The organism is Lysobacter yangpyeongensis (assembly GCF_042655745.1).
Taxonomy (GTDB): domain Bacteria; phylum Pseudomonadota; class Gammaproteobacteria; order Xanthomonadales; family Xanthomonadaceae; genus Agrilutibacter; species Agrilutibacter yangpyeongensis.
This window is the reverse complement of record NZ_JBHSNM010000001.1, coordinates 399,214-512,576: the sequence shown is the minus strand read 5'-3', so window position 1 is coordinate 512,576 and position 113,363 is coordinate 399,214. Positions and strand designations below refer to the sequence as shown.

Below are 113,363 nucleotides of genomic sequence, written 5' to 3'. Positions count from 1 at the left end.
TGCACGACGGGCTGGCCGTGGGCGACAACACCTTCCTCAACGCGCTGGGGCAGTTGCCGATCGAGCGCGCCGGCCTGCCGCAGGAAGTGGCGCACGCCCTGTCGCGCATGGGATTACGCAAGCTGCGGCAGGTGTTCGCGCTGCCGCGCGATGCGCTGAACCGGCGCTTCCCGCGCGAAGTCCTGCAGCACCTGGATCGCCTGCGCGGTGCCGATGCGCCGCTGGGCTGGTACCAGCCGCCGGACGTGTTCGAAGGACGCATCGAATTCGAACATGAGGTCGAATCCAGCCAGGCCCTGTTGTTCCCTCTGCGTCGCCTCACCGCCGACCTAGCCGCGTTCCTGGCGGGACGCGACGGCGGCGTGCAACGGTTCACGGTGGTGCTGGAGCACGACCGCATCGTCGATGGCGATCGTTGCGACATCGGCGAGCATCGCAGCGAAGTCGACGTCGGCCTGCTCGCCGCCGAGCGCGAACCGGCGATGCTGTTCGAACTCGCGCGCGGCCGCATCGAGCAGGCCCGCCTGCCGGCGCCGGTGCGCGGCATGCAGCTGGTGGCGCGCGAATTGCCGGCCTTCGTTCCCGCGGAGCGCGATCTGTTCGACGCGCGGCCGCAGCAGGCCATGCCCTGGGCGCAGTTGCGCGAACGCCTGCGCGCGCGCCTGGGCGACGACGCAGTGCACGGCGTGGGATGGCAGCACGACCATCGTCCCGAGCAGGTCGTCAGCGGCCGCTCCGTTCCGCGGAATACGGTCGATTCGCCCGCCTTGCTCCGCCCCGGCTGGCTGTTGCCGCAGGCCCTGCCGCTGCGCGACCGCGTCCAGCGCGTACTCGCCGGGCCCGAACGCATCGAGTCGGGCTGGTGGGACGAGGACGAAGTCCGGCGCGATTACTACCTGGTCGAAACCGCATCGGGCCAGCGCGCCTGGGCATTCCGCACCGCGGGCGAACAGGCCGGGCCTTTCATGCTGCACGGGTGGTTCGCATGAGTGACTTCGTGGCCTTGCCCGCCTACGCCGAACTGCACTGCCTGTCCAACTTCAGCTTCCAGCGCGGCGCTTCCAATGCGCGCGAGTTGTTCGAGCGCGCGAAACAGCAGGGCTACACCGCGCTCGCCATCACCGACGAATGCAGCCTGGCCGGCATCGTACGCGCCCTGCAAGCCGCGGAAGCCGTCGATCTCAAACTGATCGTCGGCAGTGAATTCCGCATCGAAGGCGGCCTGAAACTGGTGCTGCTGGCCGAAACCCTCGTCGGTTATCAGCGGCTGTGCAAGCTGATCACGCTGGCACGACGACGTGCGGAGAAAGGCGCCTATCGTTCGTTGCGGGAGGATTTCGCCGGCACCAATGAAGGATTGCTGGCGCTCTGGATTCCCGGCGACAAGCCCGACCCGGAAGAAGCCCGCTGGATCGGGGCAAGGTTCCCGCAACGCACATGGCTGGCCGTCGAACTGCATCGCGGACCCGACGATGCCGGGCGGTTGCACACCCTGCTGCGATTGGCGGAGCAGCTGGCAATCCCTGCCGTCGCCAGCGGCGACGTGCACATGCACGTGCGCAAGCGTCGCGCCCTGCAGGACACGATGACCGCCATCCGCCTGCACACGACGCTGGCGGAAGCCGGCCATGCCCTGTTTCCCAACGGCGAACGCCACCTGCGCACGCGCCAGGCACTCGCCGCGATCTATCCGGCCGAACTGCTGGCCGAATCGGTGCGCATCGCGGCACGTTGCCGCTTCAACCTGCGCGACCCGCAGTACCAATACCCGCATGAACTGGTACCCGCCGGACACACCGCGCGCAGCTGGCTGCGCCGACTCACCACCCAGGGGATCCGCGAACGCTGGCGCAGGAAGGTATCCACCGCCGCGCAGAAGGCGAAGGCCATCGAACTGATCCGCAAGGAGCTGCGGATTATCGCCCGCAAGCAGTACGAATCGTATTTCCTCACCGTGCACGACATCGTCCGTTTCGCGCGGAGCAGGGAAATCCTGTGCCAGGGCCGCGGCTCGGCGGCCAATTCCGCCGTTTGCTATGCGCTGGGGATCACCGAGCTGCAGCCGGGCGAAATGGAACTGCTGTTCGAGCGTTTCGTTTCCGAAGAACGCAATGAACCGCCCGACATCGACGTCGACTTCGAGCACGAGCGCCGCGAGGAAGTCATGCAGTACGTCTTCAACCGCTACGGGCGGGAACGCGCGGCGCTGACGGCCGTGGCCACCCGCTATCGCGGACGCAGCGCGGTGCGCGACGTGGCCAAGGCGCTGGGGCTGCCTGCGGACCAGATCGAGGAACTCGCCAAGACCATGGATCGCTGGGGCGAGGAAGTGCCTCCGGCGGAATTCCTGCGCGAGCACGGCTTCGATCCGGAAGCGCCAGTCATCCAGCGCGTCATCGCATTGACCGACCAGCTGCTGGGGTTCCCGCGGCACCTGTCGCAGCATCCGGGCGGCTTCGTGATTTCGGAACGGCCGTTGTCGACGATCGGTCCGATCGAGAATGCGGCGATGGACGACCGCACCGTCCTGCAATGGGACAAGGACGACCTGGATGTCCTGGGCCTGCTCAAGGTCGATTGCCTAGCCCTGGGCATGCTGACCTGCATCCGCAAGACCTTCGATCTGCTGCGCGACAGTGGTCGCCGCGATCTCGATCTGGATCGCATTCCGCGTGACGATCCGCAGACTTACGCCCTGATCCAGGCCGCCGACACCGTCGGCGTGTTCCAGATCGAATCGCGCGCACAGATGGCGATGCTGCCGCGGTTGAAGCCGAAGAAGTTCTACGACCTGGTGATCCAGGTGGCGATCGTGCGGCCGGGGCCGATCCAGGGCGACATGGTCCATCCCTACCTGCGCCGTCGCAGCGGCGAGGAGCCGGTGACCTACCCGTCGGAAAAACTCCGGCACATCTTCGAGCGCACGCTCGGCGTTCCGCTCTTCCAGGAACAGGTGATGCAGCTGGCGATCGACGCGGCGGACTACACGCCGGGCGAAGCCGACCAGCTGCGCCGCTCGATGGCCGCATGGAAACGCTACGGCGACATGCACGGCCATCGCGAGCGGATCATCGGCGGCATGCTGAAGAACGGCTATGCGCTCGATTTCGCCGAACGCATCTTCGAGCAGATCAAGGGTTTCGGCAGCTACGGCTTCCCAGAATCGCACGCCGCGAGTTTCGCCCTGCTCGCCTATGCCAGCAGCTGGCTCAAGCGGCACGAGCCGGCGGCATTCGCTGCAGCGCTGATCAATTCGCAGCCGATGGGGTTCTATTCGCCCAGCCAGATCGTGCAGGACGCGCGACGGCACGGCATCAAAGTGCGGCCCGTCGACGTGCGTTACAGCCGCTGGGACTGCACGCTGGAAGCGGGATCGCACGGATCGCCGCTATCCGACCCGCAGTCGCAACCCGCCCTGCGCCTCGGCCTGCGCATGGTCAACGGCTTCCGCGAAGACGCCGCGCAGCGCATCGAAACCGCGCGTGCGCAGCGCCCTTTCCGCGACGTGACCGAGCTATGCCTGCGCGCCGATCTCGACCAGCGCCTGCGTGGCGTGCTCGCCGATGCGGCGGCACTGCGCGGACTCGCGGGGCATCGGCACCGGGCGCGCTGGGCCGCCGCCGGCGTGGAAGCGCAACTGCCGCTGCTCGATCCGATCGGCGCAACCGCGGAGGCGAACGTTTCCCTGCCATTGCCGGATGCGGCCGAGGATGTCCGCGCGGACTACGCGACGGTCGGTCTCACCCTGGGACGGCATCCCTTGAGCTTCCTGCGCGCGAGGCTGCGCGCCCGGCGTTTCAAGCGATCTTCCGAATTGCGCGAAATGAAGCACGGACAACGCGTCAGCTTCGCCGGCCTGGTCACCATGCGCCAGCGACCGCAGACCGCGAGCGGCGTCACCTTCATCACGCTCGAAGACGAGGATGGACTGGTCAATGCCGTCGTGTGGCAACAGGTCGCCGAGCGGCAGCGACGCGAATTCCTCGAATCCAGGCTGATGGCCATCGACGGACGCATCGAATGCGCCGACGGCGTGCGGCACCTGATCGCCACGCGCCTGCAGAACCTGACACCGATGCTGTCGGGCCTGACTACGAGTTCGCGCGATTTCCACTGAACGATCCGCGCATGGCAGCGTGCGCAGGAACGGCACTCACACATCCGGAAGAGCGCGCAAAAAGAATCAGGGCCCGGTTTCCCGAGCCCTGATTCCGAAGAGTGGCGTCCCCACGGGGATTCGAACCCCGGTCGCTACCGTGAAAGGGTAATGTCCTAGGCCTCTAGACGATGGGGACGCTGTAAAACTTTTGCTTTCATCGAGATGATCTTCGAAGAAAGCCGGCCTGTTTTTTGTAACCAGAGTGGTGGAGCCAGCCGGGATCGAACCGGCGACCTCCTGCATGCCATGCAGGCGCTCTCCCAGCTGAGCTATGGCCCCACGGCGCTGGAAAGACCGCTATCTTAGGGAGCTGATTCAGGAGCGTCAAGCCACCTTTTCGATTTTTTTCACATCCGCGGCTTCGCCGGGGCGCAGCGTGGCGACGCCATGGCCGCTCTCGGCCAGATACTGCAGCCACTTGCCGAGGAAGGTGTTCATCCGCAGCCGGTGGCCGATGACTTCGGCGGGCGGCGGATACATTCCGATCACGTCCTGCCAGCGACGACCGACGTAGCAATGCGTGGCTTCGACCTGGCGTGCATCGTGATAGACGCGCAGATAGGCGGACGGATCAGGCTCACCGGTCACCGGATCGCGCATGTCGTAGGTCAGGCGCAATTCGGTCGTGTAGCGATGCTGTTCCAGCACGTCGAGGAGCAGCTGCAGGCCGTCGTCGATATGCGAACGGTAGCGCCCCGGAGCCAGATCCGCCGGTTCGAAGAGTCGCTGCAGGCGGAGGTGGTTTTCCGCGTACAGTCCCATCAGCCAGCCGAGCTTGCCGAGCCGCAGGCGGCTCTGCAGGTCGGCATGCGTGGCGCGGGTAACGATCTGCTGCATGGGGGTCGATGCTACACGCGCAAACTGTTCCGCGGCAGCGTTGACGCGCTCCATGAACGCGCCTAAGGTCACAATTCCCCCGCGGAAAATGCCGATCTTCAGGTTGCGGGCGCTCAGAACATCTCGCGGTGGATGCCCAGGGTCGTAAGCACCTTGCTGGCGATCTCCTCGATCGAGGTATGCGTGGTACTGAGGGTGGGAATGCCCTCGCCCCTGAACATCATCTCGGCCGCCGCGACTTCGCGCCGGCAGGTCTCGAACTGGGCATAGCGCGAATTCGGACGCCGTTCCTGGCGGATCTGCTGCAGCCGCACGGGATCGATGGTCAGTCCGAACAGCTTGTTGCGATAGGTCCGGAGCCGCTGCGGGAGGCGATCGTGCTCGAGGTCTTCCTCGGTCAGCGGATAATTGGCCGCACGAATGCCGTAATGCAGCGCCAGGTACACGCAGGTCGGCGTCTTTCCGGCGCGCGACACGGCCACGAGGATGACGTCGGCGCCCGCGTAATCCGTCGCAGCGCCATCGTCGTGCGTCAACGCGAAATTCATCGCATTGATGCGGCGGTGGTAGGTGTCGAAGTTGACCAGGCCGTGCGCCTGGCCGATGCGCCGCTCCCGGGTCTCGCCGAGTTCGCGTTCCAGCGGCTCGATGAAGGGTGCGAACACGTCGAGCATCAGCGCCCCGCTATCGGCCAGCGCGGCGCTCACGGCGCCGTCCACGCAGGAGTTGACGACGATCGGGCGCACGCCGTGGTGCTCGCCGGCGGTGCGGATCTTCGCCGCCACTTCCGTCGCCCGTTCGATGCTGTCGACGAAGGAATACCGGTCGGTGACGAAGCGGGTCTGGGTGAACTGCGTCAGCAGGCTGTGGCCGATCGTCTCGGCCGTGATGCCGGTACCGTCGGAAACGTAGAAAACCGGCCGGATTCCCGGCATCACCCACCTCGCAAGGACATGTCGTCGCTGGAAAAACCGCCGGAACCGCGTTTGTCTGGGTCCGATGCAGCGGCGATAATAGCGGTTTCGCCATCCAGGCCGTCTCCGGCCCCTACCCCCCTCGGAGCCCCGTCTTGAACGAGAACATCCTCTGGCTGCACGCGCTTCGCCTGTCCGACCTGGCCCGCGTGGGCGGCAAGAACTCATCCCTCGGCGAGATGATCGGCAATCTGGCGAACCTGGGCGTTTCCGTGCCGGGCGGCTTCGCCACCACGGCTGAAGCCTTCAAGGCCTTCATCGCCCACAACAATCTCCACCAGCGCATCTACGACCGGCTGGCGACGCTGGACGTCGAAGACGTGCCGGCCCTGACGGTCGCCGGCAAGGAAATCCGCGGCTGGGTGATCGACGCGCCGCTGCAGCCCGAGCTGGATGCGGACATCCGCAAGGCGTACGCGCAGCTGTGCGCGGAAAACGGCGGCTCCGACGTTGCCGTGGCGGTGCGCTCGTCCGCGACCGCCGAAGACCTGCCGGATGCGTCATTCGCCGGCCAGCAGGAAACCTTCCTCAACGTGAGCGGCGCCGACGACGTCGTGCACAAGGTCAAGGAAGTCTTCGCTTCGCTCTACAACGACCGCGCGATCGCCTACCGCGTGCACCACGGCTTCAAGCACGAGGACGTGTTCCTGTCCGCCGGAGTGCAGTTGATGGTGCGCTCCAACGTCGGCTCGTCCGGCGTGCTGTTCACGCTGGACACCGAATCCGGTTTCCGTGACGTCGTCTTCATCACCTCGAGCTTCGGCCTGGGCGAGATGGTCGTGCAGGGCGCCGTGAATCCCGACGAGTTCTACGTCTACAAGCCCACCCTGCAGCAAGGCAAGCCGGCGATCCTGCGCCGTTCCATCGGCGCCAAGCAGCAGCGCATGGTGTATTCGGACCAGCCGGGCGAACGCGTGCGCATCGAGGAAACGCCGGCCGAACTGCGCAATACCTTCTCCATCAGCGATGCCGATGTGCACGAGTTGGCCAAGCAGGCGCTGGTGATCGAAAAGCACTACGGCCGCCCGATGGACATCGAATGGGCGAAGGACGGCGTCAGCGGCAAGCTCTTCATCGTGCAGGCGCGCCCGGAAACGGTGAAGTCGCGCGCGCACGCCACGCAGATCGAGCGCTACTCCCTGACCCAGCGCGGCCCGGTGATCGCCGAAGGCCGCGCCATCGGCAACAAGATCGGCAGCGGCATCGCGCGCGTCGTGCGCTCGCTCGACGACATGAGCCGCGTGCAGCCGGGCGACGTGCTGGTCGCCGATATGACCGACCCGGACTGGGAACCGGTGATGAAGCGTTCCGCCGCGATCGTCACCAACCGCGGCGGCCGCACCTGCCATGCCGCGATCATCGCGCGCGAACTGGGCGTGCCGGCCGTGGTTGGCACCGGCAATGCACTGGACACGATCCAGGACGGTCAGGAAGTCACGATCTCCTGCGCCGAAGGCGACACCGGCTACATCTATGCCGGCGCCCTGCCCTTCGAGCGCAACGTCGCCGACCTCGACAAGATGCCGGAAGCGCCCCTCAAGGTGATGATGAACGTCGCCAACCCCGAGCGCGCCTTCGACTTCGCAATGCTGCCCAACGCCGGCATCGGCCTGGCGCGCCTGGAGATGATCATCGCCAGCCACATCGGCATCCATCCCAAGGCGCTGCTCGAGTACGCCTCGCAGGACGCGGAGACGAAGAAGAAGATCGACGCGAAGATCGCCGGTTACGGCAGCCCGGTCGACTTCTACGTCGACCGCCTCGCCGAAGGCATCGCGACCATCACTGCATCGGTCGCGCCCAATCCGGTGATCGTGCGCCTGTCGGACTTCAAGTCGAACGAGTACGCCAACCTCATCGGCGGCTCGCGCTACGAGCCGCACGAGGAGAACCCGATGATCGGCTTCCGCGGCGCCAGCCGTTACGTCGATCCGAGCTTCGCCGAAGCCTTCGCGCTGGAATGCCGCGCGGTGAAGAAGGTGCGCGAGCAGATGGGCCTGACCAACTGCTGGGTCATGATTCCCTTCGTGCGCACGCTCGAGGAAGGCCGCAAGGTCGTCGAGGTGCTCAAGGCCAATGGCCTGGAGCAAGGCAAGGATGGCCTGAAGGTCATCATGATGTGCGAAGTGCCGTCGAACGCCCTGCTCGCCGACGAATTCCTCGACATCTTCGACGGCTTCTCGATCGGCTCGAACGACCTCACGCAGCTCACGCTGGGCCTCGACCGCGACTCGGCGATCGTCGCCAACCTCTTCGACGAGCGGAATCCCGCGGTGAAGAAGATGCTCTCGATGGCAATCCAGGCCGCGCGCGCCAAGGGCAAGTACGTCGGCATCTGCGGGCAGGGTCCGAGCGATCACCCCGATCTGGCCGAGTGGCTGATGCAGGAAGGCATCGAATCGGTGTCGCTCAACCCGGATACGGTCGTCGACACCTGGCTGCGCCTGGCGAAGGTCAAGGCGGGCTGAGCGAATGCTGCTCGAGGAGAAGGTGCAGCAGTCGCTGGGCAAGTTGAAGGATTTCGACTTCCTGGGCCTCGCGCAGACCTGGGGACTGAAGCTGCTTGGCGCAGTCGTCATCCTGCTGCTGGGCATGTGGCTGTCGCGCCGCCTCTCCAGGGCCCTGGATCGCACCTTCGAACGAGCGCACATGGAAGCCACTCTGCGTGGCTTCCTGCGCAACATCGCCTATGCGGCGATGCTGGTGATCGTCATCGTCGCCGCCCTGCAGTCGCTGGGCGTGCCGACGACGTCGGTGATGGCGGTGCTGGGCGCCGCGGGCCTGGCCATCGGCCTGGCGTTGAAGGACTCGCTGTCCAACATCGCCTCCGGCGTGATGCTGATCGTGCAGCGTCCCTTCCATGTCGGCGACTTCGTGCAGGTGGCGGGACTCGAGGGCACAGTCGACCAGATCCGTGTGTTCCAGACCCGTCTACGCACGCCGGACAACCGGGCGCTCATCGTTCCCAACAGCCTCATCACGACCGCACCGATCATCAACTTCACCGCCAACACACGACGACGCGTCGATGTGGCGGTGGGCGTGGGCTACGAGGACGACCTCAAGGTCGCACGCGAAATCCTGCTTGGCGTGGCCACCGGCAACCCGCTGGTGCTGGACGACCCGGCGCCGGAAGTCTTCGTGACGGCTCTTGGGGAAAGCAGTGTCGACCTCGAACTGAGAGCCTGGGCCAACACGGCCGACTACGGCCGGGCCCGCAGCGAACTGACAGCCGCCATCCGTGACGGCCTGATCGAGCGCGGACTGAACATCCCCTATCCGCAGCGCGACCTGCACGTGTACCACCGCGACGCCGACGGGCGCCCGCTGGCGGAGCTGCTGGCGCGTTCGGTGGCCGACGATGGCGACCTGCCGCGCCGGCCTTCGACCAGCGAGCGGAAGTAGAAGCGGCCTTATTCGGCCAAGCCGCCAAGCTTGCCCATCGCCGCGCGGTAGTGCTTGAGCTCCGCGATCGAATCCAGGATGTCGCTCAGCGCGGTGTGTTTGGATTCCTTGCGCACGCCGTTGAGCACCGTCGGCGCCCAGCGGCGCGCGAGTTCCTTGAGGGTGCTGACGTCCAGGTTGCGGTAGTGGAAATACTTTTCCAGGCGCGGCATGCAGCGATACAGGAACCGCCGGTCCTGGCAGATCGAATTGCCGCAGATCGGTGAGCAGTTCGCGGGAACCCATTGAGCGAGGAAATCGAGCGTGCGCTGCTCGGCCTCGGCCATCGTCACGCCCTGCTCCAGCACGCGCTGCCACAGACCCGACTTGCCGTGCTGGTTGCGGTTCCATTCGTCCATGGCCTGCAGGCGCTCCAGCGGATGCGCGATGGCCAGCTCGGGCCCTTCGGCGAGGATCTCGAGTTGCGCGTCGGTCACGACGGTCGCGATCTCGAGGATCGAATCGTTGTCGGTATCGAGCCCGGTCATCTCCAGGTCGATCCAGATCAGTCGCTGTTCCTTCTGCGGGTTAACCATCGCGCTCGCACTGCTGTCCGGGACGTCGCATCATAGCCCAGCCTCCGTCGAATCCTGGCGCCATGCTCTCCAATCCGACCTACGTCCACTACGCCATCCTCACCGCGATGCTGGCGCCGGCGTTTTTCCTCACCGCGACCGCCGCGTTGCTGGGGGCGGCAAATACGAGATTGGCGCGCGTGGTGGACCGGTTGCGGAGCCTGATCGTGGCCTGGGAGGCCGAAGCGCCCGATCGCGCCGAACGCGATGTCCAGATCACGCGACACCGCCAGCGCGCCCACCTCGTCCTGCGCGCGTGCCAGATGCTGTACGCGGCCCTGGCCAGCTTCGTCGGTACCAGTCTGGCGCTGGCGATGGATGCCCTGCTCGGTTTCCGCATGGGCGCGTTGCCCACGATGCTCGCCGTATTCGGCGTGTTGTTCCTGCTGGCCGCCAGCTTCTCGCTATGGCGCGAGGTCAGCCTGGCGGTGCGCAGCTTCGATAATGAACTCGATCAGGAATTCACGCGCAAGCGCGGTTGAAGCCGCGTCTGGCGTTACAAGGGATTCTTGCCGCGTTTCGCGCGGAAGTAGTTGGTCAATCGTCGGCTGGATTCGTCCGCCAGCACGCCGCCCCGCACTTCCACGCGGTGGTTGTGGCGCGGATCGGCAAGAAGGTCGAAGACGCTGCCGGCGGCGCCGGTCTTCGGATCGCTCGCGCCGAACACGAGCCGGCTGATCCGTGCGTGCACCATCGCCATCGCGCACATGGCGCAGGGTTCGAGCGTCACGTACAGCGTGGTGCCCAGCAGCCGGTGATTGCCGAGTTTCGCGCCGGCCGCGCGCATGGCGACGACTTCCGCATGCGCGGTGGGATCGCTCTCGGTGATGTTGCGGTTCCAGCCTTCGCCGAGGATTTCGCCGCTTGCGGACACCAGAACGGCACCCACGGGAATCTCGTCGTCCTCATGCTGCGCGCGCTCGGCCAGCGCGAGCGCGTGCCGCATCCAGTGCTCGTCGCCGCCGGGACTCTCAATCCCCTGCTCGCCCGAACCGGCGTTCATCACTCCCACTCGATCGTTGCAGGCGGTTTGCCGCTGATGTCGTAGACGACGCGCGACACGCCGCGCAATTCGTTGATGATGCGGTTGGAGACCGTGCCCAGCAGCTCGTACGGCAGGTGCGCCCAGTGCGCGGTCATGAAGTCGATGGTCTCCACCGCGCGCAGTGCGATCACCCATTCGTAGGCACGCGCATCGCCGACGACGCCGACCGATTTCACTGGCAGGAATACCGCGAACGCCTGGCTGGTCTTGTCGTACCAGCCCGCCTTGCGCAGTTCGTCGATGAAAATGTGGTCGGCTTTCGCCAGCAGTTCCGCGTGTTCACGCTTCACTTCGCCAAGGATGCGAACGCCCAGTCCCGGGCCCGGGAACGGATGGCGATAGACCATCTCGCGCGGCAGGCCGAGCTCGACGCCGAGGCGACGCACTTCGTCCTTGAACAGTTCGCGCAGCGGCTCGACCAGCTTGAGCTTCATGTCTTCCGGCAGGCCGCCCACGTTGTGGTGGCTCTTGATGACGTGGGCCTTGCCGGTCTTGCTGCCCGCCGACTCGATCACGTCCGGATAGATCGTGCCCTGCGCCAGCCACTTCGCGTTGCCGAGCTTGGCAGACTCCTCGTCGAAGATCTCGATGAAGAGGTTGCCGATGATCTTGCGCTTGGCTTCCGGGTCGTCGACGCCCTTGAGCTTTTCGAAGTAGCGGTCGGCCGCGTTGACGCGGATGACCTTGACGCCCATGTGTTCGGCGAACATCGCCATCACCTGGTCGCCCTCGTTCCAGCGCAGCAGGCCGGTGTCGACGAAGACGCAGGTGAGCTGTTTGCCGATCGCCTTGTGCAGCAGCGCGGCCACGACCGACGAATCGACGCCGCCGGACAGGCCGAGGATCACCTCGTCGGAGCCGACCTGCTCGCGTACGCGCGCGATCTGGTCTTCGATGATGTTGGCGGCATTCCACAGCGTCTGGCAGCCGCAGATTTCGCTGACGAAGCGACGCAGCAGTTGCTGGCCCTGCCTGGTGTGCGTGACCTCCGGATGGAACTGCACGCCGTACCAGCGCTTGGCTTCCAGCGCCATGGCGGCGACCGGAATGCGGTCGGTCACGGCGGTCACCGTCCAACCCGGCGGCGCCTTGGCGACGTGATCCCCGTGGCTCATCCACACGTCGATGCGCGGCTCGCCATCGTGGTCGCTCAGACCGCCGAGCAGCGCGTCGTGGGCGACGAGTTCGACTTCGGCATGCCCGAACTCACGCGCATCCGCGGCTTCCGTCGCGCCGCCGAGCTGTGCGGCCAGCGTCTGCATGCCGTAGCAGATGCCCAGGATCGGCAGGCCGCTGTCGAACACTTCCTGCGGCGCCTTGGGTGCACCGTGCTGCGTAGTCGATTCCGGACCGCCCGACAGGATGATGCCCTTCGCGCCGAACTTCGCGATCTCGGCCGGGTCATGGTCCCAGGCCCAGATTTCGCAATAGACGCCGATCTCGCGGATGCGGCGTGCGATCAGCTGCGTGTACTGCGCGCCGAAGTCGAGGATGAGGATCTTGTCGGTGTGGATGTTCTGCATCGGCGGGAATTGTCCGGGGGCTTGCTTCTGTTTTGTTCGTCATTCCCGCGCATGCGGGAATCTGGCCCTTCGACTCAACGTCATGTCTCGGAAGCAATGACGGGATTCCCGCTTGCGCGGGAATGACGAACGTACAACGACTGCCTTGGCACGAAAAACAAGGGCCAGCGTCAGCTGGCCCGATAGTTCGGCGGTTCCTTCGTGATCTGCACGTCGTGCACGTGGCTCTCGCGCGTGCCGGCGCTGGTGACCTTCACGAAGGACGGCTTCTTGCGCATCTCCTCGATGGTCGAGCAGCCGACGTAACCCATCGTCGCGCGCAGGCCGCCGGCCAACTGGTGCACGACACCGCGCAGCGGGCCGCGGTACGGCACGCGGCCTTCGATGCCTTCGGGAACCAGCTTGTCGGCGTCGCTCGCGTCCTGGAAGTAACGGTCCTTGGAACCCAGTTCCATCGCGCCCAGCGAACCCATGCCGCGGTAGCTCTTGTAGCTGCGGCCCTGGAACAGCTCTACTTCGCCCGGCGCTTCCTCGGTGCCGGCGAACAGGCCGCCGATCATCACCGACGACGCGCCGGCGACCAGCGCCTTGCCGATATCGCCCGAGTAGCGGATGCCGCCGTCGGCGATCAGCGGGATGCGGTCCTGCAGTGCCTCGGCGACCATGTCGACCGCGGTGACCTGCGGCACGCCCACGCCCGCGACGATGCGCGTGGTGCATATCGAACCGGGGCCGACGCCGACCTTCACCGCATCGGCACCGTGATCCATCAGCGCGAGCGCCGCATCGCCGGTGACGATGTTGCCGCCGATGACCTGCAGCTGCGGGAAATTCTTCTTCACCCACTTCACGCGATCGAGCACGCCCTGCGAGTGCCCGTGCGCGGTGTCGACCACCACTACGTCCACGCCGGCGGCGGCAAGCGCGGCGACACGGGCTTCGGTATCGCCACCCACGCCCACTGCAGCGCCGACCAGCAGGCGTTCGCTGCTGTCGTAGGCGGCGTTGGGGTTGTCGGACTTCTTCTGGATGTCCTTGACGGTGATCAGGCCGCGTAGCTCGAAGCCGTCGTTGACCACCAGCACCTTCTCGATGCGGTGCTTGTGCAGCAGCTGCAGGACTTCCTCGTCCGAGGCGCCTTCGCGCACGGTGATGAGGCGGTCCTTCTTGGTCATGATGTGGCGGACCGGATCGTCGAGCTTCTTCTCGAAGCGCATGTCGCGGCTGGTGACGATGCCGACCAGTTGTCCGTGTTCCACCACCGGCACGCCGGAGATGTTGCGGGCGCGGGTGAGCTTGAGCACTTCGGCGATCGTGGTTTCGGGGCCGACGGTGAACGGCTCCTTGATCACGCCCGCCTCGAACTTCTTGACGTGGGCGACCTGCGCCGCCTGCGCCTCGAGGCTCATGTTCTTGTGGATGATGCTGATGCCGCCGAGCTGGGCCATCGCGATCGCGAGGCGTGCTTCGGACACCGTGTCCATCGCCGCCGAGACGATCGGCAGACGGATGGTGAGGTCGCGGGTCAGGCGCGTGGAGAGCGAGACGTCCTTGGGCAGGACGGTGGAATGCGCGGGGACGAGGGATACGTCGTCGTACGTCAGCGCTTCAGCCTGGATACGCAGCATGGGCGGTCCCGGGTGGATGAAGCGCGCCATTGTAACGTGTTTCGCTGCCTCGGCGCTCGCATTTGCGGGATTCGTCGTTCCGGATCAGGCATCCGCCGCTTCGGCGGCTTCCAGCGTGTTCTGCATCAGGGTCGCGACCGTCATCGGCCCGACCCCACCCGGAACCGGGGTGATCCAGCTGGCCCGCTGCGAAGCGGCTTCGAAGCCGACGTCGCCGACCAGGCGGCCGTCCTCGACCCGGTTGATGCCGACATCGATGACCACGGCCCCTGGCTTCACCCATTCGCCCGGAATCAGCTGCGGCCGGCCGACCGCCACCACCAGGATGTCGGCGTTGCGCACCGCCTGTTCCAGCACCGCCGGCGGCGTGAACTTGTGGCAGCTCGTCACCGTGCAGCCCGCGATCAGCAGTTCCAGCGCCATCGGCCGGCCCACGTGGTTGGAAACGCCCACGATCGTGGCGCTCTGACCGCGCACCGGCTTGTCGGTGTAGGCCAGCAGCGTGGTGATGCCGCGCGGCGTGCAGGGACGCAGGCCGAACTGGCGCAGGGCGAGATGGCCGACGTTTTCCGGATGGAAGCCGTCCACGTCCTTGCGCGGATCGATGCGATGGATCAGGTGGGTCGCGTCGCGATGGCCCGGCAGCGGCAGCTGCACGAGGATGCCGTGCACCTGCGGATCGGCATTGAGCTGGCCGATCAGGGCGAGCAGTTGCTCGTCGCTGGTGTCGGCCGGCAGGTCGTAGTCGATCGCGCGGATGCCCACCTTCTGCGCGGCGCGGCGCTTGTTCTTCACGTAGACCGCGGAAGCCGGATCGTTGCCCACCAGCACCACCGCCAGCCCCGGAGCCGCCTTGCCGGCCTGGATCCGCGCTTCGACTTGCGCCTTGAGGTTGTCGAGCAGGTCTTCGGCGATGCGTTTGCCGTCAAGGATGCGGGCGGTCATGCGTGGATGTGATTTCGGATCGGCGAGAGCGCACATTATCGCCCATCCCTCCACTGCCCCGCCCCTGGCCATGTCCGACACCGATTTCGAAACCACCCAGATCGAAGCCGCCGTCTTCCGCCGCCTGCGCGACCACCTGATGCGACAGCGCCCCGATGTGCAGAACATCGACCTGATGATCCTGGCCGGCTTCTGCCGCAACTGCCTGGCCGACTGGTACCGCGAGGCGGCCGAGCATCGCGGCATCACCATGACCCGCGACGAGGCGCGCGAAACCGTCTACGGCGAGCCCTTCCCGCAGTGGAAGACCCGCCATCAGCGGGAGGCGACGCCGGAGCAACTGGCCGCGTTCGAGGCGGCGCAGCGTTTGCCCAAGAGCTAGGCCCTTGGACCGCGACGCGGGGAAACCGGCATGGATGCGCCTGGATCACATCGCGGCCGCTAGGCTTCTGCCCAAGCTTCCCAACCTGCCGGACAGGTGCTGCGACGGGTCATGTTCTGGATCGCGCTCCCGCTGACGATGGCGTACCTGGGCCTTTGCGGCTTCATGTACGTGCGGCAGCGCGACCTGGTGTACTGCCCGCAGGACACGCGGGTCGAAGCCACCCAGACCAATTTTTCCCTCGTCAACGGCGACGTCACGCTGCGCGGCTGGGTGGTCAATCCCGGCCGCAAGCGTGCCCTGGTCTACTTCGGCGGCAACTCGGAGCCGATCCAGGGCAATCGCGGCAGCTTCGCCCGCTGGTTCCCCGAGCACACCGTCTACCTCGTGTCGTACCGGGGCTTCGGCGCCAGCGAAGGCCAGCCGGACGAGGCAAGCCTGGCCAGCGACGCGCTGCTCCTCTTCGACCATGTGCGCCGCCTGCATCCGCGGGTCGGCATCGATGTCATCGGCTACAGCCTGGGCTCCGGCGTCGCCGCCCACGTTGCCGCGCAGCGCCGGGTGCGCCGGCTAGCGCTCATCACGCCTTACGACACGCTGGTCGATGTCGGACAGGCGCACTACCGGTGGCTGCCCATCCACCTGCTGGCCCGCGACCGGTTCGACTCGGTCTCCAACCTGTCGCGACGCACCGGCCCGACCCTGGTGGTGCGCGCCGGCCGCGACCGGGTGATCCCGGCCGCCAGTACCCAACGGCTGATCGACGCCCTGCCCCGTCGTCCGCAGGTGCTCGAACTGCCCACGGCCGAGCACGGCAACGTCGCCCGCGCACCCGGTTTCGTGAGGACGCTCAGGGCGTTCTTCGGGGCGCATACTCGCCGGACCCGCACCGTCGCCACCCGCAGGTCCCGACGCCCGAATCCGTATCCGCTCCGGAGAAAGCCGACATGATGAACCAAGGCGAATGCCCCAAATGCGGCAAGCGCTTGCTGCACGTCCGCATCGAGAGCGTTTTCGGCCAGAACAACGGCAGCGACGACATCCGCTGCCTGAGCTACAGCTGCATCCACTGCAACATGGTGCTCAACGTGCAACTGGATCCGCGCGCCAAGCCGCGCCGCAAGTCGGCCAGTGCAGCGGCAACTGTCGAACGCGTCGTCTGAAAGCCCTTCCTAGCCGCCCTGCCCATCCGTCAGCACGTCCACCGGGCGTCGCAAGGGCGGGCAGCGCTGGAGGTCGGCGGGCATCGGCAAGGGGCATTGCGTGCAGCAGCGAGGCGACGCGTTGGGAAGCGGCGGCTCCGGCCCGACCGGTGCAGGCAACGGTTTGAGCTTCATCAGCGCGACCCAATCCTGGCGGTTGAAGCTGCAGGCGCCTTCGCTCCCGGGTCCACAGGCGGCCGGATCGGCGATGCGTCGCGGCAACCCCCAGATGACGCCGGTGCGGTTGAGCGGCAGCACCCGCAGGGTCACGCCCTGCAGCACGTTGCCCCCGACGAGGTAAACCTTGCCCTGCGCGGGATTGGCCGCGACCACGATGTCGCAGTGCATGTTCATGCCATCGCCCGTGCCGCGGGCCAGGAAGTCGCGGAAGCCCTGCGCGCCCAGGTCGATGCGTGCGCGCGAGAAGCACAGCAGGTCGCCTGCGGCCGGATTCGTCGTCCCGGGATCCGCCAGCGCGTAGGGCGAGGCCTGCGGATAGCGCCAGGCGTCGCGGATGTAATCGATGTGACTCGCCGAGGGATTGAAGCCCGGCAGGCCCGCCCGGCTCATCACGTACGACACGAACACCGCCGACCATGGCGTGTCGCTCAGGAAGGCGCGACAGGAAGCCGCGCCGAAGCTGCCGTCGGCGGCGACGCTGCAGTCCGCTGCACCCGGAAAGCCGGCCATCTGCGAGAGCAGGCCGCTGCCCTTCCAGTACTCCGCAACCCGCCGCCATGCGGGCGTGACGCCATCGCGCAGCCGCAGGCGCTCGGATTCCGAAACGGTGATGCTGGCCAGCCGGCCCTGCGCATCGATGAAGGGGGTGAACCAGAGCGCATTCTCGGCGCAGGCGATCCGCGCAATGCGCTCTGCGTACGAGGGGGGCGACGGCGGAATGCTGTCGCAGATGGAGGTGGCCGCGGCCTGCGGCGGATACAGCGCGGCGCACGCCAGCAACGCGACCAGAGGGCCTGCGGAACGAACGAACCCCGGTATTCCCTTCCGTCGTGCGCCGCTGCCCATCGCGAATTCCCCCTCAGGTTCCCGCGCAGAACCTCGCATAGTCGATGTAACCGGGGAATTCACGCCCCGGGGCGCACACCGCGCAATCGTGATCGGGACGCAGGCGGGTTTCGCGGAAGCGCATCGCCAGCGCGTCGAAGTTCAACAGGCGTCCGGTCAGCGGTTCGCCGATGCCGAGGATGAGCTTGATCGCTTCGGTGGCCTGCAGCAGGCCGATCACGCCGGGCAGGACACCGAGCACGCCGGCTTCGGCGCAGTTCGGGGCCGCCTCGGGCGGTGGCGGCTCGGGAAAGAGGCAGCGATAACACGGCGCGTGGCCGCGATGACGACCGGCATCGAACACGCTGACCTGCCCTTCGAAGCGATGCACGGCGCCGTACACCAAGGGCTTGCGCAGCTTCACGCAGGCGTCGTTGAGCAGGTAACGCACGGGAAAGTTGTCGGCGCCGTCGATCACCACGTCGGCATCGGCGATCAGGCGCTCGACGTTTGCCGCGGTGATGCGCTCCGGGAAAGCCTCCACCGTGAGGCGCGGGTTCAGGGCCGAAAGCGCCGTCCGCGCCGATTCCACCTTCGGCACGCCGATGCGCGCATCGGTGTGCAGGATCTGCCGTTGCAGATTGCTGCGGTCCACGACGTCGTCGTCGGCGAGCACGAGCGTGCCGATGCCCGCGGCAGCCAGGTAATACGCGGCTGGCGAACCCAGCCCGCCCGCACCGACCATGGCGATGCACGCGGCCTCGAGCCGGCGCTGCCCCGACTCCCCGACCTCAGGGAGCCGGAGGTGGCGGGAGTAGCGGTCGTAGAAATCGGTATCCACGTCCGGCCGCGTCACCGGCAGGCCCTCGGCCATCCAGCGCGTCGTGCCGCCGTCCACCGACGCAAGGCAGGTGTAACCCGCGTCTGCCAGTGCCTGCGCGGCCTTCAGGGAACGCGCGCCCGACTGGCAGATCAGCAGCACCTCGGCGCCGGCTTCGGGCAATACCGAAGCCGGATCGGCCTCCAGTTCGGCGCGAGCGATACCGATTGCGCCGGTTGCGAATCCGGTCGCGCGTTCGTGCGCCTCGCGCACGTCGACCAGCGTGGCGCCCGCGCGTGCGCGACGCAGGGCTTCAGCCGGGGAAATCACCGTAATGGCCATGCACCGATTATCCGCGGCGAAAACGCGCGGCGCCAACTGCGCGGACTAGAACGGAATGACCTCGACGATGCTGCCGGCCGCGTAATGCTGCGGTCCCTCGGGCACGACGATCAGTGCGTTGGCATCCGCGGCGGCGCGCAGGCGATGCGAGCCGGTGGCGGGATTGGCCTCGACGTGCATGACGCCGTTGCTTCCGCAGGACAGCCGGCCGCGGATGAACTCGCGCCGCGGATGCGCCTTGTCCAGCGGCGCCGTCAGCTGCGCGTGGCAGCGGGCCCGCGGCTCGCGTCGCCCCTGCAGGCCATCGATCAGCGCGCGGCCGAAGGTCAGGTACGTCGCGAGGACCGATACCGGATTCCCCGGCAGGCCCAGCAGTTGCGCCTGGTCCAGGGTTCCGAACAGCAGCGGCATGCCCGGCTTCATCCTGACCTTCCAGAAATGCGCGCGACCGAACTGCGCAAGCACGCCGGGCAGGTGATCCTTCTCCCCCGCGGAGACGCCACCGGCGGTGACGATCACGTCGAAGGCGCAACCGGCATCGCGCAGGGCGATCTCGACCTGCTTCGGGTTGTCGGGCAGTCGTGGCCACGCCGTGGGTTCCAGCCCGTCCGCGCGCAAAAGGCCCATCAGCAGGTCGCGATTGCTGTCGTAGATCTGCCCCGGCGCCAGGGGCATGCCGGGTTCGATGAGCTCATCGCCGGTGGTGAAGACCGCCACGGTGGGCCTGCGCGACACCGCCAGCGATGCGATGCCCAGCGAAGCCGCCAGCGACACGCGCGCAGGCGTGAGGACGTCGCCTGCATGAAGGACGCGTTCGCCCGGCCGCACGTCTTCGCCTGCACTGCGGACGTTCGCGCCGGCCGCCGTGTCCGGGACCAGCACGTCCGTTGCCTCGACGCGGCAGTTCTCCTTGATCACGACGGTATCGGTGCCGGCGGGCATCGCCGCGCCCGTGGTGACGCGCACGCACTCGCCAGCAGCCGGAATCGCCGCACCCGCAAGGCCGGCGAACTGTTCGCCCGCCAGGCGCAGCCGCGTTTCGCTTCCGCGCAGATCGGCATGGCGGAACGCGAAACCATCCATGGCGCTGTTGTCGAACGGCGGCAGCGCCATCGGCGCGTCGATGTCCTGCGCGAGCACGCGGCCGTGACAGCGCGACAGTGCCAGCGTCTCGACGTCCAGCCTGTGCCGCGACGCCACATCGCGCAGCAGAGCCATGGCGTCGTCGAACAGCAGGCCGGTGGGAAAATCAGTCATGGCGGATTCCTGCGGCTTGCAGATCGGCGGGCGTATTGAGATTGCCGAAGCGCACGCCCCTGAAGTGCACCGCCGGCATGCGCAGTCGGGCCTGCAAGGCATGGATGGCGGTTTCGTTGTGTTGTATCCCCGCGATAGCGGCGGGCAATGCGGCCTCGACGTTCCATAGCGCCACAAGCGGCTGGTCGCCGTCGTCGTCGCGGGCGAAGGCGCCCGCGCGTGCGCGTTCCGCCCAGAGCGTCGCGACCAGGCAATCGTTGACGCCGATCAGATCCACCGGAAGGGTCAGCAGCCATGGCGTCCGGCATTGCCCCAGAAGCGCTTCCAGGCCGGCGATCGGGCCCACATCGCCGGCAACGCGATCGGCCACGACTTCCAGTCCTGCATCGCGATAACGCTGCAGGCCGCGATTGGCACTGACCAGGACCGCACTGGCTTCTGCGGCGAAACGACGGCGCCAGCGCAGCACCTGCGGAATGCCGTCGCGCTCGATCCAGGCCTTGTCGATGCCGCCCAGTCGCGTGGCGCGACCACCGGCGAGGATGCCCAGGGTGATTTGGGACGATGGCAGTGGAGCGTTCAACTCATCGACTCGGCGAGGTTGTTTGTTTGCTCGTCATTCCCGCGGGTTTGCCGGTGGATTTTCCGCCAACCTCACGAACTGAAAGCAACAGCAAAGTCGCTGGATCCCCGCTTGACCGGACTTCGTCCGTTGAAGGCCGCGGGATGACGCAATTGCAAAGGCGTTCGCCATGCGAACGCGCGGTTGCGTCACTTGCCGCGCTTGACGTGGCGGATCAGGCGGCGCTTCTTCGCGACCTGGCGCTCGGTCAGGACGTTCTTTCTGCCTTCGTACGGATTGCTGCCTTCCTTGAACACGAAGCGCACCGGCGTGCCCACCAGCTTGAAGCGCTTGCGGAAGAAATTCTCCAGATAGCGCTTGTAGCTGTCCGCGAGCGTGCGCAGGCGGGTGCCGTGGATGATGAAGGTGGGCGGATTGGTGCCACCGGGATGCGCGAAGCGCATCTTGGCCACATGGCCGCGCACGACCGGCGGCGGGTTGGTTTCGTAGGCGATTTCCATCGCCTTGGTCACCTCGCTCGTGCCCAGCTCGGTAGTGGCCGACTTGTGCGCGCGATGGATCGCCTTGAACAGCTCGCGCAGGCCCGAACCATGCTTGGCGCTGATGCGCACGGCTTCGGCCCAGTCGACGAAAGCGAGCTTGCGCGTCAGCAGGTTCTCGGTCTGCTGGCGCTGGTATTCGGTCTGGTTGTCCCACTTGTTCACGGCGACCACGAGGGCACGCCCGGCATCCAGCGCATAGCCCAGCACGCTCGCATCCTGGTCGGTCACGCCCTCGCCTGCATCGAGCATCACCACCGCAACCTGGCATTCCTCGATCGCCGCCAGGGTCTTGACGATCGAGAACTTCTCGACCGCTTCATCGACCTTCGACTTGCGACGCAGGCCGGCGGTGTCGATCAGGCGGTAGAGGCGGCCATCGCGCTCCATGTCGATCGACACGGAATCGCGCGTGGTGCCGGGCACTTCCGACGCGATCATCCGCTCCTCGCCGAGCAGGCGGTTCACCAGCGTCGACTTGCCGACGTTGGGGCGGCCGATGAAGGCCACGCGGATGCGGTTCGGATCGTTGTCGAGCTCGATCGCGCTGCCCTGTTCGGGCAGGCGCTTCTCGACCTCTTCCAGCAGCGTATCGATGCCCACGCGATGCGAGGAGGAAATCGCGATGACATCGCTGAAGCCATAGCGGGCAAATTCCGCCTGCGCGGCGCGTGCGTCGATGCCATCGGTCTTGTTGACCACCAGCATCGTCGGACGATCGGCCTTGCGCAGCCATCGCAGGATGTCGTCGTCCAGCGCGGACGGCCCTTCGCGGCCGTCCACGATGAACAGGACCAGGTCCGCCTCCTCGGCGGCGGCGCGCGATTGCCGTGCCGTCGCGCCCGCCAGGCCTTCTTCCTCCCCCGCAATGCCGCCCGTGTCGACTACGGCGAACGGACGCTGACCTTCCGGCCGGCACACGCCGTAGTTGCGATCGCGGGTCACGCCCGGCTGGTCGTGCACCAGCGCGTCGCGGGTGCGCGTCAGCGCATTGAACAGCGTCGACTTGCCGACATTGGGACGGCCCACCAGGGCGACGAGGGGAAGCATGCGAACCTGCCAATCGGGACACGGAGCGGATCGAGGCGAACCGTCGAGCCGCGCAAACAATAACCCCGGCCACGGGCCGGGGTCATGGGGAAAGCCTGGAACGGGTTACTGACCGAGGCGGAACGCGGCCAGCTCGCCATCCACGTCCTGCGCCACGAGAATGCCATCGGCCACGACGGGGCTGCCACGCAGGGCATCGCCGCCGACGCGGGCGCGCGCGGCGAACTCGCCGTTTTCCAGCTTCAGCCAGTGCAGGTAGCCGTCGTAATCGCCGACCACCGCGTAATCGCCCTGGATCGCAACGGACGTCGGCTGGCGACGCGCCAGCGCGGGCTGCTGCCACAACGAGGCGCCGCTGCTTTTGTCGAGCGCGTGCACGCTGCCGGAGGGATCCGACACCACCAGCCGGTCGCTGGCGACGCCGAGCCGACCCGCGCCGCCGAACTGGCTGGCCCAGATGGCGCGGCCGCTCGGCGCATCGATGGCAACCGTCTGCTTCTTGAAGCTGGTTGCATACAGCGTGCTGCCTTCCAGCACCGGGGTGCCGTCGACGTCGGCAAGACGATCCAGTTCGCTGCGGCCTTCCTGCTGGGCGACCGGAAGATTCCAGAGCGTGTGGCCGTCGCTCGCCGCCATGGCGCTGACGCTGCCGTCATCGTTGCCGGAGAACACGTAGCCCGGCCCCAGCACGACGGCGTCGTTGCCGCGCAGGCTCAGGGTGGGGACTTCGTACACCCAGAACCAGCGACGCTCGCCGGTGGCCGCATCGAACGCGGTGACATGGCCGTCGTTGGAGCGCACGAAGACGCTGCCAAGGCCGATCGTGGGCGCCGCGATGACTTCGGCGGGAACCTTGGCCTGCCACTTCTCGGCGCCGGTCGCGGCGTCCAGGGCGATCACTTCGCCGTCGAGCCCGCCCACCACCACCAGGCCGTCGCCCACACCGGGGCCGCCCGAAAGGCGCAGCTTGCTCTCGTAGTGCCACACCGGCTTGCCGGTCTGCAGTTCAAAGGCGTGCACGCCGCCTTCCACCGCGGCGGCGTAGACGCGACCGTCGGCGACCGCCGGACCCTGGCGAACGCCAACCCTGCCTTCGCCCTTGCCGGCCTTTTCCGACCATATCTTCGTCACCGTCACCGACGGAGTGAAGTCGGTGAGCTTGGCCGGCTCGTTGGCTTTTTCCTTCTTGCTGGTGAACCAGCCCTTCATCGTCGAACAACCGCCCAGGGCGATCGCGCACAGCAGCAACGCGGAAGTCCGCAGCGCGACCTTGGACGCCGGTACGCGCAGGATCGAACGGGTCTGTGTGCTCATCAGGACTGGCTCTCGGTCTTGGGGGGAGTACCGCCGGCTTGGGTCAGCTTGAGTTCGATCACGCGCCGAAGCGGCGTACCCACTTCCGCCTTGAGCAGGGCCTTGCCGTAGCTCTCACGCGCCTGTTCGCGCTGGCCGAGGGCGAACTGCGCGTCGCCACGGATTTCGAGCACGGCAAGGGAATCCCCCGTGGAGACGAGCTTCAGCGCGGCCTCGGGCTGCTTGTTGTCGATCAGCAGACGGGCGAGGCGCTGGTCGACGATCGCCTGGATCGCAGCGTCTTCGACCTTGATGGCGCGCAACGTCGCGATGGCGTCGCTGGACTTGCCCTCCTGCACCTGCGACTTCGCCAGTTCCAGCTGGGCGAGTGCGCGGAAGATGCCGTCCGGTACGCGCTGGATCTTGCCCGCTGCAGCCGCGTCCCTGGCCTGGATGGCATCGATGGCCGCCTGGTAGTCGGTCGCCGCCTGGGCCTGCTTTTCAGCCTGATGGCGCTGCCACCACTGCCAGCCGCCAATCGCCGCAAGGCCGAGGGCAATGCCGAAAACAAGGGCGCTGCCGTTGCGGCGCAGCCATTCGCGGACGCGCTCGCTCTGTTCGTGTTCGTCTAGAAGTTCGTCGATCGCCATGGACTCTCGCCCCGCCTTGACCGGCAGGGTTCATCTGGGAACCGGCTCTACGCCGGTGGGAGGGGCCGACCCGCGACGCGGGTCAGTTGGCGACCGGCGCGAGGGAACCGTCAGAGGATAGCGTAAAGCGCGCCACATTCGCGCGGCTGAACGGTTCCAGGTCGACCGCCACGCCCGCACGCTGCACTTCCACGGCGTTGACGTTGCCGAGCTTGATGCGTCCGACTTCGCCCACCTTGTAACTGCGCTGCTGGCCGACGGTCAGCAAGCCACGCTCGAGAACCTGCTGGTTGTCAGGGCCCAGTATCTCGACCCAGCTGTCGCCGTTGAAAGTGATCGTAAGCGCGGGCGCGCCCTGCGACTGCGAAGGCAGGGACGCGATGGATGCCACCAGCGGAGTGCGTCGTGGCGTATTGCGCGGCTGGGCGGGATCGACTTCGACTTGCGTCGTCGCTGCGGGCACGTCGAGAGACTGCACCGCGAGATCGCTGCCGCCGAAATGCGAGCGGGTGCCGAGCCACACCGGCACGGCGATCGCGGCGGTGATCGCCACGTAGATCGCGCGCCGGCCGATCTGTTCGGCGAAGCGCTGGTAGCCGGGTGTGTGGGTATGGCTCACCAGCGTCGAGGGAGCCACCGACGCCACCGGCGTCTGTTCGATGTAGGGCTCGATGTCCACGCCCAGCAGCCGCGCGTAGCTGCGCAGCTGCCCGCGCACGAACACCGGCGCCCCCAGGGAACTCCAGTCGTCGGCTTCGAGATTGGCCACCGCGCGCACGGTCATGCGCAGCTGCGAGGCCACCTGTTCCACGGACATGCCCGCGGCTTCGCGCGCCTGCCTGAGGGCAGCGCCGCAGCCGGCACCAATGCCCGGTCCCGTTTGCTCGGAGTGCATCATCGCCTGCCACCATCCCCCATAGTGGAGTTCCGTGCTTCCGCTGCATCGGGGAACTCCGCTTTCAGTCGTGAAACGTAGCGCGCCGCCGCGGGGCTGTCGCCGAGTTCTTGCTCAATCTGTGACGCAAGCAACAACGCTTTTGCATCGGCTGGTGCAGCAGCGAGACGCCGTTCTGAAAATGCGCGCGCTTCGAACGCGTTGCCGGCGGCCAGCTGCCATTCGGCCATCGCTTCGAGCGCCATAGGATTCTTCGGATCGAGCTCGAGGGCGCGACGCAGGTCACGCTCGGCACGCTGCGACAGACCGGCCTTGCCCGCACAAACGCCGGAATTCGCCAGGAGCAGCGCCCAGTCACCGTTGTCAGGCAGCGCAAGCGCGCGATCGATCCAGGTCAGCGACTCCTCCAGGCGGCCCTGTTCGCACAGCCAGATGCCGTAGTTGCCCAGCACGCCACCATTGTTGGGCGCGAGCTCCGCCGCGCGCAGGTAATGGGCGCCGGCCCCCGCCGCATCCCCGGTCTTGTCCATGCCGACGGCGAGGTAGGTATGGGCCTCGACCGAGCGGGGTTCGTGCTTGAGGACCTGCGTCGCGACCCGCCGGACGGCGGAAAAATCCCCCGCCCTCAGGTAACGCGGTATCTCGGCCAGCCCCAGTTGCGCATCGGCGTCGCGTTCGCTCCTGCCCCGGGGTTCGCTGATGCGATTGACCGCCGGCTCGATGTGATGCTCCTTGCCCAGGCTGGTGCGCACGTAACTTCCGCCACCACCACAGCCGCCGCCTGCGAGGGCAGCGAGTGCGACGGCGGAAGCGAGTGCATCACGCAGCCGCATCACCCGCTCCCTGAGCGACCAGCCGCTTGCGGAACTCGGCCTGTCGCCGGGTCCGATCCATCACCTGCCCCTTGAGCTGGCCGCAGGCGGCGTCGATGTCGTCGCCACGCGTGCGCCGGACCGGGGCGATCATGCCGGCGTTGTTGAGCAATTTCTGGAAGCCGCGAATGGCTTCGTCGTCCGGGCGCTCGAAGCGTGTGCCCGGGAACGGATTGAATGGAATCAGGTTGACCTTGGCCGCATCCTTCATCTGCACGCGGCGGTCGAACTCGCGCATCAGGCGGATGAGTTCGCGCGCGTGCTGCGGCTGGTCGTTGACGCCCTTCATGAGCGTGTATTCGAACGTCACGGACTCGCCCTTCTTGCGCAGCGCGTAGCGCACGCAGGCGTCCATCAGTTCGGCGATCGGATACTTCCTGTTGAGCGGCACCAGTTCGCTGCGCAGCTCGTCGTTGGGCGCATGCAGCGACACGGCCAGCGACACGTCGCTCTCGGCGGCGAGCCGGTCGATCATCGGCACCATGCCGGCGGTCGACAGCGTGACGCGCTTGTTGGCCAGGCCGTAGCCGAGGTCGTCACGCATGATGCTCATCGCGCGCACGACGTTGTCGAAGTTCGCCAGCGGCTCGCCCATGCCCATCATCACGACGTTGGTGAGCTTGCGCTGCTGGTGCGGGACGTTGCCGAGGTGACGGGCGGCGATCCACACCTGCCCGATGATCTCGGCCGTCGAAAGATTGCGGTTGAAGCCCTGCGTCGCGGTCGAGCAGAACTGGCAGTTGAGCGCGCAGCCCACCTGCGAGGACACGCACAGCGTGCCGCGGCCCTTGTCGGGGATGTAGACCGTCTCGATCGCGTTCTTCGGGTCCATGCCGAGCAGCCACTTGTGCGTGCCGTCGCTGGATTCCTTGTCGAAGATCAGCTGGGGTGCGTGCACGACGGCGCGCTCTTCCAGCTTCGCGCGCAGCGCCTTGCCCAGGTCGGTCATCCCGGCAAAATCGGTGACGTAGCGGTGATGGATCCACTTCATCACCTGGTGTGCGCGGAACTTCTTCTCGCCGAGTTCTTCCTCGAAGAAGCGCTCGAGCGCGGCGCGGTCGAAGTCGAAGATGTTGGTTTTCTTCGACTCCGACACGCTTCTCGCCGCAACGTCCGCCACCGCCGGCACGGGCGAATCCATCGCCGGCGCAGCCGCGTCGGCGAGCTTGAGTTCGATCGTGTTGTCGGTGATGGCGGTCATTGCTTCAGTACTTCACTCGCATCAACGAGCGTAAACGTCGGTCGCCGGGAAGAAGTAGGCGACTTCGATCGCCGCGTTCTCCAGCGAGTCCGAACCGTGCACCGCATTGGCGTCGATGCTGTCGGCGAAGTCGGCGCGGATCGTGCCCGGCGCGGCGTCCTTCGGATTGGTGGCGCCCATCAGATCGCGGTTCTTCAGCACGGCGCCTTCGCCCTGCAGAACCTGGATCATCACCGGACCGCTGATCATGAATTCAACCAGCGCGTTGAAGAACGGACGTTCGCGGTGCACGGCGTAGAAGCCCTCGGCTTCGGCGCGCGAGAGCTGCTTCATCTTGGCGGCGACGACCTTCAGGCCGGCCTTCTCGAAGCGCGAATAGATTTCGCCGATGACGTTCTTGGCGACGGCATCGGGCTTGATGATCGAAAGGGTGCGCTCCAGCGCCATGGGACAGATCTCCGGATAGGCGGGCAGCGGGACAGTCCATGTCCGGGCCCGAGAATAACAGAAAAACCCGCGTCGAATCGCGGGTTTAGCCGATATGGCTGGGGCAAATTCTAGCGGAAGTACGGACGGGTTTGGAGAGTTTTTCGCCATGTCGGCCGCTTGGGCCGGTTGACGTGCGGTGCCGTATGGTTCTAGCCTGAAACGATTGTTTGAATCGTCCTTTGAAACGACCGCTGAAACACGCCATGGCCACGCCCCACCCCTTTTCCACCAAGGACCGGATCCTCGGCGCTGCCGAGGAGCTCTTTGCCCAGTTCGGGTTCGCCGGAACCTCGCTGCGCCAGGTCACGAGCCGTGCCGATGTGAACATCGCGGCGGTGAATTACCACTTCGGCAGCAAGGAAAACCTCGTCAACGAAGTTTTCCGCCGCCGCATGGACGAGATGAGCCAGCAGCGGCTGGCCGCTCTCAAGACCGCGCAGCGGGAGCGGCCGGGCGAACTCGAACCGATTCTGGCCGCCTTCGTGGAACCCGCCCTGGCGATGGCACAGGACCGCCAGAACGGCGCGTTCGCGCGGATGATCGCCCGCGCCTACGCGGAGAAGAACGACGCCTTGCGCAAGTTCCTGTCCGAGCACTACGGCCACGTGCTGCGCGAGTTCGCCAAGGCCATCGCCGCGTGCCTGCCGGGCCTCAGCAAGGAATCTCTGTACTGGCGCCTGGACATCGTGGTCGGCGCGCTTACCTATGCGATGGCGGACTTTGGCCTGATCAAGCGCCCCAGTGGGGTTTCCGAGGCCGCCCACCGCGAACGCGCCGCGCGCGAACTGATCGCCTTTGCGGCTGCCGGCTTCCGTAGCGCCTGAGCCTCCGCATCCCGTTTGGATTTCCAACCCCACGGCGGGACGGACGCCCCGCCTAAATCAAGGACTTGCAAAACATGTCTAGCAAACTACTTGTCCGGCGCGCCGCGGTCCTGGGCGCGGGCGTGATGGGCGCGCAGATCGCGGCCCACCTGACCAATGCCGGCGTCGACACGGTCCTGTTCGACCTGCCGGCAAAGGACGGCGACCCGAACGGTGTCGTCACCAAGGCCATCGCCAACCTGGCCAGACTCAGCCCCGCGCCGCTGGCGGACAAGGCGCTCGCCGATCGCATCGTGCCGGCCAATTACGAGACCGGCCTGGAATTGTTGAAGGGCTGCGACCTGATCATCGAAGCCATCGCCGAACGGATGGACTGGAAGCAGGACCTGTACCGCAAGATCGCGCCCTTCGTGCCGGCGCATACGGTGCTCGCATCCAACACGTCCGGCCTGGGCATCAACAAGCTCGCCGAGGTGCTGCCGGAAGAGCTGCGCCATCGCTTCTGCGGCGTGCATTTCTTCAATCCGCCGCGCTACATGCACCTCGCCGAGCTGATTCCTGCGAAGACCACCGACGCGCCGGTGCTGGAAGGCCTCGAAGCCTTCCTGACCACCACCCTCGGCAAGGGCGTGGTCTATGCCAAGGACACTCCGAACTTCATCGGCAACCGCATCGGCGTGTTCTCGATGCTGGCCGCCATGCACCACACCGAGCAATTCGGGCTCGGCTTCGACGTCGTCGATGCCCTCACCGGCCCAGCGATCGGGCGTCAGAAGTCCGCCACCTACCGCACCGCGGACGTGGTCGGCCTGGACACGATGGCCCACGTCATCAAGACGATGGCCGACACGCTGCCGGAGGATCCCTGGCACCAGTACTTCAAGGCGCCCAAGTGGCTCACCGCCCTGATCGAAAAGGGCGCGTTGGGCCAGAAAACGGGCGCCGGCTTCTACACCAAGAAGGGCAAGGACATCCTGGTCCTCGACCTGAAGGCGCAGGACTACCGCGTCTCGGCCGCTGAACTCGATGCCGACGTCGCCGCGCTGCTGAAGGAAAAGGACCCGGCGAAGAAGTTCGCCGCGCTGCGCGCCAGCGACAACCCGCAGGCGAAATTCCTGTGGGCCTGCTTCCGCGACACGTTCCACTACACCGCCTACCACCTGGAGTCGATCGCCGAGACGGCACGCGACGTCGACTTCGCGATCCGCTGGGGTTACGGCTGGTCGCTGGGCCCGTTCGAAACCTGGCAGGCCGCCGGCTGGAAGCAGGTCGCCGAATGGATCGCCGACGACATCGTGAAGGGCGTGGCGATGAGCAATGCACCGCTGCCCGACTGGGTCTTCGACGGTCGCGACGGTGTGCACGGCACGGCGGGCAGTTACAGCCCGGGCCGCAAGGCGATGGTGCCGCGCTCGTCCAATCCGGTGTACGCACGGCAACGCTTCCCCGATGCGCTGATCGGAGAGAAGTTCCCGCAAGGCCGCACGGTGTACGAGAACGACGGCGTGCGCATGTGGGCCGACGAAGGCGACGACATCGCCGTGGTCAGCTTCAAGACCAAGCTGCACACGGTCAACGACCACGTGCTCAATGGCCTGCAGGAAGCCATCGCGATCGCCGAACGCGACTTCCGCGGTCTGGTGATCTGGCAGCCGAAGGAGCCGTTCTCGGCCGGTGCCGACCTGCAGGGCGCGCTGGGCCTGCTGCAGACCGGTGACCTCAAGGGCTTCGAAGGCATGGTCGCCAACTTCCAGGCCACCAGCCAGCGCATAAAGTACGCGCAGGTGCCGGTCGTGGCCGCGGTACGCGGCCTCGCGCTGGGCGGCGGCTGCGAGTTCCAGATGCATGCGGCCAGCACCGTGTTCGCGCTCGAAAGCTACGTCGGCCTGGTCGAAGCCGGTGTCGGCCTGCTGCCGGCGGGCGGTGGCCTGAAGGAGTTCGCGGTGCGCGCCTCTGAAGCCGCCGGGCCAGGCGGCGACGTGTTCGCCCAGCTCAAGACGGCCTTCGAGAGTGTGGCGATGGGCAAGGTGTCCACGTCGGCCTTCGAAGCGAAGTCGCTCAAGGTCGCGCGCGATGGCGACACGGTCGTCTTCAATGCATTCGAGCTGCTGCACGTGGCGAAGGCCAAGGCGCGCGCGCTCGCGGAGTCCGGCTATCGCCCGCCCCTGCCCGCCCGCCGCATCCAGGTCGCCGGCGACGTCGGCATCGCCACGTTCAAGATGATGCTGGTGAACATGCTGGAAGGCCGCTTCATCTCGCCGCACGACTACGAGATCGCGACCCGCATCGCCACCGTCCTGTGCGGCGGCGAGGTCGATCGCGGCACGCTGGTGGACGAGGACTGGCTGATCCGGCTCGAACGCGAGCACTTCGTCGCCCTGGCGCAGATGCCGAAGACGCAGGAGCGCATTGCGCACATGTTGAAGACGGGGAAGCCGCTTAGGAATTGACCGACTGAAACGCGGGAAACAGGGAACGGGGAACAGGGAAGAAACCTGCCGTGACCTGCGAGCCCGCCGGATACCGGAACCCGATATGACGAACAGCGAACTCAATGCAGTGGTCATTGCGACGCTCGCGAGCGCCCTTCATTCCCCGTTCCCTGTTCCCCGTTCCCGCTCTTGAGGCCCCATCAATGACCAAGCAAATCCAGGACGCCTACATCGTCGCCGCCACCCGCACCCCGGTCGGCAAGGCGCCGCGCGGCGTGTTCCGCAACACCCGACCCGACGACATGCTCGCGCACGTGCTGCGCAGCGTGGTCGCACAGGCGCCGGGCATCGACCTCAACCGCATCGACGACGCGATCATCGGCTGCGCCATGCCCGAAGGCGAGCAAGGCATGAACGTGGCGCGCATCGGCGTGCTGCTGGCCGGCCTGCCCAACACCGTGGCCGCGCAGACCATCAACCGCTTCTGCTCCTCGGGCCTGCAGGCCGTGGCGCTGGCGGCGGACCAGATCCGCCTCGGCAACGCCGACCTCGTGCTCGCCGGCGGCACCGAATCGATGTCGATGGTTCCGATGATGGGCAACAAGGTCGCACTATCGCCGAGCGTGTTCGCCAACAACGAAAATGTCGCCATCGCCTACGGCATGGGCATCACTGCCGAGAAGGTCGCCGAGGAATGGAAGGTCTCGCGCGAGGACCAGGACGCCTTCGCGCTCGCCTCGCACCAGAAGGCCATCGCCGCGATCCAGGCGGGCGAGTTCAAGACGGAAATCTCACCGTACGAAGTCGTTTCGCACCTGCCCGACGTCGCGGGCAACACGATCCGCCTGAAGAAGACACTGGTGGAAACCGACGAAGGTCCGCGTCCCGACACCTCGCTCGAGGGTTTGGCGAAGCTGAGGCCGGTGTTCCGCAACGGCCAGTTCGGCGGTACCGTCACCGCCGGCAATTCCTCGCAGATGAGCGACGGTGCCGGCGCGGTGCTGCTGGCCTCGGAACAGGCGATCAAGGACTACGGCCTGACGCCGCTGGCCCGCTTCGTCAGCTTCTCCGTGGCCGGCGTGCGGCCCGAGGTGATGGGCATCGGCCCGATCGCGGCGATCCCGAAGGCGCTCAAGCAGGCCGGCCTGACCAAGGACCAACTCGACTGGATCGAACTCAACGAAGCCTTCGCCGCGCAGGCGCTGGCCGTCATTCGCGACAGCGAACTCGATCCGGCCAAGGTCAATCCGCTGGGCGGCGCGATCGCGCTGGGCCATCCGCTTGGTGCCACGGGCGCCGTACGCACCGCGACCATCGTGCACGGCCTGCGCCGCCGTCAGCAGAAGTACGGCATGGTGACGATGTGCATCGGCACCGGCATGGGCGCGGCCGGCATCTTCGAGGCGCTGTAAAGCCGACAGCGAGGCGTGCGGGAGGGGCAGCCGTGGCTGCCCCTTCTTCTTTCAGGCCATCCTCGTGCCGTCGGGAACCGGCCGCTCGACAGTCGTGATCACCACGCCATCGTCCGTGTGGAATCCGGTCAACAGGAATTCCGACACGAAAGGCCCGATCTGCTTGGGCGGAAAGTTGATCACGCCCACCACCTGGCGTCCGATCAGATCCTCCGCGGCATAAAGCGCCCGCACCTGGGCGCTGGTTTTGCGTATGCCATGGGGCCCGAAGTCCACCCAGATCTTCCAGGCCGGCTTGCGCGCCTGCGGAAACGCCTCGATCCTGAGCACCGTGCCTGCGCACAGCAGGACGCGCTCGAAATCCTCCCAGCTGATCTGCCCCGGCTTCCGATCGGCGCTCATGCACTGCCCTCCCGCTGTCCCACATCTGTGACGATTGCATGGTTATAGCGGACGAATGGTCTGGACACGGGAACGCCGCGCGGGTGTCATGACGGCTCCGGGAGGAGCGCGATGGAAATTCACCACGCTGACAAGACCTATCGCAGGCGGGCGCCGTGGCTGCTTGCCGGCATCACGCTGATGTGCGGCATCCTGCTGTGGCAATTGCAGGTATGGCTCGACAACGTCACCCACCAGCTGGGAAGCAGTGATCCGGAAACCGTTCGCACCTGGGTTCGCGGGCTGCTGTGCGGGCTGGGCATCGCACTCGCCCTGCCCGTCATCGGTCTTGGATCGACGTTGCGAAGGATGGGTTATGCCTCGCGGCTCGAGGGGCGCTTTCCGCCTTCGCAGTGGAAAACCTTGCGGGACGTGCGCGTGCTCCGCGATCGCGCCGCCCTGAGGTGGGCCGGACGGGTCGAATTCGCGGGCCTGGGCCTGTTCGTCCTGGGTGGAGCACTCCTTGCCTGGGCCGCATGGGCCTGGTGGCATTTCCGCGGTTGATCGCAAAGCGCGCATCCCGCGCGCTACCGGCTACTGCAGGTCTTCGACGCCGAGTTCGTCCAGAGCGTTCTGCATCATCCTGCGTGCGGAGTCACTCAGCTTCTCGTGATCGAGGGCGTAGCGGATCGTGGCCTCGATCAGTCCGATATGCGTGCCGCAATCGAAGCGTGTGCCCTTGAAGCGGTAGGCGGTCACGGCTTCCTCCGCCAGCAGGGTCGCGATGGCATCGGTGAGCTGGATTTCGCCGCCCGCACCAGGGCGCGTGGATTCGAGCAGATCGAATATGCGCGGACTGAGCACGTAACGCCCCACCACCGCCAGGGTGCTCGGCGCGACCTCAGGCGCAGGCTTCTCCACGATTCCGGTGATGCGGCCCTGCCGATCCTGGAAGGACTCCGTCGCCACGATGCCATAGCTGCCCGTTTGCGCACGGGGAACATCCTGGACGGCGATGATGCTCGCGCCGGTAGCTTCTGCCGCATCGGCCATCTGCTTCAGCGCACCCGGACCGCCGCGGTTCCAGATCAGGTCGTCGGGAAGCACGACCGCGAACGGCTGGTTGCCCACGATGGCCTTCGCGCACAGCACGGCATGGCCGAGCCCGAGAGCCTCGGCCTGCGTGACGAACACCGCGCGCACATGCGGAGGCAACACATTGCGGATCAGGTCGAGCTGTTCGGACTTTCCGGCGCGCTCCAGCTTCTGCTCGAGTTCGTAAGCCTTGTCGAAGTAGTCGGCCACCGCGTGCTTGTAGCGATTGGTGACGAAAACCAGCGTGTCGCACCCGGCTTCGACGGCTTCGTCGACGGCGTACTGGATCAGCGGCCTGTCGATGATGGGCAACATCTCCTTCGGAACCGTCTTCGTCGCGGGAAGAAAGCGCGTCCCGAGCCCGGCGACGGGGAAGACGGCGGCGCGGATACGTGGCTGCTTCGAAACTGGCGACATCAAATATTCCTGGCGCTACGGGCGGGGAAGGCAATCACTGTAGACGCTTCGTTCTGCACGTTGTGTGAGCCCACGGGCTCGAACTCGGGAACCGCAGCCCGCAACTGCAGCTTCAGCGCATCGATGTCGTAGCGCGCGCTGGCTTCCCGCAATTGGGCAATCGCACTTTCGATCGCGTGCGCCGATACCTGGCGCGGCTCCGCCTGGAGGATCTTCGGGTGCGCCGTCGGCCGATAGCGTTCATCGGCATGGAACAGGGTTTCGTGCAGCTTTTCACCGGGACGCAGACCGGTGTAGACGATCGCGATATCGCGGCCCGGATGCTTGCCGGCCAGCCGGATCATCTGCTCGGCAAGCATCCGGATCGGCACCGGTTCGCCCATGTCGAGCGTGTAGATCGCCTCGTGCGTTCCGATCGCGGATGCCTGCAGGATGAGCTGGCACGCTTCCGGAATGGTCATGAAGAAACGCGTCACCTCCGGATCGGTCACCGTCACCGGTCCGCCGTTGCGGATCTGCTCGCGGAACAGCGGGACCACACTGCCCGCCGAGTCCAGCACGTTGCCGAAGCGGACGGTAACGAAACGCGTGGAACGCTGGTCGGCCAGGGACTGGCAGGTCATTTCCGCGAGGCGTTTGGTCGCCCCCAGGACGTTGACCGGATCGACCGCCTTGTCGGTGGAGATGAGGACGAAGGTCCCCACGCCGTGATCGCGGCACGCGTGCGCGACCGTGCTGGTGGCCAGCACGTTGTTGCGTACGGCTTCACGCAACTGCGTTTCCAGCAGCGGAACCTGTTTGTAGGCGGCCGCATGGAAGACTGCATCGGGTTCGGCCAGCGTCAACGCGTGACGTATGAGCGCGGCATCGCCGCAATCGCCGAGCAACGGAATGCATTCGATGTCGGGAAAGTCGCGGCGCAACCGGGCTTCCGTCGTGGTGAGTGCGATCTCGTCCACCTCGATCAGCACGATCCGCCGGGCCCCATGCCGCGCGCATTGCCGGCACAGTTCAGAACCGATGGAACCACCCGCACCCGTCACCAGCACCGTGCGCGCACCCAACCAGCCGCGGATGGACTTCCAGTCGGGAAGTACGGGCTTCCGCCCGAGCAGGTCCTCGATGGCGACTTCCTTCAGCTCACCGGGCAGCGATCGTCCTTCCAGAAGGTCCTGCAGGCGCGGAACCATGCGGAACGGAAGTCCCGTCCGTTCGCAGGCGGCAAGAACCCGCTGCATGGCGACTGCATCGGCAGAGGGCATCGCGATCACGAGCAGCTTGGCTGCGGTCTCGCGAGCGATTTCCGCGACTTCGGAAACGGTTCCGAGGACGGGAACCCCCTGCACCTTGCTTCCGCGCAGGACGGTCGCGTCATCGAGGAAGCCCACCGGGTGATACGTGCCCACGCGGCGCAGATCGCGGACGAGCGCCTCGCCGGCGCGCCCCGCGCCCAATATCAGCGTGCGGACGCTGCCTTCCTTGCCCCTGCCTTCGATGCGGCTGTCCTTCCACGCGCGATACAACAATCGAGGAGCCCCCAGCATCGCCATCAACGCGAGCGGGTACAGCACCAGTACCGTGCGCGGCACCATGTCCAGGCGGTTGTAGAGGAACAGTCCGAGCAGTATCGCGAACAGGCCCAGCACGCTGGCCTTAACGATGTTCCAGAGGTCCGGCACGCTGGCGAAACGCCACAGCCCGCGATACAGGCCGATCTGCCAGAACACCAACCCCTGCGCTGCCAGCACCAGGACGATCTCGGTGCTCCACAGCGGAATCTCGGGCGGATTGCTCACCATTCCCCAGCGCAGCCGGTGCAGCGCCTGCCACACCAGCCACACCATGAAGAGGTCGTGCATCACGACCGCCTGCCGGGGCAGGAGGCTCTTCCATTGATCAAACCATGAGCTCATCGCCCGTCCTTCCTTATCGCCGCCGTCCGCGACTTCCTATCAGTGGAAAGCAGATACTGCACGCAGGCCCACGCAGCCACACTCAGTGCCAGCCATGACGCACAGCCCACCGTGGCCAAGGCCGGCGCGCGCGTCAGCCACCAGACACACAACCAGCCGATGGCGGTCCAGCCTGCGTACACCAATGTCACGATCGTGTGAGTGCCAGCACCGGCTGCCCAGCGTTGGTAGGCATGCTGGGCATGCGGCATCCACCAGCGTTCACCCCTGAGCATCCGCCGGGCAAGTGTCAGGCTGCTGTCGACCACGAAGGCCGCCAGGGGCATCAACAGGAGTACCGGCGGAAAGCTCGCCCCGGCCGTGGCGATCACGAGCAACACCGCCAACGCGAAACCGAGTGCGCCACTGCCCACGTCGCCGAGGAATATCCGTGCGCGGGGAAAGTTGAACGGCAGGAATCCCAGGCACGCGGCAACCAGCGCCAGGGCCAACCAGCCCCAGCTTGCAGACACGAAGGCGAGGCCCAGGGCGACCAACGCAGCCTGGCTCACGGCCAGTCCGTTGATGCCGTCCATGAAATTCCAGATGTTCGTCAGCGCCATCGTCGCGACGAACGCCAGCAGGGCAAGCGGCACGCTGCCCCAGGTGCCTGCCGCAGCCAGCGCGACCAGCATCGAAGCGAGCGCCTGCACGCCAAGGCGCAACCAGGGCGACAGCGGGCGATGGTCGTCGAGCAGACCCACGCCCGAAACCAGCAGCAGGCCTGCCACGAAGGCCGCGACCAGCACGATGTGTCGCGGATCGCGCCAACCGATCACGCAGGCGGCGATCAACAGGGCGAGGACGATGGAGATGCCACCGCCGCGTGGCGTGGGCATGTCATGGCTGCGGCGTTCGCCGGGGTGGTCGATGAGTTCGCGACGGATCGCATACCGGCGGGCCACCCATGTGCCCGCCAGACCGATGACGAAGTACAGCAGCAGCCAAAGCGCCATGGATCAGACCACCGCGTAGTTCAACAGTGGTTTGACCGTGCCCCACTCCTTGCAGCTCGGGCATTGCCAGTGGTGGCTGCGCGCGCCGAAACCACAGCGCGTGCATCGGTAGCTGGGATTGCGCACCAGCAGCTGGTCGGTGATGTGCTTGAGATCCTGCAGGGTCGCGAGCGGATCGGCCTGTTCCGCCAGCGTGAGATCGATGAGCGCCGCTTCGCCACGCACCGACGGACGATCCTTGAGTTGCCGCGCGAGGTAAGCCCGTGCGGCGGACACGCCCTCGTCGGCTTCGACCATCTGCGTCAGTGCGAGCACGGGGGCGATGCCGCGATAGTGCTCGCACATCTCCGCGAGAAACGCGCGTGCGCCCGGATGGTCGCCCACGCGCTCGTAGGCGGGCAGCAACGACGGCAGGATTTCCGGAAGGTAATCGGGATCGGCGCGGGCCACCCGCTCGAAGGCGCGGATGGCGCCGGCATCGTTGCCTGCATCCAGTTCGATGCGCCCTTCGATCATCCCTGCACGCACGGAATTCGCATCCGCTTCGTAAGCGCGTGCCGCAGCCGCACGTGCGGCTTCCACGTCGCCGGCAGCGCGCTGGCGCTCGGCCACTTCGCATTCGAACTGGGCGACGAGCTTGCCCATTGGCTCGCCGGTCGCCGCTTCATAACGACGGGCATTCTCGATCGCCTTGTCCCAGTCGCGCTCGGACTGGTAGATGCCGATCAGATGCTTCAGCGCCAGCGGCGCCATGTCCAGCGCCACCAGATCGCTGAAGACGGTTTCGGCGCGGTCTAGCAGACCCGAACGCATGTAGTCCTCGCCCAGCGCCAGCAGCGCCTGGACCTTCTGCTGGTCGCTCAGCCCCGGCCGCTGCACGAGCGCCTGATGCAGGCGGATCGCCCGATCCACTTCTCCGCGACGGCGGAACAGGTGTCCCAGCGCAACCTGCGTTTCGAAGGTGTCCTTGTCGAGTTCGGCGATATGCAGGAACAACTCGATCGCCTTGTCCGGCTGCTCGTTGAGCAGGTAGTTCAGGCCGCGGAAATAGGTCATCGACAGCTTGCTGACCTGGCTGTCGCTGTGGCGTTCACCGCCGCGACGTCCGATCACCCATCCGCTGACGGCGGCAATCGGAAGCAGCAGGAAGAACCAGAACCACTCGTTGATGAATTCCATTGATTACATCCCTGCGTCGGTGGTTGTCGCCTGCTGGCGTTCCAGGCGCGCGATCCGGCGACGCAGTGGCAGGACCACACTGGCCGCTATCGCCATGCCCCCCAGCAGCACGCCGAGGAGCAGAGCTATCAGCAGGGCGACGCCAAGGCTGGTCGGTATCCGCGCGGCTCCGAGGTCAACGATCGTCGCCTGACGATTGAGCGCACCGACGATCGCACCCAGGGCGATGCAGGCGAATGCGATGAGCAGGCGTATCACGCGCATGGACACCTCCGACTGGCTTCGGGCCATCGACGTAGCTTAATGGACGCACGGCAACGAGGCGATGCACCTCGCGGGAAAACTGTCGCCGCCGTGGCGATGGAACGGCCTGGGATCAGTCGTTCTCTTCGACGGGAATCACGCCACTGACGCGCTCGCGCAGTTCCTTGCCGGGCTTGAAGTGCGGAACATGCTTGCCGGGCAGCGCGACCGATTCGCCCGTCTTGGGATTGCGCCCCAGGCGCGGTGGACGGAAATGCAGGGAGAAGCTGCCGAAGCCTCGGATTTCGATCCGCTCGCCGGAGGAAAGCGCGCTGCCCATCATCTCGAGCAGAGCCTTCACCGCCAGATCCACGTCATCGCCCTTCAGGTGCGCCTGGCGCTGCGACAGGATCTCGATCAGTTCGGACTTGGTCATGACGTGGCTTCGCTCCCCTGACTACCGGTGGACGCACCCCACTGCGTCCTCCCCGATCGACCCGACCGGGCCGGATCGCCTTACAGACCGAAGGCGACCCGGCATGCCGGGCCGCCTTCGTTGTTTCAACAACTTAGCTCAACAGGTGCGGGATTACTCGCCCTTGTTGCCCAGCTGTTCGCGCAGCAGCGCGCCCAGCTTGGTGGTACCGCTGGCGGCTTCGGCCGAGGCGCGGTTGTAGTCCGCCAGGGCTTCCTGCTGCTCGGCTTCGTCCTTCGCCTTGATCGACAGCTGCATGGTGCGGCCCTTGCGATCGTTGCCGATGATCTTGGCTTCGATCTCCTGGCCGACCTTCAGGTGCTGCGAGGCGTCGTCGATGCGTTCGCGGGCGATGTCGCGGGCGGCGATGTAGCCTTCCACGCCACCTTCCAGCTCGACCGTCGCGCCCTTGGCGTCGACTTCCTTCACCGTGCCCCTGACGATCGAACCCTTGGCGTTGGAAGCCACGAACTGACCCATCGGATCCTGCTCGAGCTGCTTGACGCCGAGCGAGATGCGCTCGCGTTCCGGATCAACGGCCAGCACCACGGCTTCCAGCGTGTCGCCCTTCTTGAAGTTGCGCACGATGTCTTCGCCGGTGGTGTTCCAGCTGATGTCGGACAGGTGGACCAGGCCGTCGATGCCGCCATCCAGGCCGATGAAGATGCCGAAGTCGGTGATCGACTTGATCTGGCCCGACACCTTGTCGCCCTTCTTGTGGATCGCCGCGAAGGTTTCCCACGGGTTGCTGGTGACCTGCTTCATGCCCAGCGAGATGCGGCGGCGCTCTTCGTCCACATCGAGGACCATGACCTGAACTTCGTCGCCGACCTGCACGATCTTCGACGGGTTGACGTTCTTGTTGGTCCAGTCCATTTCGGAGACGTGCACCAGGCCTTCGACGCCCGGCTCGATCTCGACGAACGCGCCGTAATCGGTGACGTTGGAGACCTTGCCGAACACGCGGGTGTTGGCCGGGTAACGACGGGCGATGTTGTCCCACGGATCCTCGCCCAGCTGCTTGAGGCCCAGCGAAACACGGTTGCGCTCGCGGTCGTACTTGAGCACGCGGACGTCCAGTTCCTGGCCGACTTCGACCACTTCGGACGGGTGACGCACGCGCTTCCACGCCATGTCGGTGATGTGCAGCAGGCCGTCGATGCCGCCGAGGTCGACGAACGCGCCGTAGTCGGTGAGGTTCTTGACCACACCCTTCAGCACGGCGCCCTCGACCAGCTTCTCGAGCAGCTGCTCGCGCTCTTCCGAATGTTCGCTCTCGACCACCGCGCGGCGGGAGACGACGATGTTGTTGCGCTTGCGGTCCAGCTTGATGAGCTTGAACTCGAGTTCCTTGCCTTCGAGGTAGGACGAGTCGCGCACCGGGCGCACGTCGACCAGCGAACCCGGCAGGAAGCCGCGGACATCCTTGATGTCGACGGTGAAGCCGCCCTTGACCTTGCCGCTGATGCGGCCGGTGATGGTGGCGTTGGCCTGGAGAGCTTCTTCCAGCTCGTCCCACACCATCGAACGCTTGGCCTTCTCGCGCGAGAGCACGGTTTCGCCGAAGCCGTTCTCGATCGAGTCGAGGGCGACCTTGACTTCGTCGCCGATGCCCACGTCGATTTCGCCGGCGTCGTTCCGGAACTGTTCGATCGGCACGATGCCTTCGGACTTGAGGCCGGCATTGATGACGACGACGTCACCACGAACGTCGACGACGGTACCGACGACGATCGAGCCCGGCTTCAGCTTGGCCAGATTGGTCTGGCTCTGTTCAAACAGTTCGGCAAATGATTCGGTCATTGAAATTACTCGGTTGAACACACGGGTCGCGGACGGGGGACGGCAGACTCGAAGCGAATCCACCAGGATCCGGCGACCCACCCGTTGTGCGGTGCAGTCGGGAGTGACGCACCAGTGGTTGGAATCCCATCGCAGGATTGCGCCGGGGGCTTGTCTGCCGCGATGGACTCTCGCTCAGTGGCCGGGCAACAGCGCCAGCACCTGTTCGACGACCGTGTCGATCGCAAGACCGGTGGTGTCGATACGGACGGCGTCATCGGCCGGCCGCAACGGCGCCACGGCACGCTGGGCGTCACGGGCGTCGCGGGCGAGAATCTCCCGCAGCAGACCGCTCAATGTAACGGAAACCCCTTTTTCCATCAACTGCTTATAGCGTCTTTCTGCCCTTTCCTCGGCACTGGCGGTCAGGAATACCTTGTAGGCGGCATCCGGGAAGATGACGGTCCCCATGTCCCGTCCGTCGGCCACCAGCCCGGGGGACTGCCGGAAAGCCCGCTGGCGATCCTTGAGGGCGGAGCGGACTTCCGGAATGGCGGCGATGGCGGAGGCGGCCGCTCCGGCGGTCTCGGTCCGCAGTTCGTCGGTGGCATCCACCGAATTGACCATCACCCGCAGCTCGCTGGCCGTTTCCCGGAACTCGATGGTGGTATCGAAGGTGCACCGGACCAGGGCCGCATGGTCGTCGAGGTCGATGCCCTCCCACCCGGCAGCCACCCCGACCGCCCGGTACAGGGCGCCGGAATCGAGGTAATGCCAGCCCAGACGCTGGGCGACGAGGCGGCTGATGGTGCCCTTGCCGGAGCCGGAGGGGCCGTCGATCGTGAGTACGGGAATGGTGTCGGTCATCGGAGCATTATGCCGGGGCTACGCAAGCCGCCCTTCGCCGGCCGGCCGGTGCGAACCGGCGGATCGCGCAACCACTTGATCTTCCGACAGTTTGCCCCTTAGAATCGCGGGCTTCGTTTCGCCCCACCGTCTTTTCACCCATTTCGTCCGAGGTCTGTCATGAAGGTCCTGTCCTCCCTGAAGTCGGCGAAGGCCCGCCACCGCGACTGCAAGGTCGTCCGCCGCCGTGGCAAGGTCTTCGTGATCTGCAAGTCGAACCCGCGCTTCAAGGCTCGCCAGCGCTAAGCGCCAGCGATCGCCGTTCGACCGGAAGGCCGCCGCAAGGCGGCCTTTTGCGTTTCCCAAGGCCAGATCCGCGTGCGAAACCGTGACGGCGTCTTGCTGCCGTCGCTTGCACGCTTGTGCGTACAATCGCCCGTCCACTGGGGAGTGCCACGCTAATGAAAGCCCGTATCGCCGTCCCGATGTTCGCCCTCCTGGCCTTGGCCGGAACCGCCTCGGCCCAGACCGATACCCAACCCGCCGCGGCCGACGTCCCGCCCGCCACTACCGAGACCCAGACCAGCACGCTGCTGATCGAGCGCGTGCAGGAAGAAAACAAGGCCGCCATGCCCGTCCGTGGCCAGACCATGGCCCAGGTCGAGGCGAAGTACGGCGCGCCCTCCGACAAGCTCGACCCGCGCGGCGGACAGAAGCGCCAGTGGCCCACGATCAACCGCTGGGTCTACCCGGCCTTCACCGTCTATTTCGAGAAGAGTCGCGTCATCGACGTCGTCGCCAACAAGGCCGACGCCAGCGAGATCGGCCCCAAACCCCCGATCAAGTAACGATCCGACGCACCATCGGACCACCGGACGGCGGGTATCATGCCCGCCGTTTTTCTTTGCCCCACTCCAATGAATCCAGCTCCTCCTCGCTTCCCCGCGGAATGGGAACCCCAGTCCGCCATCCTCATCGCCTGGCCCCACGCCGACACCGACTGGGCGGATCGACTGGGCGAAGTCGAGGAGACCTACATCGCCCTGGTCGCCGCGATCACGCGCTTCCAGCCGGTGCTGGTCTGCGTGGCCGACGACGACCTGCAGACCTACGCCGAAGCGCGACTGCGCTCGGCCCGGGTGGACCTGTCCCGCGTGCACTTCCTTCCGGCCGGGTACGACGACACCTGGCTGCGCGACTCGGGCCCGATCACCCTGCGCGACGGCGCCGGTTTCCGCCTGCTCGATTTTCGCTTCACCGGCTGGGGCGGCAAGTTCGAAGCCAGCCGCGACGACCAGCTGGTCGAGCATCTCGATCAGGCAGGAACTTTCTTGAAGAGTTCACGGCAACCGATTGATTTTGCGCTGGAAGGTGGCGCAATCGAAACCGATGGCGACGGCAGCCTCCTGAGCACCTGGCGCTGCCTGCACGAACGTCACCCGGCCGCGAGCCGCGACGACATCACCCGCAAGCTCGCCGGTTGGCTGCATCAGGATCGCGTGCTGTGGCTCGACCACGGCTACCTGGAAGGCGACGACACCGACGCGCACATCGACACCCTCGCCCGCTTCGCCGCGCCGGACGCGATCGTGTTCCAGGCCTGCGACGATCCGGCCGACTCGCACTTCGCCGAGCTCAAGGCGATGGCAGATGAAATAGCGGCGTTGCGAACCCGCGACGGTCAGCCCTACCGGTTGTTCCCGTTGCCATGGGCGAAACCGGTGATCGACGAAGGCCGCCGCCTGGCCGCCAGCTACGCCAACTTCCTCATCATCAACGGCGCCGTGCTGATGCCCGCCTACGGCGACGCGGCCGATGCGAAGGCCCAGGCCGTTCTCGCCGAAGCCTTCCCCGATCGTGAAGTCGTCGCGGTCCCCTGCCGCCCGCTGATCTGGCAGAACGGCAGCCTGCACTGCATCACCATGCAGCTGCCCGCCGGCGTCGTGGCAGCCTGATTTCGCCGGTCCGAAGCCGCGCCCATGCCACGCTACGTAGCCTTCCTTCGCGGCGTCAGCCCGATGAACGCGAAGATGCCGGAGCTCAAGCGCTGCTTCGAAGCCGCGGGCTTCACCAACGTCAGGACCGTGCTGTCGAGCGGGAACGTGGTCTTCGATGCCACCTCGCGCTCCGAGCTTGCCCTCGCGCGCAAGGCCGAGGCCGCGATGACGGAATCGCTCGACCGCAGCTTCTGGACGGTGGTGCGTCCCGTGGCGCGGCTTCAGGCGCTGATCGATGCCGATCCGTTCCGGAACTTCCGCCTGCCGGCCACGGCAAAACGCGTCGTGACGTTCCTGCGCGAACCGTTCGACCCGCCACCGAAGCTGCCGCCCGAAAAGGACGGTGCCCGCATCCTCGCGATCCAGGGCGCCGAGATCTTCACCGCGTACACGCCCGTGCCCGGAACGCCCGCGTTCATGGCCTTGCTCGAGAAGACCTTCGGCAGCGCGATCACCACCCGCACCTGGGATACCGTCAGGAAGTGCGCCGCGGCCTGAGCGCCTACAATTCGCCCATGAAGAAGACCACCCTGCCCGTCGCCCTGATCCAGGAGCGCAACCACGGCGACGCCGACGCCAACCTCGCCGTGATCGAAACCCGTGTCGCCGAAGCGGCCAGGCGCGGCGCGCGACTGGTGCTGTTGCAGGAACTGCATAACGGCCCGTACTTCTGCCAGCACGAGAACGTGTGCGAGTTCGACCTCGCCGAAACCATTCCCGGCCCGAGCACCGAGCGCCTGGGTGCTTTGGCGAAGCAGCACGGCATCGTGCTGGTGAGTTCGTTGTTCGAGAAGCGTGCGACCGGCCTCTACCACAACACCGCCGTGGTCTTCGAAAAGGACGGCTCGACCGCAGGCAAGTACCGCAAGATGCACATCCCGGACGATCCGGGCTTCTACGAGAAGTTCTACTTCACCCCGGGCGACATCGGCTTCGAGCCGATCAACACCTCGGTGGGTCGCCTCGGCGTGATGGTCTGCTGGGACCAGTGGTATCCGGAAGGCGCGCGCCTGATGGCGCTGGCCGGCGCGGAACTGCTGCTCTATCCCACCGCGATCGGCTGGGATCCGGACGACGAACAGCCGGAGAAGGATCGCCAGCGCAATGCCTGGATCCTGAGCCACCGCGGCCATGCCGTCGCGAACGGCCTGCCCGTGCTGTCGTGCAATCGCGTCGGGCACGAAGCCTCGCCGCTGGGCACGTCGGGCATCCGGTTCTGGGGTTCGAGTCACGTGCTCGGCCCGCAGGGCGAATTCCTCGCCGAGGCGAACCAGAACGAGCCCGAGATCCTCATGTGCGAAGTGGACATGGAACGCAGCGAGCACGTCCGCCGCATCTGGCCGTTCCTGCGCGACCGGCGCATCGACGCCTACGGCGACCTGCTCAAGCGCTACCGCGACTGACATATCCATCGCGCAGCCGTCAGTTTCGGCCGACCTGGTGCTGCGCCACGCCCAGGCCACCGACATGGCGGCCATTTCCGCGCTCTATGCCGGCGAGGTCCTCGACGGCGTCGCCACGTACGAGTACGTGCCACCCGACGAGGCCGAGATGACGCGTCGCTGGCAGGCCATCGTCGTGCAGGGTTATCCGTATGTGGTCGCCGAATACGCTGGCCGGTTCGCCGGCTACGGCTACGCCAGCAGCTACCGCATGCGTGAGGGCTACCGCTGGACCGTCGAGGACACCGTCTACGTGCACCCGGAGCTGCATGGCCGCGGCATCGGTCGGGCCTAGCTGGCCCATCTGATCGCGACGTGCAGCGGGATGGGCTGTCGACAGATGGTCGCGGTGATCGGCGACCGCTCGAACGTGGCTTCGATCGCCCTCCACGAACGGATGGGATTCCGCACCGTCGGCATCTTCGAAGGCCTGGGACGCAAGCACGGTCGCTGGCTCGATACCGTGCAGATGCAGCGCCCGCTGGGCCAAGGCGTCCTGACCGGGCCTGACGACCGCTGATCCGCTCCATCGGCTTCCGGCCGACGAGCGGCGAACCACGAACGAACGATCGTGCTATTTTTCGCGCCATGTCCGCACTGACCGCCACTTCGAAAGGCACCGCCACCCGTGAGGCCATCATCGAGCGGGCCTACGAGATGGCCCGGGTCTCGGGGGTCGAAGGCCTGTCCATCGGCCCGCTGGCCCAGGCCGTGGGCATGTCGAAGAGCGGCGTCTTCGCCCATTTCGGCTCCCGCGAGGACCTCCAGCTGGCCGTCATCGAATCGGCCGCCACCCGCTTCGGCGAAGCGGTGCTCGGGCCTGCCCTTGCACAGCCCCGCGGGCTCCCGCGCCTGCGGGCGATCATGCACAACTGGTTCGAATGGGTGCGCTCCACCAACCGCGGCGGTTGCGTCCTGATGAGTTCGGTGACCGAGTACGACGACCGTCCGGGCCTACTGCACGACCAGGTCGCCCGCAACGAAGCGCGCTGGCGCGATGTGCTGCGCCGGGCCATCGAACTGGCCATCGAGTGCGGCCACCTGCGCCCCGGCGACAGCGAGCAGTACGCCTTCGAGCTCTATTCGATTCCGTTGACCGTCCACCACCAGTCCGGGCTGTTCGGGTACGACCACGCCCGCGCCCTGGGCGAACGCGCCGTCGAACGCTGGTTCGCCGCCAATTCCGCCTGACCCCCACGAGGTATCCGCCATGGCCGTCGTCGCCCCCCATCGCTCGCCCTCGATTAGCACGATCGTTCGTAATCTTTTGCCGCTCTACGCGGTCCGTTTCGAATTCCTGCTGGGCGCGTGGCTCGCTCCCGAAGCCGTCGTGCGCAAGGCCGGCCGCCTCTTCACCCGCCCCTTCACCTCCTCGCGTACACGTGCGATGGCCGCGCCGACCTGGGGCGCCGACGAACTCGAACTCGACATCGACGGCACCCGCATCCATGCCTACGTCTGGGGCGATCCCCACCGCCAGCCCTACGTGCTGTTCGCGCACGGCTGGTCCAGCCACGGCACGCGCATCGCGTCCTGGCTGAAGCCCCTGCGCGACGCGGGTTACGCGATCGTCGCGTTCGACCAGGCCGCACATGGCCGCAGCAGCGGGACCTACACCACCCTGCCCGACTTCACCTGCCACCTGCTAGCGGTCGGTCGCCATTTCGGCCCGGCAGCGGCCGTGATCGGCCACTCGCTCGGCGGTGCGGCAAGCGCATTGGCGCTGGCGCGCGGGCTGGACGCGCAGCGGGCGATCCTGATCGCTCCGGCCGCGGATCCGCTGGCGGCCGTCGAACGCTTCTCGCGTTTCGTCTGGCTGGCCGGATATCTGGGACGCCGCATGTTCGCGCGCTTCGAGCAGGCGATGCGCTTCGATGCGGACGACCTGCAGGCGCATAACAACGCGCCGAAGATCGGTCGCCCGGCGCTGATCGTGCACGACGTCGAAGATCGCGAAGTGCCCTGGTCGGAAGGCGAACGCTACGCCCGCTTCTGGCACGACTCGCGACTGCTGAGCACCCGCGGCCTCGGCCACAACCGCATCGCCGACGACGCCGGCGTGATCGCGGCGGCGCTGCGCTTTCTGGGCGGGGAAACGGTGGGCGAACGCGTGGTCTCCAGCCCCAACCTGCCCTACGGCTTTGCCTGAACCGGCGCAGGCGCATCGGGCGTGCGCATTCGGGCATCGGTGCACCGGAACGACTATGCTGCGCGGCCGCCGGAAGAAATCCGGCGTTCCGCCCGCATCCCGATTCGTCGATGACCGCTGAAACCACCGCCACAACGCCCGAGCATTTCCTCGCCACGCAACCGCATGCCATCGTCGAACGCGATGGCGTCCGCTACACGCTGCTGGGCACGGCGCACGTCTCGCGCGCCAGCATCGATGCGGTGAAGGAAGCGATCGGTACCGGCCGGTTCGATGCGGTGGCGGTCGAACTCGATCCGCCGCGCCTGCAGGCGCTGACCGATCCCGAAGCCCTCGCCAAGCTCGACCTGATCCAGGTGATCCGCACCGGCCGCGTGGCGATGTTCGCCGCCAATCTCGCCCTGTCCGCCTACCAGCGCCGCCTCGCCGAACAACTGGGCATCGAGCCCGGCGCCGAATTGAAACAGGCCGTCCTCGACGCACGCGAGCGCAATCTCCCGGTGCACCTGATCGATCGCGAAGTCGGCCTTACCTTCAAGCGCGCCGCCGCCAGGCTCGGCTTCTGGGGACGCATGAAACTGGGCAGCGGACTGGTCGCGGGTCTGTTCGCCAGCGACGAGGTCGGCGCCGACGACATCGAAAAGCTCAAGCAGGGCGACATGCTGGAGTCGAGCTTCAGCGAATTCGCCAGCAGCAGTCCGGAGCTGTACGAAGGCGTGATTGCCGAGCGCGATCGCTACATGGCCGCGCGCCTGCGCGAAACGCACGGCGATGCGCGCGAAGTCCTGGCCGTGGTCGGCGCTGGCCACCTGCAGGGACTGGCCAGGCATCTGCGCGAAGAGACCCGCGATCCGGTGGCGATCCGCGAAGAACTCGAAATCGTGCACCAGAAGAGCAAGGTGCCCTGGTTCACCCTCGTGCTGTCGGCGATCCTGCTGGCGGGCCTGGGATGGGGCTTCAGTCATGGCGGCCTGAAGCTGGGCACCGACGTGCTACTGCAGTGGATCGCCATCACCGCGGGTCTCACCGCGCTCGGTTGCGCCATCGCGGGCGGCCATCCCCTGAGCGTGCTCGCGGGCGCGGCAGCCGCACCGTTCAAACCCTTCCGTCCCGCAATGCCCTCGGGTGCGTTCAGCGCACTGGTGGAGGCGCGCCTGCGCAAACCGACCTACGCCGACTTCCTGGCCCTGCGCGAAGATGCGCAGACGCTGCGCGGCTGGTACCGCAACCGCGTCTCCCGCGTATTGCTCAACTTCATGCTGACCTGCTTCGGCACCATCGCAGGCGAATGGATCGGCCTGGCACGCATCGTCGGCAAGTTCGTCAGCTGAAAACAGATCGGCCCACTCCTGCGGGAGTGGGGCCGATTCGCCGTTTCCATCCGGGCCCTCGCGGGCCCGTTTTTTCTGCTTCACTTACTCGGGCAGGACCGCCGTCACCGATGCGCCTGGCATGGCCAATTCGCGCTTGCCACGGGCGCGCTTGATGATGCGCACCGTGCCCGCGCGCAGATCGTCCAGGAGCGCGTAGATCGTCGGCAGGAACAGCAGGCTGACGATCGTCGAGAACGCCAGGCCGCCGGCGATGGCGCGGGCCATCGGGTAGTACGCCGGACCATCGCCGCCCATCTGCGTGCCGCCGATCGCGATCGGCACCATCGCCAGGATCGCCGTGCCCATCGTCATCAGGATCGGGCGCAAGCGCTCCTTGCTGCCCTCCACCAACGCCTCGGTGCGCGACAGGCCGCGACGCCGCAGGTTGTTGATGTGTTCGATCATCACGATGCCGTTGTTCACCACCACGCCCATCAGCACCAGGATGCCGATGAAGGCCATGATGTTGAACTCGGTACCCGTGATCCAGAACAGCCAGAACACACCGAACACCGAGAACAGCACGCCCGACATGATCGCCGACGGGAACAGCAGCGATTCGAACACCGCCGCCATCACGATGTAGATCAGCACCAGTGCGATGGCGAGGTTGAAGAACATCTGCCCCATCGCCTCGTCATCGTCGCCGAAGCCACCACCTTCGAAGGTGTAGCTGTAGCCGGCCGGGAACGACACCGACTTCAGCGTCTCCTCGATCGCCTTGCGCGCTTCCGGCATCGTCACCTTGTCCGGCAGGCCGGCGGTGATCGTCAGCGTGGTCTGGCGGTTGGCGCGCTTGATCGACGTCGCCGCCGGTCGCACGTTCACATCGACCATGGCGAGCAGGGGCACGGTACGGCCATCCGGCGCGCGGACCATGAAGGACGCGATGTCCTCGACGCCATACTTGTCCGCACCGGCGAAGCGCACCCACACCGGCACCTCGCTGTCGCCCTTGCGGAACTCGCGCAATGGCGCGCCGCGCAGCGCGAGCCCGACGAACTGCGACACCTGCTGCGCACTGAAGCCGAACGCCGCCGCGCGCTCGCGATCCACGCGGACGTTGAGCTCGCTGTTGGTATCGCCGATATCGACGCGCACGTCGCGCAGCTCCTTGCGCTTGGACAGGATCGGCACGATGTCGCGACCGAGATCGGCCAGCGTCTGCGTGGAATCGCCAACCAGGAATACCTGCGCCTTCTGACCGGGTCCGCCACCGCCGGGACCATCCTGGCCGCCGGCACCGATCGACGCGCGCGCCGACTTCGGCAGTTCCTTGCTGATCTTGTCGACCAGCGGCTTGATCGCTCCGGCATCGTCGGCAAACGTGATGCGCGTGCCGGCGAAACCCTGCTCGCTGTACCAGGAATAGACCTGCTGGATGTGGAAACGCTTGCGGTTGGCGTCGAAGAACGCCTCGACACGCGCCACCTCGTCCGACATCTGCTCCTTGGTGTAGCTGCCGTTCCACTGGTAGTAGAACTCGGTCTCCTTGCCCTCTTCGCCGCCGAACATGTTCACCTTGGTCATCTTCATGGGAATGAAGCTGACGAAGATGATGAGCAGGATGCCCAGGATGCTCTTGCCGCGGTGCTCCAGCGTCCAGCGCAGCAGGCCGGCGTAACGCCGCTGCAGGCGCGGGATCAGGCCGCCTTCGTTGCGGACCGCCGGCGGCGTCTTCAGGCGCGCGGAGATCATCGGGATCAGGCTCACCGCCACCAGCCACGACGCCAGCAGCGACACCGAGATGGTGATCGCGATCTGCGACATGTAGATGCTGATGAAGTTGCGCTCGCCGAACAGGTTCGGCACGAACACGATGCAGTGGCACAGCGTGCCCGCCGACAGCGCGATCGCCACGTGGCGCGTGCCCAGGATGGATGCCAGGCGCGGCTGGTCCGGCATCTTCTCGCGTTCCTGGTAGATGCTCTCGACGACCACGACGGCGTTGTCGACCAGCATGCCGACCGCAAGCAGCAACCCCATCATCGACAGGATGTTGAGGGTGACGCCGGTGAAGTACATGAAGCCCAGCGTCATCACGAAGCAGATCGGAATCGCCAGGGTCACCATCAGCGTCGACGGCCAGTGGCGCAGGAAGAAGAACAGCACCGCGATCGACAGCAACAGGCCGATGCCACCGGCTTCGGCCAGTTCCAGCAGCGACTTGGTGACGTTCTCGCCCTGGTCCTCGATGATCTTGACCTGCACGCCCTGCAGCGCGGGCTCGTTCTGGATCGCCTTGACCTCGTTGAGCGCGTTCTTCGAGACCTCCACCAGGTTCGCGTTGCGTTCCTTGAAGATGTCCAGGCCCACGGCGGGATGCCCGTCGAGGCGACGGCCCATGTCCATGCGCGAGGGTTTCAGGCGCACGTCGGCGATGTCGCCCAGGCGGACACCGTTGGCGACGGGGAGATCGCGCAACTGCTGCAGGTCCGCGAGTTCGCCGACGGGCTGCACGCGCAGGCGGCGACCGCCGTCCTCGATCTCACCGGCAGACACCGAGAAATTCAACGCCTGCAGGCTCTTGGTCAGATCGTTCAGGCCGATGTTGTGCGCGGTCAGCCGATCCGGCTGGATCGCGACCTCGACTTCGTTCGGCGGCGCGCCGGAAATCTCGACGCGGGCGACGCCCGGAATCCGCTCGAGGCGACGCTTGAACTCGCGATCGATCAGTTCGTAGGCATTGACCAGGTTCTGCGACTGGCTGGCCAGGCGCACGCGAAGCACGGGCTGGTCGGTCGTGGAGAACTTGAAGACGAAGTAGCGCTGCAGGTCATCCGGCAGGTCGGCGCGAATGGCATCGATGCGTTCGCGTGCCTCGGAAGCCGCGATGGCGACATCGCGGTTCCAGTCCTTGAACTGCATGAAGATCTGCGCGTTGTCCGCCTTGGCCTCGGAGTCCATGCGCTTGATGCCGCTCATGGTCGACATGGCCTCTTCGACCGGACGCAGCACGGTGCGCTCGACCTCTTCGGGCGTCGATCCCGCGTACGGGATCTGCACGAAGATGAAAGGCGGCGATACTTCGGGGAAGGCCTCCAGCGGCAGGCGGATCGCCGCAATGAGGCCGACCACGAACAGCGACACGAAGAACATGATCGCCGTGACGGGACGCTTGATGCTCAGCTCGGCGACGCTCATGCGGCTGCGCTCCCGTTGCGTTGGGCTGCAATGATCATCCTGCCGCCTCCGGATCCGCATCGATGGCGGCAGCGGTTTCGGCCTTCTCGCGGCGGGCACGCAGGCCACGCTCGCGGTAGTACGCGTCGGAGCGACGATCCAGCAGGTCGTAGACCACCGGGATGACGATCAGGGTCAGCATCGTCGACACCAGCAGACCGCCGATCACCGTGATCGCCATCGGCGAGCGCACTTCCGCGCCCTCGCCGAAGGCCAGGGCCAGCGGCAGGAAGCCGAACAGGGTGCAGGTGGTGGTCATGATGATCGGGCGCAGTCGCGAACGGGCGCCTTCGATCAGCGCATCGTGCTTGGCGACACCATCCTCGCGCAGCTGGTTGACCTTGTCGATCAGGATGATCGCGTTCTTCACCACCAGGCCGACCAGCAGGATCAGGCCGATGAACACCACCACCGACACCGGCGAGCGCGTCAGCAGCAACGCGAGCACCGCGCCCACCAGGGCCAGCGGGATGGTGAACAGGATGACGAACGGGTGCAGCAGCGATTCGAACTGCGAGGCCATCACCAGATAGACCAGGAAGATCGCCAGGCCGAAAGCGAACAGCAGCGAGTTCACCGACTCGGCCAGTTCCTCGCCCTGGCCGCCGATGTGCATGCGCACGTCGGCGCCCAGCGGCTGCGCCTGGACCATCTGCTGCACTTCCTGCACCGCGCCGCCCAGGTCGATGTCGCGCAAGTTCGCCGAGACGATGGCGACGCGGACCTGGTCGGCGCGATGGATTTCGCTGGGACCGGTGGTGGCGACGACGTCGGCCACCGAATCCAGCGTCACCGGACGCGCACTGTTCGGATTGACGATCAGGCGGCGGATGCTGTCCACCGACGCGCGATCGGATTCCTGCGCTCGCACCAGCACGTCGATCTTGCGGTCGCGGAAGCTGTAGCGCGTGGCCACGTCGCCGCGCACCTTCTTCACCACCACATCGGCGATCTGGCGCGTGGTCAGGCCCAGCGCAGCGGCGCGATCCTGGTCGAACCGGATCTGGATCTCGGGGAAGCCCTGCTCCACCGTCGACTTCACGTCGGCGTAGTGCGCGTTCTTGCGCAGCATCGCCGCCATCTTCTGGCCGGCCTTTTCGATCGTCGCGAGGTCATTGCCGCGCAGTTCGATTTCCAGCGGCGTGGAGAAGCTGAAGAGCTCCGGACGGGCGAAGTTGACCTGTGCGTTGGTGTGGCCGGCCATCGTGGCGCGCAGGCGCTCGGTTTCGGCCGCTTCGATCTCCTTGCTGCCGCCGTTGGCCATCACCACCGTGAGCTTGCCGATGTTTTCGCCGCTCTCGGTGGGATTGGCATCCAGTCGCGTGCCGCTGCCGGAGACGCCGTACAGCACGGAAATGCCGTCGTCCTTCGCATGCTGGCGCTGCAGTTCGCGCACTAGGTCGTCGGTGTCGCGCAGCGGCGTGCCCGGCGGCAGCTTGACGGTCATTTCGAAGCGGTCCTGGGCGAGCTGCGGGATCAGGTCCGCGCCCAGCATCGGCACCACGGCAAGCGTCAGCGCAAACACGACCGCAGCCGAGCCGAGTACCAGCCACGGCTTGCCCATCGCGGCGGGCAACAGCTTGAGATAGCCCTTCTCGGCGCGGTGATACGGCGCCATCGCCAGATCGCTGGCCTTGCGCATCACCGGACCGACCACGGCGCTCACGCCGCGCCACATCCGCACCACCAGCCAGGCGATGCCGAAGAAGCCGCCGCGCGACGCCGCGCCGATGCCATGCTCGACGGCCGCCACCGGCTTGAGCACGCGCGAGGCCGGCTGCCACTTCGGATGCGGCGCTTCTTCCGGGAACGCCATCGGCGCGCGGCCCTTGAGCGCGCTCAGCATCGGGATCAGGGTCATCGCCACGACCAGCGAGATCGCGATGGCAAGCGCCACGGTCAGCGCCTGGTCGCGGAACAGCTGGCCGGCAATGCCTTCGACGAACACCAGCGGCAGGAACACCGCGATCGTCGTCAGGGTCGAGGCGACCACGGCCATGCTCACCTCGCGCGTGCCCTGGATGGCCGCGTCGAGGATGCCCAGGCCGCGTTCGCGCGCCTTGGCGATGGATTCGAGCACCACGATCGAGTCGTCGACGACGAGGCCCGTGGCCAGCGCGAGGCCGCCCAGCGACATCACGTTGAGGCTCAGGCCCATCTGGCCCATGAAGAAGAACGTCGCAATGATCGAGACCGGCAGCGACAGGCCGATCACGAACGTGCTCCAGCCATCGCGCAGGAACAGGAAGATGATCAGGATGGCGAGGAAGCCGCCGATCACCGCATCCCACTTCACGTCGCTGATGGCATGGCGGATGAACTGCGACTGGTCGTCAATGGTGGTCAGCTCGACGTCCGGCGGAATCTGGTCCTTCAGCTCCTTCAGGCGGGCCTGGATCGCGTCGGCAGTGGCAACGGTGTTGGCGTCGCCTTCCTTGTAGACGGCCAGCTCGACCGCTTCCCTGCCGCCGAGGCGGATGATGGCTTCGCGTTCCTTGTGGCCCTGGCGGACTTCGGCGATGTCCTTCAGGCGCACAGGCATGCCACCGGCGACAACGGACGAGCTGCCCGAATTCGCGCTCTGCACCGACTGCGCTGCGGCCATCGCGGCCGCATTGCCGGTTGCCGCGGCCACGCGCGCCATTTCCGCAGCGGCACTCGCCGCGGCACCGCCGCCGGCCGACTGCGTGGTCACGAGCATCTCGCGGATTTCGTCCACGGTCGCGAACTGGTTGACCGTGCGCACGAGGTAGCGCTGCGAGCCTTCCTCGAGGCGGCCGCCGGAAATGTTGATGTTTTCCTGCTGCAGACGCTGGATCACGGTCTCGATCGGCAGGTTGAGCAGCGCCAGCTTCTGCTGGTCGATGTCGACCTGGATTTCGTCCTCGAGACCACCGCCGACCTTCACCGCGGCGACTCCGTCGACCGGTTCCAGCTTCTTCTTCAGGTCCTCTTCCGCGTAGCGACGCAGGGCGCCCAGTGCGCGCAAGGAATCGCCATCGGTCTTCGACGTCAGCGCAAGACGAAGAATCGGCTCCGTCGACGGATTGAAGCGCAGCAGCACCGGCTTCTTCGCTTCCAGCGGCAGCTGCACGACTTCCATCTTGTCGCGCACTTCGAGGCTGGCCTGGTCCATGTCGGTACCCCAGGCGAACTCGAGCACGACGTCGCTCTGGCCGGTGCGCGAAACGGACTTCAGCTTGCGCAGGCCCTTGACCACGCCGACGGCTTCCTCGACCGGCTCGGTGATCAGGGTTTCGATTTCGGTGGGTGCAGCACCGGTGTATTCGGTGCGCACCGTCAGCGTGGGATAGCTCAGGTCGGGCAGCAGGTTGACCTTGAGCCCGGACAGGGCAATCAGGCCGAACAGCACGAAGGTGAGAGTCACCATCGCCACCGTGACGCGGCGGCGCGTGGCGAACTCGATCAACCCCGATGAGGCTTGCGAGGTATGGCTCACGAGGGAGGCCTCCGGTCAGCGCTGCGCAGTGGCAGTGGCGGGCGCGGCGGACTCGGCCTTGGCACCCGGCTGCCCGATCACCTGCACTTCGGTGCCGTCGCGCAGGGCGGCCTTGCCGGCGATCACGACCTGCTCGCCCTGCTGGATGCCACTGCGGACTTCGGCCCATTCGCCGTCCATGTAACCGAGCTTGACCGGCACGCGGGCACTCTTCTTGTTGCGGACGACGAACACGGCCGGATCGGCTTCGTCTTCGAGCAGCGCGGCGCGCGGCACGACGAGCGCGTCGGCGCGCTGGTCGTAATCGATCCTGATGCGGCCGAACATGCCCGGACGCAGTGCATTGCCATCCGCGAACGCGCACACGACGCGGAAGGTGCCGCTACCCGAATCCACCACCGGCGACACGCGGTCGACCTTGCCGGTGAAACTCTTGCCCGGCAGCGCGTCGACGGCGAGTTGCACCGGCAGACCGGCCTTCAACGTGGCCAGTTCGCGCTCGGGCACGTTGAGCACGGCTTCCAGCCGCGACACGTCGACGATGCGCATGATCGGCGTGTTGATCTGCACGAAATTGCCCGCCTTGATCGAACGCGACGCGATCACGCCCGAGATCGGAGCGGTGACATTGGCGTACGCGAGTTCCAGGTTCGCGGCGTTGTTGGCCGCACGGGCGTTCTCGAGGTCGTAGCGCAGCTGGTCGATGTCGTTGGCGCTCATCAGCTTCTGCTCGGCGAGCTGCCTGGAGCGCGCGTAGTTCGCCTCGAGCTTGCGCATCTGGGCAGCGCTCTGCGCGGCGACCAGCGCCGTGCGGGCGGAGTCCAGCCGGACCAGGGTCTGGCCGGCATGCACGTACTGGCCTTCCTCGACCAGCACCTGCAGGGCCACGCCGGAGACCTTGGCGATGACCTGGGCCTCGGCGCGGGCCTCCAGCGGCGCGGTACCGGCGTAGCTGGCGGCCACGGCGCGGCGCGACGCCTGGGCGACTTCGACCGGAATCGCTTCGGGTCCCTTCTTCTTCGGGTCGTCCTTGCCATTGGCAGCGGCCTCGCCGCCGCCCTTGCAGGCGGACAGGGCCAGCACGCCGGTGACCAGCAGGCTGGTCAGCACGACGGGCACCTTGGAAAGAACGGGGCGGAACGGAGTCTGGCGCATGGGGGGCGGTCCCTGGGGCAACGGTTGAAGGGCGTTTTCCGGCTGTTTTCTGGCTGTATGCCGGTGTTGTATGTAGGTATATCACCCACCCGGAAAGCAGCCATCCGCCGAAGGTCATGGTGACTGCCGCCACGGGCCTGGAGCAGCCACCGGTCGGACGCATGCAAGCCTCCACTCCGACGCGGGCGGCGCTCACTGGGATGCGGAAAGAGGCACACGCGTTGCACGTTTCGCCTCGGCGATTTCGTGCGACATTTCGTCGGATCGGACAGCGCGGCTATACTTGCCGACTTGTGCGCCCCCGGAGACTGCGGTGCGGCGACACGACCCGATTCCACCAACAACAGCTTCGAGAGTGCGGATTACATGATGCGACCGCTGATGATCGCCGCCTGCCTCGCCCTGACCACGGCCGTCGCCTTCGCCGACGAACCGAAGCAGGAGCCGGCCGCCACCACCACCGCGGCAACGCCCGCACCTGCCGCAGCGACTCCGGCCGCTCTCAAGGGAGATGCCGCTGCCGGCAAGCAGCTGATCTACACCTGCCAGGGCTGCCACGGCATCACCGGCTACAAGAACGCCTATCCGAGCTACCACGTGCCGCGCATCGGCGGGCAGTCCGAGCAGTACCTGCTCAACGCCCTGACCGAATACAAGAAGGGCACCCGCAAGCACCCGACGATGCAGGCCCAGGCGCAGAGCTTCTCTGACCAGGACATCGCCAACATCGCCGCCTACCTGTCGAGCCTGAAGTGAGCAGCCTCCCCATGACGAAGCAGATCCTCGCCATCGCCCTGCTCACCGCCGCCGTCGCCCTGGCCGGCTGCAGCAAGTCCGAAGAAGCCACTGCCGAAGGCGCTGCCGCCGAAGGCGCGCACGAAGCCAAGTCCTCGTCGGCCGGCCTGCCCGCCGGCGACATCACGTCCGGCGAGAAGCTGGCCAGCGCCAAGAACGCCAAGACGGGCCAGGCCTGCATCGATTGCCACGGTGCGGAAGGCAACGCGCCGATCGATGCCACCTACCCCAGGCTTGCCGGCCAGTACGACGACTACATCGCGCATTCGCTGCAGGGCTACCGCGATGGACGGCGCGAACACGCGCTGATGTCGAGCCAGGCCGCGGGCCTGACGGACCAGCAGATCGCGGACCTGGCCGCTTACTTCGGTTCGCGCGCCGGCAGCTTGCGCGACCTGCAAAACGTGCAGTAAGCCGGGCAGACAGGTTCGAGAAAAGGCCCGCGTTTGCGGGCCTTTTCCTTTTTGGCGGATCGGTTCGTGTGCCCCGTGCTTCGGTGGCTCAGCGCACGTCGGCTCAGTCGTCCTGCGGCTTCACGCTGCCGTTGTCTTCCTGCAATTGCGGCTTGAACGGAATGTCCGGCGGCGGCCGCGCGACCGCGGGCTGTTCGTTGAGGTTCGGATCGGAAATGCCGCAGCCACCGCCCAGCTGCAGGATCGACACGATGCATTCGATCTTCTTGGTCGTGCCCGGGATGGGGATTGCCATCTTCTTGATGCCCTTGCGCACCCACTCGGCGAGCAGCGTCTCGTTGGGCAGCCAGTATTTGTCGAAGGTCGTGGGTTCGTAGTCGTTCGGCTTGCGCTTCAGCCAGGTGCCGGAACGATCCAGATCGACGATGCGATCGTCGATCGTTCCCGGCGGCTGGCCGGTATTGACCGGCTTTTCCGCCAGGCGCGGTCCGCCTTCCGAGTTGTACAGGCCCAGCGGCTCGCCGCGCTGGCCGCCGGGCACGTTGCGCGTGGATGCGCCCCAGTCGTCGTCCCGGGCGGGCGTGGGGAAGCTGCCGGGTGCGGCGACTGGCTTCGGGCCCTGTCCCGCCGCGGCGGTGGACGGCGTCTTGCCGCCGGGTGCGCTGGTGGTGGCAGGTGTCGTTCCCGTCGCCGCGCTCGTGGCGGCTGGCCGGGTGGAGCTGGGGGATGACGGCGTCCGGTCGGCGGTTTGCGATGCGGACGGTGAAGCGGCTGTGGGGGACGTCGCCGGAAGGGCACTGGGTGCCGGGATGTCCCGGGTGCGGACGCTGGCCTCAGGCGTGTGCAACGTCGGTTGTGCTACCGAGGGAGCCGGCACGGTGGAAAGCCGTGGTCTCGCTACCGGGCCGCCGACCTCGCGCTGGGCGACCTCGGGAATGCGCGCCTTCACCTGCGGTACCGCGATCGATTGCGGCTGCGGCGTTTCATGGCGTATCGGCTGCAGCGGTTCGGGTATTTCCACCGTCTGGAGCGGTGCAGTCGGCGCGGCGACCTGCGGCACCTGGATCTGCGGTTGCGTGATGCGCGGCGTCGGCGCGGTGAGCACGAACGCCGAGGTGTCGGGAGCCGGCGCGCTGACCGCCACATTCTGCTGCACCGGCGGCGCGGGCGGCACCTGCGGTTCCGGAACCTCGCGCTGTTGCACGTCGGGAAGCGGGACCTCGATCTGCGGCTGCGCCAGCGCAGGTCCCGCCGGTTGCGGCACCTCCGGCGCGGGTTCGGGTTGTGCCGTGGCTGCCGGCACCGATGCCGCTTCGGCCTGTTCCGCCTGTTCCGCCTGTTCCTGCGGTTGCTCCGGCGCCTGCCCGCCCCCCGCTTCTTCCGGCGTGCCGCGACCGATGAATTCGATCTGCACCACTTCTTCGCCGCGTCGCTTGGTCGCTTCTTCGAGGTAGAGCGATTGCGTGTACCAGAACCACAGCAACAGGATGCCGAAGACGAGGTGCCACACGGCACTGAATGCACCGGCGAACCAGCGCACCTTGCGATCTTCCGGCTCGGGTGCGTGCCAGTCCTGCCGCCACAGCGTGTTGAACGCCTGCCAGCGCGTCAGTTCACCGCTGCGACGCGGACGCTCCGCAAGCGGACGCTGCAGGAGGATCTCGATGATGGCCGGCGCGGTAGCACCCGTGATCGCACCCGCGCGCGCAGGCATGGATTCGAACCACTGCTGCCAGCCCGGGGGAAATTCCCCGGCCGGACGCCGGAGGTGGGGAGCGACAAGCTGCAGCCGGCGCTGCAGGGCGAGGATCAAATCGGCGGCGGTAAACAAGCGCCGCGATCCCCTCAGGCCGCGTCGCGCGGAATGTAGGGGGCGGCGCCGGTGTCGTGATCGGTTGCGTCACGCACCGCGGTCACGCCCGGCACCTTCTCCAGCAGGGTCTTTTCGATGCCCTGCTTCAGCGTCACGTCGGCCATGCCGCATCCGTGGCAACCGCCGCCGAAACGCAGCACCACCACGCCATCGGCCGTGACTTCCTGCACCGCGACGTTGCCCCGATGCGCCGCGAGTTGCGGGTTGATCTCGTTCTCCACGATCCAGTGCACGCGTTCCACCAGCGACGCCGAGTCGGCGGGCGCCTGGCCCTTGATCTTCGGCGCGCGGATCTGCAGCTGGCCGCCGGTGGTGCGGGTTTCGTAGTCGATTTCCGCGCCGTCGAGATAGCTCACGCTCGCCGCGTCCAGCCACAAGGTGAACCCTTCGCAATCCACCGCCCATTCGTCGCCCTGCAGGTCCGCGGGTTCGGCGAATTCGAGCCGCACGTCCGCACGCGCGGTGCCGGGATGGACGGCCGCCAGCCGCACGCCGAGACCGGGCAGCGCTTCGCGCTCGATGAGCTTGCGGAAATGATTCTGGGCGGACTCGGAGATGTTGATCATTGCGGCCTCTGCAATCCGTCGTGCTGCCGCTCTGGAGCGGCGCCGCGCAGCGGATTCGGAAATTCGGAGCGTCGGGCTATTCTAACGGGGTCCACGCGGCCTTAAGCCGCCACGTGCGTACCCTACGACATCCATGGATGCGCTTTCGTTCAGACGACGCGCACCCGTCGTTCCAGCCCCGGAAGGTAACCATGAGTGATCTCGTCCCCCTCGCCCAGGCCCATTGCCTGCCCCGTCGCGGCAGCGAGCACAAGCTCAGCGAGGCGCGCGTGCGCGAACTGCTGCCGGAAGTGCCCGGCTGGGAAGTGGTCGAGGACGGCCACGCAATCGCCAAGACGTTCGGCTTCGGCAACTACTACGAGACGATGGCGTTCGTGAACGCGCTCGCGTACATGGCCCATCGCGAAGACCACCATCCCGATCTCGGCGTCCACTACAACCGCTGCGTGGTGCGCTTCTCGACCCACGATGTCGGTGGCCTGAGCGAGAACGACTTCATCTGCGCGGCCAAGGTCGAAGCCCTGATGGCCTGAGGAGAGGAAGATGTCCGCCCTGCCCGATCCGATCCGCATGCGACGACTGGCCCGAAACCGCGCCCTGACGCTGGCATTCGCGGCGACGCTGATGTCGGCATGCCAGCAGGGTGCGCAGCCGCTTGAACCGGCTCCGCCCGCGCCCACGCAACCGATGGCGCAGGACACGCCGCCGCCCGACTATCCACCCGAACTCGCGTGCCGTCAGGTCGGCGGAACGGCGGTGCTCAACGTAGCCCTCGCGGCGAACGGCTATCCGGTGCGCATCGACATCGTCACCAGCAGCGGCAACAAGACGCTCGACGATGCCGCGGTCGCCGCCGTGCACGACTGGAAGTTCCGGCCCGCCACCTTGCGCGGCAAGCCGACGACGAGCCGCCTGCAGGTGCCGGTGACGTTCACGCCGCCGAACCCGCCACCGGACGAGTGCAACCAATACCTGTAGTCGGCCGACTTCCGTGGGGTCAGTCAGCCCAGGCGATCGAGCACGTCGATCAGCTCGGGCACCAGCGGCGCGTTGAGGAGATACGGCGACCTGCCGCCGTCAAGCGCGAACTCCAGCGTGGACGCATGCAGGAACAGCCGCTTCAGTGCCACCTGCTCGCGCAGCCGCCGGTTCGCATCCGGATCGCCGTACTTGTCGTCGCCCGCAATCGGATGCCCGATGTGCCGGGCGTGCACGCGGATCTGGTGCGTGCGCCCGGTTTCGATGCGCACCTCGCAATAGGACTGGCCGCCGCGGCGTTCGAGCACCCTGAAGTGGCTCAATGACGGTTTGCCGGCCGGGTTGACCTGCACATGCCGCTCGCCGCCCTGGCGCAGGCCGACATGCAGCGGGGCATCGACCGTCATCACGCCGTCCGGCATGCGACCGGTCAGCAGCGCGAGATAGCGCTTGGTGATGCCGCCTTCCTCGCGCATCAGCGCCTGCAGCTCGGTCAGGGCCGAGCGCTTCTTGGCCATGATCAGCAGCCCCGAGGTGTCGCGATCGAGCCGATGGACCAGTTCCAGGGATTGCTCCGGACGCAGCGCGCGCATGGTTTCGATCGCGCCGAAGGAAATGCCGCTGCCGCCATGGCTGGCCACGCCGGACGGCTTGTTCAGCGCGAGCAGGCGGGCGTCCTCGAACACGATCGCGGCTTCCATCGCCTTCAGGAAGCCGGGCGGGGGCGCGCCCTTGTCGCCGGCCTCGCCCAGGCGGACCGGGGGAATCCGCACCTCGTCGCCCGCCGCAAGCTTGCGCTCGGCCTTGGCGCGCCCGCCGTTCACCCGTACCTGCCCCGACCGCACCAGCTTGTAGACCAGCGAACGCGGCGCCCCCTTCAGCTGGCCCAGGAGGAAGTTGTCGAGGCGCTGGCCGTCCCGGTCGTCGGGCACGCGGACGGTACGGGCGCCCGGTCCGGGCGCGGCGGGGGTGTCTGAACGGGTCATCGGATGTGTGTTCTGCTACACTGAGGGCGCGAGATAAGGTTTTGATTTCGCTGGAGTTGCCACAACCCCCGGTCATCCGGAGAGGCTAGCTTCTGAAAAGCTTCGGCTTCGATGAAGTTACGGTGCCGAAAGCCCCGCTCCCGCGATCCGGTCCGCGCCTGACCACTGCCCTGGGGGCAGCCATGTTAGCAGCGACGGCCCGGCGGAACCCGGTCCCGCCCGGTGGGTCACACCGCCGCGAGATGAACAACGCCCCGTGCGACGGGAGCGGGAAGCGACGCACCGAGGAAACGAGCGACGGCAAGAGCCGGCTCACCTCCGTCCGATCCGGTTCCGGCTTCAAGGTCGCCGGCCTTATGGAACAGAAACAAGAAGCGCTCCCGCGGTCTGCCGTGGTGTCGTAGCGCTGGAAATTGAAGCCGACGGCGCGTGCCACGCGCGGTCAGCCACTTCGGCAGCCGGGCACATCGATCAAGTGCGCCCTGCGCCAGTCGGCTTGCGGTATCCAGAGGCGAAACGCCCACGGCGTTCCGCGCGGCCTGCCTTAGAGCGGGAGAAGCGCGCGAGGACGCAACAATGAAGCGAATGCTGATCAACGCGACGCAGGCGGAAGAACTGCGCGTCGCCATCGTCGACGGCCAGACCCTGTACGACATCGATATCGAACAGCCGTCGAAGGAACAGAAGAAGTCCAACATCTACAAGGGCAAGATCACCCGGCTCGAGCCCTCCCTGGAAGCCGCCTTCGTCGATTACGGCGCCGAGCGCCACGGCTTCCTCCCGCTGAAGGAAATCTCCCGCGACTACTTCCAGCCCGGCGTCGACCACAACAAGGCCGGCCTGAAGGAACTCCTGCGCGAAGGCCAGGAGATCGTCGTCCAGGTCGACAAGGAAGAACGCGGCAACAAGGGCGCGGCCCTGACCACGTTCATCTCGCTGGCCGGCCGCTACATGGTGCTGATGCCCAACTCGCCCACCGCCGGCGGCGTCTCCCGCCGCATCGAGGGCGACGACCGCGCCGCCCTCAAGGAGGCGATGGACAAGCTCACGATTCCGGACGACATGGGCGTGATCATCCGCACCGCCGGCGTCGGCCGTGACGCGGAAGAGCTGCAGTGGGACCTCGACTACCTGCTGCAGGTGTGGAAGTCGGTCGCCGAGGCCGCACTGAGCAAGCCCTCGCCGTTCCTGATCTACGCCGAATCGCGCCTGATCATCCGCGCCCTGCGCGACTACATGCGCCCGGACATCGGCGAGATCCTCGTCGACACCCCGGAGATGTACAAGGAAGCGCGCGAGTTCGTCGAGCAGGTGATGCCGCACAACCTGCGCAAGCTCAAGCACTACACCGACGACACGCCGCTGTTCAACCGCTTCCAGATCGAATCGCAGATCGAGAACGCCTACGAACGTGAAGTCCGCCTGCCTTCCGGCGGCGCGCTGGTCATCGACCAGACCGAAGCCCTCACCGCGATCGACGTGAACTCGGCCCGCGCCACCAAGGGCGGCGACATCGAGGAAACCGCGTTCCACACCAACCTGGAAGCGGCCGAGGAAGCCGCGCGCCAGCTGCGCCTGCGCGACCTCGGCGGCCTGGTGGTGATCGACTTCATCGACATGTCGTCGAACAAGCACCAGCGCGAAGTCGAGAACCGCCTGCAGAACGCCCTGCGCCAGGACCGCGCCCGCGTCCAGCTGGGCCGCATCTCGCGCTTCGGCCTGATGGAGATGTCGCGCCAGCGCCTGCGCCCGTCGCTGGGCGAATCCAGCCAGATCGTCTGCCCGCGCTGCGAGGGCCACGGCCGCATGCGCAGCGTCGAATCGCTGTCGCTGTCGATCCTGCGCCTGGCCGAAGAACACGCGATGAAGGAGAACACGGGCCAGGTGCTGGTGCAGGCCCCGACCGAGATCGCCAACTTCCTGCTCAACGAGAAGCGCCGCGCGCTCAGCGAGATCGAGAAGCGCCACGACGCGCCGATCGTGATCGTCGCCGACGAGCAGCTGCACACGCCGCACTACGAAGTCACGCGCATCCGCGAGAACGAACTGGGCGAAGAATCGAGCAAGCCCAGCTACCAGCGCGGCACGCCGCGCAAGCTGCCGACGCATGCGCTGACCAAGGCGCATCTCAACATCCCGGACCTGCCGGTGGTGACCAATGTGAAGCCCGCCTCGCCCGCGCCGATGCGCGAGCCGCGCGAAGTGCGCGAAACGCCGGTCGCTCCCGTCGCGCCTGCGCCGGTGCCGGTGGCTGCGCCGCCGCAATCGGTGGGCATCGTCGACCGCATCCTCGGCTTCTTCCGCGGCAGCAAGCCGATCACGGTGGAGCCGACCCGGGCCGAGCGCACTCAGCAGGGGCGCGCGGATGGTCGTGGCGAGCGCAGCCAGCGTCGCGACGATCGCCGTGACCAGGACCGCCGGAATGGCAAGCAGGGCCGGGAGCGCCGCGACGAGCAGCGTCGCGACGATCGTCGCGCCCAGCAGCAACAGCCGAAGCAACAACAGCAGCCGAAGCAGCCCCAGCAGAAGCAGGAGCAGCAGAAGCAGGAGCAGCCGAAGCAGGCGCAACAGCAGCCGAAGCAGCAGCGTCAGCAGAACGAGGAACGCGCCCAGCAGCAGGCGCAGGCCCCGCGTCCGCCGCGCGAGCCGCAACCCGCCAGGCCGCAGCAGCCGAAGCCGGAAGCCCCCAAGGCCGAGACCCTCGCTCCGGTCGACGCGCTGACGATGGTGCCGGCCGCGGCAGCGGCCACGGCGGTTGCCGGCGCGAGCGCGGCAACGGCAACGGGCGATCTGGCCGCTCCGGCGACGGAAGCGGTCTCCGCTCCCGAGGCCGGCATCGCCGCCAACGGCGCGGAAACGGCCGGCGAAGGCACGGGCCGTCGCCGTCGTGGTCGTCGCGGTGGGCGCCGTCGTCGTCGTGGTGGAGCCGGCGAAGCCGCGGGCCTGGCAGCCGGCGACAATGCCGAAGCCGTGGTGGGCGGATTGGCGGGCGACGACTTCGATGGAGATGATGGCGAAGAAGCGTTCGCCGACAACGACGACGCCGCTCCTGCCCCGCTCCAGCGCGTGCAGCCGGAATTCGAGTTCGACGACATCGCGCCCTCGAATCCGGCGCCGGCAGCAGTCGCCGCACCGCAGGTGCAGGCGCCCGCGCCCGCTGACGCAAGGCCGACCGCCGGTTCGATGCAGTCGCCCGCCGTTGTTGCGACCGGGAAGACGCCGGCGGATGTTGCCGCGGAAGTGATCGGCGAGGTTCAGCCGAATGCGGCCACCACCGAAAGCACCGGCCACGTGTCGACGCCGGGCGGACAGGAGCAGCCCGCCGTGGTGGTGAACGACGAACCGGTCGAATCGGCCGTCGTCATCGGGCCGGAACCGGTGGAAGCCGAGCCGGTCAACGAACTGGTCATCGATATCGACGAGTCGCCCGATGACACCAGTTCCGTGACCAATACGCTGCCGGGCGATTCGGGCCACGTTGCGGCCAGCGTAAGCGCCGAAGTCGAGCCTGCGTCGACCGCTGCCGTCAGCATCGACGAAGAATCGTCCGCTGCCGCCACGTCGCAATTGCCGGTCGAGGAATTGCCGCGCAGCGCCGGTCTGTTCGACGACGTACCGCAGCCGATCGCACCGGCCCCGGCCGATGCCGCGGCCAAGGCCGCCAGCCAGGAAAACGGCGAACAGCGCAGCTGATCAGTATCGGCACTACCCGTGCTGATGGAGAAGAAACGGCCGCATCTGCGGCCGTTTTTTTCTTGCATGCCTTGTTGCGTGGAATCAGGCCGCCAGCGCCGGATCCAGCAGGCCGTGCTGGCGCAACGTGCGCGCCAGGGCGATGGAATCGCGGATGCCGAGCTTCGCGAACAGGCGCGACTTGTGCGTGTTGATCGTCTTCGCGCTGAGACTCAGGCGCCTGGCGATATCGTGCTGGCGCATGCCCTGCGCCAACATCAGGCCGATCTCGAGTTCGCGCGCGGTCAACGCATCGATCGGCGTGGCATTGCCGCCGAGACCCGACAGCGCAATGCGCTGGGCCACGGAACTGGCGATGTAGCGCCTGCCGCGCATCACGTCACGCACGGCAGTCACGAGCTCCTGCGCATCGCCGCCCTTGCCCACGTAGCCGGCCGCCCCGGCTTCCAGCAGTCGCTTGGGCATCGGACCGTCTTCGAGCACGGACACGACGATCACGCGCGGCCCGCGCTTTGGCTGGGTGATCCGTTCGGTGAGCTCCAGGCCGCTCATGCCCGGCAGGTGCAGGTCGCACAACACGACGTCGGGCTTGAGGCGGCGGATCAGCGGCAGCGCCGCTTCGCCGGTCTCCACATCCCCGATCACTTCGATGTCGGTCTGCTCCGACAGGATCATGCGCAGCCCCGTGCGCACGATGGCGTGGTCGTCCACGATAAAGACGCGAATCGTCATCCCTGACCTCGTTTTGGGGTGAAACTCCGTTGACCGCAGGCTAACGTGGCTGCCGCCGCGGGTGCAACCGCCGTGGTCGGCGGCACGGGACAACGGCCGCCGATGACTGCACACTCGCCCGCCTGACCACCGACACGGGAATCCCATGCGCTGCAATCTCCACGTCGCCATCGTCGCCTGCGCCCTCGCCCTGCCCGCCTGCGCACGGCCCGCTTCCGAATCCGCGCCTTCACCGCTGTCCGCGGACGCAAACGCGTGGATGGCCGATGTCAGTGCGATTGCCGACGCCGACGCGACGCAGGGGCGCCGCACCGCGATCGAAAAGCGCCTGGATACGCTCGGCATCCAGTGGCGCAACGTCCCGTTCGAGATCGAAGGCCAGCGGGGCACGAACATCCTCGCCGACGTGAGCGGCGATGCGACTGCCCCGCTCCTGCTGCTGGGTGCGCATTCGGACCAGGTAGGCAAGGGCGAAGGCGCGACCGACAACGCATCCGGATCCGCGACGGTGCTGGCCCTCGCGCAGCGCATGAAGGCGAAGCCGCTCGCCCACCACCGCGTGGCGATCGCATTCTGGGATCTGGAAGAAAAGGGCCTGCTCGGTTCGAAAGCCTACGTCGCGGCCGGTAGCGCCAGGCCCGGGTTGTACGTGAACTTCGACGTGTTCGCCTGGGGCGACACGGTGTGGATGATGACGCCGGACGCGAACGGCACGCTGGCCCGCGCCAGCCAGGCAGCGACGGCCGCCAACCAGTTGAAACTTTCCGCCGGCGAGCATTACCCGCCGACGGATCACCTCGCTTTCCTCAAGTCCGGCTGGCCGGCGGTGTCCTATTCGCTGATCGGCGGCGACGAAATCACCGGCATCCTCGATGCCTATGCGGGCAATAAACCCGCCACGATGCCCAAGGTGATGAAGGTGATCCACACCGACGACGACACCCTGGCGCAGATCGATGCCGCTGCGGCGGTGCGCGGCGTCGACGCGGTCGAAGCCGCGTTGCGGCGCTGGGACGAGGAATCGGCCGCGGCACCTGCCGCGACGCAATAACTCAGCGCAGCAGCAGCCTGATCATTCGCGCCGGGAAGCCGCTGTACGGCGGCTTCAGCCGGTCCGACAGCGTCCAGCGCGACTGGCGCAGCACCGGCATCGCCTTGCTGAAGGTGATGAAGCCATCGTGCCCGTGGTACTGCCCCATCCCGCTGGCACCGACGCCGCCGAACGGCAGGTTGCTGCACGCGTACTGCAACAGGGTTTCGTTGAGGCAGACGCCACCGGCCACGGTGCTGCCGAGCAGGCGTTCGATCTCGTCGCGGTCGTGGCCGAAGTGGTACAGCGCCAGCGGCCGGTCGTGCGCATTGATGTAGTCGATCACTTCGTCGAAGCGACGGTAGGTGCGGATCGGCAGGATCGGGCCGAAGATCTCTTCCTGCATCACCTTCGCGTCGTCGCCGGGCTGCAGCACCAGCGTCGGTGGCAGCAGGCGCCTGGCCTCGGCCTTTTCCGCATCCCGGATTTCCGCCAGCGGAACGACTTCGGCGCCACGCGCGCGCGCATCGTCGAGATAGCCGCGCAGGCGCCGGTAGTTGCCTTCGTTGATGATCGTCGTGTAGTCCGCTCCGTTCTCCAGATCCGGATAACGCGACGCCACTTCGCGGCGCAGTGCCTGCACGAGTTCATCCCGGCGCGATTCGGGCACCAGCACATAGTCCGGCGCGATGCAGGTCTGTCCGCCGTTGAACAGTTTGCCGGTGGTGAGCCGCGCCGCCGTCGTCTCCATCGGTGCGTCCATGCCGATCACCGCCGGCGACTTGCCGCCGAGCTCCAGCGTCACTGGCGTCAGGTTGGGCGCGGCCGCCGCCATGATCTTGCGTCCCACGGCGGTCGAGCCGGTGAACATGATGTGGTCGAACGGCAGGGCCGCGAACGCCGCCGCGACATCCGCGCCACCGAGCGCCACCGCGACGCGATCGTCGGGAAACACTTCCGCAAGCAGTTCGCGCAGGAACTGGTTGGTGCGCGGGTTGTATTCGGACGGCTTGAGGTACACGTGGTTGCCCGCCGCGATCGCCGTCGCCAGTGGAACCAGCGAAATGTTCACCGGGTAATTCCACGGCCCGATCACGCCGACGACGCCCAGCGGCACATGCCGCACCTGCGCGCGCGCAGGCCACAGGCGCCAGCCGACGCCGCGGCGTTGCGGCTTCATCCAGCGACGCAGGTTCGCCAGCATGTGGTCGAGCTCGGCCAGCACGGTCATGCCGTCGGCGAGCAGGCTTTCGTGCATCGAGCGATGGCCGAAGTCGGCACTCACCGCCGCGGCCATGTCGTCCAGGCGCGCATGGAAGGCCTTGCGCAGGCGTTGCAGGTCGTCGCGCCGCTGCGCGTAATCCGGCCGCCGCTTCTGCCAGGCATGGCGCAGGCGCTGCAACGTGGGAGCGAGCTCTTCGACGGGCGTGGCGGCGGCGATGTCCATGCGGGCCTTCTGGCGGAAACCTACGGCCAAGTATGGCGCAACCAGGCGACCCGAAGCAGACCGTCGCGCGGCTTCGGACACCCGCGTATGCGCACCTCCGGCAAGCCGCTAGCATGGCCCCACGCCCCGTATCCGCTCCCCATGCCCACCGCGATCGAAGAAGGCCCGCTGACTACGGATGAGCTGATCGCAGGCGGACGCCCGCACGTGATCCGCGGGTTATGCGCGGCCTGGCCGCTGGTACGCCTCGCACGTGAGTCCGACTCCGCATTCGCCCGCGAGGTCGCCCGCCACGACAACGGCATGCCCGTCGACGCCCTGCGCATTCCCGAGGACGAGGACGGCATCGTCGGCTACGTCGCCGGCCTGGCGTCGTTCAACTACCGCCACTTCCGCGTCACCGTCAGCGAAGTGCTGCAGCGCCTGGCCGCCTACAGCCAGCACGAGCGCACGCCGGGACTCGCCATGCAGAGCGCACAGATCGCCGCGTGCCTGCCCGGCCTGCTGCCTTTGCTGCGGCTGCCGATGCCTGCCGACGTGCAGCCACGCCTGTGGATGGGCAATCGCGTGGTCACTCCCGCGCACTTCGACAGTTCGCACAATCTCGCCGTGGTGGCCTGCGGCCGCCGTCGTTTCACCCTGTTTCCGCCGGAACAGGTCGCCAACCTCTACATCGGACCGCTGGACTTCGCACCCACCGTCGCGGCGATTGGCATGGCGCGCCTGGATGCAACCGACGATCCGCGCTTCCCGCGCCTGCGCGAGGCCCTGCAGAACGCGTTCGTCGCCGAACTCGAACCCGGCGATGCGATCTACATTCCGCCGGTGTGGTGGCATCACGTCGAATCGCTGGAGCGCCTCAACGCGCTGGTGAACTACTGGTGGCGTCCCGGCGCATTCGCGGGCCACGTCCCTGAGCCTGGCCTCGAAGCACTGGCGCACTGTCTGCTCGCCTTTCGCTGGATGCCACCTGCGGAGCGGTCCGCGTGGAAGGCAGTCCTCGACCACTACGTGTTCGGCGATGCGGATCCTGCGCCGCACATTCCCGAATCGCGCAAGGGCGTGCTTGGACCGCTCAGCGCGGAAATGGTCGCGAAGCTGCGAAAGATGGCGGGGAAATAGCGTCCCCGGCCGCACTCGGCCCATCGCCGCAAGGTCTTCACCCGCTGGCCGCTAGCATCCGCCACGACCGGCCATGCGAGGTGATCCCATGTTCTGGTACTACGTCGCGCCCTACACCGGCGACAAGTGGAACATCCTCTTCGACAACCAGCCCAGGCCGTACATCTACGACTCCGAGGAAGAAGCCATCGAGGCCGCACGCAAGGTCGCCGCAACGAATTTCAGGAAGCAGCACGAGCCCTCGGGCGTGCGGGTCAAGGACAACGGCCGCTGGCGCGAGGACGAGACGTATGGCGACGCGTCGACCTAGCATTCCGCAACGGAATTGGGGACCACGGATGATCGATCGACGCGGCTTGCTGCTCGTCGGCCTCCTGGCAGCGGCGGGCACTTGGGCTGCCATGAATCTGCTGCCGGAGCACCCGGAGCCGATGGCCCGCGTCGCGATGCCCGAACCCGTACTGGCGGAAACCGGCATCCGGGCCGGCAGGTCGGTAACGACATCCAATGGCGCCTTCACGATTCGCGTGGTGCGGATCACGGGCTCTACGGTGACGCTGACCGTGTCCGCGCAGACCGGTGATGTCTACCGCTTCGACAAGGCCGCCGTCGGCCGCCGGCTCGTTGTTCCGATGCCGGACGCGATCTATGACCTGGACCTGCTCCGCGTCCGGAGCAACGTCGTCTATCTGACGATGAGCAGGCGCCAGTGACAGCGGGATCGTTTGTCAGCGGGTGCTGATACGAGATCGGGCTTTCTGATGGCGGGTTGAAACCCGCCTTACAAGCCGCCTTACAAGCCGCCTTGCGAAGCGCGATCGCCTGCAGTCGTCCCCGCGATCGGCCGCGCTGGGGTTAGGCCCGGGAACGTTCCAGGAGCGTCGCGGTGCTGAGACCACCATGCTGGTCGGACGGTGGGGCCACCGCACTGGGATTCAGGGTGTCGACGAACGCTCCAAGTCAGCGTTCCACATGGCTACGCGCAAAAACAAAGTTGTAACGACTGCTGTTTCGCGTGCGCCTACTCTTTCTCACGGGCTCAGCCCGCCCCCGTAAGCGCGGGCCAAGGAGAGTCGGAGGCTGCAAATGAGCAAGGGAAGAGACAGGACTGTCTTCCACCGCGATGACGGCACCTGGGCCAACAAGCGCAATGACGCCAACCGCGCATCGAGCGTTCACGGAACCCAGAGGGAAGCCGAAAAGGCCGCCCGCCAGATGCTCACGAATCAGGGTGGCGGCGAGCTGACCACCAAAGGGCTGGATGGCCGCATCCGAAGTAAGGACACCATTGGCAGTGGTAACGACCCGGTACCGCCCCGGGATCGCGAGCATTGAAATCGGCTCTCAGGCTGGGCCCTGCTGTCGGGGCCCGGCCGATCGAAAATCGGAGATGCGGTCCTGCTGTACCTGGCGCGCGAACGCCCGCGTCATTTTGCCGGACTCGCTTTCGATGGTCGCCACTTGCTGGCCAAGTGTCCCAACGGGGACACCCTGCTCCCGGCCGCAAGAGCGCTTGCCCTGTCGAAGTCTTCGATTCTGGCGGAAGCGGTGTCCGCCCAACCCAGTTCCGACAAGATCCGAGATGTTCCGGACTACCTCATAAAACAGGCTTATTTTTGGCCTTAGTCTCGTCGGTTCGTCCGAAGACATCCATTGACTACCGGCAGAATCCGATGCTCAATGTAGGGAACTACGTTGGGCACAGATTCCTATGGTCCGGGCCGTCAACAAGCTTTCGAACCTGCGCATCAAGGCGATCAAGAAGCCCGGCCGTTATGGCGATGGAGATGGGCTCTACTACTACCTCTCGAAGGCCGGCAACCGGTCTTGGGTTTTTCGCTATCGCGATCGGGTCTCAGGAAAGCTGCGAGATCGAGGCTTGGGCCCGGCACGGGACGTGACACTCGAACAGGCGCGCGAGGCGGCACAAATGGCCCGCAGCGAACTCCGGGCGGGGGTGGACCCGATCGACATCCGAAAGGCGCAGCGGCTCGAGGCGACCCGCAAGCGCCTACAAGCGGTGACGTTCGGCCACTGCACTGAACGCTACATCGACGCGCACCGGGCGGCCTGGCGAAACGCAAAACATGCGGCCCAGTGGCGATCTACTCTCGATACGTATGCGGCCGCCCTTCTTCCGCGCCTCGTAGCCGACATCGACGATGTTGCCGTGCTGCAGGTGCTGGAGCCCGTCTGGACCAGCAAGACGGAGACCGCGACTCGACTGCGCCAGCGGATTGAAGCCGTCCTGGACTGGGCTGCTGCTAGGCAGTACCGGCGAGGCGACAATCCGGCGCGATGGCGCGGGCACCTTGACCACCTGCTACCGACGCCGAACAAGCTGAAGGCAGTTAAACCTCGCGCTGCCCTGCCCTATGCGGACGTTCCTGCTTTTTTTGTATCGCTCCGCAAGGAGGCGGGCTTGGCGCCTATCGCCCTTCAATTCCAAATCCTGACCGCCACCCGACCCGGCGAGGTTGTTGGCGCCCGCTGGGAGGAGTTCGACATGGCAAATGGAACTTGGACAGTCCCGGGGGAACGGATGAAAGCCGGAAAGGCGCATCGAATCCCCCTATCGCCTGAGGTAGTCAGGCTCCTTGAGGCAGTGCCCCGCACGACCTCCTTTGTTTTCCCCGGCCGCCGCCATGGCGGCATGACGACAGCGGCGTTGTTGAAGGTCCTGAAGTCCCTGCGACCGGGCCTGACGGTCCATGGCTTCCGGTCCACATTTCGCGACTGGGCTGCTGACATGACTGCTTACCCGCGTGAGGTTGCGGAACAGGCACTGGCCCATTCGCTCCAGGACAAAACCGAGGCGGCCTACCGACGCACGGACCTCTTTACCAAACGGGCCCGCCTGATGCGTGACTGGGCGAAGTTCTGTGGAACACCTTCACTATCGCGTAGTTCCGTGTCGACAATTGGCTCCGCCAGCCGTACTCGTTAAGGGTTCCAATGACTGATGACCGCGCGGAGCTCCCGCAAGCCCACAAGGCCTTCTATGACTTGAGAGAGATGGCCCTTCTGATCGCCCTTCGGGTCAACCCCGAGGGCGAGGCGATGCGGACAACAGTCGACAAGGTCCGCAAGCGCCTCATGTACGCAGTGAAACAAGATGAACTCCATCTGATGGGACCACCCGTCCTGCAGCTCTTTTTTGCGGCTCAAGTGTTTGCATGGGCACGGAAGAAATGGCCGGAAGCCTTGGGGGACATCCCGGTCGTTCAGTCAGCCGACGTTGAAGAGACTATTGGGCTGGGTGATGAGGCCCAGCCCGACGTGATCCCGGGGGACCTGATCAAGTGCCAGGAAGCACTTCGGATAGCTCAGACCGAGATTCATCGACTCCAACGGAATCTCGAAAAAGCCGAGCGCGAAATCGACCGACTTCAACCTTTGGCCGAGCGGTACGAAGAGATCCGCCTGAAAAACCAAAGCTCGGCCAAGCGCCCGCGAACAGGTATCTAGAACCCGATTTCTGGGCTTCGGCTGTAGAGAAAATCCCTAGCGTTGCTAAGAAATTTTCTCGACACACAATGAGGTAGCCATGTTCCCAAGCGCACCAAGGAGCGCGCGACATGGCCAACAAGACCCCACAAGTTCCGTCCTCCATTTCGATCCTGCGACGCCCTGAAGTCGAAGCCCGTACCGGACTTTCCCGCAGCACCATCTACCTGAAAGTCGCTCAGGGCAACTTTCCAAAGCCGATCAACCTTGGCCCGCGCGCCGTTGGTTGGCTGGCGGCGGAGGTCGACGCTTGGCTCCAGCAGCAGGTCACTGCCAGCCGCCCGGCTGGCGCTTGATTGCCCGTGGCCGAGTAACGAGACCATGGGCGCCCGCAACCACAACTACCGGCTGGTGAAGATCCACCGGACCTATACCGTCGAGGAGATGGCGACTCTGTTGGCCGTCCACCGAAACACGGTCCGACGCTGGTTCGAGGAGGGATTGGCAACCATTGATCAGAAGCGTCCGGTGCTGGTGAAGGGTGACGCACTCCTGACCTTCCTCAAGGACCGTCGCACCAAGGGCAAACGCCCCTGCAGACCCGGTGAGTTCTACTGCCTCCGTTGCCGGGCTCCCAGGAGGCCGACAGGGTCCCGGGTGGTGTACCAGGCTTTCACCTTCGATCGAGGCAATCTGCTCGGCGTCTGTCCGGATTGCGGGGCTCGCCTCAACAGGCGGGTGAGCCTCGCGAGAATGGGCCCGGCAATCGGTGATTTGCAGGTCGCGTTTCCGCAGGCCCAAGAGCACATAGACGAGAGCCCTCATCCCAGCCTGAATTGTGACTTCAACGGGGGCGCCCGAACCCATGCCTAGCCACAACGCCAGCAACGAGCGAGCCAAGCGTCGTTACTTCGCGTTCCTGAAGGAAGCAAAACGACATGGCGAGGACACGGTGGACGCCGCTGCCATGGCGCTCGCGCGCTTCGAAGCCTACACCGGCTTCCGGGACTTCAAATCGTTCCACGTCGAGCAAGCCATTGCCTTCAAGAAGCACTTGGCGAACCGAGACACGGGCAACGGAACGCTGAGCAAGGCCACGCTACTGACGACCTTTGCCAATCTGAAGCGGTTCTTCCAATGGCTTTCCGGGCAGCCCGGCTACCGATCCAAGCTGACCTATTCAGACGCCGAATACTTCAATCTGTCCGAGAAGGACACGCGCATCGCAACTGCGCGACGCCCCCGTGCCGTGCCAACTCTGGAGCAGGTCCAGCATGTGATCGCAAGTATGCCGGCTACCACAGAGCTGGAACGGCGAGACCGCGCTGTCATCGCTTTCACGTTGCTCACCGGTGCTCGGGACGGAGCCATTGCCTCGGCCAAACTCAAGCATGTTGACCTCGCCGCGCGGAGCTTCTTCCAGGACGCGCGAGAGGTCCGGACCAAATTCAGCAAGAGCTTTACAACCTTCTTCTTCCCCGTCGGCGACGAAGTAACCCGGATCCTGGTCGACTGGATCACCCACCTGCGTCGGGAACTCAAGTGGGGGAACGACGACCCACTCTTTCCAGCGACCAGGCTGGTGCAGGGCCCGACCTCCCAGTTTGAGGCGGCGGGACTGGAACCTAAGCATTGGAGCAATGCCGATCCGATTCGACGGATATTCAGAACAGCCTTTGAGGCCGTCGACCTGCCTTACTTCAACCCCCACAGCCTCCGGAACGTCCTCGTCCGTCTTGGGGAGGAGCGTTGCCGTTCGCCGGAGGATTTCAAGGCATGGAGTCAGAACCTCGGTCACGAACAGGTCTTGACGACATTTACTAGCTATGGCCACGTAGATACTCGTCGCCAAGCGGACATCGTCCAGTCGCTGCGAAGCACGCCGTCGACGTTCGCCCAATCACCCGAAGATCTTGCCCTAGCAGTAGCTCGGAAGTTGCTTGAGCAGGGCCTGCTGGTGCAGGGGAGTAGTGTCGAATCAAGTCGTGCTTCCAGCGTTCGCACAAGCACTCCTCCGCCAAAGCATCAGGCAGAAAACGAAGGCTGCCCGGCTCCTCACGCACAGCCCAACTGATTGCTATGATCGATTCGGGGCAGGGAAGAAGAATCATGAACGTGCGGATGCGTTTCATCGCGGAATATACCGAAGCACTATTGGATGGCACCGCGGCGGCCTTCGTCGGTGCGGGCGCATCGGCAGCGGCGGGGTACCCTGACTGGAAGCAGCTCCTTCGGGATATCGGAGATGAGCTTGAGTTGCGGGTCGACGACGTCACGGATCTGGCCGCCCTTGCTCAGTGGAGCATCCAAAAAGCCGGCGGCTCTCGCTCGCGCGTTCAGCAGGTAATTGACCGCGAGATCGGCCGACAGCGCCCCGTGCCCTCTTCTCTTCAGACGCTGGTGCGCCTGCCGCTGCGCCATTATTGGACCACCAACTACGATGAGTTGATCGAGCGCGCGCTGGCCGAGGCCGGTCGCCCATATCGCGTTCGCGCGACGCAAGCGGATCTGTCGACGCGACACGTACCAGGTGCCGCAGTTGTCTACAAGATGCACGGAACAGTTTCAGACCTGTCTTCTGTCGTCATCTCCACGGACGACTACGAACTCTACCGCCGCGAACGTGGCGCGTTCCTACCGCTCCTGCAGGCCCAGCTTACAAGCCGGACCTTCCTGTTTGTCGGCATGAGCCTGACCGACCCCAATGTCCGGCAGGTTCTGGGGGCGATTCGCCATGCCTTTGGCACCTCGCCGCCGCAGCACTTTGCGATCGCGCGCGCACCCAAGCGCGGCGAAGACGAGTCGGAGGCTGCGTTCCAAGCTCGCGAGCGCCAGCACCAATACTGGGCAAAAGACTTGATGCGCTACGGTCTTACAGTGATCGAGGTAGCCGAATACGGGGAAATCGACGACTTGCTCGCGGCGCTGGGCCGATCAGTGGCTCGGCGGCGGCTCTGGATCAGCGGCAGTTGGCCTTGGCCCGATGCCGAAGGAGAGCGAGGTGCTGACACCGTCGACCGCATCGCGCGCGCGCTTGGCCAGACTGCGGCAGAGCTCGGCCTGACACTTGTGAGCGGCAACGGCCAACTCATAGGCTCCAGTTCCGTCGGAGCGTTTCTCGAAACGCTGCAACAATCGGGCGCGTGGGATTTGGAGCGTCGCCTCATTGCGCGTCCCTTCCCCCAGCCCGGTCCGACGCTCAACGTCGGACGTGACCAGTGGACTGCGCTTCGCCGTGAGATGGCAGGACTCTCAGGCACGGTGGTGTTCATCGGAGGCCTCAAACGCGATGACAGTCGCCTGGTAGAGGCGGACGGCGTATTTGAAGAATATGAGCTAGCGCGTGCAGCGGGCGCCTATCTTCTTCCCATCGGAGCGACGGGCGGCGCTGCGGCGGAGATCGCGAAGCGTCTGCATGGTTCGCCGCTACCGAGCGATGGGCCGCGCGCTCAGCGACCGTCCGACGCAATGCTTGAAGCCCTCGCGGACCGCGACGCCAGTCCGGAGTCCATCATTGATCGTGCCAAGGGCGCGGTTCGCCACGCATTGAATTTAGGAGCTTGATCCTATGCGACACGCTTTCTTTAGCTTTCATTACCAGCGCGATATTTTTCGAGTTAACCAGATCCGCAGCCTCCCTAATATCATGGGCGAGGCAGCCGCAGGCTTTCGAGACGCATCGCTGTGGGAGGAAGCCAAGCGCAAGGGTGATACGACCATCAAAGGCATGATCGACCGCGCTCTGCACGGAACGACGGTCACGGTCGTATGCATCGGCTACGAAACAGCCGGGCGGCGCTACATTGACTACGAAATCAACGAGTCACTGCGCCGCGGCAATGGCGTAATCGGGGTACGCATCAACCACCTGATTGGTCATAGCAAGACGAGCGACCCTCAGGGCGCCGTGCCGCAGCTCCTCCAGCGTCATGCATTGCCCGTCTATACCTATCAGAACACTGAGTCACTCGCGCGCTGGATCGAACACGCTGCGATGGCGAGATCTTTCTGATGGCGCTACTAACCGAGGGCGTCGTCCGTGATGCCGCAGCTACGGAATTGCGCAAATCCTTTGGCCAGCGCAGCGCACACGCCGTCCTCGCCGAAGCAGTGCGCACCCACCTGACGTCCTTCGATGTGCTTCTTTCTCACTCCCGGCTGGATGCCGAGCTCGTCCTTGGCGTCAAGAACATCCTTGGGAACGCGGGCAAGACGGTCTACGTCGACTGGCTCGAGGATCCCCAGTTGGATCGCAGTCACGTCACGGCGGCAACCGCCGACGTTCTACGCAAGCGGATGGACCAGTGCGACAGCCTCTTCTACATCCATTCTCGGAACGCGACGCAATCGCGCTGGATGCCTTGGGAGCTCGGCTACTTCGACGGCCGCAAAGGCAACGTCGCGATCCTGCCTATCCTCAAAACCGGGGAAGGCACTTTCCATGGCGAGGAGTATCTGGGCCTGTATCCCTACATCGATTTTCTTGATGCAACGGCGCTCGGTTCCTCCATCTGGATTCACCGAAACTCCACGGATTACACACGTTATGAGCGGTGGCTGGCTGGCACAGACAAGAAGCGCCCTTAATCCGAAAGCCTGCCGAGGTGGCTGATGGGCCGAACTCGCGCCGACCAGGTACTGAGGGTCAGCGTCTAGGCGATGGGGCTATGGCGGAGCACTTCTCCGCCCAAAAAGCGCTTTCGAGGCCAATTTTCTCGGGGCAAAGCGAAACCGTCGAAAAGCCTTCCCTACGTGGTTCCCACTCACAAAATCTCTCAGCGGGGAACCTGTCAGGCAGCCAGCCGATGCTCGCTTCCTGCTTCACAAAGTGATCGCGAATATCTCGGCTAAAAGGCAGTGCCGACATGTTTGTGCAGGATGCGGCGAAGTTCCAGGATTGCCTCTGGCGCCTCCTGCACGCTGTGGCCAGAGGTGATGACAGTCTCGGATGCAGCCCCAGGCAGATGCGCGCTGGCGAAGGGCACCAAGCCGTCGGATGAAAGCTCGAGTGCGACATTCGACTTCGAACGCGCAATGATGCTATGGAACGGCAATCCCTCTTCGACCGGCATGTCCTGGGTGGCAAGCATGAACTGCGAGTTTTGTGCCAGTTCGTCGACGCCGTTCTGTGGGCGGTTTACACCTAGCCGCCTAAACTGTTCCTTGCTCGCTCCGCTGAGCCTCAACGCCTCTTCAAAACTCCGCACGACGTCCGCTGGCAACCGCACGAGGCGACCCACGAAGCGACCGATTCGACGTTCGGCCAGGGGGGCTCCGCGATGCGGGGTGGCAATGAACACCACGCACCCTACCTGGGGTAGCGGGGACCATTGCAGCAGCTCCTTGACGATGGGCCGTTGCGCAATTTCCGCTCGACGCTTCGCATCGAGCTGAAGGTCCGCCGCCAGCAGACGATCGAGCAAGCCAGGGTCCGGCTGGGTCACCAGAAGTCGGGCGATCACGCCTCCCATGCTGTGCCCGACCAGCACGGCGTCGTGGCTGGCTTGCGCCGTACCGGCAGGATCGAAATGCTGGAACGTAGTGCGTAGCGCTTTATCGATGCGGGCATGACTGACCAGGAGCGGCATCCTCGTCGGATAGACCACTTGCCAGATCTGTAGCCGCTCACGAAGCATCGGGTCGCCCATCACTTCGTTGGCAACATTGATCCAAGCTTCCTGGCTGCTCGCCAGCCCATGCACCAGAACCAGTACACGGCGGTTCGGGTCATAGGGCTCGAGCATGACCACGCGGGGAACTTCATGGCCCAGATCGCCACGGCCGACTAGTCCCGACAATCCCAATCTGATCAGATCGGTTCGTGCCAACCAAAGGCCGTACGCGGCGGAAAAGTTTGCCGCCAGGGAAACGTCGCGCCCACCGAGACGCGCCTGCCTGTTGCGGTAGATGTCGAACACCTGCAACGTGGCAACGCGCGTCGTCCGGACTTGAGCGGCATTTTCGCCTTCGAACTTGAGCACCAGGGTCACGGGCTGGTAGTCCAGTTGTTGAAACGAACCTTCCGACATCGCTTCAGGTTCGCGAACTGCGACGAATTCGGCCCCAAAACCGTCCCGCCGGTAGATATTGCGCAATCCCGAAAAGCTGAGCCCAGAGGCCGGAATCAGTTCCAAAGGCGGCTTCGGCGCTGCACCTTCGGGAAGTTGAACATCCAGGCGCAGCCCATCGCCGAGCATGACAACCGGCGGGCCAGTCGTGCGGCCTCGGTAGCGCGCGTACAGCAGCTTCGTGAGCTCTTGCAGCGCATGATTGTAGAAGGCCCTGACTTCGACTTGCCGTCGTTCGAACACGCGCTCCTCCGGCGTGCGATCGCCAAAGAACAGATACAGATACGCACTGCGAGCGCTCTCGATCAGGTCGACTGCGCGTCGATCCTCGCATCCAGCGTCCGATTCGCCGCAACGGGTGTCGGTGCCGCGGACGAGGTACAACTCGGCTCGACTCGCGAGAACTTGATCGCCCGCAATACTCGCCACCTCGTCCAGCGCTTTCGCGCAGTCTTCCGGCTCCGCCCGGCACTGTTCCGGAGTGCGCCCGATCGCACTTAGCGTGGCACCCGTATCGACGCTGAAATCCCCACGAACGGGCAGCGAATCATCGCCGGCGCGATGCGCGTCTTCCTGTCTGACAGATACGACCGCGCAGCTCGAGCACACGAGCGCCAGAAGCAGAACCAGCGACACGCCATACCATCGCATCCGCACACACCCCACTTCAGAACGCGAACCAGGCTTCAGGACTCAGGCTGCAGCGGGAGAGTGAGGAGGACTTCGAGCCCACCTCCCGTGCGAAGGGAGGCACTGACGCGACCGCCATGCATTTCGATGGCCCGCCGGGTAATCGCAAGGCCCAGACCCACGCCATGTACAGGCTGGCCACCTTCCACCCGGGTGAAGGGCTGAAAGATCACCTCCAGCATATCCTCCGGAACGCCGGGACCGCGGTCGCCCACGACCGTCTCCAGCAGGCGTCCGTCATTCGTGATCCGGCATCGAATCTCTACGGTGGCGCCCTCGGGGCTGAACTTGACAGCATTCCGGATCACATTCTCGAACGCGCGGTAGATCAGGTCGCCATTGACGTTCGCAACGAACTGACCAGATCCTTCGATGGTTACCGAGCGCGAAGAGGCACGCGCTTCAAAATCGGCATCCTCAGCTATCGCGTACAGCAGCTCGACAACGTCCACGCGCTCGCGCACCGCTTCGCCGGCCTCCATGCGGTGCAGAGTCAACAACTCTTCGATCAGCGCATCGAGCCGCTCGCTCTCACGCTCGATGCGACTGATCATTGCATCGTTCTGCGTGGGGTCTTGTCGCAATAGACCGATCGCCGCCTGGATGCGCGTCAACGGGGAGCGCAGCTCGTGGGAAATGTCGTGCAGCAGAATCTTGCGCGACTCGGTGAGCTGCTGCAACTGGACCGCCATGCGATCGAAGTCCTGCGCCAAGTCGACGATTTCGTCGCTGCGACGCCCCATCAGCGGCTGCACACGCGTATCGAGTCGGCCCTCGGCCATCTGGCGCAAGGCCCAACGCAGATGTTGCAGTGGACGCGACAGATACCAGGCCAACGCCAGCCCGGTAATAAGGATCGCGATTCCGCCGGATACCAGCGGTGCCACCGGCATCACGCCGATGCGCGCCATTCCAGGGGGTGGTGGCGGCGCATGACCGGTGAGCTGGAAATAGGTCGCTACGCCCGCGATCGATAGGATCATGCTGATCCATAGCGCGAGCAACAGCTTCCAGAACAAGCGTCCAGGCGTCCACTTGAACATATCAGTCCTCCAGGAGCTGGTAACCCAGCCCTCGCACACTCTGGATCCAGGACTGGCCATCCGGCCGCGTACCCAACTTCTGGCGAATGCTGCTGATATGCACATCGATGCGCCGGTCGAACCGGGCCAAGGGACGATCGAAAGCCTGCTGCGAAATGTCTTGTTTGCTGACCAACTGCCCGGAATGCCGCGCGAGCACTTCCAGCAGGCGGAACTCCGTTCCGGTGAGTTCCAACGGCGCACCGCGCCACGTCGCGCGCCGACTCCCCGGCCACAATGAGAGATCACCGACCTGCAGAACGCGTTGTGCGCTGGTAGTTGCTGATCCGCGCCCTTCAACACGCCGCAGGATCGCACGTATACGCGCAACCAATTCACCTGGCGTGCAAGGCTTTGGCACGTAGTCATCGGCGCCCATGTCGAGCCCGACGATACGATCGATGTTGTCGCCCCGCGCGGTGAGCATCAGGACCGGAACCGCGCTGGCGGCCCTGATACGGCGCAATGCCTCGATACCCGACAGTCGCGGCATCATGATGTCCAGCACCACGAGCGCGTAATCGTTGGAGATCGCCTCTGCGACCCCGGCCTCACCATCCTGGACCGTGTTCACGTCGAATCCCTCCCGCATCAAATACTGCGAGAGCAGAGAGGTGAGGTCGACGTCATCGTCGACTAGCAAGACCTTGACCATGGCGGCAGTATCTACCCAACGCAGCCGCAAAACAGCAGTTTTTCAGGGATTTTACCCAACTTAACCTCACCGAACGGCAGCCAACGGTTGCGGTTTCTACGATGCCCCAACACTTCACGCGGTGTCGTACGCATGCAGGCATTAGTCCTTCGCCGTACCGCGGGGGCGGTGAGCCTGATTCTGATGCTCGCTTCCTGCGCGGTCGGCCCCACCTATCGTGAGCCGGTTCCCGAGGCTCCCGTTTCCTGGAACGCGGCGCTGCCGCACGACGGCAACGTTGCCACCATTAGCGAATGGTGGCAGCAGTTCGACGACCCGGTGCTGGGACAGTTGATCGCGGCCTCCGAGGCCGATAGTCCGTCTCTGACCAAAGCGTGGGCGAGCATCGAGAAGGCACGCGCCGCAGTCTCTTCCGCAAAGTCAGGCGGTCTTCCTGTCGTGACTGCGACAAACTCCGCTAGCCGTAGCAAGCAGCCTGCGCAGAGCGGCGCAACTGTGATCACCAACACTCGCAGTGCCGGACAGGATGCTTCATGGGAGCTCGACCTCTTCGGCAAAGTCCGTCGCAGTACGGAAGCCGCACAGGCACGCGTGGATGCCCGCGTAAGCGATTGGCACGACGCCCGCGTTTCACTGGCCGCTGAAGTCGCCGATACCTACGTGCAGTATCGGGCTTGCATCTTGCTCGCTGAAGCCTACGAGAGCGAGCTGACATCCATGCTGCAGACGGAAAAGGCTACGACCTCGCTGGTCGAGGCCGGCTTTCGGCCGCCATCCGACGGGGCGCTCGCTCTCGCAGGTTCCGCCAGCACCCGATCCAGCCTGGTCTTGCAGCGCGCCCAATGCGATCTGCTGGTGAAATCCCTCGTGAGTCTCACCGCCATTGACGAAGCCCGTCTGCGGGAGCTGATGGCCGCTGGTAGCACGAAGCTGCCGCAGCCGGTTGCATTGCAAGTCGAAAGCGTTCCGGCACAGGTGTTGCGACAGCGTCCTGACCTTGCCTCTCGGGAGCGGGAACTCGCAGCGGCCAGCGCGGAGATCGGGGTGGCACAGGCCGATCTCTACCCTAGCCTGTCGCTATCCGGTTCCATCACCGTGTCGACGAGCAACCTCGCCTCTTCCGCGACCTCCTGGTCGTTCGGGCCATCGTTGTCGCTTCCGATCTTCGATGGCGGCAGGCGACGTGCTGCCGTCGACAGCGCGCGCGCCAGCTACACGTCGGCGCTGGCCGACTATCGGCACGGCGTCCGCAATGTGGTGAAGGAAGTCGAACAAGCGTTGGTGAACCTCGACAGCGCGGGCCGTCGTGCCGACGACGCCGCAATCGCGGCCCAGGAATATCGCCGCTATTTCCACGCCACCGAAGTGAGTTGGCGCGCCGGACGAGACAGCCTTCTCACCCTCGAAGAAGCGCGACGGACCGCGCTCTCCGCAGAAATCCAACAGATCACATTGCAACGCGATCGCGTTGCGTACTGGATCGCTCTCTACAAGGCGCTGGGTGGCGGCTGGCAACCCGGCACGCCGGCGTCTTCGCCAGAAGCGATGGCCCAGCAATCGGCACAACGTGAGGACTGAATCTTGAATCGGAAGCTTCGTATCGGCGTCATTGTCGCGGCTGTGGCGGTGGCCTTAGGCGTGGGTCTTTGGCTGGTATCGCACGGCGGCGAGCCTGACGCGGATGCCGGTGCCTCAAGCGCCCTGACGGTCGAGGTCGTCGGCCTCGAAAAGCGGGCATGGCCACAGACCCTCGAAGCCAGCGGCTCGATCACCGCATGGCAGGAGGTCATCGTCAGCCCCGAAACCGGCGGGTTGCGCGTAGCCGACCTCCTGGTAGACGTGGGCGCGACTGTGCAGCGAGGACAACTACTCGCGCGCCTGGCGGATGACAGCGTCCGCATGGAACTGCGCAAACAGGAAGCCGCGCTCGCACAAGCGCGGGTTGCGCTCGAGCAGGCGACATCGAACCTGAAACGCGCCAAAGCCGTGGGCGACAGTGGTGCCTTGTCCGAGCAACAGCTCGAGGAATACCGGATCAACGAAGCAACGGCACGCGCATCGCTGTCTTCGGCACAGGCCGACGTGGATAGCACCCGCTTGAAGCTCAAACAGACCCGCCTCGTCGCCCCGGATGATGGCTTCGTTTCATCCAAATCGGCCGTGCTTGGCAATGTCGTCAATGCCGGCTCCGAACTCTTTCGCCTCGTGCGCAAGAGTCGGGTCGAGTGGCGGCCGGAACTGGATGCGCGCCAACTCGGCATGGTCCACACCGGACAGTCGGCGAACGTAGTGCTGCCCGGCGGCAAGCAAGTGCCGGGTAAGGTGCGAGAAGTGGGGCCGACGCTCAGCGAGAAGACCGGCCGTGCCATCGTCTATGTCAGCCTGCCCACGGATAGTGCGGCGCGATCGGGCATGTTTGCCAGCGGCACCATAGCGCTCGGAACGAAGTCCGCGATGACCCTCCCGCAGTCGGCCATCGTGTCGCGCGACGGTCGCTCCTACGTCTTTGCGGTCGATGCGCAGGGCAAGGTCGGTAGTCGCGCAGTAGATACCGGACGTAGACAGGGCGATCGCGTCGAGATCCTTACTCCCATCGAGGCCAAGACGCGCATCGTGGCGAGTGGCGGCGCCTTCCTCTCCGAAGACTCGCAGGTCACCGTGACCGGGCAGCGCCAAGCGGGGACCGCGCCGTGAACATCTCCGCCTGGTCCATCCGCAAGCCCGTACCCTCGGTTCTGCTCTTCATCCTGCTGACAGTGCTGGGTCTCATCGGCTTCCAGCGACTGGACATCCAGGATTTCCCAGACATGGATCTGCCGACCATCCAGGTCTCGGCAGCGCTGGAAGGCGCCGCGCCCTCGCAGTTGGAAACCGAGGTGGCGCGCAAGATCGAAGACAAGCTGGCGTCGCTCACCCGCCTCGACCACATCACTACCACTATCACGGACGGTGCGGTCAACATCAGCGTCAGCTTCGAACTCGACAAGGATGGCGAGGAAGCGCTGAGCGAAGTTCGCAACGCAGTGGATAGCGCCCGCGCGGAATTGCCGAGCAGCATGGCGGCACCCACCGTATCGAAACTGACCATGGCTGGCGGATCGCTGCTAACCTACACGGTAGCATCGAGTCGCCTGGACGAACAGGATCTGTCCTGGTTCGTCGACAACAAGGTGTCCAAGGCTCTGCTCGCGGTCAAGGGCGTCGCGTCGGTAGCGCGCGTGGGCGGTGTGGATCGCGAGGTACATGTAGACCTCGATCCCACCTTGATGGCTGGCTTGGGCGTGACGCCATCCGACGTTTCGCGCCAGCTCAAAGCGGTACAGAAGGAGAGCTCAGGCGGCGAAGGCACAGTGGGCGGGCAGCGGCAATCGACCCGCACCATCGGCACGGTCGGCAGCGCCTCTGAAGTTGCGGCGATCGCCATTCCGCTCAGCGACGGCCGCTATGTGCGCCTGGACCAGATCGCCCGCGTTGCCGATGCGCACGCCGAGCGCAGCACCTTGGCCTTCCGCGACGGGGAACCGGTGATCGGCTTCCAGATCACCCGATCGCGCGGTTACTCCGACGTCGGCGTCAGCCGCGACGTGCATGCTGCTCTCGAAGCCTTTGCCGAGGATCATCCTGAAGTAGACATCGACGAGGCCAGCAACACGGTCGCGCCGATCGAGGAAAGCTACCACGACTCGATGACGCTCCTGATCGAGGGCGCCATTCTTGCCATCGTGGTGGTCTGGTGGTTCCTGCGGGACTGGCGTGCCACCCTCATTTCCGCTACCGCGCTACCGCTGTCGGTCATCCCGACCTTTCTGTTCATGGCGCTGGCGGGCTACTCGCTCAACACGGTCACGCTGCTGTCGCTCTCGCTGGTGATCGGCATCCTCGTCGATGACGCGATCGTCGAAGTAGAGAACATCGAGCGCCATCTGCGAATGGGCAAGACGCCCTATCAAGCGGCGATGGAAGCGGCCGACGAGATCGGACTGGCGGTCATCGCCACGACGTTCACACTGGTCGCGGTGTTCCTTCCCACGGCGTTCATGGGGGGAATTCCCGGACTCATATTCCGGCAGTTCGGCGTGACCGCATCGGTCGCTGTACTGGCCTCGTTGCTGGTCGCGCGTCTGCTGACGCCCATGATGGCGGCGTACTTGCTCAAGCCGGCGAAAGCCGGAGACGACGCATCGATCGATGGCCCGATCATGACACGGTACCTGCATTGGGTGCGAGCCGCGCTGGCGCGGCGCAAGACTGCGGTAGTCGGCGCGGCCGTATTCTTCGTCCTTGCGCTGGCCGTATTGCCGATGCTGCCTACGGGCTTCATTCCGAACAAGGACCAGGCCCAGTCGCGCGTGACGCTTACCCTGCCTCCGGGCAGCACCCTCGAAAGCACGGCGGCGACGAGCCAACAGGCGGTCAAGCTGCTGCAGTCGCTGCCGGAAGTGCGCAGCGTCTTCGTCTCCGCCGGTACGGCAACGAGTGGCGGCGGCCTGTCCGTCAGCGCCATGAGCGACGTCACCAGTGCGACGCTGACGATCGATCTCGTGCCGCGTGATGAGCGGAAACTCAAACAGTCGGAGGTCGAGGCGAAGATGCGCGGCCTGTTGCGTGCCCTGCCAGGCGCGCGTATTGCCGTGGGCGGTGGCGCGAGCGGCGAGACGCTGAGCATTACCCTTGCCAGCGACGACCCACTGGTACTGTCTACAACCGCGACCAAGATCGAAGCCGAACTGCGCACGCTCAAGGGAATCGGAAACGTGACCTCCAGCGCGGCCCTGCAGCGCCCGGAGATCCAGATACTCCCCGATGATGCCCGAGCCGCCTCCTTGGGCGTCACTTCCGAGGCTCTTGCGGATGCCGTGCGCCTGGCAACCTACGGCGACTATTCGACCATCTTGCCGAAGCTCAATTTGCCCGAGCGCCAGATTCCGATTCGTGTGCGCATGGACCCTGCCATTCGCGACGACCTCGGCTCGGTATCGCAACTGCGTGTGCAGGGCAGCCAAGGAACCGTCAGCCTTGGCTCCGTCGCCGACGTTGCCATGGGCAGCGGTCCGTCGCAGATCTCGCGTCTGGATCGCTCGCGCAACGTCGTGCTCAGTGTCGAGTTGAACGGCCGCTCGGTTGGCGAGGTGCAGAAGGAAGCCATGCGGCTACCGACGCTCAATGGCCTACCCAGTGGCGTCCACGTGGTCGAACAGGGCGAAGTGCAGCGGATGAGCGAACTGTTCCAGAGTTTCGGCATCGCGATGGCGATCGGCATCTTCTGCATCTACGCCGTGCTGGTACTGCTGTTCCATGACTTCCTGCAGCCGGCGACGATCCTCTGCGCCCTGCCCTTGGCGTTGGCCGGCGCGCTCTTCGCCCTGTGGCTCACCAGTCAGTCGTTCTCGATGCCGGCGGTGATCGGAGTGTTGATGCTGATGGGCATCGTGACCAAGAACTCGATCCTGCTGGTCGAGTACGCGATCATGGCGCGGCGCGAACGCGGGATGAGTCGCATGGAAGCCCTCATAGATGCGTGCCACAAGCGTGCTCGTCCCATCGTCATGACGACGATCGCGATGGGTGCCGGCATGCTCCCGAACGCATTCGGCATGGGTGCCGAGCCGAGCTTCCGTCAGCCGATGGCGATCGTGGTCATCGGCGGACTGATCACGTCGACCGTACTCAGTCTGCTGGTGATCCCTGTGGTGTTCACGTACGTCGACGATGCCTTGGAATGGGCCCGTTCGAAGATCTGGCATCGACGCACCCCTCAGGCCGATCCGATCGCTTCGCAGTGAGCTGCCGCCGCCGATCACCCTTGAGCCGACCGGGACGACGGTTACGTCCGCGTTAAATGGCTGGCACGACGCCATCGCTGCCAGCCCGCACCAACAACGCGAACGTCTCCTCGTCCTTGCATGCGAGATCTTCCAAGCGGCGTCGCGATTCGTTTTCTGTACCGTAGCTGTAGGCCTGTCGATCTTTACCTACGCTTACCCAAATAGACAAAAAACACACCGCGCTTGACGCTGCATTCGGCGAGGCTTTGGCTCCCCCCGATTGCCATCGTCTGATGATCACGGCCTCTATCTCACAGACTCCGGTACTAGCCTCCGATAGCTCAAGCACGACTTGCACGACCGTTGTGCGAAAGGCGAGCCCCAAGCCTGCGGTCCTGTCTATATGGTGTCTCGTCATCGCGCTGTCGCTGCCGGCAGCGGGTGCCGCGAGCACAAGCCCAAGCGATGCACCTGCAGTCGTGGCATACGCCGGCTACAGCGGTCGATGGACTCCCGATAGCGAGGCGAACGCGAAGATCGCCAAGAAGCTGCGTAAACAGATGCGCGCGCGAATGGCCAAGCTGATGCCGGCGACGCCTCCGCCCGGTGGCGGTCCAGGCGGTGGCGGTCCGGGTGGTGGCATGCCTGGTGGTGGTATGCCCGGCGGTGGCATGTCCGGTGGCGGCCCAAAAGAGGCCCCGCCCGTCATGCCTGACATGCCTACCCCAAGCGCCGTAGGCCTGCTACGTCCGGAAATGGATTTCGCCGCGCCCTTGGAGGGAGATCTCTTCATCCTCCAGGACGAAGGAATGATCGCCTTGGGCAAGGATGCGGACCATCCCGTGATCCTACCCTACGAGCGTGGCGCGATAGACCTCGGCAGCGACGGCCTGACAACGCTGGCGATGCTTTCGTCGGGAGAACTCGTCATCGAGTTCCATACGAACGACGGCGTGGCGATCACGCACACCTATTCGTTAGAGGGCGGCGGAACGCAGCTACGCGTTCGAACGCATGTGGCCGGCGGCCAGATACCCATTCCCGGCGGCCTGGATCTGGAACGCCTTTACAACCGCGTACAGACCACGATGCCGCCCTAGCAGCCAAGCGGATCCTGCAACGCAAAAACTCCTGGGCCGTGCCCCTTGGATGCAGATCGCATCCGTCTTTCGCCCGTTGGCTCACCCAGCAGCGGGCGTCTTCTTTCTCCGAGTCTCTCGATGAGCATCCCTACACCGCTTCCGCACGGCCCTTTCGCTACCGATTTTTCCGCAAGACCACGAACAGATTCCGGCGGCATGGAACCCATACGGCGGTTCCACAACGCAACGCAACACGAGACGGATGAATCAGCGTTACAGGTGTGGTGGCAGACCTTCGGCGATGCGGTACTGAACCGCTTCGTCGAGGCTTGCCTCAAACAGAATGCCGAACTGTCCCTGGCGTCGTTGCGCGTCGCTGAAGCCTGCGTCGGGCTCACCCGAACGCTGGAGGACATGGCGACGCAGCCGGACTGCCTGAAGGCCTGGTCGCTTTTTCATTCCTTACGCGTTCGCCTAGTCGCGGCCACCGCGCGCACTTATGTCGACGTCCTGGCATTGCAAGAACGCCTTCTTTGCGCCGATCTCGCCATCCGCCATCAGAGCGGATTGCTTCAGTACGGGCGTGCCCCGACAACGGATCGCGCTTTCGACGCGAACCACTCGGCGCAAGCGGCCGACCTCCCCGAACTCCACCTGCATCGGGTGCGCTTGCAGGGCGAGCGCGACGCGGCGCTGGCCGGGCTCGCTTGGCTAGTCGGCGAACCATTGGATCTGGTGCTGGCTCGGATCGATGGACGTCTGCTGCCGCCTCCGATATCCGCCATCCCGGCGCCCGGCACGCCAGATTCTTTGGAACTACGACGTCCGGATCTACTGGCGACCGCGCTTCAATCCGGGTCGCAGCAAAGCCAAGACGTACACCAGGCCCGTGTCGACGCGATCCGCCACGAGCAGGCATTCGACCGAGCCGTCTGCGAAGTCGAACGAGCGCTAGCCGTCCTGACGGCGGCGATTGGCGAGTCGCGCCCGGCACGCGCCGCGGCCCTGTCGGCCGGCAATCGCGCGAGCGCCCTCGTGCAAAAGATGCGTACCGGCCAACCGGATCATGAAGCGATGCTTCATGCCAACCGTCTCTATCACGCGCATTGCGACCGTGAAATCGAAGTCCGCGCGCGCGGCTATCGCGCGTTGGTCGACTTGTACGAAGCCTTGGGCGCCGGTTGGCCCGCTCCTATCGAGGCCGCTGAAGCATGATGCGGTCGGTATCGCGCCATTTGCCGCCTCGTCGGCTTCTATTCGCTGCAGTGATGTACTCCTTCCTCGGCGTCGTGCGTGCCGAGGAGTTGCACGTCGTCTCCGATATCCGTGTCGATGGCCTGCGCCGCATCGCAATGGGCACCGTCCTGACTTATCTCCCCATCGAGCGGGGCGATACCGTCGATTCGACCAAGGCGGCCGCAGCCGTCCGCGCGCTCTACAAGACCGGATTCTTCGAGGATATCCGCCTGGATCGCCAGGGCGACATTCTCGTCATCACGGTGCAGGAGCGTCCGGCGATCAACACGCTGAAGGTAACCGGCAACAAGGACATCCAAAGCGAAGACCTGCTCAAGGGCCTCAACGAGAACGGGATGGCCGAAGGCGACACGTTCAATCGCCTGGTGCTCGACAAGATGGGCCAGGAATTGACACGGCAGTACCAAAACCGCGGCAAGTACAACGTCGAGATCACCCCGACCGTGTCGCGCCTCGACCGCAACCGTGTCGACGTGGAAATCGCCATCAAGGAAGGTAAGGCCGCCCGCATTCAGCACATCAATCTCGTGGGTAACGACAAGTTCGCCGACGAGGACATCATCGACACCTGGGAATCCGCCGAGCACAACTGGCTGAGCTGGTATCGACGCGATGACCAGTATTCCCGCGAGAAGCTATCCGGCGATCTGGAGAAGCTCAATAATTACTATCTGGACCGCGGCTACGTCGATTTCAATATCGATTCCACGCAGGTCGCGATCAGCGCCGACCGCACCGACATGTTCATCACCGCCGACATTACCGAGGGGGACCAATACAAGGTCTCGTCGGTACAACTGACGGGCGACACCGTGCTTCCCAAGGTGGAGCTGGAGAAGCTGGTGCTGGTAAGCGAAGGGCAGATCTTCTCCCGTCGTTTGCTCGAACTGACCTCCGACTCCGTCGTCGCGACCCTGGGCAACATTGGCTACGCCTTCGCGCAGGTCAATCCGGTGCCCGACATCGACCGCGAGAGCAAAACGGTGGGCATCAGCCTGCAAGTCGTCCCTGGCCCGAGGGTCAACGTTCGACAGATCTCCTTCAAGGGCAACACTCGCACCAACGAAGAGGTTCTCAGGCGGGAGCTCCGCCAGCTCGAAGCGAGTTGGTACTCGCAGGCCGCCATCGATCGCTCGAAGATTCGGCTGCAGCGTCTAGGGCTCTTCGAGTCGGTCGAGGTCGACACCAAGCCAGTGCCCGATCGCAATGACCAAGTGGATGTGCTGTACACGATTAAGGAAACCTCTTCGGGCGAGTTCCAAGCTGGCCTGGGATACTCGCAGGACGACGGCATCACGGCCACGCTCAGTCTCACTCAGCGAAACTTTCTCGGGACTGGCCGCACATTCAGCGCGAACGTAACGCGGAGCAGCACGTCCGAGCGGTATGGCTTCACCGTCGCCGAACCCTACCTCACAGATCTGGGCGTGGGATTTAGCTACGGAGTCAATTGGTCGAAGACCCGGTACGACAGCGACGACGAAAGCAGCTACGACTCGCAGCAAGGATCGGTCAGCACATCCGCAACGATCCCGCTCTCGGAAAACAACGCCCTTACCGTAGGCCTCGGCTGGGATACGCGGACGCTATATCTCTACGATGGTTATTACCCGCCTTCGTACCTCACATTCCTGGATAACCTGGGGACCAATCGCATCGATAGCTGGACCCTGCGTTCGGGCTGGTCCATCGATACGCGCAACGATTTGCTGACGCCCACAGGTGGCGCCTACTACGCCTTGTCCGGTGAGGTCGCGCTGCCCGGCTCGGACGTTACGTACTACAAGCTTGACGCTGACCTCCGACGCTACTGGCGCATGGGTCCCACGCTTCTGCTCGCCCGCGGCGAGTTTGGATTCGGCGGCACATACGGCGATGGCGATCAAATCGGCTATCCGTTCTACCGCGGCTACTACGCCGGTGGTGTCGGCTCGCTCCGCGGTTTCCGCGACAACACCTTGGGCCCCTGTGAGTACGTCACGTACTACAACGACTGCCGCCCCACCGGCGGCCGGATAAAGACCTTGGCGGGGCTGGAGGTCTCGATGCCCGGCTTGTTCGGCAAGGCCGCGCACGGAACGCAACTGGCCTGGTTTCTGGACGCCGGCAATGTCTTCGCTGGCACCGACACAATTGATGGCGAGGAGGTCCGGGCGTCGACGGGACTTTCCTTGCGATGGCGCTCGCCCATGGGACCCATCTCGATCAGCTACGGCTTGCCAATACGGCAAAAGGAAGACGACGAAATAGAGCGGCTGCAGTTTACTTTCGGCAGTCAGTTCTAGACATCCTCAGTCATCTCGGCAAGGGCGCGTCGGCTGTGTATCTGAACCATGCCGGGCCTCACACCAGTACGCATCACGTGCACAAATCCCCACGAAAAGAGGTTGCAATGGGTGCACTCCGACGCCAGAACCACGCGCTAATTGCCTCTCCTGAGTGGGCACGCATAGGAACTTTCGTCGTAAATATTCCTCTCCGGGAGGTTCAACGGCCAGGAAGGACCGGTGTTCGCGTCACACCAAAGGCCATGGGGGTTCTGCTGGCCCTGATCGAGGCAAACGGTCGCCCAGTTTCACGTGATGCGTTGCTCGAACGTGTCTGGCCGAACACTCTGCCTACGGGGGACGTCGTCACCCAGGCCATCGTGCAGCTCCGCAAAGCCCTTGTGCATGAAACACCCGCTCCGTACATCGCAACTATCAACAGGTCGGGCTATCGCCTGACAGTATCGGCAGCGTTGTTTGAAACGGCGTCTTTCGCCGATTTGGCCCCACAGTCGGAGCGGACGTCACCTCCAATAGAACCTGTACCAGCTATAGGCACGCGTCATTCATTGTTGGTAGGGCTGGTCATTGCATTGCTGCTAGCCGCAATAACCTGCGCGACAATTCTGTCGCGCCTCTGATCTGCATAAACAAGGCACGACCTCGGATCACCAAGCTGCAAAGGCCTCGCGGCGCTGCCTTGACTGAGTTGGCGAGCAAGAAGATTGACAGGTGATTTACTCAGTTTGAGCGGTGGCAGGTGTCTGCTTCGGGTCGTGAGCGGCCGCCCGGTAGCAGGGCTTGTCCGCGCAGCGGACCGGTTCGCGAGCCGTTGCCTCACGATAGGGGGGGGCGGCCGTCGTTCTCGCTGCAGCGGGCGGACTGTTGCCGAACCGATCGTCGACGGAAGGCATCTGTATGGCCTCGTGATTGACGAGATCCACTGAAGATTGCCTCAATGCCGTTAGCGACGAAGACCGTCAGGGGGAGCAATGACTACAGGATGGAATCTCGGAGAACTTCGCAATCATGTGGAACGGCTTTTTGGACAATGGCAGCGCGATGCCCTCAACCCTTGCCTAAAAACGATTGTCGAACGTCGAGACTTCGCACGATTTCACTACAGCGAAGCTGCGCGCCTGCTTTCCGAAGCGATTGGGGACAGGGAGCAGTTCGAAATGGTTGGAGTCATGACCGGCGCGTATGACAAGGAACCTGGAGACTTTGAATGGGCTCGCTTTCAGGCTTCGGCACATGTCAGCGCCTGCGTTCATTCCATGCATTCATTGGCCGACATCGCGGGCCACATGGTGTACCTAGCCTTTGGCATGAACCGGGATCCGACGAAAGAACTGTCTGAGAAGGAGCTCACTGTTTACCGGGTCCGTGACCGCCTCGAGAGCCATAGCATTCGTGCGCTGCTCAACGAGCTACTTGAGCACCCTAACTTCGCTTATCTGTCGGCCCTCAACAATCACTCAAAGCATCGCAGCATTGTCTCGATGCCTTACTCGGTTGACATGACGGGGAAAGACCCCGAGGGCCATGGAATGAAGTTCGCAGAGTTCTTGTACGACGGTAAACCGCACGGCCCGCGATGGGCCAAGCCCTTTCTGAAACAGGAGTACGAGCGGCAGGAGGGTCTGATCCTGGCAATCGGAGAGACGTTAAACGCTGAACTCTCCAACCGTCGGGGCTGATCGCGTCGAAGCGACGGGCCCGAAGTTGCTCACGGGGGCCGGGCTCGCCCTGTTGGGAACTGCGCATGGAACTTGACAGAAGTGAAAGCACAATAGCTTTCATTTCAAACACTTAGAATGATACGTGGCGGAAGCGGTGGGATTCGAACCCACGGTGGTATCGCTACCACGCCGGTTTTCAAGACCGGTGCCTTAAACCGCTCGGCCACACTTCCGTTTGATTGTCCGCGCCCGGCCATTGCAGCCGGGCGCGCATTCTCTCACGCCGGCTCGGCGGTGTGCTCGCGCGCCTTGCGCGCGGACTTTTCCTTGCCCTTGTCGCCGGACGCAGTGGCGGATGCGCCCTTCTTCAGTCCTTCCGGGCACGGACCGGGAATGTCGCCGCATTGCAGGCGCGCGGCTTCGACCAGCGGAGGTACGCGTTCGGCCATGAAGTCGATAAAGACACGCACGGCCGGCAGCAGGCCGCGGCGCGACGCGAACACCGCGTGGAAGATGCCCTGCGGCAGGCGCCAGTGCGGCAGCACGACCTCCAGTTCGCCGTTGCGCACGGCTTCTGCGCACACGGTTTCCGGCAGCATCGTGATGCCCACGCCCTGGATCGCCAGCGACATCAGCATCGGGAAATCGAAACCGGCGACGCGCGGCTTGAGTTCGACGCGGCGCACTTCGCCATCGGGGCCGTGCAGTTCCCAGCGCTGGTGCGCCTCGTCCTCGTTCATGCTGAGCGTGACGTGCTGGGCGAGATCGTCCGGATTGCTCGGCCGGCCCATGCGCTTGAGATAGCCGGGGCTCGCCACGAGCAGTTCCTGGATCTGGCCGAAGTTGCGCATCACCAGGCTGCCGTCGTCGTCGAGGCGCGTGCGCACGCGCAGCGCGACGTCGATGCCTTCGTTGATGATGTCGACGCGACGGTTGCTCACGTGCAGCTGCACGCGCACCTGCGGGAACTTGGCGAGGAACTCGGGCAACAGCTTGGGCATCTGCTGCTGCGCCATTCCCACCGGCACGCTCACGCGGATCACGCCGCGCGGTTCGGCGCTGAGGCGGTCGACGACTTCGCGCGCGGCCTGCGCTTCGGCAAGCATCGACTGCGCATGGCGATACACGCTGTGACCGACTTCGGTCACCGCGAAGCGTCGCGTCGAGCGTTGCAGCAGGCGCACGCCCAGGTCGGTTTCGAGCTGGCTGATGCGACGGCTCAGGCGCGACTTCGGAATGCCCAGCGCGCGCTCGGCGGCGGCGAAGCCCTGGTGATCGACCACGGCGGCGAAGTAATAGAGATCGTTGAGGTCCTGCATGACGATTATCCCGAAATCAGAACGGTCAGTGATATTAGACCAGCTTTATCCTGTTTTCGCAACAGTGGAAAGTGGCGCCCAACGCGGCTCCGGCCGCATCCACTCGGGAGAGGCCCATGAAACTGCTGCATATCGACTCCGCCGCCACCGGCGCCGGCTCCGTAACCCGCGAACTGACGTCCGCCATAGTGGCACGCTGGCAGGAGGCGGTGCCCGGCCTGCAGGTCACGTACCGCGACCTGGACGCCGAACCCCTGCCCCACCTGACCGGTCCGGTCCTGACCAAGGCCGATGCGGCCGCCGCCGAGGCGAGCGAGCAGGCCCTGCTGCAGTTCCTCGACAGCGACGTGATCGTGATCGGTGCGCCGATGTACAACTTCAGCGTGCCGTCGTCGCTCAAGGCGTGGATCGATCGCGTTGCCGTCTCCGGGCGTACGTTCCGCTACACCGAGAACGGCCCGGAAGGCCTGGCCAAGGGCAAGCGCATGGTGATCGCAAGCGGTCGCGGTGGCCTGTATGGCGACAACAGCCCGGCCGATTTCCAGGAAGCGTACCTGCGCCAGGTGTTCGGCTTCCTCGGCGTTACCGACATCGAGTTCGTTCGCGCCGAAGGCGTGGCCTACTCGCCGCAGCATCGCGCCGATGCGCTGGCCGGTGCGAAGGCAGCGATCCAGGAGCCGCTGCGCGAAGCGGCGTAAGCGGGAATCGTCCCCGCGTTTCCTCGCCTTTCCTCTGCGCTGGAAACGCAACGGGCCCGCATCGCGCGGGCCCGTTTCTCTTTGCCTCTCGGGAAGGCAGCTCGCTGCGCTCGCCCCCTCATCAGCCCTTCGGGCAGCTTTTCCCCGCGCGCGGGGAGAAGCGGAACGTCAATGGCGGGCGCGGCGGGCAGCGCGCGAATTACGCGATGCGATCGACGCCGCCCATGTACGGGCGCAGCGCCTCGGGCACGGTGATCGAACCGTCGGCGTTCTGGTAGTTCTCCATTACTGCGATCAGCGCGCGGCCGACTGCGACGCCCGAGCCGTTGAGCGTGTGCACCAGTTCGGGCTTGCCGGTCGCGGGGTTGCGCCAGCGCGCCTGCATGCGACGCGCCTGGAAGGCTTCGCAGTTGGAGCAGGACGAGATCTCGCGATACGTGTCCTGCGACGGCAGCCAGACTTCCAGGTCGAAGGTCTTGGTCGCCGAGAAGCCCATGTCGCCCGTGCACAGCAGCACGCGGCGGTACGGCAGGCCGAGCTTCTCCAGCACGACTTCGGCGCAGCGGGTCATCCGCTCGTGCTCGGCGTAGCTTTCTTCCGGCTTGGCGATCGACACGAGTTCCACCTTCTCGAACTGGTGCTGGCGGATCATGCCGCGGGTGTCGCGGCCATGGCTGCCGGCTTCGGCCCGGAAGCACATCGAGTGTGCGGTCATGCGCAGCGGCAGCACGTCGGCTTCGACGATCTCGTCGCGCACGATATTCGTCAGCGGCACCTCGGACGTCGGGATCAGATAGCGCTTGTGCGCGTGCTCGCCCTCGCCGACCGTGGTCGCGAACAGGTCTTCCTCGAACTTGGGCAGCTGCCCGGTGCCGCGCATCGAGTCGGAATTCACCAGCAGCGGCACGTTGGTTTCCTGGTAGCCGTGCTCGCCGGTGTGCAGGTCGAGCATGAACTGCGCGAGCGCACGATGCAGGCGCGCCAGTTGCCCACGCAGCACGGTGAAGCGGGCGCCGCTGAGCTTGGCGGCGGTGTCGCCGTCGAGCCAGCCGTTGCGCGCGCCGAGCTCGACGTGGTCCCTGACCGGAAAATCGAACGCACGCGGCGTGCCCCAGCGGTGCTGCTCGACGTTGTGCGCCTCGTCCTGCCCCAGCGGCACCGATTCGTGCGGGATGTTCGGAATCGCCAGCGCGATCGCTTCGATCTGGGCACGGATCGCCTCCAGCCGATGCTCGGAAGCCTTGAGCTCCTCGCCGAAGCCCGCGACTTCGGCCATCAGCGCCGCCACGTCCTCGCCCTTGGCCTTGGCCTGCCCGATCGCCTTGCTGCGCGTGTTGCGCAGGTTCTGCAGTTCCTGCGTGCGGACCTGGATCTGCTTGCGCTCGCTTTCCAGCGCTTCCAGCACGGAGGCGTCGAAGACCTCGTAACCACGGGTTTCGCGCAGGCGTGCGGCGAGTTCGGCGGGGTTCTGGCGCAGCAGGGTCGGGTCGAGCATGGCGTCGAGGATCGGTGGCTAAAGGTGACGAAGCTCGCGATTATCGCAGGCTTGTTCCGTGGATTGCCCAATTATTAACAAGTTGCCGGTCACCATCGGCAGATCCCAGGAATGACTCCCGACATGACCAACAGCTCCGCCGCGTCGCGACCGCCCCAGCGCTCCTTCGATTTTTCCGCCTGGCTGCCCTCGTGGCGGGCCCTGCTGTGGATGCTGGGCGCCTTCGTGCTCGGGCTGATCCTGTTCCTGCTGGTTTGGCGCGGCGGCGACAACGACTTCTACCGCGCCGGCCCGGTGGCGCCGCCGACGGCGGCCAATCCCGAATACACGCCGCTGCCGGCGCCGGTGGCCGGTGAATCGGAAGACGTCAGCCACGTGCCGCCCCCCGCCGCTGCCGACGATGAAGCCGGGCGCCCCCGGCTGGTCGAAACCGCGCCGCCTCCGCCGCCCCCGGCCGCTCCGATGCCGCCGCCGCGTCCCGCCGCGCCCGTCGCCACTTCGCAGCCACAACCGATCTCGTCGCCGGCGCCCACGTATCCGGCACGCGCGCTGCGCAACGGCGAACAGGGCACGGTGATGGTCAGCGTGGACATCGGTCCGGACGGCATACCTACCTCCATCGACGTGGCCCGCAGCAGCGGCTCGCGCCAGCTCGACCGGGCCGCCGTGGATGCGGTGCGTCGCTGGCGCTTCCGTCCGGCGATGACGGACGGCCGCCCCACCAGCGGACGCGTGCAGATACCCATCACCTTCCGCAACTGAGGCGCGCCTTCCGCAACCGCGAACGCGCGGGCGCGGCTCAATCGCGCAGTTGCATTCCTGCCTGCCGCGCGAGTGCCACAAAGCCGGGGAACGACGTGGCGACGTTGGCCACGTCGGCGATGCTCACCGCGCCCTCCGCCCGCTGCGCGGCCACCGCCAGGCTCATCGCGATGCGATGGTCGCCGTGGCTGTCCACGGTGCCGCCCCGCAATGGTCCGCCTTCGATCACGGCACCGTCGGGCAATTCGTCGACGCGGATTCCGAGCGCGCGCAGGCCCGCGGCCATCGTCGCGATGCGGTCGGACTCCTTGACGCGCAGTTCCGCCGCGCCGCTGACGCGGGTGCGTCCTTTCGCACACGCGGCGGCGACGAACAGGATCGGGAACTCGTCGATCATGTCCGGCACGATGTCTTCGGGCACGTCGATGCCGTGCAGCGGCGCATGGGATACGACGAGATCGGCGACCGGCTCGCCGCCCTGCTCCCGGCGGTTCTCCTCGCGGATGTCGGCGCCCATCGCGCGCAGCGCCTCCAGCAGGCCCGTGCGGCGTGGATTCATGCCGATCGAGGCGAGGCGCAGCCGCGATCCGGGCAACAACGTCGCCGCGACGATGAAGAACGCCGCCGACGAGAAGTCGGCCGGCACGTCGACGTCGATGGCGGTCAGCCGCTGTCCGCCCTGCAGGCACGCAAAGCCGGGACCGTATGCAATCGGCCAGCCGAACGCGGCGAGCATGCGTTCGGTGTAGTCGCGGGTGGGATGCGCCTCGCGCACGACGGTCTCGCCGTCGGCATACAGCCCGGCGAGCAGCAGCGCGGATTTCACCTGCGCGCTGGCGACCGGAGTGGCGATGTCCACGCCGCGCAGGCGTGCACCACCGTGGATGCGCAGCGGCGGCAGGCCACCGGGTTCGCTGTCGATGCGCGCGCCCATCGCCGCCAGCGGCTCGATCACGCGCCGCATCGGGCGCCGGGAAAGCGATTCGTCGCCGGCCAGCGTGCTGTCGAAGGACTGGCCCGCGAGCAGACCGGCGAGCAGACGCATGCCCGTGCCGGCGTTGCCGCAATCGAGGATCGCGTCGGCAGCGCGCAGCCCATGCAGGCCGACGCCATGCACGATGCGCTCGCCCGCACTCGGGGCCTCGATGCGCACGCCCAGTTGCGAGAACACGCGCGCCGTCGCGCGGGTGTCCTCGCCTTCGAGGAAACCGCGGATCCGCGTCGTGCCTTCCGCGATCGCACCGAGCATCACGGCGCGATGCGAGATCGACTTGTCGCCGGGTAGTTGCAGCGTTCCGGACAATGCCGTTCCGGGCGCGGCGATCCAGCCGGCGGCGGCCGACATGCTCATGCGATCACCTTGTCCAGCGCGGCCAGCAGACGCTCGTTTTCGTCGCGGGTGCCGACGGTGATGCGCAGGCAGTCGCCCAGGCCATAACCGCCCATCGGCCGCACCACCACGCCCTGCGCGATCAGCGCGGCTTCGATCAGCGTCGTGTTGGCACCGAACTCGACCAGTACGAAGTTGGTTTGCGAGGGAAACACCCGGAACCCGCGCTGCGCCAACGCATCGCGGAGCCAGCCCCGCTCGATCCGGTTCTGCTCCAGCGACCACTGCAGGTGCGCGGCATCGTCCAGCACCGCTTCGCAGGCGGCGAGCGCGGGCCCGTTGACGTTGAAGCTTTCGCGCACGCGTTCCATCACCGCGACCAGGCCCGGCGCGCCGAGCAGGTAACCCACGCGCAGGCCGGCCAGTCCATACGCCTTGCTGAAGGTGCGGGTGACGACGAGGTTCGGATGACGCGCCAGCAGCGGCACGGCGCTCGCATAGTCCCGCGCTTCGGCCATTTCCGCGTAAGCCTCGTCGAAGACGACGATGACATCGTCGGGAACGCGCGCGACGAACGCTTCCAGCGCCTCGCGCCCGAACCAGGTGCCGGTGGGATTGTTGGGATTGGCCACGTACACCAGGCGCGTCGCCGGTGTGACCGCGGCCGCGAGGGCATCGAGGTCGTGACCCAGCGGCATCGTGGCGTGATCGCGCGGCAACGCATCGACCACGCGCGCGCGGGCGCCGGTGCATTGCGTCGCCAGCGCGAACACGGCGAAGCCGTAGCGCGAAAACACCACGTCGGTGCCCTCGCCCGCGAACACCTGCGCCAGTTGCATCAGCAGCTCGTGCGAACCGTTGCCGAGCAGGATCCGGGAGACGTCGAGGCCGAGCTTCGCTGCCAGTGCACGCTTCAGATCGAGCCCGAGCGGATCTGGATAGCGATGCAGCGAATGCAACTGGTCCAGCACCGCCATGCGCGCCGCCGGCGACGGGCCGTACGGATTCTCGTTGGAGCCGAGCTCGACCAGGTTGTCGACGCCGAACCTGCGGCGGAACGCGACCAGGTCGTGGCCCGGATCGTAGGCGCGCAGGCCCTGGATGCCGCGCGACGCGCGCGCGGCGAACCAGGCCTCGTCGTGCGAGGTGAGGATGTCGGTGCTCACGCGATGGCCACCGGATAGGAACCCAGAACCTTCACTTCCTGCGCGAACTCGTCGACCTCGTCCAGCGCACGGCGCATCGCGTCTTCCTGCGCGTGCCCGGTGATGTCGATGAAGAACGCGTACTGCCACAGCCCCGTGTGCCCGGGGCGCGATTCGATGCGGTTCATGCTCAGCCCGTGCTTCGCGAAGGGCGCGAGCACGTGATACAGGGCGCCGGGCTGGTCCTTGATGAAGACGAGCAGCGAGGTGCGGTCGTTGCCCGAGGGCGGGAACAGCTCGCGGCCGAGCACCAGGAAGCGCGTGGTGTTGTCGGGACGATCCTCGATCGGACCGGCCAGCGATTTCAGGCCGTACACCGTGGCCGCGCTGATGCCGGCGATCGCCGCGGCATCGTCGGCGTTGCGCGCTCGCTTGGCGCCGTCGGCGTTGCTGGAGACGGGGATCTTCTCGGCCTTGGGCAGGTACTGGCGCAGCCATGCCTTGCACTGGGCGAACGACTGCGGATGCGCGTAGACGCGCTCGATGTCCTCCAGCCGGCCGGCACGCGACAGCAGGTGCTGGTGCACGCGCAATTCGACTTCGCCGCAGATCTTCAGCTTCGAGGTGAGGAACATGTCGAGCGTCGACTGGATCGTGCCCTGCGTGGAGTTCTCCACCGGCACCACGCCGAAGTCGGCATGGCCGGCCTCCACTTCCTGGAACACTTCCTCGATGCTCGCCAGCGGCAGGCCGTGGATCGAATGGCCGAAGTGCTTGTACACCGCCTGCTGCGAATGCGTGCCTTCCGGACCGAGGAAACCGATCTTCAGCGGTTCCTGCTGGGCCAGGCAGGCAGACATGATTTCGCGGAACAGCCGTACCAGCACTTCGTCGTTGAGCGGCCCGTCGTTGCGATCGACCACGCGCCGCAGCACCTGCGCCTCGCGCTCGGGGCGGTAGTAGTCCACCGCCGCGGCGAGCTTGCCCTTGGCCTTGCCGACCTGCTGCGCCCAGTGCGCGCGTTGCCGGATCAGGTCCTGGATCTGCTGGTCGATGCCGTCGATCTGGACGCGGACCTGGGCGAGATCGGGCCTGGCCTCGGGCGCATTCGCTTGCGGCATCCCTGCCTCCCGGGTGCGGCCTGTGGCCTTACCCGGGCTACGGGGTTGCTTCGCTGTGCGTCCTGCAGACTTGCCCTGCTCGTCATTCCCGCGAACGCGGGAATCCATGGACTTCCGGTGTCCGGCAGCAACCTCGCCGGATCCCCGCTTTTGCGGGGATGACGACTTCATCGCACCGGCCTGCGGCTTGCCTGCCTTCGCCTTCGCACCCTTCGTGGCCATTTACCCGTGCCTTCGCTGGAAATCGCGCATGAAATCGGCCAGCGCCTGCACGCCCGCCTCCGGCATCGCGTTGTAGATCGACGCACGCATGCCGCCGAGCGCGCGATGTCCCTTGAGCGAGATCAGGCCGACTTCCGCGGCTTCCTTGAGGAAGGGCTTGTCCAGCGCGTCGTCGTGCAGGAAGAAGGGCACGTTCATGCGCGAGCGCACCGCCTTGTCGACCTCGTTGCGATAGAAGCCGCCCGAGTTGTCGATCACGTCGTAGAGCAGTCCGGACTTGCGTGCGCTGCGGCGCGCGAATTCGTCGACGCCGCCTTCGGCCAGCATCCACTTCACGGTCAGGCCGAGCAGGTACCAGTTCCAGCTCGGCGGCGTGTTGAGCATCGATTCGCCCTTCACGTGCGAGCGGTAGTCGAGGATGTCGGCGCGCGGCTGGCCGGCGCGTTCGAGCAGGTCGCGGCGGATGATGACGACGGTTACGCCTACCGGGCCCAGGTTCTTCTGCGCGCCGGCGTAGATCACGCCGTACCTGGAGACATCGATCGGCTCGGACGCGATTGAGGAACTGAAGTCGGCGAACAGCGGAACATCGCCCACGTCCGGCGTATCGCGGAACTCGACGCCGTGGATGGTCTCGTTGGCGGTGATGTGCACGTAGGCCGCGTCCTTCGACAGCTGCCAGCCCTCGCGCGCGGGGATCGTGCGGAAGCCGTCGGCCTCGCTGGTCGCGGCGACATGGGCAGCGACGTACGGCCTGGCCTGCTTGATCGCGGTCTTGCCCCAGTGACCGCTGAGCACGTAGTCGGCGGCCTGCCCGGGCGCGGCGAAATTCAGGGGCAGCAGCGCCTGCACCGTCGTCGCGCCGCCGCCGAGGAACAGCACGGCGTAGTTGTCGGGAATCGACAGCAGCCTGCGCAGGTCGGCTTCGGCTTCGGTCGCCACCTGGATGAACTCGGGACCGCGGTGGCTCAGTTCGACGATGGAAGCGCCGACACCGTGCCAGTCGAGCATTTCCTCCTGCGCCTGGCGCAGGACGGATTCAGGGAGTGCGGCGGGACCGGCGGCGAAATTGTGTACGCGTGACATGGATGTCCTCGACTTGGCGGAAGTTGTCTTGTTGCGGCACATGGGCGCGCCCAGGATGGGCGGACCGAGGGGCGACAAGGCGAGGGATGGCAGGCCAGGCGGTTGCGTTGTGCTGCCCGGCTAGTATGCCGCAGCGCAACACGCATGGATCAAGGGTTGCACGCGCAACTTTTCGCGCCCTTATGGCCTCTGGACATATAGTCGAAACCACACGCCGGAGCCGGCCATGTCATTGCGCGACGCCTTGCGTATTCCTTCCTCCGAAATCACCGACGAAGCGGTCTACCGCGATCGTCGCCGACTGCTCGCGGCCATGGCGGCCATTCCCGGCCTCGGGCTCGCCGGTTGCGGCGAAGCCGCGCCGCCGCCCTCCAAGGTCGTGGTGACGCCGGAGCAGGCGCGCGCCGGCTTCCGCACGAGCGAAACGCTCACCCGCTACGAGGACGTGACCACCTACAACAACTTCTACGAGTTCGGCACCGGCAAGGGCGATCCGTCGCGTGCCGACCGCACGCTGCGGGTGAAGCCCTGGAGCGTCGCCGTCGGCGGCCATTGCGCGAAGCCGGGCGTGATGTCGCTCGACGACCTGCTCAAGGGCAACACGCCGGAAGAACGCATCTATCGGCTGCGCTGCGTCGAAGGCTGGTCGATGGTGATCCCGTGGCTCGGCGTGCCGCTGGCCAACGTGCTCAAGCGCTTCGAGCCCACCTCGAAGGCGCGCTATGTCGCCTTCACCACGCTCGACGACCCGAAGCAGATGCCCGGCCTGCGCTACAACGCGCTGGACTGGCCATACCGGGAAGGCCTGCGCATCGATGAGGCCATGCATCCCCTCGCCTTCCTCGCCACCGGCCTGTACGGCAAGCCCCTGCCGCAGCAGAACGGCGCGCCACTGCGGCTGCTGGTGCCGTGGAAGTACGGCTTCAAGGGTATCAAGTCGATCGTCGCGATCACCTTCGTCGAAACCATGCCGTTCACCAGCTGGAACGACGCGCAGTCGAGCGAGTACGGCTTCTTCAGCAACGTCAATCCCGAAGTCGACCATCCGCGCTGGTCGCAGAAGACCGAACGCCGCATCGCCGGCACGCAGAGCAAGCTCTTCGCCGAACGCATCCCGACGCGCATGTTCAACGGCTATGGCGACCAGGTCGCGAGCCTCTACGCGGGCATGAACCTGCGCAAGTGGTTCTGAGGATGGCCCGCACTTCGCGCGGCATCATCGCCGCCAAAACGCTCGTCCATCTGCTGGCCCTGACGCCCGCCGCCATCCTCGGCTGGCAGATCCGAGCGGAGGCGCTGACCGGCAGCGGCGGGCTGGGTGCCGATCCGGTGGCCGAGATCGAGCACCGCCTCGGCCTGTGGGCATTGCGCCTGCTCATGATCACGCTGGCGATCACGCCGCTGCGCCAGCTCACCCACCAGCCGGTGCTGGTGCGCTTCCGCCGCCTGCTCGGGCTGTACGCGTTCTTCTACGCGACGGTGCACTTCGCCGCGTACCTGGTGCTCGACCTGCGCGGCTACTGGACGCAGATCTTCGAGGACATCGCCAAGCGGCCCTACATCACCGTCGGCTTCACCGCGTGGCTGCTGCTGGTGCCATTGGCGATCACCTCGACCCAGGCCGCGATCCGCCGGCTGGGGCGCAACTGGGCGCGGCTGCACCGGCTCGTGTACGCCGTTGGCGTGCTGGCCGTGCTGCACTTCTGGTGGCTGGTGAAATCGGACATCCGCGAACCGGCGCTCTACGCCGGGATCCTCGCGGTGCTGCTGGGCTGGCGCGCGGTAAAGGCGCTGCGCAACCGTCGGGCTAGCGTGCGCCGTACAGCAGCAGCAGGCTGAGCGCGATCGCCAGGAACAGCGCCGCCAGCAACAGCCAGGGCACGCGTCGCATCGACGATGCGCCCTTCGTGGCCGGGGCGGCGGGCGCGGGTTCTTCGGTGGCCGTCGGCGGCGGCGCCTTGCGGGCCTCACCGTTGCCGTTGCGATGCGGCGCTTCGACGATGAAGCGCTGCGTGTCGAACACCACCTGATCGCCGGGACGCAGCAATGCATTGCGCATCGGCCAGCCGTTCACCATGCTGCCCTCGTGCGATCCCAGGTCGCGCAGCACCACGCCTTCGGCATGCGGCTCCAGCCGGGCATGGCGATCGGCGAACGCGGCATCGTCGATGCGGACATCGCATTCGGGCAGTCGCCCGACCACGCGCGGCTGGTCCAGCGTGATGCTGCGACCGTGATGCGGACCGCCGACGCCACGCAGCACCATGCGCGGATCGGGTGCACCGGGCGTGGCCCGGCTTTCGCCCGGCGCCGAGGGCGGCGTATCGCCCAACAGCAGCCATTCGTTGCCGTCGACGAACACCGCATCGCCGGCCCGCAACAGGGCCATGCGCCGCACCGGTCGCCCATTGACGTGGAGCCCGCGCGTCCCCTCGAAGACCTGCAACCAGACGCCGCGCCGGTCGACGCAGATCTGCGCGATGGCGCGCGCCGGATCCTCGACGACGACGGGGCTCTGCGTGGGGTCGCGCCCGATGGCATGCACGCCCGGTCCGAGGACCAGGTCGGGCAACTGGCGATTGGGAAACCTCAGTCTCAGGGCTGTCATGCGTCGGGAATCTGGGAGCGGCGGCAATCTAGCATGGCCCGATGCATTTGCCGCCCACGTCGGCACACCGGCTTGGATGCGGAAGTCGCAGCCCGCACAATGCGCGCACACAGGAGAACGCCCCATGCCCAGCATCGACATCCGCCACGCCCATTCCCTGCCGCATGCGCAAGCACGCAAGGCGGTGCAGGAAGTCGCGGACAAGCTGGCCGATCGCTTCGGCGTCGCGTGCGACTGGGACGGCGACACGCTCAAGTTCGCCCGCAGCGGCGTGGACGGCAAGATCGACCTGGCGCCCAAGAGCCTGCGCGTCACCGCGAACCTCGGCTTCCTGATGGCGGCGTTCAAGGGCCCGATCGAAGCCGAGATCCGCCGCGTGCTGGACGAGCGCTTCAGCTGACGCCGGCGACGGATCACGGCGCGCTCAGCGCTGCTCGTACTTCCAGTTGCGACGCTTGCCTTCGGCGAGCCATTCGATCGTCTGTGCGACGCGTTTCGCGCGCGTGGCTTCGCGTTTGGCTTCGGTGATCCACTCGATGTACTCGCGGCGGCACCCCGGGGGAAATTCCTCGAACGTCTTGCGTGCACCGGCATGCGCGCGCAGCGCCGCCGCCAGGTCGGCGGGCACTTCGGCCGGCGGTCTGGGGGCACTCCTGCCAGGCGAACGCGTCACGCCCCCGTCGATCAGCTGCATCGCCTCGCGCAGGTAGCCGGTCAATACGCGCTTGCCCGGCAGATCGGCGACACGCTTCAGGCGCCCGAACTGTCCCATGGCGGTTTCCGCCTTGTCGGAGCCGCTGCTCCCGGCCCCGTCGCTCTCACGCCCCACGATCCGGTCGCCCTGCCAGAGCCCGAACGCCGCGTGTTGCCGGAAAGCGGCCATGCCGCAGAGGATCTTTCCGCGGTAGGTGAAGCTGGGCGCGCTCCACTTGAGCGTTTCCACGCAGTCCGGACACGCGGCATGCACGAGTTCGCGCAGGTGGACGAGGATGGGACGGGCGAAGCCGGCCGCGCCGTCGATGTAGGCGTCGATGCGCGGGTCGCGCTGGCCCATGGTGCGATTCCCCGAGTCGGACGGCCTATTCTGCCGCCGTCCCACGTTCGCCGGGAAAAGGGGGAAGCCGACATGCCAGACCGCGAACGCCGCCAGTCCGTCGCCGAGTCCAGCGCCACCCTGCGGGCGCGCCTCAACGAAGACCAGAAGATGACGTTGCGCGATCTCGAGCGCTTCGGCTGGGAGCTCAGGTTCATCCGTCGCCCGCCCTTCCAGGATCCGATCCCGGTCGTGATCGACGGCGATCGCAAGTCGATGGCGGTCCTGAATGCAGACGGGTCGCTCGAAGAAGGCCCGAATCTCAGGTTGCGCGGCTGACGGACTTCATTCCGGCATCAGCGGCCACCGGCCCAGCGTCCGGTAGTCGCTGCCGGCGCCCAGCCGGCTGTCGATCAGCAGGAACTCGCGCACCCGCCACGCGATCGACGGCACCGGCCGCGCGGGAAGTGGACGATGCGCCGCGCGCAGCACCGTCACGTGCGGCGTGAACCGCGCATGCCCCTGCGTTGCCACGCCTGCCTGGGCAAGGGCAGCGTGCAGTGCGTCGTGGAGCGAACGCAGGCCCGCGTCGGTCGCATCGCATCCGAGCCAGCCGATGCCTCCGGGAAAGTGCCCGGCACGATCGATCTCCACTGCAAACGGCGGAACACGGATCGTGGCGGCGGCCTTTTGCGCCGCGTCCGTGAGCGGCTGCGGAAGCCCGGAAAACGTACCGAGGAAGTGCAGCGTCAGGTGATAACGCTCCGGCTTCAGCCAGCGGCCCTGCACTCCGGTTGCCGCCTGCAGCGACTCGACCGCGGCCGCCATGCGCACGCGGGTCTGCGCATCGGGAAACAGCCCGAAGAAGACGTTGTGGGTGCTCGCCTCGCCCGACGCGGGCGCGGAGCCGGAGCGGTCGTGGTGCATCGGGCGAGTGTAGTGCTTCGCACTGTGGCGACGCCGCATTGGGGCATGGCGGCTTGCGCCTCGCCGGCGACGACAATGGCTACGTCGCCGGCCGGTTCATTCGCATCAATGGCGGTGACTCATCGACCGGCGCCGCCGTCCGCCTTCGCCCGTGTTTCGAGGTAATCCGCCAGCCCACCCAGTTGCTGGGCCTGCACCTGATCCACGACCGGTACGAACTTGCGCAGGTCGTCGGGCGTGTAGCCGCCGGCGCGGTACCACAGCGTGATCTTCGTGCCCTCGCCGACCTTTTCGAAGCGCCATTCGAGCGCGCCACTCAGCCCCATGCCCTGCAGCGGGCCGAGCCCGCCGGTCATGCGCAGCAGCGTTCCGGGATCGACGAAAGTGACGGTCATGTGCCAGGCCTGCCGGTCGCCGTCGATCTCGCAGAAGCAGCCGCCGGCACGCGGCTGGATCGACAGCCTGGTCGCATCGCCCCACCAGGTGTGATCCTTCGGCCACCACTGCCCCACGTCATTGACCAGGGCATTCCACGCGGTCTTCGCATCGACCGGCACGACCCGCGAATTCTCGATGGTGAACCCGTTGGGCGTCGCGTCCTTCACTTCCGCACGCGACGGACCCGCCCACGCCAGCGCCAATGCGAAGACCACCGCCAGGATGCCGCGCATGTTCCTTCCCTTCGTGGATGTGGCGCGATTAACACCCGAGGCCACCGCGTCCGCAAGTGGGCGACGTCAGGGCAGCCGATCGACGTCGGGGCGGACACGGAAGGCGAGGCTGATGCGCGGCCCGACGGGTTCGCGCGTTTTCGGCACGCCGTGCTCGTAGTGCAGCTGCGAGTCGTAGCTCATCAGCAGCAGGCTGCCCGGTTCCAGGTCGATGGCGATCGAGGTGCGGGGCACGCGCTTGGCACGGATCACCATGCGCCGTGGCGCGCCCAGCGACACGAGTGCGATCGGATGGTGCGGGACGAGGATGTGCAGCTTGTCGTTGTGCGGGGCGACACTGTCGCGGCCATCGCGGTAATGGTTGAGCCCGACCGCGTTGAAGGGTTGGCCGGTGCGCTGGCGCAGTAGCGCGGCCGCTTCGCGCAACGGCATGGGCAGGTCCTCGCGCGCAAGCCGGTAAGCGGCGGTAAGCCGCGGCACGTCGACAATGCGGTCGTACATGGGCCGTTGCTGCGCCTGCCAGGGCACTTCGTCGCGCAGGGCTTCGAACCAGCGGCGTGCCATGGCTTCGGACACCACGCCCGGGTGGTAGACGATGCCGCCTTCGACGTCCTCGACCAGCACGCGAGGCCCGCCGATGTCGAAGAGACCGTGTTGCCCGATCGAACTGCGCATCGCGACAGGATGGGAGCGGTCTGTCTCATCCGCTGCGCCCCATGGGCGTGGTCGATGAACCATTTAGGCAAGAACCCCGGGGATCGTTGCTCTTGCGTCTGTGACACAAAGCCGAAGCAACAGCAGCTCGCTGCGCTCGCCGCCCCTAATCTGCCCTCCGAGCATCTTCTGCCCGCAAGAGTGAGAAGAAGAAATCAAAGCGCCGTTTTCGGGAAGAACATGCCTTGCCGGAATCAGCCCGTTCAGGCATCACGCACGACTACCAGGCATCCGCCTCCTGCAGGACCCATCACGAATCCAATTCACCCCACCGTGCATAAGCAGCGTCCAGCTCGGCCTGCACCTCCGCCAGCGTCGTGTTGTGCGCGGCGATGCCCGCGCTGCCGCGCTGGTAGAACGCCGGATCGTTCATCGCTGCCGTCAGTTCCTCGACGCGAGCTTCGAGCGCTTCGATCCGCGACGGCAATTGCTCCAGCTCGCGTGCGTCCTTGTAGCTGAGCTTGCGCTTCGCGGGCGCGGCCGCACTGCTCGCGGGAGCGGCTGCCGGCGCCAGCTGAGCCGCCGCACGGGCTGCCGGCGCAACGGGCTCCTGCGGCCGCTGCCGCAGCCAATCGCTGTAACCGCCGACGTATTCGCCGACCCGGCCCGCCCCTTCTATCACCAGCGTCGAGGTCACGACGTTGTCGAGGAAGTCGCGATCGTGGCTCACCAGCAGCAGCGTGCCCGGGTAATCGGCGAGCAGTTCCTCCAGCAGTTCCAGCGTCTCGACATCGAGATCGTTGGTCGGTTCGTCCATCACCAGGAGATTGGACGGCTGCGCGAACAGCCGCGCCAGCAACAGGCGATTGCGCTCGCCGCCCGACAGCCGCGTGATCGGCGCGCGCGCGCGTTCGGGCGTGAACAGGAAATCCTGCAGGTAGCCGATCACGTGCTTGTGCTTGCCGTTGATCTCGACGCTTTCGCGGCCTTCGGCGACGTTTTCGATCGCGTTCCAGTCCTCGCGCAGCGTGGCGCGGTACTGGTCGAAGTAGGCGACCTGCAGGTTGCTGCCGAGTTTCACCTCGCCCGAGATCGGCGCGAGTTCGCCCAGCAGCAGTTTCAGCAGCGTGGTCTTGCCGCTGCCGTTGGGTCCGATCAGGCCGATGCGGTCGCCGCGCATGATCGTCGTCGACAGATCGCGGACGATGGCATCGCCTCCGTAACCGAACGACACGCCCTTGGCTTCGATGACCTTGCGCCCGGACGCCTCGCCCTGCGCGACTTCCATGCGCACGTTGCCGGTCAGGTCGCGGCGCTGCTGGCGCTCGACGCGCATGGCCTTGAGGCGACGCACGCGGCCCTCGTCGCGGGTGCGGCGGGCCTTGATGCCCTGCCGGATCCACACTTCCTCCTGCGCGAGCAGCTTGTCGAAGCGGGCGTTTTCCTGCGCTTCGGCGTTGAGCCGCTCTTCGCGGCGGCGTTCGTAGTTGGCCCAGTCGCCGGGCCAGCTGGTGACCTGGCCGCGGTCGATCTCGACGATGCGGGTGGCGAGCGCGCGCAGGAAGCGGCGATCGTGGGTGACGAAGACGAGCGCGCCGGTCCAGGCCTTGAGGAACCCTTCGAGCCAGTCGATGGCCTCGATGTCGAGGTGGTTGGTCGGCTCGTCCAGCAGCAGCACGTCGGGCGACGACACCAGCGCGCGCGCCAGCAGCACGCGGCGCTTCATGCCGCCCGAAAGGCCGGAGAACACGGCATCGCCGTCGAGTTGCAATCGCGTCAGCGTTTCGGTCACGCGCTGGTCGAGCGACCAGCCGTGCGCGTCCTCGATCTTCGCCTGCACCTTCGCCAGCGCATCGGTATCGACCTGCGCCGCGTGGCTGAGGTGGTGGTACTCGGCCAGCCACGCGCCGAGTTCGCCCAGACCGCCGGCCACGACATCCCACACGTCGCCATCGGCGCCGGCGGGGACCTCCTGTTCCAGCCGCGCGACGCGCACGCCGCCCTCGACGCGCACTTCGCCGTCATCGGGCTGGATCTCGCCGGCCAGCAGCTTCAGCAGTGTCGACTTGCCGGCGCCGTTGCAGCCGATCAGGGCGATGCGTTCACCGGCTTCGATCGAAAGGCCGACGTTTTCCAGCAGCAAGGGGCCGCCGACGCCGTAGTCGGCGTTTTGCAGGGTGATCAGGGGCATGCGCGCATTTTACGGTGCGCGTCCGGCGGCCGGTGGCCCAATTGCGCGGGTCGCGCCGCCCGCGTGCGGACATCCGGATGCCGCGGACGAGCGAAAAAGGGCGTACGCGCGCCGCCGAGGTGCATTCGCTCCCGCGGACACGCTCGCGCGCGGAGGCTTCAGGAGCTGCAGGACAGCATCGAACACCCCGCCTTCTGCCGCGCCCAGTCGGGCCGTTTCTGCGCGAAGGCCTCGCGGCCGGGCTGTTCGTCGTAGGGCCGGCGCATTGCGTCCAGCAGTTCGTGGACGCCGGCGAGGTCGCCCTGTTCGGCGCGGTCGATGGCCTGCTGCGCCAGGTAGTTGCGCAGCACGTAGTTCGGATTCGCGCGGTTCATCCGCGTGCGTCGCTGCGCCGGATCGGCCGCGTCCTCGCGCACGCGCGCCGCGTAACGCGCCAGCCAGTCGTCGAAGGCGTCGCGCGTGGCCTCGCGCTTGTCTGCGTCGTAGAACGCGTGTTCGAGCGGCAGCAGCGACGGGGCGCCCACGTCGACGTCGGCCAGGCCGCGGAAGAACAGCGTCATGTCGACTTCGCCATCGGCCAGCAGCGTGTGCAGCTGCTGCACCAGCTCGACGTCCTCATCGCGGCATTCGCCCAGACCGAGCTTGCCCGCGATGTTGGCGCGATCCTCGCGGGTATAGACGTCGGCGTAGCGCTGCAAACCCGCATTGAGCTGCTGCGGGTCTTCGAACAGCGGCGAGATCGCGTGCGCCAGGCGGATCAGGTTCCAGTACGCGATCTTCGGCTGCCAGCCGAAGCGGTAGCGGCGCCCCTGGGCATCGGTCGTGTTCGGCGTCCAGTCCGGATCGTAGTTGTCGATCCAGCCGTACGGGCCGTAGTCGATGGTGAGGCCGAGCACCGACATGTTGTCGGTATTCATCACCCCGTGCACGAAGCCCACCCGCATCCAGTGCGCGATCATCACCGCGGTGCGCTCGCAGACTTCGCCGAACCAGGCGGCGTGCAGCGGCTCGCCCTCGCCTTCCAGTTCCGGGAAATCGCGGCGGATGCAGAACTCGACCAGTTGCCGCAGCAGCGGCAGGTCGCTGCGCGAATACGGCAGCTCGAAATTGCCGAAGCGCAGGAACGAAGGCGCGACGCGGCACACGATCGCGCCCGGCTCTGGCCGCGGATGCCCGTCGTAGAACATGTCGCGGATGACCGCTTCCCCGGTTCCCACCAGGCTCAGTGCCCGCGTGGTCGGTACGCCGAGGTGGTGCATCGCCTCGCTGCACAGGAATTCGCGGATCGACGAACGCAGTACCGCGCGGCCGTCGGCGCTGCGCGAGTACGGCGTCAGCCCTGCCCCCTTGAGCTGCAGTTCCCAGCGTCGGCCGTCGCGGCCGATGGTCTCGCCCAGCGTGATCGCGCGGCCGTCGCCGAGCTGCCCCGCCCAATGGCCGAACTGGTGGCCGCCGTAATTCGCCGCGAACGGCTCCATCCCGGGCAGCAGCCGGTTGCCGCCGAAGACCTCGGCGAACTCCGGCGAACGCAGTTCGTCTTCGCCGATGCCAAGCGTTTCGGCCATTTCGCGCGAGTACGCCAGCAACTGCGGTCGCAGCACCGGCGCGGGATCGACACGCGACCAGGCCGCGCCTTCGACCTGGCGCACGCGCGAACCGGTTTCGGGATCGCCGGGAAGTTCGCGCAGGAAGCGGTTGTCGAATTGCAGGTTCAAGGCAGGTGGGGATGAGGGCGGGCCTTGAATGGTAGCGAGGTGGGGTGGATGGGAGCGGCAAGGCGCTGCGTCGTTGGAGGCGAGGTTGCGAGTTGTCGTGCTGAAAGCAATCTCCTCGCCCGCTTGTCCGACATTCCCTCGCCCCGCCCGCGGGGTGAAGGCGGGCGCTTGTGCGCCACTGGCGCACGCCCGACTGAACGCCCTTGCGCCGTGCGCAAGGGCCGGGGGCAGAGCGAGGGACAGCTTCGCGCAGCGAGGCAGGGTGAGGGACGTCACGCCGCGCGAAGCAACGG

The 113,363-nt window shown here is 66.0% G+C and carries 102 protein-coding genes, 3 tRNA genes and 2 pseudogenes (1 of these 107 running past the window's edge); 53 read left to right on the top strand and 54 right to left on the bottom strand.

Annotation, left to right across the window (positions count from 1 at the left end; all coding sequences use genetic code 11):
* Together ACFPN1_RS02380 and ACFPN1_RS02375 are read left to right on the top strand one after the other, a co-directional pair.
* A protein-coding gene (locus tag ACFPN1_RS02380; RefSeq protein ID WP_386752653.1) for a Y-family DNA polymerase crosses the window boundary here: on the top strand, positions 1-989 show its 3' portion. The gene continues 454 nt to the left of window position 1, outside the view; the window shows 989 of its 1,443 coding nt (coding positions 455-1,443); its start codon lies beyond the left edge, outside the window; the stop codon is at positions 987-989.
* Complete coding sequence (locus tag ACFPN1_RS02375) at positions 986-4,117, top strand: error-prone DNA polymerase (RefSeq protein ID WP_386752652.1); 3,132 nt, start codon at positions 986-988, stop codon at positions 4,115-4,117. Before ACFPN1_RS02380 ends, ACFPN1_RS02375 begins: the two co-directional genes overlap by 4 nt.
* Positions 4,118-4,219: 102 nt before the next feature.
* Here the strand turns inward: ACFPN1_RS02375 and ACFPN1_RS02370 are convergent.
* The 4 genes from ACFPN1_RS02370 to ppsR form a co-directional block, all read right to left on the bottom strand.
* Positions 4,220-4,295: transfer RNA gene (locus ACFPN1_RS02370), tRNA-Glu, on the bottom strand.
* 67 nt (positions 4,296-4,362) lie between these two features.
* Positions 4,363-4,438 (bottom strand) — tRNA-Ala (locus tag ACFPN1_RS02365).
* Between the two features lie 45 nt (positions 4,439-4,483).
* Positions 4,484-4,996: a DUF1249 domain-containing protein gene (locus ACFPN1_RS02360; protein WP_386752650.1), complete on the bottom strand. Its 513-nt coding sequence runs from the start codon at positions 4,994-4,996 to the stop codon at positions 4,484-4,486.
* 113 nt (positions 4,997-5,109) lie between these two features.
* Positions 5,110-5,931 carry a posphoenolpyruvate synthetase regulatory kinase/phosphorylase PpsR gene (gene ppsR / locus ACFPN1_RS02355; RefSeq protein ID WP_386752648.1) on the bottom strand — a complete coding sequence of 274 codons (822 nt, stop codon included), beginning with the start codon at positions 5,929-5,931 and terminating at the stop codon, positions 5,110-5,112.
* Positions 5,932-6,065: 134 nt separating this feature from the next.
* On the opposite strand from ppsR, the gene ppsA reads away from it, so the two are divergent.
* Positions 6,066-8,438 (top strand): phosphoenolpyruvate synthase, encoded by a 2,373-nt coding sequence (ppsA, locus tag ACFPN1_RS02350; protein WP_386752646.1) that lies wholly within the window; start codon positions 6,066-6,068, stop codon positions 8,436-8,438.
* A 4-nt stretch (positions 8,439-8,442) separates the two neighbouring features.
* Complete coding sequence (locus ACFPN1_RS02345) at positions 8,443-9,375, top strand: mechanosensitive ion channel family protein (protein ID WP_386752644.1); 933 nt, start codon at positions 8,443-8,445, stop codon at positions 9,373-9,375.
* Between the two features lie 8 nt (positions 9,376-9,383).
* Here ACFPN1_RS02345 and orn read toward each other — a convergent pair whose 3' ends face one another.
* Positions 9,384-9,950, bottom strand: a complete 567-nt coding sequence (gene orn / locus ACFPN1_RS02340; protein WP_386752643.1) for an oligoribonuclease — start codon at positions 9,948-9,950, stop codon at positions 9,384-9,386.
* Positions 9,951-10,012: 62 nt separating this feature from the next.
* Between orn and ACFPN1_RS02335 the strand changes: the two genes are divergently transcribed.
* Positions 10,013-10,471 carry a DUF2721 domain-containing protein gene (locus ACFPN1_RS02335; RefSeq protein ID WP_386752641.1) on the top strand — a complete coding sequence of 153 codons (459 nt, stop codon included), beginning with the start codon at positions 10,013-10,015 and terminating at the stop codon, positions 10,469-10,471.
* Between the two features lie 14 nt (positions 10,472-10,485).
* Here ACFPN1_RS02335 and tadA read toward each other — a convergent pair whose 3' ends face one another.
* The 4 genes from tadA to folD all read right to left on the bottom strand — a co-directional run bounded on the left by tadA (position 10,486) and on the right by folD (position 15,130).
* Complete coding sequence (gene tadA, locus ACFPN1_RS02330) at positions 10,486-10,992, bottom strand: tRNA adenosine(34) deaminase TadA (RefSeq protein ID WP_386752640.1); 507 nt, start codon at positions 10,990-10,992, stop codon at positions 10,486-10,488.
* Positions 10,992-12,557, bottom strand: coding sequence for a glutamine-hydrolyzing GMP synthase (guaA, locus tag ACFPN1_RS02325; RefSeq protein ID WP_386752639.1), 1,566 nt, complete (start codon positions 12,555-12,557; stop codon positions 10,992-10,994). Before guaA ends, tadA begins: the two co-directional genes overlap by 1 nt.
* Positions 12,558-12,727: 170 nt before the next feature.
* Positions 12,728-14,185, bottom strand: a complete 1,458-nt coding sequence (gene guaB / locus ACFPN1_RS02320) for an IMP dehydrogenase (protein WP_386752637.1) — start codon at positions 14,183-14,185, stop codon at positions 12,728-12,730.
* Between the two features lie 84 nt (positions 14,186-14,269).
* Positions 14,270-15,130: a bifunctional methylenetetrahydrofolate dehydrogenase/methenyltetrahydrofolate cyclohydrolase FolD gene (gene folD / locus ACFPN1_RS02315; RefSeq protein WP_386752635.1), complete on the bottom strand. Its 861-nt coding sequence runs from the start codon at positions 15,128-15,130 to the stop codon at positions 14,270-14,272.
* Positions 15,131-15,200: 70 nt separating this feature from the next.
* Between folD and ACFPN1_RS02310 the strand changes: the two genes are divergently transcribed.
* The 3 genes from ACFPN1_RS02310 to ACFPN1_RS02300 all read left to right on the top strand — a co-directional run bounded on the left by ACFPN1_RS02310 (position 15,201) and on the right by ACFPN1_RS02300 (position 16,675).
* The gene (locus ACFPN1_RS02310; protein ID WP_386752633.1) at positions 15,201-15,512 is read left to right on the top strand and encodes a DUF1244 domain-containing protein; all 312 of its coding nucleotides are present in this window, start codon (positions 15,201-15,203) and stop codon (positions 15,510-15,512) included.
* 111 nt (positions 15,513-15,623) lie between these two features.
* Complete coding sequence (locus ACFPN1_RS02305; RefSeq protein WP_386752631.1) at positions 15,624-16,463, top strand: alpha/beta hydrolase; 840 nt, start codon at positions 15,624-15,626, stop codon at positions 16,461-16,463.
* The gene (locus ACFPN1_RS02300) at positions 16,463-16,675 is read left to right on the top strand and encodes a hypothetical protein (protein WP_386752630.1); all 213 of its coding nucleotides are present in this window, start codon (positions 16,463-16,465) and stop codon (positions 16,673-16,675) included. Before ACFPN1_RS02305 ends, ACFPN1_RS02300 begins: the two co-directional genes overlap by 1 nt.
* Before the next feature lie 9 nt (positions 16,676-16,684).
* On the opposite strand, the gene ACFPN1_RS02295 is transcribed toward ACFPN1_RS02300, so the two are convergent.
* From ACFPN1_RS02295 to ndk, 11 genes are all read right to left on the bottom strand, one after another.
* Positions 16,685-17,674, bottom strand: coding sequence for a DUF2272 domain-containing protein (locus ACFPN1_RS02295; protein ID WP_386752628.1), 990 nt, complete (start codon positions 17,672-17,674; stop codon positions 16,685-16,687).
* Between the two features lie 79 nt (positions 17,675-17,753).
* Positions 17,754-18,881 carry a molybdopterin-synthase adenylyltransferase MoeB gene (gene moeB / locus ACFPN1_RS02290; protein WP_386752626.1) on the bottom strand — a complete coding sequence of 376 codons (1,128 nt, stop codon included), beginning with the start codon at positions 18,879-18,881 and terminating at the stop codon, positions 17,754-17,756.
* Between the two features lie 45 nt (positions 18,882-18,926).
* Positions 18,927-20,138, bottom strand: coding sequence for a molybdopterin molybdotransferase MoeA (locus tag ACFPN1_RS02285; protein ID WP_386752624.1), 1,212 nt, complete (start codon positions 20,136-20,138; stop codon positions 18,927-18,929).
* A complete protein-coding gene (mobA, locus tag ACFPN1_RS02280) occupies positions 20,131-20,721 on the bottom strand; it encodes a molybdenum cofactor guanylyltransferase (protein WP_386752622.1) in 591 nt (196 codons plus the stop codon). Before mobA ends, ACFPN1_RS02285 begins: the two co-directional genes overlap by 8 nt.
* A 188-nt stretch (positions 20,722-20,909) precedes the next feature.
* A complete protein-coding gene (gene der, locus ACFPN1_RS02275) occupies positions 20,910-22,310 on the bottom strand; it encodes a ribosome biogenesis GTPase Der (protein WP_386752620.1) in 1,401 nt (466 codons plus the stop codon).
* A gap of 105 nt (positions 22,311-22,415) precedes the next feature.
* Positions 22,416-23,624 (bottom strand): outer membrane protein assembly factor BamB, encoded by a 1,209-nt coding sequence (bamB, locus tag ACFPN1_RS02270; protein ID WP_386752619.1) that lies wholly within the window; start codon positions 23,622-23,624, stop codon positions 22,416-22,418.
* On the bottom strand, positions 23,624-24,253 hold the full coding sequence (locus ACFPN1_RS02265) for a YfgM family protein (protein ID WP_386752617.1): 630 nt from the start codon (positions 24,251-24,253) through the stop codon (positions 23,624-23,626). Before ACFPN1_RS02265 ends, bamB begins: the two co-directional genes overlap by 1 nt.
* 82 nt (positions 24,254-24,335) lie before the next feature.
* On the bottom strand, positions 24,336-25,148 hold the full coding sequence (locus ACFPN1_RS02260) for a helix-turn-helix domain-containing protein (protein ID WP_417498513.1): 813 nt from the start codon (positions 25,146-25,148) through the stop codon (positions 24,336-24,338).
* Positions 25,148-25,900 carry a tetratricopeptide repeat protein gene (locus ACFPN1_RS02255; RefSeq protein ID WP_386752614.1) on the bottom strand — a complete coding sequence of 251 codons (753 nt, stop codon included), beginning with the start codon at positions 25,898-25,900 and terminating at the stop codon, positions 25,148-25,150. The genes ACFPN1_RS02260 and ACFPN1_RS02255 overlap by 1 nt, the downstream gene beginning before the upstream one ends.
* A 67-nt stretch (positions 25,901-25,967) precedes the next feature.
* Positions 25,968-27,161 carry a dual-specificity RNA methyltransferase RlmN gene (gene rlmN / locus ACFPN1_RS02250; protein ID WP_386754008.1) on the bottom strand — a complete coding sequence of 398 codons (1,194 nt, stop codon included), beginning with the start codon at positions 27,159-27,161 and terminating at the stop codon, positions 25,968-25,970.
* 81 nt (positions 27,162-27,242) lie between these two features.
* Complete coding sequence (ndk, locus tag ACFPN1_RS02245) at positions 27,243-27,668, bottom strand: nucleoside-diphosphate kinase (RefSeq protein WP_386752612.1); 426 nt, start codon at positions 27,666-27,668, stop codon at positions 27,243-27,245.
* A 245-nt stretch (positions 27,669-27,913) separates the two neighbouring features.
* On the opposite strand from ndk, the gene ACFPN1_RS02240 reads away from it, so the two are divergent.
* From ACFPN1_RS02240 to ACFPN1_RS02230, 3 genes are all read left to right on the top strand, one after another.
* Entirely contained in the window at positions 27,914-28,534 is a 621-nt protein-coding gene (locus ACFPN1_RS02240; protein ID WP_386752610.1) for a TetR/AcrR family transcriptional regulator, read from the top strand.
* Between the two features lie 74 nt (positions 28,535-28,608).
* Complete coding sequence (locus tag ACFPN1_RS02235) at positions 28,609-30,984, top strand: 3-hydroxyacyl-CoA dehydrogenase/enoyl-CoA hydratase family protein (protein ID WP_386752609.1); 2,376 nt, start codon at positions 28,609-28,611, stop codon at positions 30,982-30,984.
* A 185-nt stretch (positions 30,985-31,169) separates the two neighbouring features.
* Positions 31,170-32,378 (top strand): acetyl-CoA C-acyltransferase, encoded by a 1,209-nt coding sequence (locus ACFPN1_RS02230; protein ID WP_386752607.1) that lies wholly within the window; start codon positions 31,170-31,172, stop codon positions 32,376-32,378.
* Positions 32,379-32,429: 51 nt separating this feature from the next.
* On the opposite strand, the gene ACFPN1_RS02225 is transcribed toward ACFPN1_RS02230, so the two are convergent.
* Positions 32,430-32,780, bottom strand: a complete 351-nt coding sequence (locus tag ACFPN1_RS02225; protein ID WP_386752605.1) for a tRNA-binding protein — start codon at positions 32,778-32,780, stop codon at positions 32,430-32,432.
* A gap of 111 nt (positions 32,781-32,891) precedes the next feature.
* On the opposite strand from ACFPN1_RS02225, the gene ACFPN1_RS02220 reads away from it, so the two are divergent.
* Positions 32,892-33,323, top strand: a complete 432-nt coding sequence (locus ACFPN1_RS02220) for a hypothetical protein (RefSeq protein ID WP_386752603.1) — start codon at positions 32,892-32,894, stop codon at positions 33,321-33,323.
* A 30-nt stretch (positions 33,324-33,353) separates the two neighbouring features.
* On the opposite strand, the gene galU is transcribed toward ACFPN1_RS02220, so the two are convergent.
* From galU to cmk, 8 genes are all read right to left on the bottom strand, one after another.
* Positions 33,354-34,271: a UTP--glucose-1-phosphate uridylyltransferase GalU gene (gene galU / locus ACFPN1_RS02215; protein ID WP_386752601.1), complete on the bottom strand. Its 918-nt coding sequence runs from the start codon at positions 34,269-34,271 to the stop codon at positions 33,354-33,356.
* The gene (locus ACFPN1_RS02210) at positions 34,271-36,184 is read right to left on the bottom strand and encodes a polysaccharide biosynthesis protein (protein ID WP_386752599.1); all 1,914 of its coding nucleotides are present in this window, start codon (positions 36,182-36,184) and stop codon (positions 34,271-34,273) included. The genes galU and ACFPN1_RS02210 overlap by 1 nt, the downstream gene beginning before the upstream one ends.
* Positions 36,181-37,179, bottom strand: coding sequence for an MraY family glycosyltransferase (locus tag ACFPN1_RS02205; protein WP_386752598.1), 999 nt, complete (start codon positions 37,177-37,179; stop codon positions 36,181-36,183). The genes ACFPN1_RS02210 and ACFPN1_RS02205 overlap by 4 nt, the downstream gene beginning before the upstream one ends.
* Before the next feature lie 3 nt (positions 37,180-37,182).
* Positions 37,183-38,358: a lipopolysaccharide assembly protein LapB gene (gene lapB / locus ACFPN1_RS02200; RefSeq protein WP_386752596.1), complete on the bottom strand. Its 1,176-nt coding sequence runs from the start codon at positions 38,356-38,358 to the stop codon at positions 37,183-37,185.
* 3 nt (positions 38,359-38,361) lie between these two features.
* Positions 38,362-38,622, bottom strand: coding sequence for a lipopolysaccharide assembly protein LapA domain-containing protein (locus tag ACFPN1_RS02195; protein WP_386752595.1), 261 nt, complete (start codon positions 38,620-38,622; stop codon positions 38,362-38,364).
* A 112-nt stretch (positions 38,623-38,734) separates the two neighbouring features.
* Positions 38,735-39,037, bottom strand: coding sequence for an integration host factor subunit beta (locus ACFPN1_RS02190; protein WP_386752593.1), 303 nt, complete (start codon positions 39,035-39,037; stop codon positions 38,735-38,737).
* 153 nt (positions 39,038-39,190) lie between these two features.
* Positions 39,191-40,879 (bottom strand): 30S ribosomal protein S1, encoded by a 1,689-nt coding sequence (rpsA, locus tag ACFPN1_RS02185; protein ID WP_386752591.1) that lies wholly within the window; start codon positions 40,877-40,879, stop codon positions 39,191-39,193.
* A gap of 174 nt (positions 40,880-41,053) precedes the next feature.
* Complete coding sequence (gene cmk, locus ACFPN1_RS02180) at positions 41,054-41,725, bottom strand: (d)CMP kinase (protein WP_386752590.1); 672 nt, start codon at positions 41,723-41,725, stop codon at positions 41,054-41,056.
* Positions 41,726-41,884: 159 nt separating this feature from the next.
* Here cmk and ykgO point away from each other — a divergent pair, with 159 nt between their 5' ends.
* The 9 genes and pseudogenes from ykgO to ACFPN1_RS02135 all read left to right on the top strand — a co-directional run bounded on the left by ykgO (position 41,885) and on the right by ACFPN1_RS02135 (position 48,623).
* Positions 41,885-42,010 (top strand): type B 50S ribosomal protein L36, encoded by a 126-nt coding sequence (ykgO, locus tag ACFPN1_RS02175; RefSeq protein WP_010342887.1) that lies wholly within the window; start codon positions 41,885-41,887, stop codon positions 42,008-42,010.
* Positions 42,011-42,165: 155 nt separating this feature from the next.
* Positions 42,166-42,552 (top strand): hypothetical protein, encoded by a 387-nt coding sequence (locus tag ACFPN1_RS02170; protein ID WP_386752589.1) that lies wholly within the window; start codon positions 42,166-42,168, stop codon positions 42,550-42,552.
* 69 nt (positions 42,553-42,621) lie between these two features.
* Positions 42,622-43,659: an agmatine deiminase family protein gene (locus tag ACFPN1_RS02165; protein ID WP_386752587.1), complete on the top strand. Its 1,038-nt coding sequence runs from the start codon at positions 42,622-42,624 to the stop codon at positions 43,657-43,659.
* 24 nt (positions 43,660-43,683) lie between these two features.
* Entirely contained in the window at positions 43,684-44,199 is a 516-nt protein-coding gene (locus ACFPN1_RS02160; protein WP_386752585.1) for a DUF1697 domain-containing protein, read from the top strand.
* Positions 44,200-44,216: 17 nt separating this feature from the next.
* Positions 44,217-45,104 carry a carbon-nitrogen hydrolase gene (locus tag ACFPN1_RS02155; RefSeq protein WP_386752584.1) on the top strand — a complete coding sequence of 296 codons (888 nt, stop codon included), beginning with the start codon at positions 44,217-44,219 and terminating at the stop codon, positions 45,102-45,104.
* A gap of 64 nt (positions 45,105-45,168) precedes the next feature.
* Positions 45,169-45,663, top strand: a pseudogene (locus tag ACFPN1_RS02150) (N-acetyltransferase family protein).
* Between the two features lie 68 nt (positions 45,664-45,731).
* Positions 45,732-46,334 carry a TetR/AcrR family transcriptional regulator gene (locus ACFPN1_RS02145; RefSeq protein WP_386752582.1) on the top strand — a complete coding sequence of 201 codons (603 nt, stop codon included), beginning with the start codon at positions 45,732-45,734 and terminating at the stop codon, positions 46,332-46,334.
* 19 nt (positions 46,335-46,353) lie between these two features.
* Complete coding sequence (locus tag ACFPN1_RS02140; protein WP_386752581.1) at positions 46,354-47,292, top strand: alpha/beta hydrolase; 939 nt, start codon at positions 46,354-46,356, stop codon at positions 47,290-47,292.
* 110 nt (positions 47,293-47,402) lie between these two features.
* Positions 47,403-48,623: a TraB/GumN family protein gene (locus ACFPN1_RS02135; protein WP_386752580.1), complete on the top strand. Its 1,221-nt coding sequence runs from the start codon at positions 47,403-47,405 to the stop codon at positions 48,621-48,623.
* An 84-nt stretch (positions 48,624-48,707) separates the two neighbouring features.
* Here ACFPN1_RS02135 and ACFPN1_RS02130 read toward each other — a convergent pair whose 3' ends face one another.
* The 3 genes and pseudogenes from ACFPN1_RS02130 to ACFPN1_RS02120 form a co-directional block, all read right to left on the bottom strand.
* Complete coding sequence (locus ACFPN1_RS02130; protein ID WP_386752579.1) at positions 48,708-51,809, bottom strand: efflux RND transporter permease subunit; 3,102 nt, start codon at positions 51,807-51,809, stop codon at positions 48,708-48,710.
* A 34-nt stretch (positions 51,810-51,843) separates the two neighbouring features.
* Positions 51,844-55,281 (bottom strand): annotated as a pseudogene (locus tag ACFPN1_RS02125) (efflux RND transporter permease subunit); the annotation flags it as partial.
* Between the two features lie 42 nt (positions 55,282-55,323).
* Complete coding sequence (locus ACFPN1_RS02120) at positions 55,324-56,463, bottom strand: efflux RND transporter periplasmic adaptor subunit (protein ID WP_386752578.1); 1,140 nt, start codon at positions 56,461-56,463, stop codon at positions 55,324-55,326.
* A 369-nt stretch (positions 56,464-56,832) separates the two neighbouring features.
* Between ACFPN1_RS02120 and ACFPN1_RS02115 the strand changes: the two genes are divergently transcribed.
* Together ACFPN1_RS02115 and ACFPN1_RS02110 are read left to right on the top strand one after the other, a co-directional pair.
* The gene (locus ACFPN1_RS02115) at positions 56,833-57,219 is read left to right on the top strand and encodes a c-type cytochrome (protein WP_386752577.1); all 387 of its coding nucleotides are present in this window, start codon (positions 56,833-56,835) and stop codon (positions 57,217-57,219) included.
* Between the two features lie 11 nt (positions 57,220-57,230).
* Positions 57,231-57,671, top strand: a complete 441-nt coding sequence (locus ACFPN1_RS02110; protein WP_386752576.1) for a c-type cytochrome — start codon at positions 57,231-57,233, stop codon at positions 57,669-57,671.
* A 103-nt stretch (positions 57,672-57,774) separates the two neighbouring features.
* Here ACFPN1_RS02110 and ACFPN1_RS02105 read toward each other — a convergent pair whose 3' ends face one another.
* Positions 57,775-59,385 carry a hypothetical protein gene (locus tag ACFPN1_RS02105; RefSeq protein WP_386752574.1) on the bottom strand — a complete coding sequence of 537 codons (1,611 nt, stop codon included), beginning with the start codon at positions 59,383-59,385 and terminating at the stop codon, positions 57,775-57,777.
* Positions 59,386-59,516: 131 nt separating this feature from the next.
* Positions 59,517-60,110 carry an NfuA family Fe-S biogenesis protein gene (locus ACFPN1_RS02100; protein WP_386752572.1) on the bottom strand — a complete coding sequence of 198 codons (594 nt, stop codon included), beginning with the start codon at positions 60,108-60,110 and terminating at the stop codon, positions 59,517-59,519.
* 191 nt (positions 60,111-60,301) lie between these two features.
* On the opposite strand from ACFPN1_RS02100, the gene ACFPN1_RS02095 reads away from it, so the two are divergent.
* Complete coding sequence (locus ACFPN1_RS02095; protein ID WP_386752570.1) at positions 60,302-60,643, top strand: 4a-hydroxytetrahydrobiopterin dehydratase; 342 nt, start codon at positions 60,302-60,304, stop codon at positions 60,641-60,643.
* Positions 60,644-60,653: 10 nt separating this feature from the next.
* Positions 60,654-61,088 carry an energy transducer TonB gene (locus tag ACFPN1_RS02090; RefSeq protein WP_386752568.1) on the top strand — a complete coding sequence of 145 codons (435 nt, stop codon included), beginning with the start codon at positions 60,654-60,656 and terminating at the stop codon, positions 61,086-61,088.
* Positions 61,089-61,111: 23 nt separating this feature from the next.
* Here ACFPN1_RS02090 and ACFPN1_RS02085 read toward each other — a convergent pair whose 3' ends face one another.
* Positions 61,112-62,074, bottom strand: coding sequence for an RluA family pseudouridine synthase (locus tag ACFPN1_RS02085; protein WP_386752566.1), 963 nt, complete (start codon positions 62,072-62,074; stop codon positions 61,112-61,114).
* 576 nt (positions 62,075-62,650) lie between these two features.
* Between ACFPN1_RS02085 and rne the strand changes: the two genes are divergently transcribed.
* Positions 62,651-65,767 carry a ribonuclease E gene (gene rne / locus ACFPN1_RS02080; RefSeq protein WP_386752565.1) on the top strand — a complete coding sequence of 1,039 codons (3,117 nt, stop codon included), beginning with the start codon at positions 62,651-62,653 and terminating at the stop codon, positions 65,765-65,767.
* Positions 65,768-65,851: 84 nt separating this feature from the next.
* Here rne and ACFPN1_RS02075 read toward each other — a convergent pair whose 3' ends face one another.
* A complete protein-coding gene (locus ACFPN1_RS02075) occupies positions 65,852-66,499 on the bottom strand; it encodes a response regulator (protein WP_386752563.1) in 648 nt (215 codons plus the stop codon).
* 145 nt (positions 66,500-66,644) lie between these two features.
* On the opposite strand from ACFPN1_RS02075, the gene ACFPN1_RS02070 reads away from it, so the two are divergent.
* Complete coding sequence (locus tag ACFPN1_RS02070) at positions 66,645-67,550, top strand: M28 family peptidase (RefSeq protein ID WP_386752561.1); 906 nt, start codon at positions 66,645-66,647, stop codon at positions 67,548-67,550.
* Position 67,551: 1 nt separating this feature from the next.
* Here the strand turns inward: ACFPN1_RS02070 and ACFPN1_RS02065 are convergent, their stop codons facing one another.
* Positions 67,552-68,976: a coniferyl aldehyde dehydrogenase gene (locus ACFPN1_RS02065; RefSeq protein ID WP_386752560.1), complete on the bottom strand. Its 1,425-nt coding sequence runs from the start codon at positions 68,974-68,976 to the stop codon at positions 67,552-67,554.
* Positions 68,977-69,117: 141 nt separating this feature from the next.
* Between ACFPN1_RS02065 and ACFPN1_RS02060 the strand changes: the two genes are divergently transcribed.
* The 12 genes from ACFPN1_RS02060 (at position 69,118) to ACFPN1_RS02005 (ending at position 78,132) form a co-directional block, all read left to right on the top strand.
* The gene (locus tag ACFPN1_RS02060) at positions 69,118-70,098 is read left to right on the top strand and encodes a cupin-like domain-containing protein (protein WP_386752558.1); all 981 of its coding nucleotides are present in this window, start codon (positions 69,118-69,120) and stop codon (positions 70,096-70,098) included.
* Between the two features lie 73 nt (positions 70,099-70,171).
* On the top strand, positions 70,172-70,408 hold the full coding sequence (locus ACFPN1_RS02055) for a DUF2188 domain-containing protein (RefSeq protein ID WP_386752557.1): 237 nt from the start codon (positions 70,172-70,174) through the stop codon (positions 70,406-70,408).
* A 28-nt stretch (positions 70,409-70,436) separates the two neighbouring features.
* Entirely contained in the window at positions 70,437-70,811 is a 375-nt protein-coding gene (locus tag ACFPN1_RS02050) for a hypothetical protein (protein WP_386752555.1), read from the top strand.
* 373 nt (positions 70,812-71,184) lie between these two features.
* On the top strand, positions 71,185-71,433 hold the full coding sequence (locus ACFPN1_RS02045; RefSeq protein WP_386752553.1) for a DUF2188 domain-containing protein: 249 nt from the start codon (positions 71,185-71,187) through the stop codon (positions 71,431-71,433).
* Between the two features lie 376 nt (positions 71,434-71,809).
* Positions 71,810-73,045 (top strand): tyrosine-type recombinase/integrase, encoded by a 1,236-nt coding sequence (locus ACFPN1_RS02040; RefSeq protein WP_386752551.1) that lies wholly within the window; start codon positions 71,810-71,812, stop codon positions 73,043-73,045.
* Positions 73,046-73,053: 8 nt separating this feature from the next.
* Entirely contained in the window at positions 73,054-73,566 is a 513-nt protein-coding gene (locus ACFPN1_RS02035) for a hypothetical protein (protein ID WP_386752549.1), read from the top strand.
* A gap of 110 nt (positions 73,567-73,676) precedes the next feature.
* Positions 73,677-73,901 carry a helix-turn-helix transcriptional regulator gene (locus tag ACFPN1_RS02030; protein ID WP_386752547.1) on the top strand — a complete coding sequence of 75 codons (225 nt, stop codon included), beginning with the start codon at positions 73,677-73,679 and terminating at the stop codon, positions 73,899-73,901.
* 25 nt (positions 73,902-73,926) lie between these two features.
* On the top strand, positions 73,927-74,418 hold the full coding sequence (locus tag ACFPN1_RS02025) for a helix-turn-helix domain-containing protein (RefSeq protein WP_386752545.1): 492 nt from the start codon (positions 73,927-73,929) through the stop codon (positions 74,416-74,418).
* Positions 74,411-75,619, top strand: coding sequence for a tyrosine-type recombinase/integrase (locus ACFPN1_RS02020; RefSeq protein WP_386752544.1), 1,209 nt, complete (start codon positions 74,411-74,413; stop codon positions 75,617-75,619). The genes ACFPN1_RS02025 and ACFPN1_RS02020 overlap by 8 nt, the downstream gene beginning before the upstream one ends.
* A gap of 35 nt (positions 75,620-75,654) precedes the next feature.
* A complete protein-coding gene (locus ACFPN1_RS02015; protein ID WP_386752543.1) occupies positions 75,655-77,109 on the top strand; it encodes an SIR2 family protein in 1,455 nt (484 codons plus the stop codon).
* A gap of 4 nt (positions 77,110-77,113) precedes the next feature.
* Positions 77,114-77,557 carry a TIR domain-containing protein gene (locus ACFPN1_RS02010; protein ID WP_386752541.1) on the top strand — a complete coding sequence of 148 codons (444 nt, stop codon included), beginning with the start codon at positions 77,114-77,116 and terminating at the stop codon, positions 77,555-77,557.
* On the top strand, positions 77,557-78,132 hold the full coding sequence (locus ACFPN1_RS02005) for a TIR domain-containing protein (RefSeq protein WP_386752539.1): 576 nt from the start codon (positions 77,557-77,559) through the stop codon (positions 78,130-78,132). The genes ACFPN1_RS02010 and ACFPN1_RS02005 overlap by 1 nt, the downstream gene beginning before the upstream one ends.
* Before the next feature lie 260 nt (positions 78,133-78,392).
* Here the strand turns inward: ACFPN1_RS02005 and ACFPN1_RS02000 are convergent, their stop codons facing one another.
* The 3 genes from ACFPN1_RS02000 to ACFPN1_RS01990 are packed head-to-tail and all read right to left on the bottom strand — an operon-like array spanning position 78,393 to position 82,040.
* Positions 78,393-80,249 carry an esterase/lipase family protein gene (locus ACFPN1_RS02000; protein WP_386752538.1) on the bottom strand — a complete coding sequence of 619 codons (1,857 nt, stop codon included), beginning with the start codon at positions 80,247-80,249 and terminating at the stop codon, positions 78,393-78,395.
* Between the two features lie 50 nt (positions 80,250-80,299).
* Positions 80,300-81,346: a HAMP domain-containing sensor histidine kinase gene (locus ACFPN1_RS01995; RefSeq protein WP_386752536.1), complete on the bottom strand. Its 1,047-nt coding sequence runs from the start codon at positions 81,344-81,346 to the stop codon at positions 80,300-80,302.
* 1 nt (position 81,347) lies between these two features.
* Entirely contained in the window at positions 81,348-82,040 is a 693-nt protein-coding gene (locus ACFPN1_RS01990; RefSeq protein ID WP_386752534.1) for a response regulator, read from the bottom strand.
* 168 nt (positions 82,041-82,208) lie between these two features.
* Here ACFPN1_RS01990 and ACFPN1_RS01985 point away from each other — a divergent pair, with 168 nt between their 5' ends.
* The 8 genes from ACFPN1_RS01985 to ACFPN1_RS01950 all read left to right on the top strand — a co-directional run bounded on the left by ACFPN1_RS01985 (position 82,209) and on the right by ACFPN1_RS01950 (position 94,111).
* A complete protein-coding gene (locus tag ACFPN1_RS01985; protein WP_386752532.1) occupies positions 82,209-83,618 on the top strand; it encodes an efflux transporter outer membrane subunit in 1,410 nt (469 codons plus the stop codon).
* 3 nt (positions 83,619-83,621) lie between these two features.
* Positions 83,622-84,734 (top strand): efflux RND transporter periplasmic adaptor subunit, encoded by a 1,113-nt coding sequence (locus ACFPN1_RS01980; protein WP_386752530.1) that lies wholly within the window; start codon positions 83,622-83,624, stop codon positions 84,732-84,734.
* Entirely contained in the window at positions 84,731-87,823 is a 3,093-nt protein-coding gene (locus tag ACFPN1_RS01975) for an efflux RND transporter permease subunit (RefSeq protein WP_386752529.1), read from the top strand. The genes ACFPN1_RS01980 and ACFPN1_RS01975 overlap by 4 nt, the downstream gene beginning before the upstream one ends.
* Before the next feature lie 461 nt (positions 87,824-88,284).
* On the top strand, positions 88,285-88,905 hold the full coding sequence (locus tag ACFPN1_RS01970; RefSeq protein WP_386752527.1) for a hypothetical protein: 621 nt from the start codon (positions 88,285-88,287) through the stop codon (positions 88,903-88,905).
* A 198-nt stretch (positions 88,906-89,103) separates the two neighbouring features.
* Positions 89,104-90,102, top strand: coding sequence for a TolC family protein (locus ACFPN1_RS01965; RefSeq protein ID WP_386752525.1), 999 nt, complete (start codon positions 89,104-89,106; stop codon positions 90,100-90,102).
* Positions 90,099-92,429, top strand: coding sequence for an outer membrane protein assembly factor BamA (bamA, locus tag ACFPN1_RS01960; RefSeq protein ID WP_386752524.1), 2,331 nt, complete (start codon positions 90,099-90,101; stop codon positions 92,427-92,429). The genes ACFPN1_RS01965 and bamA overlap by 4 nt, the downstream gene beginning before the upstream one ends.
* Positions 92,321-93,052 (top strand): winged helix-turn-helix domain-containing protein, encoded by a 732-nt coding sequence (locus ACFPN1_RS01955; protein WP_386752522.1) that lies wholly within the window; start codon positions 92,321-92,323, stop codon positions 93,050-93,052. Before bamA ends, ACFPN1_RS01955 begins: the two co-directional genes overlap by 109 nt.
* A gap of 351 nt (positions 93,053-93,403) precedes the next feature.
* Entirely contained in the window at positions 93,404-94,111 is a 708-nt protein-coding gene (locus tag ACFPN1_RS01950; protein ID WP_386752520.1) for a hypothetical protein, read from the top strand.
* 125 nt (positions 94,112-94,236) lie between these two features.
* Here the strand turns inward: ACFPN1_RS01950 and ACFPN1_RS01945 are convergent.
* A tRNA-Ser gene (locus tag ACFPN1_RS01945) sits at positions 94,237-94,326 on the bottom strand.
* A 45-nt stretch (positions 94,327-94,371) separates the two neighbouring features.
* Complete coding sequence (locus ACFPN1_RS01940; RefSeq protein ID WP_386752518.1) at positions 94,372-95,412, bottom strand: LysR family transcriptional regulator; 1,041 nt, start codon at positions 95,410-95,412, stop codon at positions 94,372-94,374.
* A 116-nt stretch (positions 95,413-95,528) separates the two neighbouring features.
* Here ACFPN1_RS01940 and ACFPN1_RS01935 point away from each other — a divergent pair, with 116 nt between their 5' ends.
* Positions 95,529-96,110: an FMN-dependent NADH-azoreductase gene (locus tag ACFPN1_RS01935; RefSeq protein WP_386752516.1), complete on the top strand. Its 582-nt coding sequence runs from the start codon at positions 95,529-95,531 to the stop codon at positions 96,108-96,110.
* Between the two features lie 199 nt (positions 96,111-96,309).
* Here ACFPN1_RS01935 and serS read toward each other — a convergent pair whose 3' ends face one another.
* Entirely contained in the window at positions 96,310-97,605 is a 1,296-nt protein-coding gene (gene serS / locus ACFPN1_RS01930; protein ID WP_386752515.1) for a serine--tRNA ligase, read from the bottom strand.
* Between the two features lie 123 nt (positions 97,606-97,728).
* On the opposite strand from serS, the gene ACFPN1_RS01925 reads away from it, so the two are divergent.
* The gene (locus ACFPN1_RS01925; protein WP_386752513.1) at positions 97,729-98,367 is read left to right on the top strand and encodes an energy transducer TonB; all 639 of its coding nucleotides are present in this window, start codon (positions 97,729-97,731) and stop codon (positions 98,365-98,367) included.
* Positions 98,368-98,404: 37 nt separating this feature from the next.
* On the opposite strand, the gene aroA is transcribed toward ACFPN1_RS01925, so the two are convergent.
* From aroA to serC, 4 genes are all read right to left on the bottom strand, one after another.
* Positions 98,405-99,712 (bottom strand): 3-phosphoshikimate 1-carboxyvinyltransferase, encoded by a 1,308-nt coding sequence (gene aroA / locus ACFPN1_RS01920; protein WP_386754007.1) that lies wholly within the window; start codon positions 99,710-99,712, stop codon positions 98,405-98,407.
* 2 nt (positions 99,713-99,714) lie between these two features.
* Complete coding sequence (hisC, locus tag ACFPN1_RS01915; RefSeq protein WP_386752511.1) at positions 99,715-100,863, bottom strand: histidinol-phosphate transaminase; 1,149 nt, start codon at positions 100,861-100,863, stop codon at positions 99,715-99,717.
* Positions 100,860-101,963, bottom strand: a complete 1,104-nt coding sequence (gene pheA / locus ACFPN1_RS01910) for a prephenate dehydratase (RefSeq protein ID WP_386752510.1) — start codon at positions 101,961-101,963, stop codon at positions 100,860-100,862. The genes hisC and pheA overlap by 4 nt, the downstream gene beginning before the upstream one ends.
* 222 nt (positions 101,964-102,185) lie before the next feature.
* The gene (gene serC / locus ACFPN1_RS01905; protein ID WP_386752508.1) at positions 102,186-103,271 is read right to left on the bottom strand and encodes a 3-phosphoserine/phosphohydroxythreonine transaminase; all 1,086 of its coding nucleotides are present in this window, start codon (positions 103,269-103,271) and stop codon (positions 102,186-102,188) included.
* A gap of 226 nt (positions 103,272-103,497) precedes the next feature.
* Between serC and msrP the strand changes: the two genes are divergently transcribed.
* Positions 103,498-104,463 carry a protein-methionine-sulfoxide reductase catalytic subunit MsrP gene (gene msrP, locus ACFPN1_RS01900; protein ID WP_386752506.1) on the top strand — a complete coding sequence of 322 codons (966 nt, stop codon included), beginning with the start codon at positions 103,498-103,500 and terminating at the stop codon, positions 104,461-104,463.
* 2 nt (positions 104,464-104,465) lie between these two features.
* Complete coding sequence (msrQ, locus tag ACFPN1_RS01895) at positions 104,466-105,110, top strand: protein-methionine-sulfoxide reductase heme-binding subunit MsrQ (protein WP_386752505.1); 645 nt, start codon at positions 104,466-104,468, stop codon at positions 105,108-105,110.
* Here msrQ and ACFPN1_RS01890 read toward each other — a convergent pair.
* Positions 105,079-105,879 carry an FHA domain-containing protein gene (locus ACFPN1_RS01890; protein WP_386752503.1) on the bottom strand — a complete coding sequence of 267 codons (801 nt, stop codon included), beginning with the start codon at positions 105,877-105,879 and terminating at the stop codon, positions 105,079-105,081. The two genes, msrQ and ACFPN1_RS01890, sit on opposite strands and share 32 nt — an antisense overlap.
* A 124-nt stretch (positions 105,880-106,003) precedes the next feature.
* On the opposite strand from ACFPN1_RS01890, the gene ACFPN1_RS01885 reads away from it, so the two are divergent.
* Positions 106,004-106,279 carry a polyhydroxyalkanoic acid system family protein gene (locus tag ACFPN1_RS01885; protein WP_386752501.1) on the top strand — a complete coding sequence of 92 codons (276 nt, stop codon included), beginning with the start codon at positions 106,004-106,006 and terminating at the stop codon, positions 106,277-106,279.
* Positions 106,280-106,303: 24 nt separating this feature from the next.
* Here ACFPN1_RS01885 and ACFPN1_RS01880 read toward each other — a convergent pair whose 3' ends face one another.
* On the bottom strand, positions 106,304-106,933 hold the full coding sequence (locus ACFPN1_RS01880) for a YdeI/OmpD-associated family protein (RefSeq protein WP_386752500.1): 630 nt from the start codon (positions 106,931-106,933) through the stop codon (positions 106,304-106,306).
* 72 nt (positions 106,934-107,005) lie between these two features.
* Between ACFPN1_RS01880 and ACFPN1_RS01875 the strand changes: the two genes are divergently transcribed.
* A complete protein-coding gene (locus ACFPN1_RS01875; protein WP_386752498.1) occupies positions 107,006-107,251 on the top strand; it encodes a hypothetical protein in 246 nt (81 codons plus the stop codon).
* 6 nt (positions 107,252-107,257) lie between these two features.
* Here ACFPN1_RS01875 and thpR read toward each other — a convergent pair whose 3' ends face one another.
* The 5 genes from thpR to ACFPN1_RS01850 form a co-directional block, all read right to left on the bottom strand.
* Positions 107,258-107,839, bottom strand: a complete 582-nt coding sequence (gene thpR / locus ACFPN1_RS01870; protein WP_386752497.1) for an RNA 2',3'-cyclic phosphodiesterase — start codon at positions 107,837-107,839, stop codon at positions 107,258-107,260.
* A 119-nt stretch (positions 107,840-107,958) separates the two neighbouring features.
* Positions 107,959-108,510, bottom strand: a complete 552-nt coding sequence (locus ACFPN1_RS01865; RefSeq protein WP_386752496.1) for an SRPBCC family protein — start codon at positions 108,508-108,510, stop codon at positions 107,959-107,961.
* A gap of 66 nt (positions 108,511-108,576) precedes the next feature.
* A complete protein-coding gene (locus ACFPN1_RS01860; RefSeq protein ID WP_386752495.1) occupies positions 108,577-109,185 on the bottom strand; it encodes an alpha-ketoglutarate-dependent dioxygenase AlkB family protein in 609 nt (202 codons plus the stop codon).
* A 289-nt stretch (positions 109,186-109,474) separates the two neighbouring features.
* Positions 109,475-111,355 (bottom strand): ATP-binding cassette domain-containing protein, encoded by a 1,881-nt coding sequence (locus tag ACFPN1_RS01855; protein WP_386752493.1) that lies wholly within the window; start codon positions 111,353-111,355, stop codon positions 109,475-109,477.
* Positions 111,356-111,513: 158 nt separating this feature from the next.
* Positions 111,514-113,070 carry a protein adenylyltransferase SelO gene (locus tag ACFPN1_RS01850; RefSeq protein ID WP_465262147.1) on the bottom strand — a complete coding sequence of 519 codons (1,557 nt, stop codon included), beginning with the start codon at positions 113,068-113,070 and terminating at the stop codon, positions 111,514-111,516.
* Positions 113,071-113,363: the final 293 nt, after the last annotated feature.

Coding starts and splice junctions, on each gene's coding strand:
- ACFPN1_RS02375 (WP_386752652.1), top strand. CDS start 986: ATGAGTGACTTCGTGGCCTTGCCCGCCTACGCCGAACTGCACTGCCTG.
- ACFPN1_RS02360 (WP_386752650.1), bottom strand. CDS start 4,996: ATGCAGCAGATCGTTACCCGCGCCACGCATGCCGACCTGCAGAGCCGC.
- ppsR (WP_386752648.1), bottom strand. CDS start 5,931: ATGCCGGGAATCCGGCCGGTTTTCTACGTTTCCGACGGTACCGGCATC.
- ACFPN1_RS02345 (WP_386752644.1), top strand. CDS start 8,443: ATGCTGCTCGAGGAGAAGGTGCAGCAGTCGCTGGGCAAGTTGAAGGAT.
- orn (WP_386752643.1), bottom strand. CDS start 9,950: ATGGTTAACCCGCAGAAGGAACAGCGACTGATCTGGATCGACCTGGAG.
- ACFPN1_RS02335 (WP_386752641.1), top strand. CDS start 10,013: ATGCTCTCCAATCCGACCTACGTCCACTACGCCATCCTCACCGCGATG.
- tadA (WP_386752640.1), bottom strand. CDS start 10,992: ATGAACGCCGGTTCGGGCGAGCAGGGGATTGAGAGTCCCGGCGGCGAC.
- guaA (WP_386752639.1), bottom strand. CDS start 12,557: ATGCAGAACATCCACACCGACAAGATCCTCATCCTCGACTTCGGCGCG.
- guaB (WP_386752637.1), bottom strand. CDS start 14,185: ATGCTGCGTATCCAGGCTGAAGCGCTGACGTACGACGACGTATCCCTC.
- folD (WP_386752635.1), bottom strand. CDS start 15,130: ATGACCGCCCGCATCCTTGACGGCAAACGCATCGCCGAAGACCTGCTC.
- ACFPN1_RS02310 (WP_386752633.1), top strand. CDS start 15,201: ATGTCCGACACCGATTTCGAAACCACCCAGATCGAAGCCGCCGTCTTC.
- ACFPN1_RS02305 (WP_386752631.1), top strand. CDS start 15,624: ATGTTCTGGATCGCGCTCCCGCTGACGATGGCGTACCTGGGCCTTTGC.
- ACFPN1_RS02300 (WP_386752630.1), top strand. CDS start 16,463: ATGAACCAAGGCGAATGCCCCAAATGCGGCAAGCGCTTGCTGCACGTC.
- moeB (WP_386752626.1), bottom strand. CDS start 18,881: ATGGCCATTACGGTGATTTCCCCGGCTGAAGCCCTGCGTCGCGCACGC.
- ACFPN1_RS02285 (WP_386752624.1), bottom strand. CDS start 20,138: ATGACTGATTTTCCCACCGGCCTGCTGTTCGACGACGCCATGGCTCTG.
- der (WP_386752620.1), bottom strand. CDS start 22,310: ATGCTTCCCCTCGTCGCCCTGGTGGGCCGTCCCAATGTCGGCAAGTCG.
- bamB (WP_386752619.1), bottom strand. CDS start 23,624: ATGAGCACACAGACCCGTTCGATCCTGCGCGTACCGGCGTCCAAGGTC.
- ACFPN1_RS02265 (WP_386752617.1), bottom strand. CDS start 24,253: ATGGCGATCGACGAACTTCTAGACGAACACGAACAGAGCGAGCGCGTC.
- ACFPN1_RS02260 (WP_417498513.1), bottom strand. CDS start 25,148: ATGCACTCCGAGCAAACGGGACCGGGCATTGGTGCCGGCTGCGGCGCT.
- rlmN (WP_386754008.1), bottom strand. CDS start 27,161: ATGGATTCGCCCGTGCCGGCGGTGGCGGACGTTGCGGCGAGAAGCGTG.
- ndk (WP_386752612.1), bottom strand. CDS start 27,668: ATGGCGCTGGAGCGCACCCTTTCGATCATCAAGCCCGATGCCGTCGCC.
- ACFPN1_RS02240 (WP_386752610.1), top strand. CDS start 27,914: ATGGCCACGCCCCACCCCTTTTCCACCAAGGACCGGATCCTCGGCGCT.
- ACFPN1_RS02235 (WP_386752609.1), top strand. CDS start 28,609: ATGTCTAGCAAACTACTTGTCCGGCGCGCCGCGGTCCTGGGCGCGGGC.
- ACFPN1_RS02230 (WP_386752607.1), top strand. CDS start 31,170: ATGACCAAGCAAATCCAGGACGCCTACATCGTCGCCGCCACCCGCACC.
- ACFPN1_RS02225 (WP_386752605.1), bottom strand. CDS start 32,780: ATGAGCGCCGATCGGAAGCCGGGGCAGATCAGCTGGGAGGATTTCGAG.
- ACFPN1_RS02220 (WP_386752603.1), top strand. CDS start 32,892: ATGGAAATTCACCACGCTGACAAGACCTATCGCAGGCGGGCGCCGTGG.
- galU (WP_386752601.1), bottom strand. CDS start 34,271: ATGTCGCCAGTTTCGAAGCAGCCACGTATCCGCGCCGCCGTCTTCCCC.
- ACFPN1_RS02210 (WP_386752599.1), bottom strand. CDS start 36,184: ATGAGCTCATGGTTTGATCAATGGAAGAGCCTCCTGCCCCGGCAGGCG.
- ACFPN1_RS02205 (WP_386752598.1), bottom strand. CDS start 37,179: ATGGCGCTTTGGCTGCTGCTGTACTTCGTCATCGGTCTGGCGGGCACA.
- lapB (WP_386752596.1), bottom strand. CDS start 38,358: ATGGAATTCATCAACGAGTGGTTCTGGTTCTTCCTGCTGCTTCCGATT.
- ACFPN1_RS02195 (WP_386752595.1), bottom strand. CDS start 38,622: ATGCGCGTGATACGCCTGCTCATCGCATTCGCCTGCATCGCCCTGGGT.
- ACFPN1_RS02190 (WP_386752593.1), bottom strand. CDS start 39,037: ATGACCAAGTCCGAACTGATCGAGATCCTGTCGCAGCGCCAGGCGCAC.
- rpsA (WP_386752591.1), bottom strand. CDS start 40,879: ATGACCGAATCATTTGCCGAACTGTTTGAACAGAGCCAGACCAATCTG.
- cmk (WP_386752590.1), bottom strand. CDS start 41,725: ATGACCGACACCATTCCCGTACTCACGATCGACGGCCCCTCCGGCTCC.
- ykgO (WP_010342887.1), top strand. CDS start 41,885: ATGAAGGTCCTGTCCTCCCTGAAGTCGGCGAAGGCCCGCCACCGCGAC.
- ACFPN1_RS02170 (WP_386752589.1), top strand. CDS start 42,166: ATGAAAGCCCGTATCGCCGTCCCGATGTTCGCCCTCCTGGCCTTGGCC.
- ACFPN1_RS02165 (WP_386752587.1), top strand. CDS start 42,622: ATGAATCCAGCTCCTCCTCGCTTCCCCGCGGAATGGGAACCCCAGTCC.
- ACFPN1_RS02160 (WP_386752585.1), top strand. CDS start 43,684: ATGCCACGCTACGTAGCCTTCCTTCGCGGCGTCAGCCCGATGAACGCG.
- ACFPN1_RS02155 (WP_386752584.1), top strand. CDS start 44,217: ATGAAGAAGACCACCCTGCCCGTCGCCCTGATCCAGGAGCGCAACCAC.
- ACFPN1_RS02145 (WP_386752582.1), top strand. CDS start 45,732: ATGTCCGCACTGACCGCCACTTCGAAAGGCACCGCCACCCGTGAGGCC.
- ACFPN1_RS02140 (WP_386752581.1), top strand. CDS start 46,354: ATGGCCGTCGTCGCCCCCCATCGCTCGCCCTCGATTAGCACGATCGTT.
- ACFPN1_RS02135 (WP_386752580.1), top strand. CDS start 47,403: ATGACCGCTGAAACCACCGCCACAACGCCCGAGCATTTCCTCGCCACG.
- ACFPN1_RS02130 (WP_386752579.1), bottom strand. CDS start 51,809: ATGAGCGTCGCCGAGCTGAGCATCAAGCGTCCCGTCACGGCGATCATG.
- ACFPN1_RS02120 (WP_386752578.1), bottom strand. CDS start 56,463: ATGCGCCAGACTCCGTTCCGCCCCGTTCTTTCCAAGGTGCCCGTCGTG.
- ACFPN1_RS02115 (WP_386752577.1), top strand. CDS start 56,833: ATGCGACCGCTGATGATCGCCGCCTGCCTCGCCCTGACCACGGCCGTC.
- ACFPN1_RS02110 (WP_386752576.1), top strand. CDS start 57,231: ATGACGAAGCAGATCCTCGCCATCGCCCTGCTCACCGCCGCCGTCGCC.
- ACFPN1_RS02105 (WP_386752574.1), bottom strand. CDS start 59,385: ATGCCTGCGCGCGCGGGTGCGATCACGGGTGCTACCGCGCCGGCCATC.
- ACFPN1_RS02100 (WP_386752572.1), bottom strand. CDS start 60,110: ATGATCAACATCTCCGAGTCCGCCCAGAATCATTTCCGCAAGCTCATC.
- ACFPN1_RS02095 (WP_386752570.1), top strand. CDS start 60,302: ATGAGTGATCTCGTCCCCCTCGCCCAGGCCCATTGCCTGCCCCGTCGC.
- ACFPN1_RS02090 (WP_386752568.1), top strand. CDS start 60,654: ATGTCCGCCCTGCCCGATCCGATCCGCATGCGACGACTGGCCCGAAAC.
- ACFPN1_RS02085 (WP_386752566.1), bottom strand. CDS start 62,074: ATGACCCGTTCAGACACCCCCGCCGCGCCCGGACCGGGCGCCCGTACC.
- rne (WP_386752565.1), top strand. CDS start 62,651: ATGAAGCGAATGCTGATCAACGCGACGCAGGCGGAAGAACTGCGCGTC.
- ACFPN1_RS02075 (WP_386752563.1), bottom strand. CDS start 66,499: ATGACGATTCGCGTCTTTATCGTGGACGACCACGCCATCGTGCGCACG.
- ACFPN1_RS02070 (WP_386752561.1), top strand. CDS start 66,645: ATGCGCTGCAATCTCCACGTCGCCATCGTCGCCTGCGCCCTCGCCCTG.
- ACFPN1_RS02065 (WP_386752560.1), bottom strand. CDS start 68,976: ATGGACATCGCCGCCGCCACGCCCGTCGAAGAGCTCGCTCCCACGTTG.
- ACFPN1_RS02060 (WP_386752558.1), top strand. CDS start 69,118: ATGCCCACCGCGATCGAAGAAGGCCCGCTGACTACGGATGAGCTGATC.
- ACFPN1_RS02055 (WP_386752557.1), top strand. CDS start 70,172: ATGCGAGGTGATCCCATGTTCTGGTACTACGTCGCGCCCTACACCGGC.
- ACFPN1_RS02050 (WP_386752555.1), top strand. CDS start 70,437: ATGATCGATCGACGCGGCTTGCTGCTCGTCGGCCTCCTGGCAGCGGCG.
- ACFPN1_RS02045 (WP_386752553.1), top strand. CDS start 71,185: ATGAGCAAGGGAAGAGACAGGACTGTCTTCCACCGCGATGACGGCACC.
- ACFPN1_RS02040 (WP_386752551.1), top strand. CDS start 71,810: ATGGTCCGGGCCGTCAACAAGCTTTCGAACCTGCGCATCAAGGCGATC.
- ACFPN1_RS02035 (WP_386752549.1), top strand. CDS start 73,054: ATGACTGATGACCGCGCGGAGCTCCCGCAAGCCCACAAGGCCTTCTAT.
- ACFPN1_RS02030 (WP_386752547.1), top strand. CDS start 73,677: ATGGCCAACAAGACCCCACAAGTTCCGTCCTCCATTTCGATCCTGCGA.
- ACFPN1_RS02025 (WP_386752545.1), top strand. CDS start 73,927: ATGGGCGCCCGCAACCACAACTACCGGCTGGTGAAGATCCACCGGACC.
- ACFPN1_RS02020 (WP_386752544.1), top strand. CDS start 74,411: ATGCCTAGCCACAACGCCAGCAACGAGCGAGCCAAGCGTCGTTACTTC.
- ACFPN1_RS02015 (WP_386752543.1), top strand. CDS start 75,655: ATGAACGTGCGGATGCGTTTCATCGCGGAATATACCGAAGCACTATTG.
- ACFPN1_RS02010 (WP_386752541.1), top strand. CDS start 77,114: ATGCGACACGCTTTCTTTAGCTTTCATTACCAGCGCGATATTTTTCGA.
- ACFPN1_RS02005 (WP_386752539.1), top strand. CDS start 77,557: ATGGCGCTACTAACCGAGGGCGTCGTCCGTGATGCCGCAGCTACGGAA.
- ACFPN1_RS01995 (WP_386752536.1), bottom strand. CDS start 81,346: ATGTTCAAGTGGACGCCTGGACGCTTGTTCTGGAAGCTGTTGCTCGCG.
- ACFPN1_RS01990 (WP_386752534.1), bottom strand. CDS start 82,040: ATGGTCAAGGTCTTGCTAGTCGACGATGACGTCGACCTCACCTCTCTG.
- ACFPN1_RS01965 (WP_386752525.1), top strand. CDS start 89,104: ATGGAACCCATACGGCGGTTCCACAACGCAACGCAACACGAGACGGAT.
- bamA (WP_386752524.1), top strand. CDS start 90,099: ATGATGCGGTCGGTATCGCGCCATTTGCCGCCTCGTCGGCTTCTATTC.
- ACFPN1_RS01955 (WP_386752522.1), top strand. CDS start 92,321: ATGGCGCTCGCCCATGGGACCCATCTCGATCAGCTACGGCTTGCCAAT.
- ACFPN1_RS01950 (WP_386752520.1), top strand. CDS start 93,404: ATGACTACAGGATGGAATCTCGGAGAACTTCGCAATCATGTGGAACGG.
- ACFPN1_RS01940 (WP_386752518.1), bottom strand. CDS start 95,412: ATGCAGGACCTCAACGATCTCTATTACTTCGCCGCCGTGGTCGATCAC.
- ACFPN1_RS01935 (WP_386752516.1), top strand. CDS start 95,529: ATGAAACTGCTGCATATCGACTCCGCCGCCACCGGCGCCGGCTCCGTA.
- serS (WP_386752515.1), bottom strand. CDS start 97,605: ATGCTCGACCCGACCCTGCTGCGCCAGAACCCCGCCGAACTCGCCGCA.
- ACFPN1_RS01925 (WP_386752513.1), top strand. CDS start 97,729: ATGACCAACAGCTCCGCCGCGTCGCGACCGCCCCAGCGCTCCTTCGAT.
- aroA (WP_386754007.1), bottom strand. CDS start 99,712: ATGTCGGCCGCCGCCGGCTGGATCGCCGCGCCCGGAACGGCATTGTCC.
- pheA (WP_386752510.1), bottom strand. CDS start 101,963: ATGCCGCAAGCGAATGCGCCCGAGGCCAGGCCCGATCTCGCCCAGGTC.
- serC (WP_386752508.1), bottom strand. CDS start 103,271: ATGTCACGCGTACACAATTTCGCCGCCGGTCCCGCCGCACTCCCTGAA.
- msrP (WP_386752506.1), top strand. CDS start 103,498: ATGTCATTGCGCGACGCCTTGCGTATTCCTTCCTCCGAAATCACCGAC.
- msrQ (WP_386752505.1), top strand. CDS start 104,466: ATGGCCCGCACTTCGCGCGGCATCATCGCCGCCAAAACGCTCGTCCAT.
- ACFPN1_RS01890 (WP_386752503.1), bottom strand. CDS start 105,879: ATGACAGCCCTGAGACTGAGGTTTCCCAATCGCCAGTTGCCCGACCTG.
- ACFPN1_RS01885 (WP_386752501.1), top strand. CDS start 106,004: ATGCCCAGCATCGACATCCGCCACGCCCATTCCCTGCCGCATGCGCAA.
- ACFPN1_RS01880 (WP_386752500.1), bottom strand. CDS start 106,933: ATGGGCCAGCGCGACCCGCGCATCGACGCCTACATCGACGGCGCGGCC.
- ACFPN1_RS01875 (WP_386752498.1), top strand. CDS start 107,006: ATGCCAGACCGCGAACGCCGCCAGTCCGTCGCCGAGTCCAGCGCCACC.
- thpR (WP_386752497.1), bottom strand. CDS start 107,839: ATGCACCACGACCGCTCCGGCTCCGCGCCCGCGTCGGGCGAGGCGAGC.
- ACFPN1_RS01865 (WP_386752496.1), bottom strand. CDS start 108,510: ATGCGCGGCATCCTGGCGGTGGTCTTCGCATTGGCGCTGGCGTGGGCG.
- ACFPN1_RS01860 (WP_386752495.1), bottom strand. CDS start 109,185: ATGCGCAGTTCGATCGGGCAACACGGTCTCTTCGACATCGGCGGGCCT.
- ACFPN1_RS01855 (WP_386752493.1), bottom strand. CDS start 111,355: ATGCCCCTGATCACCCTGCAAAACGCCGACTACGGCGTCGGCGGCCCC.